Raw genomic sequence first — 112861 nt, 5'->3', positions numbered from 1 at the left:
GAGCTCCTCCACGACAACGGCTACCCGACCAACGCGCGAGCCGTCCGCGGCATCATGAACACCTCCGACAAGGCCCGCGACGGGATCTACTCGACCGCGCAGGGCATGGCCGTGTGCTTGAAGAGCGCCGCAACCGCCGACTGGGTGAACGCCCGCCCAAACGACACCCGCCCGCAGTTCGTCCCGGAGACGTTCGTGACATCGACCCAGACGCTGTACTCGCTGTCCAAGGAAGGCGCCGGCACCGCCGGCCCCCTCGTTACCGCCCTGACCGCCGCGACAATCGAGGCCGCGGAGGAGCACGCCGCGCGCTCCCGCGGAGGGCGCCTCGCGACGCCCCTCGTCGCCGTTCTCGATGAGGCCGCGAACGTATGCCGGTGGAAGGACCTCCCCGACCTGTACTCGCACTACGGCTCGCGCGGAATCCCGATCATGGCCGTGTTCCAGTCCTGGTCCCAGGGCGTCGGCGTGTTCGGCAAGGAAGGCATGCTCAAACTGTGGTCCGCCGCGAACGTGAAGCTCTACGCCGGCGGAGTCGCAGAAGACGAGTTCCTGCGCACCCTCTCCGAACTGATCGGCACCTACGACAAAGAGACCACCTCCGCCAGCTACAACAAGGGCGTCCGGTCGACCACCTCGGCGCTGCGCCGAGAGAAGATCCTCGAAGTCGCCGACCTCACCAGCATGGGCCGCGGACGCGCGATCATGCTCTCCTCCGGCGCCCGCGCCGCCCTCGTCGACACCGTGCCCTGGTACAGCGGCCCCAAGGAGCAGGTCGCCGCGATCAACGCCTCCATCGCCGCCCACGACGCCAGCAGCGGACCCGCGAACTCCGCGCCGGTATCGCCCGTCGTGACGGTGATGCCGCCGCGAGAGGCGCAGCGGTCGACGGATGTCGATGCGGCGCTCCGGGGCGAGTGATGAGCGACGAGGACGTGTTCGACGTCGACGTCGACGCAGATCCTTTCTCGCCGGCCGCCCCACCCGTCAGACTGCGCACCGCAGAAGCAGAGGAACCAGACGAGGAGGAGGTGCCGCAGACGTACTTCGGTTCAGCCGACGAGTGGGTCCGGAAGTTCCTCCTGCCCTCCTACCGGCGCCGCGTCACGGCCAAGGGCCAGAGTGTCGGCGACCGGTGGGCGGCCGAGTGGTGGAGCAGCGTCGAGGCGCTGACCCGCATCGAAGCCCTCTGGCGGATGTGGGAAGAGATCCGGACCAGTGCCGGGTCTCTGAGCGCGTACTGGATCAACCACCTCGACCCCCACATGCGAGTCCTACTCTCGCCTAGCGGCCCGTTCGCGACGTCGACAGACGAGAACCGGGCTGGCGAAATACTTCCCTACACCGCACCGCCAGCAGGAATGTTCCCGTCAGATTTGCAAGCCTGAGCCCTCGGCGACCGAGATCGCCTTGATGCTGTCCGTGTCAGGAATCTGCTCGGCGCCCACCTCTCCGATCTCGACGGTCTGCGCGGGCCATCGGTCCGTCCTGGCGTGCGGACACCTGCTGGATGACCTTCAGAGCCAGCCGCATGAACTCGCGGGTGGCCGGGGAGATGGAGGCGTTCCGGCGGGTGACGAAGGCGTAGTGCTCGACGATCGGCGGCTCCAGCAGGGCCCAGTGCAGTCCGCGCGACTGGATGAGCGACCGGCCGACGAAATAGGAGACGAGCGAGTCCCCGACTCCCTGGGCAGCGAGCTCGAGCGCGTGCGTCTGGAACTCGACCTCGATCATCGGATCGAGGGTCACTCCGGCCTGCTGCGCGTGCGCGAGAAGGGAGACGCGCAGGGGGTCGTCCTTCGACCAGCGCGCCTCCGAGAGGATCAGCGGCCGGTCGGCGAGCTCGTGGATGCCGACCGGTCTGCTGGTGCGTCCGGGATCGACGGAGACGTAGACGACGGAGTCGGTGAAGACCGGCGGCGTGAGGTCGAGTTCACGGTCGTCGACCGGCAGCTGCACGATCCCGGCCTCGAGCTCGCCCGAGCGGACGGCGTCGGCGACCTCGGCCGAGTTCAGGCCGACGACGCGGATGCGCACGGACGGGTGCAGCTCGTGGAACTCGCGGATCAGATCCGTCAGCAGGTAGAGGTGAGCGCTGTTGAAGGTGCCGAAGGAGACCGTGCCCTCCTCCAGGGCCTGGACGCCGCGGCCGGACTCCACGAAACGCTCGGCCTCGGCCAGCACGCGCTCGGCGAGAGGCAGCAGCTGCTTCCCCGAGTCGGTCAGGAGCAGCTTCCGCGAGGTGCGGGTGAAAAGGACGACGTCGAGCGTGCGCTCGAGGGTGGCGATCTGCTCGGAGAGACTCGGCTGGGCGATGTGACGAGCGTTCGCTGCGGCGGCGAAGGTGCCCAGGCGCGCGGCGCAGACGAAGTAGTCGAGCTGTCGCAGCGTCGGCATGGAGGGCATCGCGGGACGGCCTTTCTCTAGTTTTCTCCTTGAGTGGACCCATCGTATTCAGCATTGCCCTAGGTCGGTGCCGCTGGTCTGCTGGTCCTGCACCGCGACGGGTCGTCCAGACCGGCCGCACGAGGACGAGGAGCCCGCCGAGAATGAGCACCAGCAGAGATCGCGTCGCCGTCGTCACAGGCGCGGGGAGCGGTATGGGCCGCAGCACCGCCGACGTCTTCCTCCGCGAGGGCTGGACGGTCGTCGCCCTCGACGTCGCGCCGATCGACGAGGACGTCGACGGCCCGGGCCGGCTGATCTCCGCCGTCGCCGACGTCCGCTCGCGCGACGCCGTCCGAGCGGCCCTGCAGGAGGCGCTCCCGGGCGGTGAGCGGATCGACGCCGTCGCGAACATCGCCGGGATCTACCCGCCGTCCACGCTCGCCGACTTCTCGGAGGAGACCTACCGGCGCATCTTCGACATCAACGTCCTCGGCGTCCTCAACATGATCGCCGAGTCGGTCCCCCGGATGGCCGCGAACGCGTCGGTCGTCAACTTCGCCTCCGTCGACGCGTTCACCGTGTCACCGGGGCAGCTGCTCTACGGGGCGTCGAAGGCGGCCGTGGTCATGCTGACCAAGGAGCTCGCCCTCGAACTCGCTCCCTCCGGCATCCGCGTCAACGGGATCGCCCCGGGCTGGGTCGCCACCCCGGGCAACGCGGCCACCGGTCGGATGGAGGCGGCCGCCTCCTCGATCCCGCTCGGTCGTGTCGCCCAGCCGGAGGAGATCGCGGAGTGGGTGTGGCTGCTCTCGCAGGGCGATCACGCGGCGTTCCTGACGGGGGAGACGCTCGTGCTCTCCGGCGGAGACGTGATGCGCTGATGACGATCGTGATCACCGGCGCCGCCCGCGGGCAGGGCGCGGCGCATGCCCGCCACCTCGCCGGGCTCGGCCGCCGCGTCGTCCTGACGGACGTCCTCGACGAGGCGGGTGACGCCACCGCCGGCTCGATCCGGGACCAGGGCGGTGACGCGATCTACCGCCACCTCGATGTGTCGGAAGAGAGCGCCTGGGCAGCCCTGGCGGCTGAGCTGGGCCCGGTCGCCGGACTGGTGAACAACGCGGGGGTCCTCCGCCACTCCGCTCTCGGCGCGACCACCCTCGCGAGCTGGGAGCTCCACCACCGGATCAACACGACCGGCCCGTTCCTCGGCATCAAGCACCTCGCGCCGCTGATGGGCGCTGGCGGATCGATCGTCAGCGTCTCGTCCACCGCCGCTCTCGCGGGCTCGGCCGGCTACGGCGCGTACAGCTCCTCGAAGGCCGCCCTCCTCGGGCTCACTCGCGTCGCGGCGGCCGAGTACGCGCCGCTCGTCCGGGTCAACGCGATCTGCCCGGGCGGGGTCTCCACACCGATGAACGACGACGAGCCGGCCGGCGGCAGCAGCAGCTCCGCCCCTCTCGGCCGTCGCGCGCACGCCGACGAGATCTCACCGCTCATCGCCTTCCTCCTCTCCGACGCGGCGTCCTTCGTCACGGGCGCCGTCTGGCCCATCGACGGCGGACTCACCGCGGTCTGACCGCACTGCCCTTCCCGCGACCTCCGCCTGCACGTCCCGCCTGCACGTCCCGCCTGCACGTCCACCCCACCGCACCCGACAGCACCAAGAAACGGACCCGACCATGCTCCGCTCGAATCTGACCCGCCGCCTCGCCGCCACCACCGCGCTCGCCGGTGCGGCCGCTCTCGCCCTGGTGGGCTGCTCCGCGTCCACCGCCGCCACCACTGTCGCCGACGACTGCGCTCCCGCCGACTCCGGACTCACCACCTACACGCCCGGCACCCTCACCGTCGGCGTCCCGGAGAACCCGCCGTACACCCAGACCTCCGGCAGCAGCGCCTCCGGCCTCGAGATCGAGATCGTCGAAAAGCTCGCCGCCGCCGAGTGCCTCGACCTCGCCTATGTCCCGATCACCTACGCCAACGGCATCCCGATGATCAGCGAGCAGAAGAAGACCGACATGATCACCGGCGGCTGGTACGTCACCGAGGCCCGCGCCGAGCAGGTCGGCTTCACCAGCCCGACCTACTACGACTCCATGGCGATCATCTCGAAGGACGGCATCGACACCGTCGAGGGCCTGGAGGGGATCGGTGCTGTCGGCAGCGGCGCCGGGTTCTCCTGGGAGGCGGACATGAGCGCGATCCTCGGCAGCAGCTTCTCCAACTACCCCGGGACCGTCGAGATGAAGCAGGACCTGCAGAGCGGACGGATCCAGGCCGCCCTCGACGGCTACGGCGTCGCGAAGTACGCCTACAAGGACACCGACTTCCAGGTCGAGGTGGCCCAGCCCGACGACCGGGTCGCGATCACCACCAGCGCGCCCGTCGCGGCGTTCCCGATCGCCAAGGAGAACACCGCGCTCTCCGACGCGTTCAGCGCGCTGATCGACCAGTACCGCGAGGACGGCACGCTCGCCGGCTTCCTGGCGGACTACGACCTCGACGAGTCCCTCCTCATCCCGGCGGACGTCGCCGCGACCTCCCTCCGCTAGACCCCTTGGGGCGCTGGATCGTCCCGGCGCCCCCACCCACTCCCACCCGACCCGAGGAGTCCCCATGGACGTCCCCCTGCTCACCAGGCCGAACGACCTGCCGCTCGCCGGTGTCCGGCTCACCGGCATCTCGAAGAGCTTCGGCCAGCACCTCGTGCTCGACGACATCTCGATGACCGTCGCGCCCGGCAGCGTGACCGCGCTGATCGGGCCCTCGGGCTCGGGCAAGAGCACACTGCTGCGCTGCGTCAACCTGCTCGAGATCCCCGACGCCGGCACGATCGCGGTCGGCTCCAAGTCGGTCGAGGCGGGCGGCAAGGTCTCCGAGCGCGACCTGCTCGCGTTACGCCGCCAGGTCGGCATGGTGTTCCAGTCGTTCAACCTCTTCCCGCACTTCACCGTGCTGCGCAATATCGCCTTCCCGCAGGAGAAGATCCTCGGCCGCAGCCGCGAGGAGGCGGAGGCGCGCGCGCTGACCCTCCTCGAGCGTGTGGGGCTGAAGGACAAGGCGCACCAGCACCCCGGCAAGTGCTCCGGAGGGCAGCAGCAGCGGATCGCGATCGTGCGCGCGCTCGCGCTCGATCCGAAGGCGATGCTCTTCGACGAGCCGACCAGCGCACTCGACCCGGAGGTCGGCGTCGAGGTGCTGGCGGTGATGCGCGAGCTCGCCGACACCGGCATGACGATGATCGTCGTCACCCACGAGATGCAGTTCGCGCGCGACGTGGGCGACCACCTCGTCGTGATGGCCGAGGGCCGCATCATCGAGGAGGGCGCTCCCGAGGCCGTGATGGCTGACCCGCGGGAGGAGCGCACTCGCCGCTTCCTCAGCGCCGTGCTGGACCGCTGATGGAGTTGCTCCTCGCCGTGCTGGCCGGGCTGCCGCTGACGCTCCTGGTCACCGCCGCGGCGTTCGCGATCGGCCTCCTCCTGGGCGTGCCGATCATGCTCGGCCTGCGGTCGCGGATCGCGCCCCTGCGGCTCGCCACTCGGCTGCTGGTCGACCTGATCCGGGGCGTGCCGACCATCGTCTGGCTCTTCCTGCTCTACTTCGGCGTCTCGCTCGGCACGCTGCGCTTCGACTCGCTCAGCGCCGCGATCGTCGGACTCGGGATCATCTCGGCCGCCTACCTGGCCGAGATCTACCGCGGCGCGTTCCAGACCCTGCCCAGAGGTCAGGGGGAGGCCGCGCAAGCGCTCGGCCTCGGACGCGGCACGACCTTCGTGCGCGTGCTCGCTCCGCAGGCGATCCGCACGGCCCTCCCGTCCCTCACCTCCTATCTGCTCGCGCTGGTGAAGGACTCCTCGGTCGCCTCCACGATCGGGGTCGCCGAGGTCGTCTTCGCCGCGACGACCGTCGCCCGCCAGAACCCCGACACCGCGGGACTCACCCCGTTCTTCCTCGCTGCCGCCGTCTACCTCGCCGTCAGCATCCCGCTCGCGATCCTCGCCCGCCGACTCGACACGCGCCTCAGGAGGTCGTACTGATGGATCTCGCCGTCCACCTCCCGAGGCTGCTCGACGGCCTCGTCGTCAGCCTGCAGCTGACCGCGCTCTCCGTCGTCGGCGGGTACCTCGTCGGACTCCTCTTCGCCCTCGGCGCGGCCTCGCTGCGGCCGTGGCTGCGCTGGCCCACGATCGTCCTGATCGAGATCGGCAGGGGCATCCCCGCCCTGGTCGTCCTCTACATCGCCTACTACGGGCTGCCCTCGATCGGCGTCCTGCTCGAGAGCTTCACCGCGGCCGCCTGCGCACTCACCTTCACCGTCGCCGCGTACTCGTCCGAGACCATCCGGGCGGGCCTGCAGTCCGTCCCCCTCTCGCAGCGGGAGGCGTCCGCCGCGCTCGGGCTGAGCGCGATGACCACCTTCACCCGCGTGGTGCTGCCGCAGGGCATGCGCTCCGCCGTGCCGGCGCTGATGGGGCTGGCGATCCAGTCCTTCCAGGGCACGTCCCTCGCGTACTCGATCTCGGTGAACGAGCTGATGAGCCAGTCCTACCAGGTGTCGAACACCACCTTCGAGTACCTCGGCACCTACGCCCTCACCGGCCTGATCTACGTGGCGATCGCCGTTCCGGCGACCTGGCTGTCGATGCTCGTCGAGCGCCGGCTCGCTCGCGGCCACGCCTGATCCGCTCCTCCGACCCTCCTTCGAAAGGAACTCCTCCATGTCCCGCTACTGCGTGATCGGCGCCGGCGCCGCCGGCCTCTCGGCCCTCCAGAAGCTCCGCGCCGCCGGCTACGACGTCGACTGCTACGAGAAGACCGACCGCGTCGGCGGTCACTGGAACACCGACTACGACGCCCTGCATCTGATCACCTCCCGCGACATGACGCACTTCGAGAACTTCCCGATGCCGGCCGACTACCCGCACTTCCCCCGCCGTGACCAGGTCCGCGCCTACCTCGAGTCGTACGCCGAGGCCCACGGCCTCGGCGACGTCATCCGCTTCGAGACCCCGGTCGCGTCCGTCCGGCCGATCGAGACGGAGGGGCCGCTCGGTTCCGCGGGCTGGACCGTGACCCTCGAGAACGGCGAGGTGCACTCGTACGACGGGGTCCTGGTCGCGAACGGCCACCTGTGGGATCAGAAGATCCCGGCCGTGCCCGGCGTCTTCACCGGCACCCAGATCCACTCCGGGTCGTACCGCAACACGGGCGACCTCTCCGGCGACCGCGTGCTCGTGGTCGGCGCCGGCAACTCCGGCTGCGACCTCGCCGTCGACGCGGCCCAGCACCGCTACGACGTCGACATCGTCATCCGCCAGGGCACCTACTTCCAGCCCAAGAGCTACTTCGGCGTCCCCCGCCAGGAGGTCGCCTGGATGGCGGGCTTCGCGCCCGAGGAGCAGGACCTGATCTCGAGACTGCTCGCCCGCGTCAGCCTGGGGGAGTGGGACGCCTACCCCGGCCTGCCCCAGCCGAAGGCCAAGACCCTCGCCGAGGGCCGGACCGTGGTGAACAGCCTGCTCCTCTACTGGCTCCAGCACGGCCGGGTCCGGGTCGTCCCGGGCATCACCCGCTTCGACGGCAGCACCGTGCACTTCAGCGACGGCACCTCCCGCGAGTACGACACGATCCTCTGGGCGACCGGGTTCCACGCGAGCCTGCCGTTCCTCGACGAGAGCCTCATCGCTCGCCGTGGAGGAACACCGCTGCGCTACGGCGGCGGCATCGTCCCCGTCGGACTCGAAAAGCTCTACTACATCGGCCTCGCCGCTCCGCGCGGCCCGCAGATCCCGGTGTACGGCGAGCAGACGAAGCTCGCGCTGCGCATGATCGAGCTGCACGAGCAGGCCGGCCCCCGGGGTGCCGGGCTCGAGGAGTACCTGGCGGAGCTCCAGGAGGCGGACGACCGCATCGACATCGTCCGAGCGGTCTGGAACGAGCAGATGGCCGACACCGCCCGGCTGCTCGGAGCGTTCGGCCTGGCGCGGGCCGCGCAGCCCGAAGCCGAGGTGCTGGAGAGCTCGGTCACCTGAGCGGGTAGGACACGGCGGAGCGGCCGCGCGGTGGGGGGGGCGGCGGGCGGTACCGGCCCCCGCCGTGCCGGGTCTATGACGTGTAATCTTCTTACACGACACTCATACTCGGAGCGGCCACGAGCCGCCCCGACGACCCAGGAGACGAACCCGTGCAGAACCCCCCGACCTTCCCGAGCACGACGGCCGTCGTCGTCGTCGACATGCAGAACGACACCGTCCACGCGGAGGGAGCGTTCGCCTCGACGGGCGCCGCCGCGCACGCCGCCTCTCAGGACGTCGTCGCCCACGTCGCCGAGATCCTCGCCGCCGCCCGCACTGCGGGGACCGTCGTGCTCCACAACCGGATCGTGGTGTACCCTGCTGCGGTCGGCGGCGAGAACGCACCGATCTTCCGCATGCTCGGTCCCGAGTCCTTCGCGGTCGGCTCCTGGGGAGCGGCGATCGTGGACGAGCTCGCACCGGTCGGGCAGGAGATCGTCCTCGACCGCATCCGCATGAGCGCGTTCCACGGCACCCCGCTGGACGTGATGCTGCGCAACCTCGGCATCACCCACCTGATCGTCGTGGGGGCGTGGACGAACATGGCTGTCGAGCACACGGTGCGGGACGCCGCGGACCACGGCTACGACGTGACGATCGTCTCGGACGCGACGTCCAGCCTCAGCCCGGAGTGGCAGGACGCGGCCCTGAACTTCGCTCTCACCAACATCGCCACCGTCACCGACACGGCGAGCGTCGTGGCGGCACTGCGCTCCTGACCAGCGCACAAGAGGGGCCGCTCCGGTGGAGGGCCCCTCTTGTACCGGCTCGACTCAGAAGACGACGACCGGCTTGATCACTGCTCCCGTGCGCGAGTCCTCGAACCCGGCGTTGATGTCGTCGAGGGCGTAGTTGCGCATCAGACGGTCGATCGGGAAGCGGCCCTCACGCCACAGCTCGATCAGCTTCGGGATGAAGACCTGCGGGACCGAACTGCCCTGGACGACCGTCTTGAAGGTCCAGCCCTTCACCAGCGACAGGCCGACCTCGAAGCTGACCTCGGTGCCCGGCTTCGCTGCCCCGACGAGCACGAGCGTGCCGCGGTTGCCCAGGGCGTCGGCCGACTTGCGCAGCACCTCGGGACGCGCCGTCGTGTCGACGACGTAGTCCGCCCCCTTGCCGTCGGTCAGGCGGAGGATCTCCTCCGTCAAGTCGTTGTCCTTCGTGTTGATGACATGCGTGGCACCGATCTCCAGCGCGAGATCGAGGCGGGAGGGGACGATGTCGACCGCGATCACCTTCGAGCAGCCGGCGACCCGGCCGGCCATGATGGCGCCGAAGCCGACGGCGCCGGTCCCGGTGACGACCAGCGTGGAGTTCAGCCCGGGCTTCAGCTCGTTGAGGACGGTGCCGGCGCCGGTCTGGATGCCGCAGCCCAGGGGCGCGACGATCTCGAGGGGAATGTCGTCGTCGATGCGGACGACGCTCTCCTCGACGACGTTGGCGTAGGTGGCGAACGAGGACTGGCCGAAGAAGTGTGACGAGATCGTCTCGCCGTCCTTGCTGAGCGACGTGCTGCCGTCGGTCCGGCGACCGCCGAAGTCCGCGGCGAAAAGGTTGTCGCAGTAGGCCATCTGCCCGGCCCGGCATCGGTCGCAGTGCCCGCAGTAGGCCGCGGCGAGCAGGACGTGATCGCCGGCCTTCACTGTGGTGACGTCGGCGCCGACCCGTTCCACGACGCCCGCACCCTCGTGACCGAGCACGGCGGGAAGCGGAGTCGGGTAGACCTGGTCGCGGACGATCGCGTCGGTGTGGCAGACGCCGGTGGCGACCATCCGCACCAGCACCTCGCCGGCGTGGAGCTCGTCGAGCTCGAGGGTCTCGATGGTGAGTGGCGCCTGCGGTTCGCGGGCGACGGCTGCTGTGATCTGCATGATGTGCGAGTGCTCCTGATTCCTGCTCAGAACGGGTACTGCTGATTGGAGGGCTCGATGGTGATCCACTTCAGATCGGTGAACTCGTTGACGACCGCTCGTCCGTCGAATCGGCCGTAGCCGCTCGCCTTGACCCCGCCGTAGGGGGCCTGTGCCTCGTTCTGCACGGTGGCGCCGTTGACATGGACGTGGCCGGCCTGAATGCGCATCGCCACCTGGAGCGCGCGACTGCTGTCGGCGCCGAACACAGCCGCCGCGAGTCCGTACTCGGTGTCGTTGGCGACCTGCACGGCCTCCTCCAGGCCGGAGACCCGGACGACGGTCGTGATCGGCCCGAAGGTCTCCTGGTCGTAGATCGCCATGTGCGGGCGCACGCGGTCGAGGATCGTCGCCGGCATGCTGGCGCCGTCGGCCTGGCCGCCGACGACGAGCTCTGCGCCCTTCTCGACGGCGTCGTCGATCAGGCCGTTGATGCGCGTGCCGGACTCGGCGCGCACCATCGGGCCGACGACGCAGGCGGGGTCCGTCGCGGGATCTCCGGCGGTGAGGGTCGCGGCGCGTGCGGCGAACTTCTTCACGAACTCGTCGGCGACGGACTCGTCGACCACGAAGCGCTCGGTGGACATGCAGATCTGCCCTTGGAAGAGGAAGGATCCGAAGACGGCGGCGTTGACGGCGCCGTCGATGTCGGCGTCGTCGAGGACGACGAAGGGCGCCTTGCCGCCGAGCTCCAGCAGCGCGGGCTTGAGGTGCTTCGCGGACTTCTCGGCGATGATGCGGCCGACGACGGTCGAGCCGGTGAAGTTGACTCGGCGGACGGCCGGGTGGGCGATGATCGCCTCGACGACGCGGTCGGAGTCCTCGGGGGTGCTGGTGAGGAAGTTGAGGACGCCGGCGGGGAGGCCCGCCTCGTGCATGACCTCGGCGATGATCTGGTGCGTCCGCGGGCTGGTCTCGGAGGCGCGGAAGACGACGGTGTTGCCGCAGACGATGGGGTAGGCGATGGCCCGGGCGGCGAGGACGCCTGCTCCGTTCCACGGCGCCATGCTGAGTACCACGCCGGCGGCCTGACGGACGGTCATGGAGAGGGTTCCGGGCTTGTCCGTGGGCAGCGTCTCGCCCTGGATCTGAGTGGCGAGAGCCGCGGCCTCGCGGAAGAGCTGCGCGGTGAGGAACGCATTGAAGCCCGCCCAGAGCTGGGCGGCGCCGACCTCGGAGGTCATGGTCTCGATGAACTCGGGCGTGCGGCGCTCGATGATCTCCGCGGCCTTCAGCATGACGGCCCTGCGCTCGCTCGGGCCTGTGGTGGACCAGGAGTCGAAGGCCTTCGCGGCGGATTCGACGGCGTCGATCGCGTCGTCGACGCTCGCTGCTGCACCCTCGGTGACCAGGTCTCCCGAGATCGGGTTGCGACGCTCGAAGGTGCGTCCCTCTCGTGCGTCGCGGCCCTCGTTGTCGATGATCAATTGGCTGTGCATCGGATCTCCCGTCGTCATTGACTCAGAAACCTGTCGCTGCAGTGCGACTCGGCGGTGTAACGCTAACACGCAGTCTTGCGTTTGTCTGTTACACGTTTCGTGCGAGAGCGGGTGCGTCCTGGAAGGCGGTGGTGTCGATGTCGATCACGGCTGCCACGTACTCCATCGCCGCGGGGGCGAGCGCGTCGTGCAGTTCGAGGAACAGCTCGTGCGCCTCTGCGCCGAACCATCCGGCGGGGCGGAGAGCCGTGGGAAGCGACGGGTCGCGGAAGGGGAAGTGGCGGTAGGTGGACACCAGTTCCGTGCGAACCACGAGGGCTTCGGCGCCTTCCAGGGTCGCGGTCTCGCTCCGGAGGGCGGAGTGCTCGGCGACGAAGACCGAGTAGTCGGCGTTGAGCGTCTCCAGGTCCCAGCATCGGTGCGCCAGGCGCCCGTCCTCGACCGGATCGTCGGTGCGCGCGACCATGAGGTCGATGCTCGCGGCGGGGAACTCGGCTCGGAGCGCCGGCACGGCCCGGCGGAGATCGCGCGGCGACAGCCAGGTGGAGGGGGAGAGGGCGCCGAAGCCCATCCAGCTCAGTCGTTTGCGCAGTTGATCGCGGGTCGAGCGGTCCGACTCCGGGGACTGCACGATCACCTGCGTCCACCACCCGTCCCAGGTCGACTCGTAGGGGGCGAAGATCCTCTCGCGGCCCTGGTCGAGGACGTCGAGCATCTCGTCGCTGAGCCGGTAGATGGTCTCCCGTCCCGTCCTCCGGGTCGTGAACCACCCCTCCTGCCGCAGTCTCGAGAGAGTGACGCGGGCGGTGGCCGGCTCCACTCCGAGGACTCCGAGAAGAGCGACGAGGTCTCCTGCGCGGACCTCGCAGCCGACGTAGCGCAGGTAGTCGCCGAACAGGTCGAGGATGAGGGACCGGGGCTTCCTCGGCTGCATCATGCTGATCCGCGCCTCCTGTCGAGTTGTCATGGTAGACGACTCATCGCACCGCCTCGGAACGGGCTGCGATGTCCTCGCGGAGCGCCTTCTTGTCGATCTTCCCCACCTTGGTCAGCGGGAGGGAGTCGCGGATCTCGAGCCGTTCCGGCAGCTTGTAAGCGGCCATCCCCTGCTCGGTCATGAACTCGCGCACTCGTTCGAGAGTCAGGTCCGCCCCGTCGTGCAGCGTGGCGTAGAGGCAGAGCCGTTCGCCGAGGATCGGGTCGGGCATGCTGACCGCCGCGACCAGTTCGACGACGAGCATGCGGTAGACGACGTTCTCGACGTCCTCGGCTGAGATCTTCTCGCCACCGCGGTTGATGAGGTCCTTGTCGCGGCCGTGCACGACGAGGTTGCCGTCCGCGCGTCGGGAGACGATGTCCCCGGAGCCGTACCAGCCGTCGACGAAAGCGGTCGCGTTATGCGCCGGGGCACGGAAGTAGCCGCGGGGCGTGTAGGGGCCGCGGGTCAGGATGAGCCCGGGGATCCCGTCGGGGAGGTCGCGGCCGTCGGGGTCGACGATGCGGATCTCGTCGAACTCGGACACGGGTCGTCCCTGGGTGGAGACGATCACGTCGAGCGGATCGTTGAGCCGAGTCATGTTGATGAGCCCCTCGGCCATGCCGAAGACCTGCTGGAGAGTGGCTCCGAGCTCGGGAGCGACGCGTGCTGCGAACTCGTCGGGCATTCTCGAGCCGCCGACCTGCAGCACGCGGAGCGTCGCCAGGTCGTCGCCGCCGACCTCGTTGCGGTGGTCGATCCAGCGCTGAGCGACGGCGGGGACGGCCGAGGCGATGGTGACGCCCTCCTCACGGATGGTCGCGAACCCCCGGACCGGCTCCGGGCTCGGCAGCATGACCGCTCTGCCGCCGACGAACAGCGTTCCGAGCACTCCGGGGCAGGCCAGCGGGAAGTTGTGGCTGGCGGGAAGGGTGCCCAGGTAGACGGAGTCCTCCTCGAGCTCGGAGACGCTGATGCAGGAGCGGATGTTGCAGGCGTAGTCGTTGTGCGTCCTCGTGATCAGCTTCGGCAGGCCGGTCGTGCCGCCGGAGAGGAGGAAGCAGGCCGGAGCATCCGGGTGGGGTGCTCGATCGTTCGGGCGGGCTCGTGCTCCGGGCGCCGCACCAGGAGCGAGGAGAGCGAGCAGGTCGATCGAGGATCCTCCTGCTTCGCCCGCGACGAGGACGTGCCGGACCGCGGGTGCGCTGCCGGCGATCTCGTGCGCCAGAGCCTCGTGGTCGAAGCCCTTGATCTCGTCGGCGACGACGATCGCCGCGGAGTCCGAGTGGGAGGCGAGGTAGGAGAGCTCGTGCCGGCGGTGCGCCGGCAGCGCCATGACGGGTGCGATCCCCGCGCGGAAGCAGGCGAGGGTCAGCACGACGAAGGGCCAGTCGTTGGGCAGCTGCACGAGGATCCGCTCTCCGGGCATCAGCCCGAGATCGAGCAGCCGCTCCGCGGCGGCGTCCATCCGATCGACCAGCTCTGCGTAGGTCATCCGGAGTCCGCCGCTGACGAGAGCGACCTTGTCCGGTCGCAGGTCGGCGGAGGCGAGGACGTACTCGCCGAGCGGTCGGTCCTCCCAGCATCCTGTTGCGCGGTACCGGACCGCGACGTCGTCGGGCCAGGGCACCGTGCCGTCCGGGGTCTCGTGGTCGGTGGTCATCGTGTGGACCTCACTTCGTCGTGAGCGGCAGGGGAGAGGGGGCGGACCACCGCGTCGAGCGCGACGAGTCCAGCAGAGGTGAGGCGGAGCGGGTTGATCTCGATCTCGTCCACGTGTCCCGCGGCGATGATGCCGCCGAGGGCGACGAGGAGGCGTCCGAGTCCGGCGGAGTCGATGCTCGGGCCGCCGCGATGCCCGCGGAGCAGGGCGGCTCCGGCCAGGTCGTCGAGCATCGCCTCGGCGGTGCTCGCGCTGAGTGGAGCCGAGCGGATCGTCACATCGGCCAGCACCTCCGCGGTGGTGCCGCCGAGGCCGAGGACGACGGTGGGGCCGAAGGCCGGGTCGTTGCGCGCGCCGACGATGAGTTCGACGCCCGGCCCCGCCATCTCTTCCACGAGGTACGAGCGGGCGCCGGCCTTCTCGACCTGATCGAGAGCCGCGTCGAGCTGCTCCTGTGTGCGGATGCCGAGGACGACACCACCGATCTCGGTCTTGTGGAGCACTTCGGCGTCGACGAGCTTGACCGCGAGCGGTCCGCTCAGGGTGTCCAGGGCGGAGCGCGCCTCCTGGCGCGTCGCGAAGTGGCGACGCGGCGGGGTGTGGACACCGAGATCGTCGAGGAGCTGCTTGCCGCGGACCTCGTCCCACGGGCCTCTCCAGGAGATCGGTGGCACCGCGGGGGCGGGTTCGACGTCGTCGTCCGAGACGGCGCGGAGTCGAGCGTCCTCGGTCAGGGCCGCCAGCCCTTCCGCGAGGCGGGTCGGACCGCGGAGCACGGTCACCCCGAGAGCTCGGGCGGCTCGCCGAGCCTCGCGGACGGAGGCGCCCGGGCCGTCGATCCCGACGACGACGGGGACGTCCGACGGCAGTCCCGCCTCCGAGACGCTCGTGGCGAGATCGACGACGGGCTCGGTGATCGCGTAGACGCCGAGGACGTCGATGGCCGGATCGGACGCCGTCGCCTCGAGGATCGCGCCGAATCCCGGGCCGGGTCGACCGGTGTCGACGGGATTCGCCTGGAACGTCAGCGGCGGGAGGAGTCCGGCGATCACGGAGCGGGTGGCGTGGTTCAGCGGGGGGAGGAGGTCGTCCGTCCGCCCGAGGGCGTCGGCGATCAGCAGACCCGGACCCGCCTGGGCGGTGACCAGACCGATTCCCGGTCGTCGCGAGGGAGCGGCGCGGCCTGCAGCGAGGGCGGACGCCGCTGCCACTGCCTGTTCCTCGCTGTCGACGAGGACTGCACCGGCCTGCCGCAGCAGCGCTCGCGTCGTCCGCCACGACGTCGCCAGTGCGCCCGTGTGCGACTGCGCGAACTCCGAGACGTCGGACTGTCCGATGACGAGCGCGACGACCGGTTTCTCTCGGGCCAGGGCGGCGACCGCGTCGAGAAGCGCTCGCCCGTCGGGGACGGTCTCGAGGTGCAGGACGACCGCCGTGGTCGGCTCATGGGTGCGCAGGTAGCGGAGCACGTCCACGGCGGTGATGTCCTGTCCTGCGCCGAGGCCGACGCCGAGGCTCACCCCGGCGCCGTCGTCCTCGAGCTGGAAGGACAGGACGTGGTTGATCCCGCCGCTGGCGGCGACGACGGCGACCCGGCCCGTGCCCAGCTCGCGCGCGCCGGGGACGAAGCTGGCCACGAGCCGATCGGCGGGAACGAAGAAGCCGGAGGTGTTGGGGCCGAGCACGCGGATACCGGTGTCGCGGATCGCCGCGTCGACGGCAGCGGCGGCGGCGAGTCCGGCGTCGCCGATCTCGGCGAAGCCGCCGGCGCAGACGAGTGCGGCGCCGACGCCGGCCGCAGCGCTGTCGAGGAGAGCCTGGGCGGTGTGCTGCGCGGGGATGCACAGGACGGCGAGGTCGATCGGCGCGTGCTCCGCCGCCGCCGCGATGGTCGGGTCCATGCCGGGTCCGGGTCGCGGGTTCACGAGGCGGACCGGGCCGGCGAACGAGTCGAGCGACGCGGCCATCGCGTGCCCGAGCTTCTCCGGGCTCGAGGAGGCCCCGATGATCGCGACGCCGCGCGGCTCGAACAGAGCGGTGAGATCACGCATCGACGCGGGTCCGCTCCCGGGTGGCCACGGCATCCGCGCGACCGGCTAGCAGGAGCGTCGCGGCCGCGGCGTCGTCGATCGTCTCGTCGACGACGACGGCGATCCTCCTCCGGAGCATCCGCACCCGTTCAGCGAGCAGCGTGCGGGTCAGCGCGGTACCGCCCGTGACGACGACGACGGGCGCTTCGCCGAGCAGTCCCTCGGCGGTGTCGAGGCCGAGCTCGTCCTCGGGGGCCTCGACGACGACGACCGATTCCGAGGGGACGGTCGTGGTCCCGTCGGTCAGCGTCACGCCACTCGCGTCTTCTGACAGGTGCAGGCGACGTCCCGACAGCGACCAGCCGTCGCCGGTCAGGGCGCTGAAGAAGGGAGCGCTGCCGTGCCGCTCCAGCCAGGCCCGGTCCACAGCCGCGGCGAGGCCGGGGTCGCGTCGTCGAACTCGCTCGATGTCGATGCTGCGCGAGAAGAAGTGGAAGGCGAAGTCGAGCGGCTCGAGCGCGTCGTAGTACTGGGCGAAGCGCTCCCACCAGCTCAGGCTCGGGCCTGCGGCGTTCTGGATCTTCGCGACCTCGGGCTGGCGTTCCTGCTCGTACCGGGTGAAGGCGCCCTCGAGATCGTCGAAGGAGTGGGCCAGCTGCTCGGCGAGGACGATCGCGTCCTCCATCGCCATCTTCGTGCCCGAGCCGACCGAGAAGTGGGCTGTGTGCACGGCGTCGCCCAGGAGCACCACGTTGCCGGAGTGCCAGACGGGGGTCCGCCGCGTGCGGAAGTTCGCCCATCTGGAGTTGTTGGCGACGAGCTCCCCTCCACCGAGGTCCTCGGCGAAGAGCTTCGTGAGGTACGCCTTCGCGACCTCGTCCGACTCGCCGGGCGGAGTGCGCGGGTCGAAGCGGTCCAAGCCCGCGCGGCGCCAAGTCTCCTCGCTCGTCTCGACGATGAACGTGCTCAGCTCTCCGGAGATGGGGTAGGCGTGCGCGGCGAAGTTGCCGTTCTCGTCCTGTCGGTGCAGGAAGGTGAGCCCGTCGAAGAGGTGCGTCGTGCCGAACCAGATGAACTTGGCCGAGGCGGTCTCGACCGTGGATCCGAGGCGGGGCTCGAGCGCGTCGCGCACCCGGGAGTTGGTGCCGTCGGCGCCGACGACGACCGTGTACTCGTCGAGGTCCGAGAGGGAGACGTCCGTCCCGAAGCGCAGGTCGACGCCGGCCTCGGACGCCGACTGCTGCAGCAGGCGCAGGAGGATCCGCCGGTGGACCGCCGCCATGCCGTTCCCGGCGAAGGTGTGGGTCTCGCCCTTCGCCGTCACGCCGAGGGAGTCCCAGTGCACGCCGTCGCGCTCCAGTGCCTCGTGGAGAACGGGGTCGGCCGCATCGATGCGGGCGAGCGTCCGGTCGGAGAAGACGACCCCGAAGCCGAAGGCGTCAGTGGCCCGGTTGCGCTCGAACAGGACGACCTCGATGTCCGGCCTCGCGCGCTTGAGGAGCGTGCTCAGGAAGAGCCCTCCCGGCCCTCCACCGACGATCGCGACTCGAATCGACATTGATCCCTCGTTCCGTTCCCGCCGCACGACTCTGCGCGGCGTCCTGTGCTGCCGATTATGCAACAACTATTTGCATCCCGCCACAAAACTGTTACATATAGAACGTCGTCGCGCGCGAGCGCCGATGGATCCGAGGAGGACTGCGATGGAGCAGATGGACGGTACCGCCGACACCCTGGAGCTGCAGCAGCTCTACCGGGACTTCGAGGCGAACAACATGGCGCCGCTGTGGACGCAGCGCGACGATCTCATGCCGATGACTCCGGCGCCGGCGGCGATCCCCTTCGTCTGGCGGTGGGATGCGCTGTACGACATCGCCAAGCGCTCGGGAGATCTCGTTCCTGTCGGGCGAGGTGGGGAACGGCGGGCGATCGGCCTCGCGAATCCCGGTCTTCCGGGGACGGCCTACGCCACGCCGACCCTCTGGTGCGCGATCCAGTGGCTCGGCGGGCACGAGACCGCTCCTGAGCACCGCCATGCGCAGAACGCGTTCCGCTTCGTCGTCGAGGGCGAGGGCGTGTGGACCGTCGTCAACGGGGATCCGGTCCGGATGAGCCGAGGCGATCTCCTGCTCACGCCCGGCTGGAACTTCCACGGTCACCACAACGACACCGCGGAACCGATGGCCTGGATCGACGGCCTCGACATCCCGTTCTCCAGCTACACCGACGTCGGCTTCTTCGAGTTCGGTGCGGAGCGGGTCACCGACGAGGCGTCACCGCAGTTCTCCCGGTCCGAGCGCCTCTGGGCCTATCCCGGGCTGAGACCCCTCTCGGTGCTCGAGGAAAAGGTCAGCTCCCCCCTCTCGGCCTATCGATGGGAGTACACCGACCGCGCGCTCACCGAGCAGCTGCTCCTCGAGGACGAGGGGTACCCGGCGACGGTCGAGCAGGGCCACGCCGCGATCCGCTTCATGAACCCGACCACGGGGGGCGACGTGATGTCGACCATCCGCTGCGAGTTCCACCGACTCCGAGCCGGAGCATCGACCGCCATCCGACACGAGGTCGGCTCCGCGGTCTGGCAGGTCTTCGAAGGGACCGGCACCGTCGTGCTCGGCGACCAGGAGCACCGCCTCACGACAGGGGACCTCTTCACGGTGCCGAGCTGGGTCCCGTGGTCGCTCCACGCCGACAGCCAGTTCGACCTCTTCCGCTTCACCGACGGACCACTGATCGAACGACTGGGCTTCGGACGCACGTTCATCCCGGGGAAGGACCGAGCATGAGACTCGCCACACTGAGGACCAGTGAGGGGACGAGCGCCGCGCTCGTCGACGCCGGATCGGCCACCCTGATCGAGGGTTTCGCGGACGTCGGCCGGCTGCTGCAGGATCCGGACTGGCGTGCGCTCGCGCAGGCCGCGTCCGGCGACCGGCTCGATCTCCTCGAGCTCGCGCCCGAGCAGTGGGCCGCGGTCGTGCCCGCACCGTCGAAGATCGTCTGCGTCGGTCTCAACTACCGCAACCACATCCTCGAGATGGGCCGCGAGCTCCCCGAGCACCCGACGCTCTTCGCCAAATACCCCGAGGCCCTGGTCGGACCCTACGATCCGATCGTGGTCCCCGGGTACGCAGCCGGAGCGCTGGACTGGGAGGGCGAACTCGCCGTCGTGATCGGCGCGCCGGCCCGACGGCTGGAACCCGAGCAGGCCGAGTCCGTCATCGCCGGCTACTCGGTGATCAACGACGTGACGATGCGCGACTTCCAGTACCGCACGCCCGAGTGGTTCCAGGGGAAGACGTTCGAGAAGTCCAGCCCGTTCGGACCGGTGCTCGTCACCAGTGACGAGTACGAGCTGGGGACGACTCTGGTCACCACGGTGGACGGCGAAGTGGTCCAGAAGACCTCGACCGACGACCTCGTATTCGGGCCGGCACAGCTCGTGTCGTACATCTCCAAGATCGTCACCCTCAACCCGGGCGACGTGATCGCCAGCGGCACTCCTGGCGGTGTGGGCCACGCACGGAAGCCTCCGCGCTACCTCACGGCAGGATCGGAGCTCGGGACGTCGATCGGCGGTATCGGCGAGCTCCGCAACACGGTGGTGGTGGAGTAGTCGTGCCCGCCCGACACGACAAGGTCACCGACAGCCGCATTGCGGCCGGCCTGCTTCTCGCGCGCCGCGGGCAGGCCTTCTTCTCGCGCGCACTGAACGAGCTCGACGACGACGCGCTCGAGGCTCCGAGCCTGCTCCCGGGGTGGTCGCGTCGGCACGTCGTCGCGCACGTCGGCCTCAACGCCCGCGCGCTGACCCGTCTGACGGAGTGGGCGGCGACAGGGATCGAGACCCCCATGTACGCCTCGCCGGATCAGCGGGTGCTCGAGATCGAGTTCGCCGCCACCCTCCCCGCCCAAGCCCTGCGCAACCTTTCCGACCACGCGGCGGTCCATCTCACCGTCGAGTGGCGAGATCTCGAGCACCCCGCCTGGGCCTCGATCGTCCGCACCGGGCAGGGGCGCAGTGTCCCCGCATCCGAGACGGTGTGGCTGCGCACCCGGGAGGTGTGGATCCATGCGGTCGATCTCGCATCGGGGTACTCCTTCCTCGACTTCCCCGCTGACCTCGTCGACCGGCTTCTCGAGGACATCACCGCATCATGGGACCGTCGCCGAGCATCCGAAGGTCTCCCGTCGATCCGCTTGGAGGCCACCGATCGCGACAGCACCATCGGGGGAGACGCCGATGTCGTGCTGCGCGGTCCAGCCGCCCGGCTCGCGCAATGGGCGTCCGGCCGAGGGGCGCAGGACCTCGTCGACGTCACCGGAGCGGCCGTGCCGGCGCCGCCGAGGTGGCTCTGAGCCCGCCGCTGCTGAGGGCCCCGCGGAGCAGTCCGTGGAGCCGTCGTCCCGTACTCGGAGAGGAAGTGGTGACGTCGTGCACGTTCTGATGATGGGTCCGCCCGGCGTGGGGAAGGGTACTCAGGCCTCCAGGCTCTCCGCGGTGCTGGGCGTCCCGGCGATCTCGACCGGCGAGCTCTTCCGCGAGCACGTCGCTGTCGGATCGGAGATCGGTCGGCGGATGAGCGCGACGATCGCTGCCGGCGCCTTGGTACCGGACGAGGTCACGAACGAGATGGTCGCCGAGCGACTGGCACGTGCTGACGCCGCCGACGGCTTCGTGCTCGACGGGTTCCCGAGGACGCTCGCCCAGGCGCACGAGCTCGATCGCCTGCTTCGGGGAAGCGACGCCACCCTCAACCGAGTGGTGGTCATGTCCGCTGCGCCCACGGTCGTCGTCGAGCGGATGCTGCGTCGCGCGGAGATCGAGGACCGAGCGGACGACACCGAGCCGGTGATCCGGCGGCGTCTCGAGGAGTACGAGGCCCGGACCGCTCCCGTTCTGGAGGTCTACCGCCGGCGAGGATGCCTGGTCGAGATCGATGCCGTCGGTGCCCCGGAGAGTGTGGCCAGGAGGATCTTGCTGGCCCTTCCTCGCTGACCGTCAATCTCCGAAAACCTAGTGCTGATCGGTGATGTGTTACCGTCACGGCCCACGATCCGCTCGACCTTCGATGCGTGGAGCGGCAGCGCCGGGCGGATCGACTTCGAGCAGCACGAAGGAGTAGCTGTGAGCACACTGTCACCGTCCATCACCGGGATCAGAGGGCGTGTCCTGCGCCGAGGCCAGGAGGGGTACGAGCATCTCCGCCGAGGCGCGGTCTGGCACTCCGGCGTCCCGGAGCGGTACCCCGCGATCATCGTCTTCGCGAGCAGCGCCGACGACGTGGCCGCCGCCGTCGAACTGGCCCGCAAGGAGGGCCTGAGCGTTGCGATCCGCTCGGGAGGGCACAGCTGGTCCGGCTCGCATCTGCGCGATGACTCGCTCCTCATCGACCTGTCGAACCTGCGCGACGTGCGCATCAACGCCGAGGAGAGGACGGCCGTCGTGCAGCCGGGACTGCGAGGCTCGGAGCTGCTCGGCATGCTGCGGGAGCAGAGCCTGTTCTTCCCCGTCGGGCACAACTACGGCGTCGGCATCGGCGGCTACCTCCTGCAGGGCGGCTTCGGCTGGGCGGGGCGCGAGTACGGGCCCGCCTGCGGCTCGGTGATCGGGATCGATGTCGTCACCGCCGACGGTCGGCTCGTGCACGCGAGCGAGACCGAGAACGCCGAGCTGCTCTGGGCGGCGCGCGGATCGGGGCCGGGCTTCTTCGCGGCCGTCACGGCGTTCCACCTCCGGCTGCACCCGCACCGTCCGGTGACGATGCAGAGCAGCTACATCCTCCCGGGTGCCCTCGCCGAGGACGCCTGCCGATTCCTGCACGAGGTGGGCGCCGGCACCCGGACAGAGATGGGCCTTCTGATCCAGAGGCACGAGATCGCCGGCTTCGAGCCAGTGGTCGTACTGGGGGCGATCGCCTACGCGGAGACGGAAAAGGAGGCGCGCGAGCAGCTCGCCTTCATGGAGTCCTGCCCGCTCCGCGATCAGGCGCTCGTCGCCGAGCTGTGCGCCCCGACGGTCCACGGGGAGCAGGAGCTCGACGAGAGCACGTCCGTGCTCAACGAGGACCGTCGATGGATCGCCGACAACATCGCCACCAGCGCGGACTTCGAGCTGCTGCGACCCGGTCTGTCGGAGGTGGTGGCGACGCTGCCCGCGGCGCCGTCGTACCTGCTCGTCTTCAACTGGGACGGGCACCCTGCCGCGGCAGCGCGGCCGCCTATGGCGTTCTCACTCGAGGGCGAGTTCTGCTACGCGCTCTACACCGCCTGGGACTCGCCCGCGGGGGACGACGAGCACCGCGAGTGGACGACGGAGCGGATGCGCGCCTGGGCGCCGCACGCCTGGGGAACGATGCTCGCGGACGAGAATCTCGTGAACCGGCCCAGCCGCTTCGTCTCGGACGATGCCCTGGACCGCCTCGACGAACTCCGGCGGCTCTGGGATCCGGAAGGCGCGTTCGTGTCCTGGCTGGGGCGGCCGGAGCCCCGCTCGAGGTGACCGACCCCGAGGAGGGTGCAGGGCCAGACGGCCGGCCGTGCACCCTCCTCCCTCAGAAGACGATGACGGGCTTGACCGTCGCCCCGCTCTTCGAGTCGGCGAAGCCCTGGTTGATCTCGGCGAGGGAGTACTCCTCGACCATCTTCTCGAAGGGGAATCGGCCCTCCTGCCACAGCTGGATCATGCGCGGGATGAAGTCCTGCGGCACGGAGCTGCCCTGGACGACGGTCTTGAAGGTCCACCCACGAACGAGGGAGGCGCCGATCTCGAAGGTGACCTCCGTCCCCGGACGGGCGGCTCCGACGAGGGCGATCGTTCCCCGCACCGCGATCGCGTCGGCCGCCTGCCGGAGCAGCTCGGGACGCCCGGTGGTGTCGACGACGTAGTCGATCCCGACTCCACCGGTGATCTCCGCCAAGCGCTCGGCGACGTTCTCCGAGGCGCTGTTGATGATGTGCGTCGCACCGAGCTCCCGTGCGAGCTCGAGTCGGCTGTCGTGGACGTCGATCGCGACGACGACGGCGCAGTCGGCCACTCGCGCGGCCATGATCGCGGCGTTCCCGACGGCGCCGACGCCGAAGACCGCGAGAGAGGAGCCGATCTCGGGCTGGAGTTCGTTCAGCACGGTGCCGGCTCCGGTGTTGAACCCGCAGCCGAGGGGTCCGAGGTGCTCGAGCGGCACGTTCTCATCGACCTTGACGACCGACTCCTCGACGACGTTCGCGTAGGTCGCGAACGACGACTGGCCGAAGAAGTGGGACGAGACCGCTTCGCCGTTCTCGCCGGTCAGCGAGGTGGAGCCGTCCAGGCGGCGGCCGCCGAAGTCGGCGGCGAACAGATTCTCGCAGTACGCCATCTCGCCGCGTCGGCATCGGCGGCAGTGCCCGCAGTAGGCGGCCGCGAGGACGACGTGGTCGCCGGGGACGACGGAGGTCACCGAGTCACCGATCGCCTCCACGACGCCGGATCCTTCGTGGCCGAGAACAGCGGGCAGCGGTGTCGGGTAGATCCCGTCCCGCACGAGCGAGTCGGTGTGGCAGATCCCTGTCGCGACGAGGCGCACGCGGACCTCGTTGTGACGGAGGTCGTCGAGCTCAAGGATCTCGACGGACAGAGGCTCTCCTGTCGCTCGTGCGACGGCAGCGGTGATCTTCATGATCGTCCTTCAGTCAGTGGGCTGGCCCGCGACATACCGTCGCGAGCGGAGGAACCGCCCGTCGCGGAACGCGACGGCGCGGGCATGGAGGAGGAGCAGTCGGGGCACGATCTGGTAGACGGTGAGCGGCACCACGACCGCGGTGAGGACGAGGGCCCGCAGCACCGGCGGCCAGTCGTCGGCGACGAAGCTCAGGAGCGTCATCCCGATGGCGACGAGGGGGAAGATCGCCAGCCAGGTCACCAGCGCCCGGACGTGCACACTCGAGACTCCCGCGCGCCGGTGGTGTGAATCGATCTCATCGGCCGCCAGTGCTTTGCCGTCATGCTCCACAGGTGATCTCCAAACGTTCTGTTGGAAATAACCTAGTGGCGATCGGTTCATTCCCGAAACAGCCCCACTTACAGTGGGGCCATGGCCTGGGACACGCGACGCACGCGGTCCGTGCTCCTCGAGGCGGCCGTCGAGGAGTTCAGCCGTCACGGATTCGCGGGGGCCAGAGTCGCGCGGATCTCCGAGCGAGCGGGCATCAACCGCGAGCGGCTCTACTCGTACTTCGGCAACAAGGAGCAGCTGTTCGAGGCCGTCCTGGAGAGCAAGCTCGCCGCCGTTCTCGACAGCATCCCGGTCCGCGGAGAGGGGCCGGCCGCGGTCGGCGAGTTCGCCGGACGGTACTTCGACGCCTGCTCCGGGGATCCGGCTCTCGCGCGCCTCGTGATGTGGGAGGGGCTCGAGTTCGGCGGTCCCGTCGCGCGGACGGAGCGGTCCGTCCGCGCTGCGCTTAAGGCCGCCGAGCTGAACCGAGCGGTCCCGGGACTTCCGGAGCGGGAGGGACGGGAGTTGCTGCTCATGATCGTGACGCTCTGCCACGGATGGCAGGCGGCACCGAACGTCGCCTCGATCATCGTGAGCGGCGACGCGGCGGATCGACGCGCCTGGATCGTCCGCGCGGTGTCGGCTCTCGCCTCCTCCTCATTGTGAGGGTGACGATCTTCATTACATGACACATGATTTGGTGCTACCTTCATGCCATGGCATCGATCTCTGACGACTTCAAGGCGCTCGTGCGCTTCGAGACCAAGGTGTGGAACGAGGTCGAGCGGCGTCTCCGACTCGTCGAGGGCGCGGTCTCGCTCGGTCGCCACCGCATCCTCGAGCTGGCCGCCTCCGAGGGATCGACGCGCGTCCAGGACATCTCCGACGAGCTGCTCATCACGGTCGGAGCCGCCAGTCGGCTGACCGACCGGCTCGAGTCCGACGGACTCGTCGCACGGGCGCCGCATCCGACCGATCGCCGCGGGTCACTGGTCGTGATCACGGAGAGCGGCCGCGCCGCGCTGCAGGTGACGGCACCGGCGATCGACTCCGCGCTCGAGAGCGTCCTCGGGGTGGGCGGGGTCGCCGCCCTCGCCGCCGTCGCCGGACTCCTGGCGACCACCGCTGCAACCGCGGAGGCGACGCGATGAGCGCCACGATGCGCGCTGTCGTGCTCGAGCGGTTCGGCGGGCCCGAGGTACTTCAGGTGCGAGAGGTGCCGATCCCCGTCGCTGTCGCGGGTCAGGTGCTGATCCGCGTCGAGGCGTTCGGCCTGAACCGCTCCGAGCTGCACTTCCGCCGCGGCATGGGCTCGTTCGGCTCGCTCCCGCGCATCCCGGGGATCGAGGCGGCCGGCACCGTGGTCGACGCTCCCGGAGGCGAGTTCGCACTGGGGCAGCAGGTCGCCGCACTCATGGGCGGGATGGGGCGCACCGTCGACGGCGGCTACGCCGAGTACACCCTCGCCCCCGCGAGCAGCGTCATCCCCTTCACCAGCACTCTCGACTGGGCGACGCTCGGCGCGATCCCGGAGATGCTGCAGACCGCCCACGGCTCCCTCACCACCGGCATCGATGCACGGCCCGGCGACACGATCCTGATCCGTGGTGGAACCTCCTCGATTGGACTCGCCCTCGCGGTCCTGGCCAAGCAACGCGGCATGACCGTCTACTCGACCACCCGCTCCGCCGCGAAGACCGCCGTGCTCGAGAGCGTCGGGGTGGACCGCGTCTTCCTCGACACCGGTGAGATCGCCGACGCCGTGCGGGCCGCGTCCCCCGGCGGCGTCGACGGCGCCGTGGAGCTCGTCGGCACGAACACCCTCCGCGACACCCTGCGGGCGACCCGCGTGCACGGAACCGTCTCCTTCACCGGGATGCTCTCGGACGTCTGGACCGTGCCGGACTGGTACCCGATGGACTTCATCCCCAACGGCGTCCGGCTCACCGCCTACTCCGGCGAGGCGAGCGATCTGCCGGCGTCGGCACTGCAGGAGTTCGTCGACGCGCTGCAGGCGGGCTCGGCATCCGTGCCGATCGGCCGGACCTACTCCCTCGAGGACATCGCGGACGCCCACCGCGACATGGAGTCGGGCGCCGTCACCGGGAAGCTCGTCGTCACCACCCGCTGACTCGCACCCTCGACCCACACTGCAGACGCCGACAACAGAGGACCCATCATGCTCAAACCTGCCCGTCTCATCACCCTCGCCGCCGCAATAGCCTCACTGCTCGCTCTGAGCGGCTGCACCTCCAGCGCCGACCCCCTCGCCGATCCCGACGCGGACACCTCGGCGGGCGACACGATCGTCATCGGATCGCAGGACTACTACTCGAACGAGATCATCGCCGAGATCTACGCCCAGGCCCTCGAAGCCGCCGACTACACCGTCGACCGCCAGTTCCGCATCGGGCAGCGCGAGGTCTACGTCGCCGAGATCGAGGACGGCACGATCGACCTCTTCCCCGAGTACACCGGCCCCCTCCTCACCTACTGGGACCCCGAGACCACGGCCCGTCTCGAGGACGAGGTGTACCCGGCCCTCGAAGCCGCGACCCCCGAAGGACTGCGCGTGCTCGACGCCTCCGCCGCGACCGACCAGGACACCTACGTCGTCACGAAAGCCTTTTCGGACGAGTACGGCATCACCTCCGTCGCCGACCTCGGCTCGGCCCCCGCACCGATCACCCTCGGCGGACCCGCCGAAGGCCAGATCCGGCCCATCGGCCCCACCGGGCTCCGCGACACCTACGGCGTCGAGGTCGAGTACACCGTCATCGAAGACGGAGGCGGACCCGTCACCGTCCAAGCGCTCCAAGACGGGGTGATCGACCTCGCCGTCCTCTACACCGCGTCGCCGATCGTCGCCGACGACTCGCTCGTGCAGCTGGAGGACCCCGCCGGTCTTCTGCTCTCCTCCCACGTCGTCCCCGTCGCGAGCGACGCGGTCGATGAGGACGCCGCGGCGGTCATCGACGCCATCAGCGCCGCGCTCACCCCCGAGGGGCTCCTCGCCCTGAACTCCCGCAGCGTCGACGAGCAGGCGTCGGCCGCGACCATCGCCGGCGACTGGCTCGCCGAGAACCCCGTCGGCTGATCCGATCGGGCAAGACACGGTCCTGGCAGGCTCCCCCCTCCTCACGCGTTCCAGGTGATGCCCGTCATCGCTCAGACGCGGCGGGCGCAAAGACGTTCGCCCGAGACGACACCCATGCCTGAGGAGTGCCGGTGATCGGAGAATCGCGGGAGCGCACCCCCGCAGTGACGGCCTCTGTCGGCGTCGCCGCTCGTGATGCGATCCCCCTCGTCGGAGCAGGTCTGCTTCCGAGTGGGACGCGCATCAGCATCGGTCATCTCGGCGATGAGACCACGGCTGAACGGCTGGCGGCTGTCCGTGCAGTCCTCGGTGCCGGCCTCATCCCGGTCCCTCACTTCGCCGCACGGCGCTTCCCTTCCCGTGCAGCCCTGGACCTGTTCCTGCGGGACCTCGAGCGGGCAGGTGCCGGCGAAGACGTCTTCGTCGTCGGCGGGGATCCGATGCGTCCCGCCGGCCCGTACACCGATGCGATGTCCCTGCTCACGTCGCCGGAGTTCCGGAGTCACGGGGTCCGGTCCGTCGGCATCGCAGGTCATCCTGAAGGGCATCCTCGTATCGGGGACACCGTCCTCTGGAGAGCGCTCGAGGAGAAGACCGAGTGGCTCGGCTCGATCGGGTTGCGGTGCACCGTCATCACGCAGCTCAGCACCGACCCGGCCGCGGTGCTCGCCTGGATCGCCGATGCTCGGAGGCGGGGCATCCGTCTCCCCTTCAGCGTCGGCCTGCCCGGCCCCCTGCCCGATGATGCGCTGGTGGACTACCCCAAGCGCGACCACGACCCCGAGCGGTCGAGCGCGCCTCTCGCGGCCCCCTCCCTCGAGAGGGTCGCTCCGCCGGCCGACTTCGTCGAGCGGCTCCTTGCGCGTCTCGATCCGATCCAGCACGGCGTCGTCGAGCTGCACGTCTTCGGTCTGGGAGACCCTGTCGACACGGCTCGAGCGCTCCTGCAAAGAAGGCACATTCGGCGGAGCGAACCGAGTGCAGCATCCGAAGCGGCGCCGTCGACAGGAAGTCGTGATGTGCGCGGACCATTGCGATGAAGGGCACAACGCCGGATCCGCCGGCGATGAGGTGGACAGGGCGGTCCTGTCGGGTGTCCAGACGACGTAGACGCCGAGTGGGCCCTCGAGTTCCGCGGTGTCGCCGGGTGCGATGTTTCGGACGAGGAAGGGCGAGACTTCCCTGTCGGGGACCTCGTCGACCGAGAGTTCGATGTCGTGTCCCGAGCCGGAGGAGGCAATGCGCGGGTGGGGCCGGCGGAAAGGACCGGGAAGTTTGCTGTCGATTCACGAGGTTACGCGCCGGAACCTCGAGAGAAGACAGACATGACGGTTCCCTTCGTGATGCATGTCCGACGCCGGGCGCGACCTTCCACCGCAATGCTCGTGACTCAGGTTGAGGACACCGCCCGCACGAGCGGCGGGCACATCACCGCGCTTCTGGCTGCCGGATACTGGAAAGGTTTCCGAACGGGTCGAGGAGATGGCAGAGGCGTTCGCCCGTAAGGACGGTCTTCGGCCCACGGTGAGAGGTCGCGCCGTGAGCGGTCCATTCGGCGAAGATCTCGTCGACGTCGGACACGGTCCAGTAAGCGGAAACGCCTAAGGGTCCGGGCGAGTTGTCGGTGATCACGACTGAAGGGCGGGGAGCCGGCACGAGTCGCGCTCGAACAGGTCGAAGCCGGGTCCGTCGAGTGTGGGTTGGCGATCGCCAGAGGCCGTCGCCGTGATCGCTGCAACCGCCCGGGCGGCGATGGCCTCGAGCGGCGAGTCGACGGAGCTCAGGCGTGGCACCGTGAAGTCCGCGAACCGGCCGTATTCGCAGGTGATGACGGCCACCTCGCCGGGCACATCGATGCCCAAATCCGCCGCGGCGCGAAGAAACCCGGTGGCGTGGGCCGGAGTATCGATCACCACACCGTCGACGCGTTCCGAGGCCTGCAGCAGCGCCGACGCTGCTTCGAAGCCGGCCCTTTCGCCGGCTGCTGCCCGAACGACGGGAGCATGGGAGATTCCGTGAGCCGCCATCGTCCTCGACCAACCCTCGTCGCGCCGCCGCGTCAACAGGACGGTCTCGGGCTCGCTCACGCGCGCGACGCTCCGGCAGCCGTGGGCGAGCAGGTGTTCCACGGCGAGGGCCGTGCTGTCGGCAGCGACCCGCGGCCGGTCGACGACGACAACCGGTACGTTCAAAGACGTGGCCCAGTCGGTGTCTCGTTCCGGATCGACGCTCATCAAGATGATGCCGTCGACTTGGCGGGCGGCGAGTTCCATCAGGTGCTCCCGCTCGATGTCCAGATCGCCGCTGGATGTGGCGACCATCACGCTCAGTCCGTGCTCCCTGGCTCGCTCGGTGATGTATTGGGTCATGGCGGAGAAGTACGCCATCGAGATGTCCGGGAGCACGAACCCGATCGAGTTCGTGCGCCGCGTGCGCATCGACCGCGCCACGGTGTTGGGTCGATAGCCGAGTTCGTCGATTGCGGCCAGGACGCGCGAACGCATCTTCGGCGAGACCGCCCGAGGGCCGTCGTTGATCACATACGACACGACAGCGGTGGAAACGCCCGCCGCGCGGGCGACGTCGTTGCGGGTCACCATCGAGCAACCCTACCGTCGCGCGCGTTGAGGCCCGATCCGACAAATACTTGCGCTCGTTCACAAAGGTGTGCATACTTTTTCTACTCGTGTAGATCCATCCTGCGAGCGGAGGTGCGAAGGAGCATGATGAATGTGAGCGCTCGGAACCGAGTTGTCGTTTTCGGCTCGGCGAACCAGGATCAGATACTCGCCGTCGACGACTTCCCGGCGCCAGGGGAGACCATCATCGCGGCCTCTTCCCTCCGTGGCCTCGGCGGAAAGGGCGCCAATCAGGCCGTGGCCGCCGCGCGCGGCGGTGCGCACACACTCTTCGTGGGCGAGGTGGGTGATGACGAAGCCGGCGACGAGCTCGTAGCCAACCTCCGCGAGAACGGCATCGACACCGTTTGGCTGCAGCGCAGCGCAACGGAGCCGACCGGTTCGGCCGTGATTCTCGTAAACGCTGCCGGCGAGAATAAAATCGTCGTCTCGCCGGGAGCCAACTCGACACTGTCGTCGACGACTCTCGACTCCGCGCTGAGCACCGTGACTCGCGACGACGTGGTCGTCGTCCAATGCGAGATCCCCGCCGCGCAGGTCGAGCACGTGGTCCGCGACGCAGCTCGTACCGGCGCGCGGGCAATCCTCAACCTTGCGCCCTACACCCGCATCGACCCCGCGGTCTTCGCCTCGGTCGACCTCCTCGTGGTCAACGAGTCGGAGGCGCGGTCGCTGGTCGGATCACCCCCGGATCTCGCCGCCGCAGTAGTAGCGGTGGCCTCTTGCGCCTGTGTGCTGACCCTGGGTGAACGCGGCTCGATCTTCGCGACGCCCGATGCAGCGATGACCTTCGTTGACGCAGTCCTCGTCGAGGATGTCGTCGACACCACGGGTGCCGGCGACACGTACGTCGGCGCGCTCGCGGCCGCGGTAGCGCGCGGCGAACGCATACCTACGGCGATGGCGGCCGCTTCGCGCGCCGCGGCTCTGTCGGTCGCGACACTCGGCGCGCAACCGTCGTCCGCGGCCGCTCCGCTCCACCTCACCGCATCGAAAGGTTGACCATGCGTATCGCGCTCTCCAACGACCACGCAGGCTTCCTTCTGAAGCCAATCGTCGCGACCTACCTGCGATCGGCCGGCCACGAGGTGATCGACGTCGGTACCGAGGACGACACCCCCGTCGATTTTCCAGTGATGACGAAGCGGGTCACCGCGCTCGTCGTCTCCGGCGATGCCGAACGGGGGATCCTCGTCTGCGGAACCGGCGTCGGTGCGGCGATCGCCGCGAACAAGGTGCCCGGTATTCGAGCGGCCGTCATCCACGACACGTACGTCGCCCGGCAGGGCGTCGAGCACGACGACGTGAACGTCGCCTGTCTCGGAGCGTGGATTGTCGGACGCAAGATCGCCGAGGAGGTGGTCGGTGCGTTCCTCGACGCCCGATTCAGTGATGACCCGGACTTCCGCCGACGCGTCGCGCAGCTGGCCGACATGGAGTCCGGCACCGGTCGGTAGGTTCCGACACCGATCGTCAATACACGCTCGTACGGAAGTGGTCTACTCGTGTAGAACGTCTCCGGTTTTTTATTCCTCATCCACTCCGATGACATCCTGATCCGACTCAATGAAGAGGTAACCCACTGTGACCGAACGAGCCAGCACTGCAGCTTTAGCGGCGATCAAGCCGCTGCGATTCCGATTTGTCGCCGCCTACGGTGCGGGGACGGCCGGAGTGTCGTTCTTCATCATCCCGACGACGGCGATCCTGCTGTTCTACTTCACTGACGTCGCCGGGATCTCGCTGGCCGCGGCCGGAGTGATCCTGCTCCTGATGCGGGCTCTCGACGCCCTCGTCGACATCCCCCTCGGACTCATTATCGACCGGTGGAAGCCCGGTCGGCTCGGCAAGTTCCGACGCTGGCTGCTCATCGTCCCCGTGCCACTCCTCATCGTCTGCGTCGCGCTGTTCTCCATCCCGCAGGTGGGTGAGGCCGGAGCGATCGCATGGGCCGTCGCGGCTTACGCCCTGTTTGGTATCCTCTACAGCGCCCTCGATATCCCACTCGGTTCGATCGGTGCGTCGATGGCCGTGCTGCCGACCGACCGCACGAAGCTCGCCAGCGCGCGTTCCGTGACCATCCTCGGTGTGCAGACACTCATCACCGCGATCGTGTTGCCGATGCTGATCCCCGATCGTGATCTCCGGTCGGTCTTCACCGTGACGATCCTCATCCTGGGTACCATCGGCGTCGTACTCCTGGCTGTCGCTGCCTTCGGCACTCGCGAGAACGTGGTGCGCTCGGAGGAATCGGTCCGGATGAGGGACGGCCTTCGAATGCTCGTCAGCAATCGCCCGTTGCTGATCATCTCCCTCACCGCCTTTCTCTGCTTCACCGCAATGTCGCTGTTCAACGGCACGATGGTCTACTACCTGCGAGACGTGGCCGGCATGCTTCAGTTCGCTCCCGTCGTCTCGGTGATCTCGTTCTCGCTCACCATCGTGATGGCGTTCCTCGCACCGATCCTCGTGCGGCGGCTGGGCAAGCGGCGCACACTGCTCATCGCGACCACCACCACGCTGACCGGCACGATCGTGCTCTTCCTCGGCTCCGGTCTGCCTGTCGCATTCACCGGGATCGGTCTCTTCAACGGCGGCCTGGCCCTGATCATCGTGATGTGCTTCTCGATCCAAACCGACACCGTTGAATACGGCGAGTGGAAGACCGGCGTCCGAGCGGAGGGTGTCGCGTTCTCGATGTTCGCCTTCGTCACGAAATGGGCAGCGTCCATCGGAGGTGCACTCGGCGCCTTCGTCCTCGCCACCGGCGGCTACGTCGCCGGCGACGCGGGCCAGTCCGATTCCGCGCAGTGGGGCATCCGCGCGGCCTTCGCGGGAGTGCCGGCGCTTCTAATCCTGCTCGCCATCCTGCTGTTCACCCGGTACCCGCTGACCGACGCGCGATTCGCCGAGATGGCCCTCGAACTCGAAGGCCGCAAGTCCATGGGTCTGCCGCCTACCACCGTCGAGGCGACCAAGCTCGACGGCCGCCGGGTGGATGACCCATTTACCCGCTGAGCTGCCGCCCGCTCGACGCTGACGGCTTCTCCATTCCACACGACCGACCAGAAAGGCATCACCACGATGACACTCAGCATCGACCGCAAGAGGGAGATCCTCGACACCGTCTCCAAGCTCCGGGTCACGGATATCCGCGACGGACTGGATTGGGTAGGGCTGCACCACGTCGGAACTGTCGAGCCCGATATCCGGCCGCTCTGGCGCACCAAGGCCGCCGGCTTCGCGCACACCATGCGCCACCTGCCGACCCAGCAGAAGGTCCCGACGATGACTCCGCAGGAGTACACCGTGTGGGCCTACGAGTACTGGTACGGACAGGTATGGGACAACGACATGGCGCAGCTGATCGACGACACCACCTTCCTCGTCACCGACACCTGCAACACCCCCACGCCCGCCGTCGGCTCGATGGACTCCATGATCTGGGCAGCGATGGGCGCCAAGGGGCTCCTGACCAATGGCGGCGCCCGTGACACGGACGAGACCCTCGAAAGCAAGCACCTGCCGATCTGGTCGCGGTGGTGCGTGCAGCCGATGTACCAGGGGCGCGTCGAATGGGGCGGCCACAGCGTCCCTGTCGAGATCGGCGGGCAGATCGTGCGCCCGGGGGACCTAGTGGTCGCCGACGGCGACGGCGCGATCGTGGTGCCCATCGAAGTCGTCGACGACGTTTTGCAGTACGCGATCCAGGAGTCCGAGAACGACAAAACCGCGCGCGCCCTACTCTTCGACCGGCTGAACATCCCGCGAGGGCCGAGCACGGAGTCGGCATTCAATGTGGCGCCGCACCCGTATCCGCTCACGGCAGCGAAGCTCGAGGCGACCCTGGCCGGACGAGCACTCGCCCAGATCATCGCGGAGCGCTGAACCCGCGCTCGTCCACACGCGATGGCCGCTCTGCCGACGTAGGGCGGCCATCGCGTGTGGAGGATCGAAGAAGAAGTCGTCCCCGTCGACCTCGAAGTGCACGTGCCGGCCGACGAATGCGAACCCTGGTCCGAGCTCGCCATTGTCTACCGAGCCGCGGCTGTCCTCCACGCCGTCACCCTCTGGACCCGCACAGTGTCGGACACGCCCTAGCTGTGCTGGCGCGTCACCGCCTCGTCGACAGAGATGCGACCTGCTCCGGCGATGGTCAGCGCCAGCGCGCCGCCGATCAGTGCGAGAGGCAGCTCGTACCCGCCGTCGGCCGCGAAGATCCCGAACGGGAGGTGCACGAGGAAGGTGGCGACGAGCATGTCGAGGGCGAGCGCCAGTGCGGCGAAGCGGGTCGCGACTCCGACGAGGAGTGCGAGCCCGCCGAGGAGTTCGAGGAGTCCGACCAGCGGACCTGCGATGTCCGCGAGCGGAACGCCCATCTGAGCGAAGGAGCCGCTCGTGCCGACGAAGCCGTAGACGAAGACCTTCTGCGCTCCGTGCGCGAGGAAGACCGCGCCGACGGCGAGGCGGAGGACGAGCAGTGCGACCGACGGCGAGGACGGCAGGGGTCGCAGCCCTCTCCGGTTCGACGAGTGGTCGTCGGCGATGGTCCGGGGGGAGGTGTGAGCAGTCATGGGAGTGTCCTTGAGGGTCGACGGAGTAGTCGCCGCGCCGGGTGCGCGTGCGACGAGCGGAGCGCCCGGGCGCCTCCGCACCATCTCTGCGGTGCGTGACGAGCCCGGGCGGCCCTGAGAAGAGGGTCTGCTCAGTCCTGGGTCGCGTCTCGCGCGGTGAAGGTCGCGCTGACCGCGGCGGTGTCGCTGATGGTCGCGATGTTGGTCAGGGCGAAGTTCAGTGCAGCGTGCTGCCACTCGGCGCTGAGGCTCGAGGTCGCGTCGGCGGCGAGGGTGACGGTGTAGCCATGGTCGGCGGCGTCGCGGACGGTGTGCTCGACGGCCATGTTGGTCCAGGCGCCGGCGACGACGAGGTGCCGGACTCCGAGGTTGCGGAGCATGATGTCGAGCTCGGTGCCGTTGAAGACGCTCATCCGCGTGCGGTCGAGGACGATCTCGTCGGCCGCGGGCGCGAGCTCGTCGACGATCGCCGCGCCCCAGCTGCCGACCTTGAAGGTGTCGGGGGCGAGCATCTGGAAGATCGGGGCGTTGGCTCCGCCGAGGCCGGAGACCGGGTAAACGACGATGCGGCTCTGGAAGACGGGGACGCCGCCCGTGCGCGCGGCGTCGAGCAGGGTGCGCGAGTTGTCGATGACGTTCTGGCTCGCCGCGTGGGCGGCGGCGCCGAAGGAGGCGTAGGCGCCGTCGGCGTGGACGGTGTCGTTCTGCAGATCGATGAGGAGGAGGGCGGTGTCGGTCATGGAGAGTCTCTCGTTCTGCGGGTATGGGCAATAGATGGTTGCAGGTACAAGTAAAGCACGATCATCGTTCCTGTCGATCCGAGGCGAGCATCTTTCCGGCCGGATCCAGGCGGGTGAGCAGGGCGGCCGAGATCGTCGAAAGCTGTCTCATCTGCTCGGGTGTCAGTGCATCGACGACCATCGCGCGGACGTTCCCCAGGTGTCCGGGAGCCGTCTCGACGACTTTCCGCCAGCCCGACTCGGTCAGGGCGATGTTCGTCGCCCGCCGATCCTCCGGGCACGGGTACCGGCGCGCGAGCCCTCGCTCCTCCAGTCTGTTGATGACCTTGGAGAGCCGGGGCAGCGTGGAGTTCGTCCTCGCCGCCAGCGCGGACGCGCGGAGGACGCGGTCGGGGGCCTCGGACAGCATCGCGAGGGCGAAGTAGTCGAAGTGCGTCAGTCCGGCGTCCTGCGTCAGCTGCGAGTCGAGGGCGGCCGGGAGCAGCTCCAGGACCGCGGAGAACCGCACCCACGTCTCTCGTTCTTCAGTCGACAGCCAGTTCGGAGATCCCATGCGCCGATCCTAGCAAATGGTTGTACCTGCAACTTCTTTGAGCTAAGTTGGTTGTATCAGCAACCAATGACCTTCGAGGTCGAGAAGGAGCAGCACATGAGCACCGTCACCATCTTCGGAACCGGGAACATGGGAACCGCCATCGCCGGTGTCGTCACCGCCGCCGGCGCGTCCGTCCAGCACGTCGGCTCCGCCGACGACGCCACGATCACCGGCGACATCGTCGTGCTCGCCGTGCCGTACCCGGCCCTCGCCTCGATCGCCGAGAAGTACGCCGACCAGCTCGAAGGCCGGACCGTCGTCGACATCACCAACCCGCTCGACTTCGAGACCTTCGACTCCCTCGTCGTTCCCGCCGGGAGCTCCGCCGCGGCCGAGCTCGCGCAGGCCCTGCCCGCCTCGAAGGTGCTCAAGGCGTTCAACACCACCTTCGCCGGAACTCTGGCCGCCACGAAGGTCGGTCCCGTGGACACCACGGTGCTCGTCGCCGGTGACGACGTCGACGCCAAGGCCGCCCTGATCGACCTGGTCACCGCGGGTGGCGTGCGGGCGATCGACGCCGGCGCGCTCTCGCGCGCGCACGAGCTCGAGGCGCTCGGCTTCCTCCAGCTCACCCTCGCCGCCGGCGAGAAGATCAGCTGGACCGGCGGCTTCGGCGTCGTCTCCTGACCCGTCGTCCCGCAGTCGGACACCCCCGCTGACCGCCGACCGGTGGCGACAGCATCCCGTTCCCCTCAGAAAGCGCAGGACCATGACCACCGCGAGTGACGACCTCCTCTCCGCCGACACGTCGATGGGCGCGGTGACCCTCCGGGTCGGCGATCTCGAGACGATGTCCTCCTACTACTCGCAGGCCTTCGCCATGGAGGCGCTGGAGGAGGCCGGGCGCGGCCGGGAGGTCCACCGGGTCCTCGGCCGCGCCGGCACTCCGCTGGTGAAGCTCGTCCACACCCCGGATCTCCCCGGTGTCGACGCGCGGCAGGCCGGCCTGTTCCACACGGCCTTCCTCTTCGAGGACGCTCCGAGCCTCGCGGCGACCGTCTACCGCTCCGCGCAGCTGCCGAACAACCGCTTCATCGGGTCCAGCGACCATCACGTCAGCGAGGCGTTCTACTTCACCGACCCGGAGGGGAACGGCGTCGAGCTGTACACGGACCGCGACCGGTCGCTGTGGGCCCGTGACGCGGGAGAGATCCGTATCACGACCAGCTTCCTCGACCCGAACGAGTACCTCCGGAAGCACCTGACCCAGGCGGCGGTCGACGCAGGCCCCTCCCTGCCGGGACGGGTCGGTCACGTCCACCTGCAGGTCGGCGATCTCGCGACGGCGAAGGCGTTCTACGTCGATGCCCTCGGCTTCGAGACGACGCAGAGCGGGTACACCGGAGCGCTCTTCGCGTCGGCCGGCGGCTACCACCACCACGTCGCGATGAACGTGTGGAACAGCGGGGGAGCGGGGCCGCGCGCGGCGAGTCTCGGGCTCGGAGACGTCGCCGTGACCGCCGTCGGCTCCGAAGAGCTGGAGGCGCTGCAGAGCAGGCTGCGGGGTCACTCGATCCCCTTCGACTCCGACGGACGCTCCGTCGTCGTCCACGACCCCTGGGGCACGCGGATCACCGTCGCCCTCTCCGACATCAGCACCGAGGAGCTGCTCGCCCGATGACTCTCTCCATCCTGCAGGCCGAGCGCAGGCCCGGCACTGCGAACCAGACCCTCTCAGGACCGGCGGCAGTCGTGCTCCTGCACGGCTACGGCTCGAACGAGCGCGACCTTCCCGGTCTCGTCTCCGCCCTCGGCACGACCCTGCCCTGGGTCTCGCTCCGGGCGCCGATCGAGCTCGGCAACGGCGGAGCCGCGTGGTTCGCCATCACCACCCCCGGTGACCCGGCCGAGGCGCCCGTCGTCGACGCGACCGATGCGATCTGGTCCTGGATCGACGCGAACGTCGATCCGGACACGATGATCGTGCCGATCGGGTTCTCCCAGGGCGGGCTGATGGCCAGCCAGCTGCTGCGCACGCGCCCCGCGCGAGTGCTCGCTCCGGTGATCCTCGGCGGCTTCGTCCTGGGTGCGAAGCAGCCGGGCGACGACGTGCTGACCGATGTCCAGCCGGCCGTCTTCTGGGGGAGAGGATCCGACGATCGCGTGATCACGGGACCCGCTGTCGACCGCACCGCCGCGTTCCTCCCGAGGCACAGCACCCTCGTCGAGCGGATCTACCCGGGCCTCGCCCACAGCATCGATGCTCGCGAGATCGCCGATGTGCGCACCTTCCTCACCGCTGAGCTCGGCTCCGCGGCAGTCCCCGCCAGATGAGCGCCGCGAGCACGTTCGAGATCGGGGTCTTCACCTTCGGGGAGTTGACGAAGGACCGGGCGGGGAAGCCGATCGACCCCTCCCGGCGGATGCAGGACATCCTCGAATGGGCTCGCGTCGCTGACGAAGCAAGACTCGACCTCTTCGGCGTCGGCGAGCACCATCGCGAGGACTTCGCCGTCGCCTCGCCGCAGCTGATGCTGGCCGCGGTGGCCGCGCAGACCAGTCGGATCCGGCTGACGAGCATGGTCACCGTCCTCTCCAGCTCGGATCCCGTCCGGGTCTTCGAGGACTTCGCACAGCTCGACCAGCTCAGCGGCGGCCGCGCGGAGATCACCGCCGGCCGCGGAGCCTACGTCGAGTCGTTCCCCCTCTTCGGCCAGTCGCTCGATCGGTACGACGAGTACTTCGAGGACCGGCTCGATCTCCTCCTGCAGCTCCGCGCACAGAATCCCCTCACGTGGGCGGGGACGACCAGGCCGACCCTGCGTGATGCCGGGATCTGGCCGCGCCCCCTGCAGGACGAGCTTCCCGTGTGGATCGCCGTCGGCGGCACGCCGGAGTCGGTCGTCCGCGCTGCGACCAGGGGCCTTCCGCTGTACTTCGCGATCCTCGGCGACCCGGAGCGGTTCTCCGCGCTGGCCCGACTGCACGAGCGCGCCGCGGAGGAAGCGGGGCTGCCGCCCGGCCGCATCGGAGTGACCTCGCACTTCTACGCCGAGGCGACCTCGCAGGGCGCGCGGAACAGGTTCTTCCCGCACTACTCGTCCTACATCGGCCAGAACATGCCGCGCATCGGACACCTCGACCGCGCGGCTCTCGACGTCTGGGCGGGCCCGCGCGGTGCTCTCTTCGCCGGCAGCCCTGCGGAGATCATCGACAAGATCCTCTGGGAGCACGAGATCCTCGGACACACCCGTTTCCTCGCCCAGGTCGGCCTCGGCGGCCTCTCCCAGCGCGACACGCTGGCGTCGATCGAGCTGCTCGCCACCGAGGTGCTGCCCGCTGTCCGCGCTGCCCTGATCTCTCGTGCCTGAGCGGCTCTCGCGGTCGATCAGTTCGCGTCCTCCGGCACAGCGAGGTGCTCGGCCTCAGGAGAGTGCGGCGGAAGAGCAGCTCGCGCCCGGAGCGCCAGACTGGTCCGTCTTCGTCTGGACGCTCTTCCTCGCAGGCTTCGCCACCTTCGCCCTCCTCTTCGCACCCCAGGCCTTCCTGCCGGCGCTCTCCCAGCAGCTCGCCGTCGACGCGGATGCCGCCTCGATGACGGTCTCCGCGACCGCGCTCGGGGTCGCCGCCGGTGTCCTCGGCTGGGCCGGCCTCTCCAACCGCCTCGGCAGGCTGCGCACGATCCGCATCTCCCTCCTCCTCGCTCTGCTGCTCGCCGTCACCGTCCCCTTGCTCCCGAATCTGCCGAGCGTGGTCGCGGTCAGATTCGTCGAGGGCCTCGCACTCGGCGCAGCACCCGCAGTGGGCATGGCCCTGATCGCTGAACGGATCGACAGCCGATGGTCGGCGCACGTCGCAGGCACGTTCGTCGCTGGGAACACTCTCGGAGGCATCGTCGGCCGGCTCGCATCAGGGGCGGTCGCCGACGTCGGAGGCTGGCGCGCCGCCTTCTGGACGAGCGCGGGAACGGCCGCGGTGGCGATCGTGGCGCTCCTCGTCCTCTCCCGCCGCCTCGCCGATCATCGCCCCGCTGAGACGCCGCACGGAACGGGTCGGGCGCTCCTCGCGAATCTTCGTGATCCGCACATGCTGGCGCTGTATCTGCAGGGATTCCTGCTCATGGGCGCCTTCGGCGCCGTCTACAACGTCTTCGGCTACCGGGTCCAGGAACCGGACATCGGAGTACCGGCCTGGGCCGCCAGCGCCTTGTTCATCGTCTATCTCACAGGGTCCCTCGCCGCGCAGCGCTCGGGCGCTCTCGCCCGGAGGGCGGGCACCGTGCCGACGATGGTCGCGGGGAGCGTCGGCATGCTGCTCTCGCTGCCCATGATGGCGTCGGACATCCTGGCGTTGATGGTCGCGGGGCTCGTCCTCTTCACCGTCGGCTGCTTCACGACGCATCCTCTCGCGAGCGGCCTCAGCGGTCGCTCTGCCCGGATCGGCCGGCCGCAGAGCACCGCGCTCTACCAGATCGCCTGGCTCGGAGGCACGAGCCTCTTCGGTTGGCTCGGAGGTCTCGCATACGCGACGGCTGATTGGACGACGACCCTCGCCCTCGTCGCGGTCCTCTGCGCTGTCGCCGCACTTGCGGCCGTCCTCGGAGGGACAGTGTTCCGGCACCGCTCCCCACCGGTACTGACCGAGCGCTGAGGGGCAACCGCGCGATCCTCACCCTCGGTGGCCGGACCTATTCGTTCTCCCTCTCGGACCGGCCCGCAGCGTGACCGATCGCTGTCATCACCAGCGTGGCGTGCTGTTGGTCGAGCTCGGGGAGCACCTCGCGCAGATGCACCGAGAGGCCATCTGCGATCGATGCAGCGATCTCGAGGACACTGAGCAGGGAGGGTGTGAGACCCCACTGGTGATGCTCGATAGTCAACGCATCGACCGCCTCCGTGGCGCGATTGAAGTCAATGGTCCAGCCGCCGGATACCGAGTCCTGCAGAACCCACGGGTGGTCGTCTCTGACGAGATCGGCGTTGATGAGAAGTTCGACCGCTGCAGCGCGAGCGTCGTTGCCGACTGTCCCTGCTCTGAGCTGTCGGGTCTTGTCATCATCGAACATCAATGGCCGGTCCCAATCGTGTGCGGGCAGGAAGGCCCAGGTGGGTGCAGAAGAGCGCGTCTGAAGTGCTCGATAGTACGCCGACGGTCAGTGCACAGCCGGTCCTACGACTCCTCCGTCACCGAGGTGAGGAGGAAGACGCAGGACCGGCGTTCGCAGGGGGAGTGACTACATGCCGTCACTGAGCATGGCCTGCACCAGCTTCGTGTGGCGCTCGAAGTTCTGCTCGTTGTACTCGTTGTTGTAGTTCAACCCGTAGGGCCACATGTGGCCTCCGCCGCAGTTCAGCGTGGCGTTCGGGCCGTCCCAGGTCCGCAGCAGCGGCACGGCCGAGGCCCATCCGTTGTACTGGCAGTTCTGGTCGAACATGTACGCGGTGCCGACGCCGACGGTGTGCGACATCTCGTGCAGCGCCGTGCCCTCCTGCATGTAAGCCCTGTTCGAGCCGAAGCGGATGTCTCCGTTGATCGTCGCGTCGGCGGTCGTGACACCGGGGACGTAGGTGACGCGGAGCTGGCGGTCGATGTTGTTCAGACGGTTGTAACGGGCGACAGCGCGGTCCATCGCATCGGTGATCCGGGCGTAGGCGTCGAGCTCATCGGCGCTGGGGTTCGCGGAGCGAGCCAGCGTGTAGGTGATCTTCTGCACCGAGGGGTCGGTGATGCGCCAGCGCTGCGCAGTGTTGCCGTTGCAGGACCACTGCTGGATGAGGGCTCCGTCGACCTGGCCGAAGCCCGAGTTGTCGAGGCAGAGGGTGCTGTGGCGGTTGGCAATCTCTGCGTAGCCGTTGCCGACGTCCGAGATCCGCCACTGCTGGGCGGTGTTGGCATTGCAGGTCCACTGGCGGACCTCGGAGCCCGGGGTGGTGCCGAAGTTGAAGTTGTCGAGGCAGAGGTTGCTGTACTTGTTCTTGATCTCGGCCCAGCCGGTGCCCAGGTCGCGGATCTGCCACAGCTGGTTGGCCGACTCCCCGCAGCTCCACTGACGTACTTCGGCGCCGGGTTGCGTGTCGAAACCGTAGTCGTCTAGGCACATGCTGCTGAACTGGTTGCGGATCTCCTGGTTGGAGCCGGTGCCTATCGGAGTGACCGCGGCCGAGGCCGGCGTGGCGAGGCCAAGGGTGGTGAGGCCCACGATCACCGCCGCGGTCAGAGCGCCGAGCATTCGGCGCTTCGTGCTGGACATCGTTGTCCGGGACATGGGTGCCTTTCGTCTTTTCCGGGCCGTCCTGGAGATTCCGGGACGGCGAAGGTGATCTCGAGCCGCGCCTCGGACACCGGATTCGGTAACCGCGAGGGCGCAAGTTCTAGCCGTGTCGGGCGAGTGATCCCGCCTGGCAAGACCGGAGGTGTCGCTCTGTTCATCGTGTCCGACAATGAATGTTCACGTTAACATCTTCGTTCCTGTGATCATTCCGAGGACAGGGAGGGCTGTCAAGGACCGATCTTGGCGGAGGCCCTGATCCTAGATCGAGGGCGTTCTCGTGAACCTTCCCCGCCTCGCCGCGAGGCCGTCCAGTCGGGCCAGCGCGCCCTGCAGCACGTCAGCCGACTTCAGCAGCGCGCTCGCGGAGGCGGAGGCGCCCGACGGCACTCCGCCCCTGGCCCCCAGCGTGCGTCGCCGAACTGCTCATCGTTGCCGTGGACCTCGAGGGCGGTCCAAGCGCGGATGACGAGATGAGCGGTGGCGGGGGCTGAGCGGTACCGCCACGGCCGAGCAGCCGCCCTCAGCAGGTCCGGGCGGTGTACGCGACTGTCGCGGTCCGACTCGGCGCGGAGCCGACCGGTCCGACGGACGCGGTCGCCTCTCCGGCGGGCATGGACGCGAGGCGGGTGGAGAACGCCGAGGACGCACTGGCACCCGGAGCGACCTGAGCGAAGCTCTTGGACCCGTACGCCGAGGCGAGAGTGACCGCCATGGGAGCGCTGCCGGTGTTGGTGGTCGTGACGGTCAGGACGGCCTTTCCGGCCACGCACCGAGAAGACGCGATGGTCGTGCTCGGGAAGGCCGCGGTGGCCGCCGAGATCCGGACGGTGTCCCATATCAGGGCGGAGGTGTCGAAGGCGACCGCGATCCTGACGTCGGAGGACGCGGCGAAGGTCGACGGGACAGCCACCGAGCCCCTCTCGTTCGCGTCGAAGGCGACCGTGCCCAGGTCGACCGCCGAGCCGGTGCCGGTGAGCGCCCAGACGCGGCCGGTGGCTCCGGCATTCGTCTTCGCTCCGGCCGGATCGGCGGTAGCGGCGTTCAATGCCAGCGTGCTGCCGGCGGCGATGTCGTCGACGCCGATGAGCGTCGTCGACGCTCGCGCGGCCGACAACCCGGAGGCGGTCGGCGCCTCCTGGACGAGCTGCCACTCCTGAGCGTCGTCAGCCGCGGCGTCGGTCGACGCGTCGATGGAGGACGCCAGACGCACCTGGCCCCCCGCAGCGGTGCCGCTGAGGACGAGGCCGGTGTTCTTCGTGGACTGGATCTTCGTGTACCCCTCGGCCGACGGGACGAGGGTCCACAGTTTGTCCGGGCCGTTGTCGTCGACCCACTGGGCGAGGGGCTGCCCGGCGGCGGCAGTGCCGAACCAAATGCCGAGAGCCCGTCCACCCGCCTTGTTGAGGAAGGTGACATTCGAGCCCTTGCGCTGCACGTGCCAGCGCTGAGTGTCGTTGCCCGGGTTGTCCGTCCAGGTGATGATGTCCGGCTGGTCACCGGTGTAGATCGGGTCCTGCGTCTTGTCCTGCGCGGTACTGAGGACCTGGCCGGTCGCTCTGTTCACGAGCGAGTAGTAGGCGCCTTCCGAGTGGCCGAGATCGAGCGACGCGGTGCTGACCGGTCCCGTGCCCCAGGGAGCCTGCAGGATCTGGATGCGGCCGGTGCCCTCGACGTACTGAAGGTTGCGGCTGTATCCGCCGGGGACTGTGGTCTGGTACTGCTTCCAGGCCCCGTCGCTGCGCCCGGATTCGTTCACCCAGACGGCTCCGCTGCCGGCGGCGTTGTAGACGAGTGCACCGTCGGGGCGTCGGACCAGGACCGGGCTGCCGCCCTGGGCGAGTCGCTGTGAACCCGCTGCCACGGGAAGCTGCGAGATCGGCAGACCCTCCGCCCCGCCGACCGACCGGAAGTTCTGGGGGTCGTCCGCGACTTTGTAGCGGACGTTGTCGCCCCCGGCCCAGTACTCGTAGGTGAGGAGCCACTTACCGTCGGTGGTGGGGACGATGTTGGTCATGCCCGGGCGGCCGCCGCCGATCTTCGTCTTGCCGTCGTGGGTCTCCGTGAGCCCGGCGACGTCGACCACCGGTGCGGTCCAGGCGCCGACGCCGTCCCAGGTCGTGTGGGCCAGGATCTGCCCGCCCGAGTCCGCGGAGCCGGCGTCGGCAGTGTCGAATCGGGCGACGCCGGTCGTCGCGTCGTAGCCGAGGGCGTCCCTCTCGTCGGAGTAGAAGACGATCAGCTTCCCGTTCCGCATCATGAGGTAGGGCTCCCAGACCGGGTCCTGCCACACGGTGTCGCCGCTGACACCGGTGTAGGCGGTGGGGCTCGCCGCGACCTTGGTGATGAGGTCCCAGGATGCGCCGCTGTCCGTGCTGGCCCAGAGGACGATGGCGGACGCCAGGCGGTCGTTGTTCGTCGAGGTGCCCGGGGAGACGACCGTGGCGAGGACGACGGTGCCCTTCTTGTACGCGCCGAGGTCCTCGGGGAGCACGTAGAAGTACGGATTCGTCCAGTTGCTCGTGTAGGCCGAGTAGGCGGGGTCACTCGTGACGGCCGCCGGCGCTTGGAGGTCGGTCAGCTTCTGCCAGGTGTCGCCGTAGTCGTCGCTCTTGAAGATCGGCATGTCCTGCCCGATGACGGCGCCCTGACTGTCCTCGAAGGCGGCGAGGAGCCGCCCGCTGGGAAGCTGGGTCGACTTCGGGTAGAGGATGCACGGGCTCTTGTTGCACGAACCCGGATCAGTGGCCGTGTACAGCGGCGCCGACGACGGCTGGTAGGCCGAGGCGCTGACACCTCCTGTCAGCGCCATGCCCGCTACGAGAGCACCGGCCGCGATCGTCGAGATGCTCCACCTGACTGAGTTCTTCACGTTGCTCCTCCTTGAGCTCGGACCTCTATTCCATCGATGAGAGAGTCCACAGGACGACGGCGAGAAGGGAAAGAGTTTCCAACCGTCCTAGGCGCCGGCCTGGTGAGCCTTGCCTTCACTACCCGGTGAAGCCGGCCCGCAGCCTCGCGTGACGGACTCCCTGCTCGATGACGAACGAGCGCGGATCGATCTGCGTGACGCCGACGGCCTCGCGCAGGACGCAGTCTCGAGGCAGGACGAGGGTGACGCCGTCCGGCCGCAACCAGTCACCGCGGGTCGACAGCTCAAGGGTGAGATCGACATCGTCCGGCGTCCACGCCAAGCGGGTGACGGTCGCCGCTCCTCGCGCGGTCAGGCCGGTGATCGTGCCTGCCGGCCATTGAGAAGGGAGCGCGGGCAGCACACGCAGGGTGTCGCACGTGGACTGCAGCAGCATCGCGGCGACGACGGCGGGCAGAGCGCCGGAGGCGTCGAGGTTGAAGATCGCGCCGGCGTCGTGCGTCGTGCTGAGCGCAGGAGTAAAGTGGTCCCGGGCGAGCCACACCGCGCACTGGTGCGCTGATGGCGCGTCACCGAGAGTCGCTGCGGCCAGTCCGATCGAGGAGAGGCCGAATGCCATCTCCATGCGGCCAGGAGGTCCCGTTGGACTCTCGGCCCGCCACGCGATCTTCGCTCGGACCGTCTCGAGAGCCGCGGCGCGCAGGCCCTCGGCGTCGAACGCCTCGTCGGGGTCGTACCAGAGCCCGTAGAGCTGTGACACGTGCCGGTGAGCGATGTTCTCGGGCCACCGAGTCGACCATTCGGCGAGAGATCCGCCAGCGGCGACAGCGAACGGCGGCAGTCGGTCTCGCGCCGCGGACCACGTCGCAGCGCGATCCGGCTCGCCCCGGAGAGCGGCGAACCAAGCGCCCACCCGGTAGCCGTCGCGCACCGCGGCGATGTCCGCGGTGGCGTCGGTGACCAGGGGATTGTCGCTGCCGGCCGGGGTGTTCTCGGGCGAGTAGGAGGGCGAGAGGATCCCCTCCCCGTCATCGAGCACGCCGGTGGAGAAGTCGAGGATCTCGGTCGTGAGGTCCCAGGGCCAGTCGTCGAGGATCGTCCGGTCACCGGTGACCTGGATGTAGTCGGCTGCGAGCCGGAGGAACCAGGGCCCGTTCCCGAGCCAGAACTGGTGGGGGTAGTCGCGGAGGAAGTGGTTGGCGTGGCCGTGGGTGGTCATCCGGGCGGGTAGCAGCATCCCGTCCTGGCCGAAGACGCGTCGGGCATTGGATCGGTAGTGGTCCGGGTAGCGGCGGACGAGCCGGAAGAGCGAGGTCATCAGCTCCGGCGTGCCCGTCCAGAGGACGGCCGCGAGGGTTCCGAGCTGGACGTTGCCGTTCATCGTGTAGTCGGCCGACCACGCGGGCGCCCAAGTACCTTGCCAGACCCCCTGCAACGTCGGCGGCGAGGACGCCGTGGAGACCGCGATGTTGCGCCGTCCCGCCGAGTAGGCCAGCTCGAGTACTCGCAGCTCGGCCGATACCGCGCCCGCGACGGCCTCCGCCCAGATGCGCTCGATGGGTTCGTCAGCGCTCGTCGACCCGACGAGCATCAGCTGGGACGCGGTCAGGAGCGACGCGACGTCGAGCGCAGCGTGGTCTGACCCGGAACGGTGGCTGGTGGCGACGTCGATGCGGAGGCGACAGCCCGAGGCGGGCACGTCGACGCGCCAAGCGTTCTCACCGTCCGCCTCGCGGGGTGTCTCCGAGACGACGCGAGCGGAGGCACTCGCGCTGGTACCCGGTTCGAGTCCGAGCGCGTCGACGACGACTGTCAGCGCAGTCGCCGTCGCCTCGGTCCGAGTGCGGATCGTGTCGCTGTAGTTGACGGGCAGGACAGTCGTCGCGGTCGATCCCGCCTCCCGCACCGGCACGAGGCTCAGGCGGCCGGAGAGCGGCTCGTCCGACCAGAGCTCGACCTCGAGACCGGCGGTGCCGTGGCTCGTCGAGACGCGCAGGCCCGTCCGCGCACCGGAGGGGAGCCCCCAGGAGATCGCCGCGTCCCCGTCTGTCAGCGAGACGTCGCGGCGGTAGGAGCTCCAGCCGGCCTCGTCCGGCTCCCACTCGAGTTGAGCGATCGCTCCGAGCGGATCGGTCCAGATCAGCGTGTCGGGGTCCCAGCCCTGCTCGCGCAGGGCCTTCTCGACGAGGTCGGCGGCCGCCCCAGATTCCCCGTCGGCGAGGGCCCGGCGGATACCGAGGAGGACGGGCGCGAGGAGGGGAGCGGGGACACGGCTGTTGGCCGGCACGAAGAAGTCCTCGTGCGCGAGCGCGATCACGTGCCGCCGCGGGTCGCCGTAGAGGATCCCGCCGACGACTCCCGTTCCCGCGAGGAGGCCCTCCTCCCAGGACTCCGCGATCAGCGCGCTCCACACGCCCTTGCTCATCCGTTCGCGCTTCGGATGGACGAGCGAACTGCCGCGTAGGTCGTCATCTCGCGCCGGTGGTCCACGTAGCGCACCGGCCCGGTCAGCTCGACGGCGACGACGGGAGCAGCACCGGCCGCGTTCTCGGCGATGCTCAGCTCGATGAGGCCGGCATCGACGCGCCGACGTAACGCGCGGTCGGTGTAGGCGGTGAGATCGGCGTGCATCGTGAAGCTCACCTCGGCGCTCTCGCCTGCCTGCAGCAGGAGCCTGGTGAAGCCGATCAGCTGGCGCACGGGCCGGGTGACGTCGGCCTCGACATCGTGCAGGTACAGCTGCGGGACCGCGGTGCCCGCTCGCGTGCCGCGGTTCTCCACCGTCGTGGAGACGGTCACCGTTCCGTCGGTGGTGATCCTCTCGGCGTCCACCTGGAGCGGCCCGAAGACGAGGTCGGTGTAGGAGAGCCCGAATCCGAAGGGGAAGGCGGGGGTGGGGTCGATGTTGCTGATGCCTTCGCTGCGCAGGGCGAGCGGCGGCGCGAGGTAGGTGCCGGGCTGGGCGGAGGAGGCTCCGGGGATCTGCACCGGCAGCCGGCCACTCGGGTCGACTCGTCCTGTCAGGACGCCGGCGATGGCGGCCGCGCCTTCCTGGCCCGGGAAGAAGACCTGGAGCGCGGAGGTGGCCCGCTCGACGAGCGACCCGATCGCGTACGGGCGTCCCGAGAGCACGATGAGGATGCTCGTGCTGGCTGCCTCGAGAACCCGTTCCGTCAGCTCGTGCTGTGAGCCGGGGAGCTCGAGACCCAGCACGTCGCAGCCCTCGCCGGAGGTGCCGTGCCCGAACATGCCGGAGCGGTCCCCGACGACGACCATGGTGAGGTCTGCTTCGGCAGCGGCAGCCACGGCCGCTGGGATGTTCGCGGTGTCCTCGCCGATCACCGTTCCACCGGCGATGAAGGTCACTTCCGCGTTCGGGAAGGCCTCCCGGATGCCCTGCAGGACACTCGGTGCGCTGATGCCGAGGCCCGCCTCGGGGAAGTTGGGGAGCACGTGATTCGGGAAGGAGTAGCAGCCGAAGAGCCCGTGCGGGTCATCCGCCAGAGGGCCGATGACGGCGATGCTTCGCGGCTCGTCGCTCAGCGGAAGCAGCGCGTCGGTGTTGCGCAGGAGGACGACGGACTCCTCGGCCAGCCGTGCGGCGATGTCGCGGTTGCGGGTCGAGTCCAGATCGACGGAGTGGTCGCGCTCCGGCGTCCAGTCCTCGTCGAGGAGGCCGAGCTCGGCCTTCTGGGTGAGGATGCGGGTGGCGGCGGTGTCGATGAAGTCGACCCCGACTCTCTCCGCGAGCTCCTCAGTGTAGGACGCGGTGTGGGGAAGCTCGACGTCGATCCCGGCCGTCAACGACAGCGCACCCGCCGAGACCAGGCCGTCCGCGACGCGGTGCATGGTCTGGAGGAAGGGGGTCGCCCAGTAGTCCGAGACGACCGTGCCGGTGAACCCCCACTGATCCCGGAGCAGCCCGGTCAGCAGTTCCCGGTCGCTCGCCGTCGGGACGCCGTCGAGCTCGGTGTAGGAGTTCATGACCGAGCGCACGCCGGCGGCGACGACCGCCTTCTCGAACGGAGGGAGCATCACGTCCCGGAGCTCGCGCTGGCCGATCGAGACCGGAGCGTGGTTCCGGGCACCACGGGAGGCGGAGTATCCGACGAAGTGCTTCAGGGTGGCGATGATGCCCGCGGACTGGATGCCCCTGACATAGGCGGAGGCGAGTTCGGAGACGAGGTAGGGGTCCTCGCCGAGCGTCTCCTCCACTCGGCCCCAGCGGTAGTCGCGGACGACGTCGAGGACCGGAGCGAGACCCTGGTGCACACCCAGCGACGCCATGTCGGTGCCGATCGCCTCGCCCATCTCCTTCACGAGATCGGGATGGAACGTGGCCGCCCAGGCGAGCGGGGTGGGGTAGACGGTGGCCTTCCAGGCGGTCAGACCGGTGAGGCACTCCTCGTGCGCGATGGCGGGGATCCCGAAGCGGTTCGCGTCGACCACGCGGCGCTGCAGGCCGACGAGTCGCGCGATGCCCTCCGCGGGCTCGACGGGCGCGGTCCCGAACGGTCTGGTGATGTGACCGATGCCGTCGATGATCGCCTCCTCGAACGGAAGAGCCATCTCGTGGGTCTCCTGGAGCGGGGCGACGGCCTCCTCCAGGTCCTCGGAGCCGGGCCAGGTGCTGCCGATCTGCTGCAGCTTCTCGCGGAGGGTCATCTGCTGAACCAGTGACGCAGCGCGCTCCGCCGGGGTCGACGACGTGTCTTTCCAGAGCGGGAGTGCGTCGGTGGCGGGAGTGGTCATGACGGCCTTTCGGGGGAGTGCTCGGCGCGGTGCGCTGTGGAGGATCGGACCTCGAGATGCGTCGACAGCTCGACGCGCTTCGTGGTGATGTTCTCGCCTCGGGAGAGGCGCAGGAGAGTCGTGACGGCCGTTCGACCGATATCGGCGATGGGCTGGTGCACGGTGGTCAACGGCGGTGCGGAGATGCGCGCGATGAGGGTGTCGTCGAAGCCGACGACGCTGAGATCGTCGGGGACGGTGATGCAGAGCTGCCGTGCCGCCTCGAGCACCCCCATCGCTGATGCGTCGCTGCCCGCGAAGATCGCTGTCGGCGGGTTGTCGGACGATAGGAGGGTCCTCGCGGCGGCCAGTCCGTGCTCGTAGCTGTACGCCTCTCGGGGCACGCTGGTGAGGTCGACGTGGATGCCGGCCTCGGCCATGGCGGCGGCCCAGCCGTGTGCTCGGACGATGTCGCAGCTGGCCCGCGGTGGTCCGCCGATGTAGTCGATTCGACGGTGGCCGAGGTCGAGGAGGTGCTTCGTCGCCTCGTAGGCGCCGGCCCAGTTGGTGGCGCCGATGCTGTGGGTCGTCGTGCGGGGACTGTCGATCGGGTCGACGAGGACCATCGACAGTCCCGCGGCCCGGAGCGCGCGCTCGCGGGACGGCGAGTACGTGCTGGTCACCTCGATCACGCCCAGGCGCCCCGCTCGTGCCAGCGTGCTCGCCCATGCCGTAGGCGTGTCGGTGATCGCAGACTCGATGGAGCGGGTGAGGAGTCCGATCCCTAAGCTGCTGGCGACTTCGATCGCCCCGCCCAGGAAGGCGGCGAGGTAGGGATTGCTGACGTCCCGAGGCTCCACGAGCATCTCGATCGTCGACTCCCCGGCCAAGCTCGCCGCCCTCTGACGGTCTGCGAGAGCGACGAAGCCGAGCTGCTGAGCGGCGGCGTCGACACGATCCCGGGTCCCGTCACCGACTCCGGCGCGTCCGTTCATCACCTTCGACGCGGTCGACAGCGAGACGTTCGCGGCCTTCGCGACGTCCTGGAGAGTCACTTTGCGGGCGCTGCCGTCGAGCGACATCACTTGCCCCCGACGCCCATCAGCCCCCGGACGAGAGAGCGGCGGGCGAAGACGTACAGAAGCAGGATCGGGACGACGGTCAGCACGATCGCGGACATCAGCCCAGGGATGTTGAGGGAGAACTCCTGCCGGAAGATGCCCAGCGCGAGGGTCGCGACGCGGTTGTCGGCCGAGCGCGTGAGCACCAGCGGGAGCAGGTAGTTGTTCCAGGCGTTCAGCGCCGAGAAGATCACGATGGTCGAGACCCCGCCCTTCGAGAGCGGGAGCACGAGGGTGGTGAATGTCCTGAACGATCCGGCGCCGTCGAGCGCCATCGCCTCGTACTGCTCTGTTCCGATCTCGCGCATCGAGCCGGAGAGGATCAGCGTCGTCAGGGGGATCAAGAAGACAGCCGTGGGGATGATGACACCGAGCAGCGTGTCGTAGAGCGACAGACGGTCGATCAAGAAGAACACCGGGATGACCACGACTTGAGCGGGGATGGCGAGCCCGAAGAGCATCACGCGGAAGACCACGCGCACCCAGCGGCTCTCGCTGCGGACGATGGCGAAGGCGAGCGGTGGCACGACCAGCAGGATGATGAGGACGGTGCCGACAGTGATGAGACCGGAGTTCAGCAGGAAGCGTCCGAAGCCCTGCTGGAAGGCGTAGACGTAGTTGTCGAGGGTGAACTCGCGCGGAAGGCCGAGGGGTCCGTTCTCCGCGTAGGTCGCACGGCTCTCGAAGGAGGCGCGGACCATGACGTAGACCGGGATCATGATGATCAGCAGCCAGAGCCCGGCGAAGAAGCCGGCGATGTAGTTGGGTCGGGTGCGCATCAGAGGCCTTCCTGGGTGCCCTGCATCTGGTCGTACCCGGTCGCTCGCACCATGCCGATCGACACGATGGCGGCGACCGCGATGACGATGACTGCGACAACGCAGCCGTAGCCGAAGTCGAGAGCAGAGATCCCGCGGTCGTACATGAAGAACGGCAGGTTGGACGTCGCGCCGCTCGGGCCTCCGCGCGTGAGGATAAGGATGAGATCGAAAGTGGTGAAGGTGCCGACCACCATGAGGATGGTGGAGGTCACGATCGTGTTCTTCAGCTGCGGGACGGTGATGGAGAAGAACTGCCGCACGGTGCCGGCCCCGTCGATGGCGGCGGCCTGGTAGAGCGTCTCGGGGATCGACCGCGCTCCGCCCTGATAGATCAGGGTGTGCAGGGGAGTGGCGCCCCACAGGTAGATGAACGCGATCAGCCCGATGGCGCTGGCGGGCTGTCCGAGGATGTTGCTGAAGAGGTTGTCGGGGCCGAGCAGCGGCGTCAGGAGGGCCGGGATGCCGAAGTTCGGGTCCGCGAGCGAGGCCCAGAGGACGGCCACGGCGGCGGTGCTCATCAGCAGAGGGATGAAGTACAGCGCGGCGACGACGGCGCGGGCCCGCTGCGGGCCGGCAGCCCAGACGCCGATCAGGAGACTGACGGGGAGCTGCGTGACGACGGCCAGGATGACGAGGACGACCGTGACGACGAGGCTCCGGTGCAGTGCAGTGTCAGTGAGGACGCGCGCCCAGTTGTCGAGGCCGACCCACTGGGGCGCGATGAGGCGGATGCCGTTGTACTCGGTGAACGAGAGGTAGACGGCGAAGACGAGGGGGAGCAGAGCGAAGACGGCGAACATGAGGATCGCGGGGAGGGACCAGACGAAGCCGGGGCGGCCTGCTTTGCGCGGGCCGGGGCGGCCTGCTGCGGGCAGGCCGCCCCTCTTCGCCTGAGCCTTCTCTTCATCGAGGAGGAGGGTCATGGCTTGGTGCCTTTCATCGTGACGGACGCTCTGCGACCGTCGGGGTTCTTCTACTCCTGGGCGGTCGCGGCCTGTACCGCGGAGACCCACTCATCGGCGTCGATCGTGCCGTTGAAGTAGTCGGCCATCGCGTTCTGCAGCGGCGTCTGGCTGGAGGCGGGCACCACCTGGTCCCAGGACAGCTGGAACGTGGGGGCGTTCGCGACCAGGCCGGCGACGAAGGTGAGGAACTCCTTGTTGGTCTCGTCGAGGCTCGAGTCGGCCGCCACGAGATCGCCGGCATTCGTCGTCGGGGGCAGGTTGCCCAGAGCGAGCTGGTCGTTCAGGAACTCGTCGCTGTAGAGCTCGGCCAGGAAGCCGCGGACGGTGTCCGGGTACCGGGTGTCAGCGGCCACGTTGTAGAAGTTGCTGAGGTTGCCGGCGATGTCGCCCGCTCCGTCCGACCCGAAGGACGGGAAGGCCGTCCAGCCGAGGTCGTTCTGGACGAACTCCTCGTCGCCGCCCTCGATCGTGGCGTAGTGCCACGTCCCCATCAGCTCGTAGGCGGACTTGCCGGTGCGCAGGAGGGCCGCCGATCCGTCGGTTCCGTACGAGACGGAGTCGAAGTTGTTCCCGAAGGCCCCCGAGTCCACGAGCTCGCGGAGGTCGTCGAGGGCGTCGAGGCTGTCGTCGCTGGCCCAGACGTCGGCGTCGCCCGCCAGGCCGTCCTTCACCGCATCGGCTCCATCGACCCGGTCGAACAGGTACTGGTACCACATCTGGGTGGGCCACTTGTCGGCTCCCGCGAGGCCGATCGGCGTGACGCCGGCGTCGCTCAGCGGGCCGACCTGTGCGAGGAGGTCGTCCCACGTCGCCGCCGGCTCGAGACCGGCATCCGCGAGGACCTTCTTGTTGTAGTAGAGGAAGGTCGGAGCAACGCCTCGCATCGGGATGCCGTAGGCGTCCTCGTCGATGACCTCCTCGTCGAAGACCGACGGCAGGAAGGCGTCGCGCAGCTGAGGGTCCTCCTCGATGAAGTCGTTCAGGGACAGCAGGGCGCCGGCGTCGACCAGGGGCTGGATGCCCGCGGCGCCCCAGCTCATGAAGACGTCCGGGGCGGAGGCGGTGCCGATCGAGTTGCGCACCGCCGTTGTGTACTCGGCTCCGGAGGTGGATCCGGTGTCGATGACGACCTTCACCTCGGAGTTCTCGTTGAACCGGTCGGCCGCGGCCTGCTCCGCCGACGCGGCGGCGTCGCCCAGGACCAGGACGTGGATCTCGTCGTCGGGTCGTGCGGAGTTCCCGGGGCCGTCCGAGCTGTTCCCGCCCGAGCAGCCCGCGAGGACGACGCCTGCGACCAGAACCAGGGCAGTCGCCGCAGCACCCCTGAAAGGTCCACGGGATCGCGAGTTCATCATTGAATGCCTCTCTGCATCATGATTGCGGCCGCCCTCGAGGGCCGGCGCAAGCCCGCTTCGTTGCCGGGCGTCTGAAAACTAACAACTCCAGAGCGACACATGATCGCAGGATCCAGCGAAAGTTTTTCGTATCGACGGTGTCGAGCATTGAGTCGAGGGTGCGACGTTCCCGGGGCCAGCTCGACCGGCGGAAGCACGCGCGCCACTCGCCCTTCGGGCGATCACCGGGTCGCTCCGGCGCCGAGCGAAACTCTTTCCGAACCGAGGACGGAGGCGTGATGCTGAGCTCTAATGAAGGTCGACCCCAGCACTCGAGAGGACTGCAACGATGCAGAAGCACCTTCGCAAAGCGACCTTGATCGCGAGCGCACTCACCGTGACGATCGGCCTCACCATCCCGGGGGCGGTCAGTGCGTCCGCTTACTCGCCCAGCGTGCAGAGCGTCTACACGGCGCAGAACCCGGCGAGCTGCAACAAGAACCCGTGCGTGCTCTACCCGAAGTCGGCGCAGCTGCCCAGCGGCCGGATCCTCGCGACCTTCGAGGACAGCGAGAGTGTAGTTGTCGGCCAGACCCTGCCGGTTCACAAGACGGACGACGACGGTCGCACCTGGCAGAAGCTCGCCGACGTCAAGGCGCCCGCCTTCGCGTCGACCGATCCGAAGTACGCGAAGTACACCAGCAACTGGACCAACGCCTACCTCTACACGCTGCCGCAGGAGGTCGGTGCACTCAAGGCCGGCACCGTCCTGCTGGCCAGCATCGTCTCAGGAGATGACGCCTGGTACCGCGAGCACAAGGCAGCCGACCCCGGCTGGATGCCCTCTGGCGACGGCGATCGCGAGAACCTCGCGCTCGCGCTGTACTCAAGCGTCGACGAGGGTGCGACCTGGAAAGTCGAGAACATCATCACCGAGGGCGGGTGGCAGGGAGGTAGCGCAGGAGCGATCGGCCGCACCTCGAACGTCAACAGCGCGGCGCAAGTCGACCCCGTCTGGGAGCCGTACCTGATGGCGTACAACGGTCAGCTGCTCGCCTACTACTCCGATGAGAACGACTACCTCGGATACGACAGCGCGACCGGCACTCCGATTCTCGATCCAGCGAACGCAAGCGCACCCGACTCGCACGGCCAGATCCTCGCCCACCGCAGTTGGGACGGAACAACCGCCGGCTGGAGCGCGCCCGTCGTCGACGTGGCCGGCGATGTGGTCGATCGAGGCGACGGCAAGACCCAGATCGGAGGCGGCCGGCCCGGCATGACCACCGTCGCCCCGACCGCCGATGGCAGATGGCTGCTGACGTTCGAGTACTTCGGCGGTGGCGACAACGTGCACTACAAGATCGCTGACGACCCGACGAAGTTCTTCGCAGTCGGCGGCGCATCCGGCGCGAACATCACCTCACTGCCGAGCATCGGTCCGCGTCTCTCCACCGGAGGCAGCCCGGTGATCGCGAGATTCCCCGATGGACGCATCATCTACAACGCCGCAGGAAGCGGGAACGTCTGGGTCAACGAATCCGGCCGCAGCGACGGCGCGTGGAAGGCATATCAGACGCCGATCGCCGGCGGCTACAGCCGCAACCTGCAGTACGTCGCGGGATCGGGGCAACTGATGATCCTCCAGGCCCAGTGGGCCGGCGGCAGCGTGGGGCCGATCAATCATGTCGATGTCGATCTCGGTCGCAGTCTCGGGACTGCCTACACGATCGTCAACCGGGCGACCGGCCAGGTGCTGAGCACCGACAACGACAAGACCCAGGATCCGCCGTACACCGGGGACCGCGCGGATCTCGTCACTTGGGACCGAGCCGCAGTCAACGACACACAGCGCTGGCGCATCGAGAAGAAGGGCACCTCCGTCTCGTTCCTGAACAAGGCCGGCGGCCGTTCGGTCGCGATCTGGCAGGGCAACGCCTCGGCCGGTCAGCAGCTCACTCAGTGGGTCGACGACAACGGCTCAGACAAGCTGTGGAATCTCATACCCACGAGCGACGGCTACTACCGCGTCCAGTCGACCAAGAACACCGCGATGGTCTGGACCGGCGCCGCATACGGTGCGGCCCGCCTCGGCACGGTGATCGCGGCATCCACCGACCCGAAGTCCGACGACTCGCAAGAGTGGGCACTCGTTCCCGAGGCGCTTGCGCTGGCCGAGCTGACCGGAACCACCCAGTCGACCCGGCTCGTCGCCTCCGATTCGTTCATCGGCGGCTCGACGGTGACCCTCGACGCGAGCACCAATGCGCACTTCGCCTCCCACGCAGGCGTCGACGGACGAGTCTCCGCCTTTGCGGTCGACGGTACGCGCACCGAACTCGGCACGGTTGGGTTCGACGACCAGCAGAAGGGAAGCGTTACTCTGCCTGCCGCACTCGCCGTCGGTCACGACTATCGCCTAGCGGTGAGCTTCGACACCTCTGCACCGTTGTGGGACACCGTGCGGATCGGATCACCGGCGCCGATCTTCCCAACTACCGCTACCGCCTCGACGAGATGCGTCGCGTCCAAAGTCACCCTCACCGTGACGACGACGAACACGGGCACGGCGCCGATCGCCGTGCGAATCGACTCGGCCTACGGTTCGAAGAGCTTCGCCCAGGTAGCGCCGGGCGCCAGCGCCTCAGCCGCTTTCTCGACCCGCTTAGTGTCGATCACCGCAGGTCAGGCCACTTCGGCGGTCGGACCGGTCGGTTCCACGCCGACCGTGATCACTACAGCCCCTTACACCGCCCGAAGCTGCTGAACCTCAGGAAGACAACCGTCTGGGCGGATCGACCGGAGCGATTCGCCCAGCACCCTCCCGAGCTGGATGGCGGGCACCCAACACTGCCCGGAACCACGACGGCAGAAGGCAGCCGAAGAACGGAGAACTCCCGCAATGAACACTCGCTCCCTCCAGCACCGACCTCTTCTGGTCCGCGGAGTCGCCGGACTCGCCGGAGGACTCCTCCTGCTCGGCGTCGCCGGGACCGCCATCGCCGATGAGCAGAGGGGCAGCGACGACGTCGACGTGAACGTCGACATCGCGCCCCTCACCACCCCCGGCTCGCTCTCGATGTCGGTCGCCGGCACCTCGACCTCGCTGACCGAGAACGGATCGACCAGCGTCATCCGCCAGTTCACCGGCACCCTGCCGACGGTCACCGTCACCGACACCCGCGACCCCGAGGACATCCCCGAGGGCGCCGGCTGGTACGTGCTCGGCACCGCCAGCGACTTCACCAGCACCACCGGTGACGTCATCGGCGCCGAGAACTTCGGCTGGGCCCCGAACCTGATCGACGGCGGCGACTCCGGCCTCGTCGCCGAGGGCGACGTCGTCGACACCGCCATCGACGGCGGACCCGACGGAGTCGGCCTCGTCGACCAGGAGCTGCTCGCCATCACCAACGACTCGGCCGCCATCGCCGAGGAGGGCTCCTGGACCGCGAACGCCGCCCTGTTCCTGCGCACCGGAACGGACGTCGACGCCGGACAGTACAGCTCGACCCTCACCCTGTCGCTCTTCGAGTGACCCCCGGGGGGGCGGGACTGCGCTTGCGGGCCGCTCCGGCGGGTACGGTGTTGCGTTCGTCGGCGTTGCGGCATCCGCGGTCTCCTAGCTAGCGAGCGCGCTGTGACGACGTCATATGACGCCGTCAACGTGCTCGCGGATGCGGACGTGTCGCCAGCGGCACTCCGCCCCCGGTCCCCAGCGCGCATCGCCGAACTGCTCGTCGTTGTCGTGCACTTCGAGGGCGATCCGCCCGCGGACGCCGAGATGAGCGGCGACCGCGGCCGGGTCATACTCCGGCGCGTCGAGCGCGGCCGTGTCGAGTCGGGCGATCCGGACTCCGTTGATCCAGGTCGTGAGCACCGGCAGGGCGCCCCCCTCGCAACGGATGCGGAGCTCGTTCCAGTCGTCCCAGCGCCACACCCGGAGGAGGTCGTCGACCCGGGCGGCGTAGTCGAGCCGGGCGATCTTCTCAGGGGTGACCGGCTCCACGCTCGTCGCGGGGTCGTCGGCGCGCAGCCCGACCGGGCGGAAGCTCCCGTCGAGCAGGGCGTCGACCGCGAACGGCACCGCTGAGAACGATGCGAGGCCGTTGCCGAAGAAGCCCCCGAGGCCGCCGGAAGGCCGGTGGTCGACGAGCACCTGGAAGCCCGCCCAGTCGTCGGCCCTCCGGCGGAGCATGACGCCGGTGTCGGCGGGCCAGTCCGGGCGCATCTCGAGGGCGAGGTCGAAGGAGCCGAAGTCGTCGTCGCTGAGCAGGTAGCCGCCGTAGCCGGGCGTCGATTGCGCGCCGATCAGCACTCCGTCCTCCACCCGCCAGACGGCCGGATGCTTCTCGGGCTCGGCCTGCGGCGTGACACCGTGCTCGGCGAAGTACTCCGCAAGAAGCGGGCCCCCCGGGCGCGTGGCGCCGTACACGCGGGGGATCGCTGTCCAGCCGTCGAGGCTCCGGCCGTCCAGAAGCGGTCGGTAGCCCTCTTCGTCGAAGACGTCGGCGAGAGCCGCGCTCACCTCGGTCACAGAGCGACCCCGAGGGTGCGGAGGCCGGCGAGGTCCTCCTCGAGGGCTGTGGCGACGGTGGAGCGCCGGGGGGTGGGGGGCGGTGCGGTCATCTCGTTCTGCCTTTCGATCGGAGCGGAGGGTCAGCGACCGGCGAGCGAGCCGCCGATCCCTCCGACGGAGAAGTACTTGTTGAGGAACGCGAAGACGAGCACCGGCGGGAGCATCATGATCACGGCGACGGCCATCACGGAGCCCCAGTCGGTCGCGTTCTGCTGGAAGAACGACTGCAGCCCCATCGGGAGCGTGAAGGCGTCCGTCGAGCGCAGGAACACGATCGCGACGAGGTAGTCGTTCCAGGCGAGGAGGAACGTGAAGATCGCCGTCGAGAGCACCCCGGGGAGCGAGTTGCGAAGAACCACCCGCACGAATCCACCGAAGACCGAGGCGCCGTCGATCCAGGCCGCCTCCTCCAGCGAGATCGGGATCGAGTCGAAGTAGGCCGCCATCATCCAGGTGGCGACCGACATCGAGGAGCCGACGTAGATGATCCCGATGCCGACCAGATTGTCCACGAGGCCGAAGTTCGCGAACAGGATGAACAGCGGGATCACCGAGGTGATGATCGGCAGGGACTGCACGACGAACAGCAGCAGCGAATATCCCGAGACGAGCTTCGAGCGCCCTCGCGAGAGCACGTAGCCGGCGGGCGCCGCCACCGCGACCGACACGAGCACCGTGGCGATCGAGACGCCGAGGGAGTTCGCGAGCCAGGTCGTCGTCGCCGTGGAGGAGAGGACGTAGCCGAAGTTGTCGAGGGTGAAACCGGAGGCGGTCGACCCCAGCCCGGGGGTGACCGAGAGGACGAAGGTGACGGAGACGGGCACCAGGATCACCGCGGTGACGACCAGGATCAGCAGGAAGCGCCACCACTGGCCCCTGACTCCCTTGTCGGACTTCACGTTCTTGGCGCGACGCGGCTTTGCCTGGACGTTCGCGTGGAGGATCGAGGTGCTCATTCGACGGCCGACTTCCTGATCTGGCGGTAGAGGACGACTGAGACGACGACGAGGGTCGCCGTCATCAGGAACGCGATCGCGATGCCGGGACCGGTCTGGAAGTTCTGGAACACGGTGCGGTAGGCGAGGACGACGAGCGAGGTCGTCGCGTCGACGGGGCCGCCTCCGGTGAGCAGATAGATCGTGGGGAAGTCGTTGACGCAGAAGATCGTCATGAGGATCCACGAGATATAGGTCGAGCGGGCGATCAGCGGCAGGGTGATGCCGGTGAACTGCTGCCACTTGTTCGCGCCGTCCATGTTCGACGCCTCGTAGACGTTCTCGTCGACGGAGGCGAGCGCGGACGCGGTCATCATCATCATGAAGGGGAACGACACCCACACCTTGAACACGCAGACCGTGATCGCGGCGAGTGTCGGATCGGCGAGGAACAGCGGAGTGCCCCAGCCCAGCGTCTGCCAGATCGTCGGCAGCGGGGAGTCGGGGGTGGCGACGAGCCAGTTCCAGGCGGTCGAGGAGACGACGACCGGCACGATCCACGGCAGCAGGAGCAGGACTTTGAAGACCCCGCCGGCCGGGATCCGGGTGCGCAGCAGCAGCGCGAGTCCGAGTCCGAGCAGCCAGGAGCCGAAGACGCCCACGAGGGTGAAGACGAGCGTGAACCCGGTCGCCTTCCAGAACGGCTCGGAGGTGAGCACTTGGACGAAGTTGTCCAGGCCCACGAACTCGCCCGTGGCGATCAGCGAACCGTCGTGGACCGACTGGATCGCCGCGTAGACCACGGGGTAGGCGTTGATCAGGACGAGGAGGAAGACCGAGGGGGCGATGAGCAGAAGCAGGGTCAGCGAGCCGCGGGACGCGATGGTCCGGCGGCGGGGCGGGCGCGAGGCCCCGGAGCCCGAGGCTCCGACGCCCTTGGCCGCTCGTGAGAGCGACCGGGTGGGCGCGGCGGTGGAGGTGGTCATGGGATCCGTTCCAATCACGGAAGGTCTGCGGGACGCCCTGATCCGGGCGTCCCGCAGAGCGCCTACAGGGCTTCGATGTCCTTCTGGAGCTTCTCGAGCGCGGACTTGGAGTCGGCCTGACCGCCGAGGACGGTCTGCGTGAACGCGTTCAGGGCCTGGCCGCCGTCGATGGCGGCGATCTTCGCGTCGACGACGTCGCCCGTGGCGGCGTAGGTCTTCGCGATGGGCTGCCATTCGTCGAGGATCTTGACCTTCTGCGCGTTCTCCTGGAACTCGGGCAGGGCGATGACGGACTTGAGCACCGGGAGCGCGGGGATGAGCCGCTGCTTCCAGAGGTCGCCGTAGTTCTGGAACCAGTAGGACATGAACGCCTCGCTCGACTCCTGGGAGGGCGTGTTCGTGTACATCATCATGTTGTTGAGGAACTGCAGGGTCCCCACGTCGCCGTGCAGACCCGCCATCGGGGTCGCGACGAGCACATCGTCGTCGGTGTCCCCGATGTCGTCGTTGAGTCCGGGGGTGCTGATGCCCATCGCGACCTTGCCGGATTTCCACTGCTCGCGTCCGTTGTCGATCGTGTACGACACCGAGGCGGGGTCGATGATCTTCTCGCGGGCGAGCTCAGTGAGGAAGTCGACGGTCTCGATGTTGCGCTCGCTCACGCAGTCGAGCTCGTTGTCGGCGTTAAAGAGTCCGCCTCCGTTGTTGATCATCATCACGACCATCGAGTGGGCGCCGATGTTGTTCCCGGCGCCGGCACCGATCCCGTAGGCGAAGTAGCCCTTCGCGGCGAGGGCTTTTCCCGTCGTGAGGTACTCCTCCCACGTGGTCGGGGGAGTCAGACCCAGCTCGTCGAAGATCGACTTGCGGTACCACCAGATGCGCATGTCGATCATGTTGGGCACCGCGGCGTAGCCGTTCGCCGTCTTGAAGGGCTCCACGATCCCGGGCAGGAAGTCGTCGTAGACACCGTTCCCCTTGAAGGTCTCGAGCAGATCGTCGGCGTAGGCGATCGCTCCCTGCTCGGCGTACTGGAAGGCCTGGAAGCCACCGCCGGTCGAGACGGCGGGTCCGGTCTTGGAGGCGATGGCCGAGGAGAAGGTCTGGGTGAAGTTGTTCCACTGGATCACCTGGTACTCCGCGGGAAGCTCCGAACCGGTCGGCGCGTACGCCTCCGCGATCTTCTGGGCGGCGGGGTTGTAGTCGGCGTTGCCCCAAGGCATGTCCCAGAAGGTGATGGCGTCGCCGCCTGAGCTCGCGCCACCGCCACCGGAGCAGGCGGTGAGTGTCGCGAGTGCGGCGGCTCCACCGGCGGCTCCGAGGAAGCCGCGGCGGGAGAAGGCCGAAGAGGGGAAGAGAGAGGGCGTCATTGCGGGGTCTCCTTGGTGGGGCGGGCATCGGTGCCCGGGGTGGTGGGTAGGGAGGATGAGGACGGGTCGAGGAGCAGTCGGAGGGCGCGGGTGTCGGCGTCGGCGTCGGCGAGATCTCCGCCGGGGGGCGGCTGCTCGAGCAGGCGGCGCCAGGAGTGGCGGTGCGCGCTCTCGAAGCGCAGGGGCGCGCGGGTCTCCCCGGTGCCGGTGCTCAGCAGCACCGAGGCGGGCCGCGCCGTACCGGGTGGAGGCACTTCGGCGACGAGCGAGGCGGAGGAGGAGAGGAGGCGCACGAGCGCCGTGGGCTCGCGAGCGCCGGTGCGCACGAGGGTGAGCAGTCCGGTGCGGCGGTCCGAGAAGCGGACGCGGGCCGACAGCGCGCGACTCGTTCGCACGAGGACGTGCCCGGCCTCGATCTTCGCTCCGGTGATCGAGCGGGCGAGGGCGAGGCCGTCGAGCAGCGCACGCTCGAGAGCGCGCTCGGCGGGCACTTCGATCCGCACTTCGACGAGGGCCTCGACGCCGATCGCCTCGGCGAGTCGGGCGGCGTCGGCGATCGCGGGATGCGACGCGTAGACGCGGTCGACCACGACGGGCACGCCGAGCTCCGGGGCGTCCTCGGCCACAGGATCGATCACGACAGCTCCGCGTGCACCGGCGACGACGTGATCGTGGAGGCGTGCCGGCCATCCGGGACATCCGTCGACGGCGACCAGGTCGGCGTCCGCTAGCTCCGCCGAGGCGTGGAGCGAGAGCGGCAGGGAGGCGATCACGGCGTCGATCGCTCCGGTCGCGCGCGCGGCCGGCTCGGTGTGCACGCTCGCGCTCATCGAGCCGCCTCCGCGAAGGTGCCGCTCCGAGCGGCGTCCGCGGCAGCCTCGGCGATCGACAGCGCGAAGACGAGGTCGTCGACGAGGGAGGAGGTCGAGCGGAGCGGGGTGGCACCGCGGGCCAGCTCGGCGACGTGGCGCCATTCGTCCTGGTAGCCGTTCCGGTCGGTCGGGGGAACCAGGAGCGAGCCGGACGCCCGGATGATCTCGGCGGTCGCCGAGCCCGCCTGCACGTACGAGGGCGTGAACCGCACCTCGGCGATCAGATCGTCCCCGGCATCGTCCGTCCCGATCGCGGTGAGCCTCCAGTCGGGCTCGGATGCGCTGCCCATCACCGCGTGCAGCTCGACGAGCACATCGCCCGCGGTGAGCACGACCAGGTAGCCGAAGGGGGCGAGGAACTCCGCGGACACCACCTGCGCGGTCGACCAGGCAGAGGGAGAGACCCGACCGAGCAGCTCGCGGACGAGCGGCAGATCGTGGACGGCGAGACCCATGACTCCGCCCGCCACCGCGGCGGCGGTCTGCTCCGAGTCGCCGGCGTCGAACGGCGCGGGATCGGGGCGCGAGAGGATCTCGGTGGCCGCGTCCTCGAACCTCGCGTTGAGGGGGAGGACGATGGAGGAGCGGATGGTGTGTGGCACGACGCCCGCTGCCGCGGCGGCGAGCCATCCGGCGTCGTAGGCGTGCATCGCGCCGACGAGGATCGGCACGCCCGTCTCGGCCGAGACCGCGGCGATGGCCGTCGCCTCCTCGCCGGTCATCGCGAACGGCTTCTCGCAGAGGACCGCGGCGACCCCCGCGCGGCAGGCGGCGATCACGTGCTCGGCGTGGAAGACGTGCGGGGAGCAGATCGCCACCACGTCGACGCGGGGATCCGCGAGCAGTGCAGTCATGTCGGTGGTCGAGTCGGCCCCGACCCGCGCGGCGACCGATGCGGCGACGTCGGCGTCGACGTCCATGACCCGGACGACACGGAACAGCTCCGGCATCTGGGCCAGGGTCGGCAGATGGATCGCCTGCGTGACCGGCCCGGCTCCGAGGAAGCCCACTCCGAGCGGGGAGCCGGGAGCTCGGAGAGGGCGTGTGGTGGTCGTCATCGACCGTCCTTCCGCGTCAGTGGGGAGAGAGTGCAGGGCTGGGGTGGAACATCTGCGGCCATGAAATGTTTGCAGGTGCTTACAGTTGGCTAAAGGTAAATGTCTCGACGCTTTTGCGCAACAGGCGAGTCGAAGTCGTTATCGGACGCCGCTGATCCGTCTCGTCGAGCCTCGACGCGCCCTTCTCGGCCGTCCGCCGAGGGGGATGATGGACGCACCTCGTCGCACGGCGGGGCGGGGCGGAGCGGGGGAGAAGCGCATGGCCGGTACCTCTCAGGAGCCGGGCGCGCTCGAGGAGCGCACACCCTCCCCCCGCGGCCCGTACCGCACGGGCATCGAGCGACGGCGCCAGATCCTGGACGCCGCGTTCCGGGTCTTCGGCCGCCGCGGGTACGGCACGGCGTCGCTGCGCGAGATCGCCGAAGAGGTGGGAGTGACCTCCGCCGGGATCCTCCGCCATTTCGGGTCGAAGGAAGAGCTGCTGCTCGCAGTCCTCGACCGGTTCGACGACGAGAGCGAACTCAATCGCGCCCGGCGCTCCTCGGTCAGGGGGCTGGCGTACTTCGCCCTGCTGCCGGGGTTAATGGAGCGCCACCGCGAGCACCCGGGGCTCATCGAGCTGCTGCTCACCATCTGCACGGAGGCGTCCGACCCGGCGCATCCGGCCCGCGACTGGGTCGTGCGCCGCTACAACCGCATCGTGCAGGAGGCCGTCAGCGCCCTTCACGAGGCGCTCGAGGACAGCGAGATCGCGCCTCTGACGCAGGCGCAGTGCGAGGGCGAGGCCCGGCTCCTCTTCGCGGTGATGGACGGGCTCGAGCTGCAGTGGCTCGCCGATCCGACTCTCGACCTCGGCGAGCTGTTCCGACCCGTCTACGAGAGCACTCTCGCTCGATGGAGGGCGCTCCGACCGGAACGCGTGTGAGCGGGGGGGACTCGTTGCGCTGGTCGTCCTGATCGGCCGGGAGGATCTCGCTCGTGCCAAACTCGGACCATGCGGGAGCCGGGAAGCGAAGAGCACAGGAACGTGCCGTTCCGGGCGGCCCCGCCGACCATGCGCGATATCGCGGAGTCGCTCGGTGTCTCACGTCAGCTCGTCTCCCTGGTCCTGCGCGGAGCCGCCGGCCCAAGTGCGGAGTCCCGCGATCGCGTGCTCGCGGCGGCGGCCGAGCTCGGCTATCGGCCGAACGCGTCGGCTCGCCAGCTCCGGCAGCAGCGGACCGGGCTCTTGGGTGTCGCGTTCTCGATGAGCAATCCGTTCCAGTCGCGCGTCGTCGAGCGCATGATCGTGCGCGCCGCCGAGAAGGGTTTCCACGTGGTACCGCGCCCGATGGCGGGGGAGCACCCGAGTGAGGACGCGATCGCCGCGCTGCTGGAGGAGCGGGTCGAGGGAATCGCGGTCTTCAATGCCGATCCTGCCGCTCCTGCGTTGGCGGACGCTCGTCGGAGGGTGCCGATCGTATGGCTCGGCGAATGGGTACGGGACGAGGATGTGGACAACGTGCACGTCGACGAAGCGGCCGGCCTGCGCGCTGCGATCGATCACCTCGTCTCGCTGGGCCACGAGAGGATCGGCTATGTGGGTGGTCTCGGCGGCTTCCTCGGAGAGGATCGCGCCGCGGCCTACCGGGCAGCCATGGAGGCGGTGGGGCTTGGTGACCGGGTCGACGTGATCGAGAGCGGGTTCGATGAGGAGTCCGGCGCCGACGCGGCTCGAGCGGTGCTGGCTCGGTCCGACCCGCCGACGGCGCTGGTGTGCTGCGGAGACCAGGTGGCCACCGCGGTGCTGGCCGTGCTCGCCTTGGCCGGTGTCCCCGTTCCGGGTCGGATCTCGGTGGTCGGCTTCGACGACAGCCGGTTGGCAGGTCTGAGCTACCACCGGCTCACCTCCGTCCGGCAGGACGTGGAGCGCACGGTCGAGGCGGCCCTCGAGACCCTGGTGGAGCGGATCGACGGCTCGGAGACCCCTCGCCGGCGCATCGCCACGCCCGCCGAGTTGATCGTCCGCAGCTCGACCGGCCCCGCGCCGGAGGGAGCGGTCACCGCACCTGCTTGATCGGGATGACGACCAGGGTGCCGACCAGGGAGATCACCCCGGCGCCGATGAGCATGGCGACGTAGTTGTCGGTGCCGCCTCCGAGGCCGAGCAGCGCGAGTCCCGCTGCAGGGGCGAGCGACTGCGGCAGGGAGTTCGCGATGTTGATGACTCCGAGGTCCTTGCCCGGCTTGGCCGGGTCGGGCAGGACGTCGACGACGAGGGCCGTGTCGACCGCGGCGTAGACGCCGTAGGCGAGACCGAGGACGATCTCGGCGACGTAGAAGACCGCGACCGTGTCGCTCACTGCGAGGATCACGAAGCCGACGCCGGTGAGGGCGGTCGATCCCGCAACGAAGATCTTCCGTCGGCCGAGCTTGTCGCTCAGCCAGCCCGAGACAAAGGCGGCGGCCATCAGCGCGATTGTGTAGAGCAGCACGCCGAGGGCGATCGCGCCGACCGCGGCCTCGGCGTCGAGACCGAGGTGGTCCTGCATGTACAGGAGCCGGTACGTCGTGAAAATGAACATCGCGAACGTGATGAGGAATCGCGACCACCAGGCGAGACCGAAGTCGGGGAACTTCAGCGGGTTCGTCCAGAAGGTGCCGAGGACCTGACGCAGCGAGAAGGGGCGGGGCTCGGCGGCGGGAAGGCGGTCGGGAGTGACGAAAACGTACACCGCGACGAGGACCACGCCCAGGACGCCGGGGAGGACGAAGAGCACGGGCAGGTCGTCGACCAGCAGCACGGCTCCGTAGACGCCCGCGAGGATCGACACGTTCTGTGCCAGGGCGAGAGTGCTGGAGGCCCGGCCGCGCTGCTCGGTCGGAACGTTGTCGGCGAAGCTCGCGATCAGCGCTGCCGAGGCGGCGTTGGACGCGAGCTGGCAGAGCAGCCACGAGAGCGTGAGCGTCAGGACGTCGTACGAGCCGGCCACCAGGACCAGCCCGAGTGCGAGCGCGAGGATCCCGCCCAGCAGCCACGGCTTGCGGCGACCCCAGCGGGTGCGGGTGCGGTCGCTCAGTGCGCCGAAGACCGGGTTGCCGATGAGGGCGCCGAGTGCGCCGATGGGGAGCACGGTCCCGATGATCGCCGCCGGGTTCCCCGGGTCCAGCTCCTGCGCCTTGAGCTGCATGCTGACGATGACCGGCGACAGGATGGCGATGAAGATGCCGAACTGCGCGAGGCCGAGGGCGGGGATGTACCACTTGCTCAGCGGTCTCGTCGAGATCGGGGTGGTGTAGGGGTGTGCGGGGACATTCGTCGTCATCGACGCCTCCTTGTGTCGGGCGGAAGCCCGCGCTGGATCTCCATAATTAGCTCGTGCTAACATCGGGTTGAGTCACCATAGCTCGTGCCAAACGGAATGAGCAACGAATTCTCTGCGGAAGATTCGAGGGGCTGTTCACCGCCGACGATGCCGAGGAGACGCCATGCTGCCGACCCACCTGCCCACCCCCGAGATGGTCCTGCCTGGTTCCGGCGAGCCCGCCCTGCGCTGGGGGATCATCGGTCCCGGCTGGATCGCGGGGATGTTCGCCGACGCCGTGCACGCCCATTCCGCCCAGCGTGTCGTCGCCGTCGGCTCGCGCTCGCAGGACCGGGCGGACGTCTTCGCGGCGGAGCACGGCATCGAGCACGCCCTCGGCTCGGTCGAGGCTCTCGTGTCGCATCCGCAGGTCGACGTCGTCTACATCGCGGCACCGCAGAGCGAGCACGAGGCGCTCGGTCTGCAGGCCGTCGCTGCGGGCAAGCACGTGCTCATCGAGAAGCCGTTCACCGTCACGGCGGCCGAGGCCCGCACCCTCACCGAGGCGGGTCGGGCCGCAGGCGTACTGGTGATGGAGGCGATGTGGAGCCGCTACCTCCCGCAGGCCTCCGTTCTGCGCCGGCTCCTCGCCGACGGCGTCCTCGGCGAAGTGCGCTCCGTCATGGCCGACCACGGCCAGCTCATCCCCACCGATCCCGCCCACAGGCTCAACCGACCCGACATGGCCGGAGGCGCCCTGCTCGACCTCGGGGTCTATCCCATGCAGTTCGCGTTCCAGGCGCTCGGCGCACCCGAGAGCATCCACACCCTCGGCGCACTCACCACGAGTGGTGTCGACGCCTATGCGACCGTCGTCATGCAGCACGGAGGACTCGGTCAGTCCGTCGTCACCACCTCCATGGTCGCCCGGAGCCACACCAGCGCATCGATCGCCGGCACAGACGCCGCGATCACCTTCGCAGGCCCCTTCTACAACCCGACCTCGTTCCGACTCGCCGCCGCCGAGCACGGCGGCCCCGTCATCGACTGGAGCGACCCCACTCCGCTGCGAGGCTTCGACGCCCTGTCGTGGGAGGCCACCGCTCTCGCCCGCTTCGTCGGCGAGGGACGGCTGGAATCGCCGGTCCACGACCACGACGAGACCATCGGGATCATCGGCGCCCTGCAGGAAGCCCGAGTCCAGCTGGGCGCCGTCGGCGCCGTCCGCGATGAGGTCAACGCATGAACGCATCACCCGACGCGGCACGCATCGCGGAACTCGAGCAGCAGGAGCGCGACCTGGTCTTCGATCGCTTCGACAACGCGACCGCGTACCTGCTGGGTTCGCGTCTGGCGCGCCTCGCGTTTGAGCGCGGACTGAAGGTCGGAATCGACATCCAGCGACCCGGGTTGACGCTCTTCCGAACGATGCTGCCCGGTGTCACCGCTGACCAGGAGGTCTGGATCCAGCGCAAGGCCGCTCTCGTCCTGCGGATGGAGGCCTCAGGAGCACTCGTCGAGGCGCGCTTCGGAGGCTTCGATCCGTCGAGCATCGGATGGCTCGACCACCGATACGCCATCACGTCGGGCGCGTTCCCCATCAGGGTGACAGGCGTCGGCGTCGTGGCTGTCGCCACCGCCTCCGGGCTGTCGTCCGAGGAGGACCACGACTTGATCGTCGAGGGCCTCCGCGCGCAGATCGCGGAGGAACGGTCGTGATCGAGAGCCCGCCGCTGCCGCAGCTGCTCCCCGGACAGCGGGCTCGGATCCGGATCTGGGACCGCGCCACAGGGGCCACCCGCACCGTCGCCGAATCGGCGGAGCTGCTCTTCGAGGCACCGAACTGGACCGGCGACGGACGCCTCCTCGTCAACGCGCAGGGCCGGCTCTGGCTCCTCCCCGCCGACGGCTCGGCGGCACCGGCCGCCATCGACGCTCCAGGACTGCCGCCCGTCAACAACGACCACGTCCTCGACCCGGCCGGAGACGTCGTCTTCGCGTCGGCGAACGACTGGCACATCTGGGCCGTGCCGCTCGGCGGCGGCGAGCCCACCCGGCTCACCGAGGAGGACGGCGCCCTCCACTTCCTCCACGGAGTCCGCCCCGACGGCAGACGGCTCGCCTACGTGCGACTGGAACCTGACGGCGACGACTGGTGGGCGTCGGCCACGATCCACACGATGTCGAGCGCGGGCGGCGACGACCGAGCCGTGACGCGCCACCCCGGACCCGCCGACGGCAGCGAGTGGACGCCGGACGGCGAGTGGATCCTGTTCAACACCGAGCAGTTCAGCGACGCGCCCGGCCATGCGCAGCTGGCGCGGATCCGCGAGGACGGCACCGGTCTCGAGCAGCTCACCTTCGACGAGCGGGTCAACTGGTTCCCGCACGTCGACCCGACCGGCGAGGTGGTCGTCTACCTCAGCTTCCCTCCCGGCACGACCGGCCACCCCGGCGATCTCCCCGTAGAGCTGCGTCTCGTCACGGTCGGTGCGTGGACCGAGCCGACAACCGTCGTCGGGCTCTTCGGCGGACAGGGCACCATCAACGTGCCCAGCTGGGCCCCCGACGGCTCGGCGTTCGCATTCGTGGACTACCCCCTCACCCCATGACCAGATCGGGAACGGAACAACTCATGCCTCAGCGACTGCGAGTCGTCATCGTCGGCACCGGCATGATCGGTGCCGCGCACCTGCGCGCCGCCCGTATCGCCGGGGCCGACGTGATCGGCGTCCTCGGCTCCACCGCCTCTCGCTCAGCCGCCGTCGCTGCCGAGTGGGGTGTTAAGCGCGCCTACTCCGACCTCGATGAGGTCGTCGCCGACCGACCCGACGTCGTGCACATCTGCACCCCGAACGACACTCACGTGCCGTACGGAGTGCGCGTTGCACGAGCGGGAATCCACCTGATCGTCGAGAAGCCGATCGCGACCTCGGTCCAGGACGCCGAGCAGCTGGTCGCCGCCATCGATGATGCGGGCGTCATCGGAGCCGTCCCGTTCGTGTACCGGTACCACCCGATGGTCCGAGAGATCCGAGCACGCCGACTCGCGGGTGACCTCGGTGAGGTGCTGCTCGTGCACGGCAGCTACCAGCAGGATTGGCTGGCGTCTTCGAACGCCTCCTCGTGGCGCGTCGATCCGGAGAAGGGCGGCCCGTCGCGGGCGTTCGCGGACATCGGCTCCCACTGGGCGGACCTCGCCGCTTTTCTCACGGGGGAGGAGCTCACCGCCACGACGGCATCGTTCTCGATCGCGTACCCGTCCCGTCCGATCGGAGCAGGAGCATCGTTCGGGGGCGAAGTGACGGGGACACCTCGCGTCGATGTCGTGACCGAGGACATCGCCACTGCGACCTTCCGCACAGCGCGGGGGATCCTGGCCAACACGGTCATCTCGCAGGTGTCAGCCGGCCGCAAGAACCGGCTCTGGCTCGAGATCGACGGATCCGCCGGATCCGCGGTCTTCGATCAGGAGCACCCGGAATCCGCGTGGTTCGGCGGCACCGACGGCTCGACTATCGTGCACCGGGGCGAGGGTGCCGTCTCGGCGGATCAGGCCAGGATGAATCTGATCGCCGCCGGGCACTCGCAGGGTTGGACGGACGCGTTCGCGCAGTTCGTCGCCGACGCGTATGCCGCGACCCGAGGCGAGCACCCGGAAGGCCTGCCGACGGTCCACGACGGCTTGCGCTCCGTTCGCACCGTGGACGCGGTGCTCCGCTCCTCCCGGAGCAACGTCTGGACCGACATCGCCACCGGTGTTCAGCCGGTCCCAGTACTGGAGGCTGGTCAGTAGTAATCGGCAAGCGGCTCACGGGTCAGCTCGCAGATCTCATCGTCCGGAGAGCGGACTAGCTCCTCGGGCCCCTCACACCACGCAACTGCATTCGACAGACCGCAATCGACCGAGAAGGCGACCCATGACCGTGACACTCCCCGCCCCGCGACCGATCGACCCCGGCTCCGTACCGGAACTGCGCTGGGGAGTGATCGGCACGGGCATCGCCGCCAAATTCGTGCGCGCGATCCACGCGCACACCTCTCAGCGCGCCGTCGCCGTTACCGCGCGCGACGCCGAGAAAACCCGTGCGTTCGCCCAGGAGTACGGGATCCCGACCGTGCACGACTCGGTCGAGGCGCTCCTGGCGGACCCGCAGGTCGATGTCGTCTACGTCGCGACTCCGCATCCGCTGCACCGCGCCCAGGCGCTGGCCGCGATCGCGGCGGGCAAGCACGTGCTTGTAGAGAAGCCGATCGCGATGTCTGCGCGCGAGGCGCGCGAGATCACCGACGCCGGACGGGCGGCCGGCGTGCTCGTGATGGAGGCGATGTGGACGCGCTACCTGCCGCAGGCCGACGTGATCCGTCAGGTGCTCGCGAGCAGAGTGCTGGGCGAGGTGCGCCTCGTGCGCGCCGACTTCGGGTTCCTGATGCCGTTCCTCCCGGAGCACCGGCTCTGGAACCGCGAGCTCGGCGGCGGCGCGCTGCTGGACGCCGGCGTCTACCCGATCTCGTTCGCCTCGTCGGTTCTCGGCGCCCCCACCTCGGTGACCGCGTCCGGCTCGATCAACCAGGCGACCGGAGTCGATGCGAGCGTCGACCTGCTGCTCGAGACGGAATCGGGCGCGCGGGCGTTGCTGTCGACCTCGCTCGAGGCATCGCTGCCGGTCGAGGCCCTCGTCGTCGGATCCGCAGGCCGGCTCCTTGTGCACAGCCCGTTCTTCGGTCCCAGCGGGCTCACCCTGACGCTCGGGGGGCTGGGGACAGAGGAGTCCGCGACCTGGACCGACGACTCGCATCCCGAGCTGCACGACGGACTCGCGCACCAGGCCACGGTCTTCGCGTTATACGTCGCGCAGGGGCTCGTGGAGTCGCCCGTCCACCCGCACCACGAAGTCATCTCGGTGATGGCGACGATCGACGAGGCCCGCCGCCAGGTGTCGGAGGAGACCGCCCCGGGATCCTCGATCCAGCACACCGTCGCGTTCTCGCTGGTGCACGAGGCGGGCTCATCCCAGGAGGAGGAGTTCCTCGCGAGCGCTCGCCGGATCCTGACGGGGGTCCCGGGCGTTCAGGACTTCACTGTGAAGAGGCAGGTCAGCCCCAAGAACTTCCTCTCCTGGCAGTTCTCGATGGTGTTCGCCGACCGGGCGGCCTTCGCGGCGTACGACGCGCATCCTGCGCACGTGGCCTTCGTGCAGGAGCGCTGGCTGACCGAGGTCGCCGAGTTCCAGGAGGCCGACTTCGAGGACGACGTCCGCTAGAGCTCCTCGCGCGTTCTGCCATGCAGTGATTGCACGCGTCAGGCGATCAGGCCTTCGACTTGCGCGCGGGCCGATCTCAGCGCTGCCACAGCGAGATCGTGGTCCTCGCGAACGGATCCGACCAGTCCCGAAACGGCAATCGCACCGACAACGCTCCCGTCCACCACCACGGGCACCGCCCCGCCGGCTACCGCGTACTCGAGCGGGTCGAGCCAGCTCGGCGGCTGTCCGGACAGCTCCTGACGCAGCACGAACTCCAGACTCGGCACCTCGTGCAGGAGAGCGGTGTTGATCTTGCGGCGGACCCAGTCGTCGTGCTCGGCCGTCGTCCCGGCAAAGGCGAGGTGGTAGACGCACTGCAGCCCGCGGGTCACCCGGACGGCGACCGCGAGACCGTCTCGCTCGGCGATCGCGGCCGCTGCTTCTCCGAGGCGCCGCGCGTCGGCGTGATTGAAGCGCGACAGGGTCCTGAGAGGCAGCTCCGATCGGATCTCGTCCAGCAGGTCAGCGGTGCTCATGATCGTCCCCATCCGTCAGCTCGCGGAGGCGGATCTCCCGCCATCGGCACGCCGCACCGGGCCCCCACCGGTCATCGCCCAGTCCTGGATCGTTGTCGTGAACCTCGAAGGCGATGTGCCCGGAGGGGCCGAGCAGACCCCAGACGGCGTCCGGGTCGTAGCCGGGGTACTGCATCGTCGCGGTGTCGAGAGAGGCGATCAGTCGCCCGTTGATCCAGCTCGTGACGACGGGGCGCTCGCCGACACAGCGGATGCGCAGAGTGTTCCAGTCACCGAAGCGCCAGGAGCGGAGGAAGGGCTCGATCGACGATGAGCGGGAGAGCAGGGCGCGCTTCTCCGGGGTGACCGGCTCGTACGACTGCGCCGGATCGTCCTCCCTGAGCCCGATCGGAGTCCCGGCGGTGTCGCGCTCGACGTCGACCGCGAAGGGGACCCCATGGAAGCCGCCGATCCCATTGCCGTAGAAGCCGCCGATCGAGCCGGACTGACGGTGGTCTACGAGGACCTGGAGTCCCTCCCACGAGTCCCGTCGCCGCCGGATCATCACGCCCGTGTCCGCTGGCCAGTCAGGTCTCAGCTCGAGCTCGAGCTCGAAATTCCCGAACGAGCGCTCGCTGACGAGGTACCCTCCCCATCCCGGCGCGGCCGGGTCCTGGCGTCCGACAATGGCGCCGTCCTCGACGCTCCAGACAGCGGGATGCTCGGCCGCGCGCTCGTTGTAGTTGGGAGGGAACCCCGGGAGCGCCTCGAGCACCGACGGTCCGCCCGGGGCGATGGTACCGTAGCTGCGCGGCGCGGCGAACCAGCCGGCGAGGCTGCTCCCGTCGAAGAGCGATGTCCACCCGGTCACGATGCGGCCGCCTTCGCGCGGGGGCGCGCCACTCCCGCGGCGAGGCGGATCTGGTCGATCACCCGCATGGTCGCGACGAAGTCGGCAGGGCCGGTCGCCGGCTCCTCGCGGGACTCGAGCGCCTGCACGACGGCGTCCAGTTCGTGATCGTATGTCTCGCGCCCACCCACGGTGAGGCGATCGGACCGGCCGTCGCGCTCGAGGCTCACGCTGTGACCGAGATGCGGGAGCACGAGGTTGTCGACGTGCAGACGTCCTCGGGTCCCCACGACCGTGAGGGGAGCGGCGAACGCGCTCCTTGCCGCCATGCTCGCGTGAAGTCGCACGTCCACGCCGCCGGGCAGCTCCAGATCGGCATCGATGGTCTCGTCGGCCCCGAGAGGTCCCGCGATGTGCGAGGCCGAGACGACAATCGGCTCGGCGCCGCCGATCGTGCGGATCCAATGCACGGGATAGCAGCCGAGGTCCATCAACGCCCCGCCGCCCAGTTCCGGAACATGCCGGAGAGAGGAGGGTGAGAACGGGTTATCGGCGGTGAAGGCGGCGCTGATCGAGACCGTGTCGCCGATCGCACCCGACTGCACCAGGTCGAGGATCCGCCCGGTCAGCGGGTGGTAGTGGTCGTGGAACGCCTCCATGACGAGGCGGCCGGTGCGTGCGGCCACCGCCGCGACCTCGACGGCTTCCTCCGCGTCCATGGTGATGGGCTTCTCGCAGAGCACATCCTTGCCCGCCTCCATCGCCGCGATCGACCAGCGCGCGTGCTCGGATGGCGGGAGCGCGACGTAGACAAGGTCGACCTCGTCGAGTCCGAGCAGTGCCTGATAGCCCTGCAGCGCGGTCGGGACTCCGTTCTCGGCGGCGAAGCGCTCTGCTGCCGCGCCGTCACGAGCCGCGATCGCAACGACCGAGACGTCACCGCGCCGCCGTGCCGGGTTAACGAGGGCCTGCGGGGCGATGCCGGCCGCGCCGAGCAGTCCGATGCGAATCACGCGTCGTCCAGCGGGTAGTCGACGTAGGCGAATGCGCGGCTGTCCGGCGACCAGCTGTTGACATTCATGGTGCCCTGCCCGCCGAACACCTGTACGAGATCGACGACGTCTTCGCCGGCCGGACCGCAGACCCGGATGATGCAGTCGAGGTCGGCAGGGTGCCCGAGCGTTCCGGATGGGAAGCTGATGAACGCGATTCTGCTTCCGTCAGGGGCGATGTGCGGGAACCAGTTCACGCGCTCGTCGAAGGTCAGCTGCTCGGTGCCGGATCCGTTCGGTTTCATGCGGTACAGCTGAGCGTGACCGGGTCCGGTATCGGCGCGCTCAGAGTTGAAGTAGAGCCACTGGCCGTCCGAGGAGTACTCGGAGCCGTCGTCGGGGAAGCCGTCCCTCGTGATCGCCACGTCCTCGCCGCCTGTCGCAGGGATGGCCCAGATGTCTCCGGCGCCCCACTCCCCATCGACCCCCTGCTCGATGCCGATGTAGGCGAGGGTCGCACCGTCGGGGCTCACGCCGTGGAGGAAGTGGAGTCGTCCGTCGTCGTTGGTAATGCGCACCGGTGCACCGCCGAGAAGGGGAGCCCGGTAGATGTGCCAGTCGTTCGCCGAGATGAACACGTGCTCCCCGTCGGGGTCGAGCACGTGATCATTGTTCAGCTCGGGCAGCGAGCCGAAGTCGATCCGCTCCGGTGTCGATTCCGCGGTCAGCGCCAGACGGAACAGGTGTCCATTCCCGTTGACGATCAGCGCGGAGCCGTCGAGGGTCCAGTTCGGAGCCTCGTACAGCACCGACTCCGATTCGTGGGCGATGCGGTCCTCGCCGGTGGTGACGTCGATGATGTGGATGCGGGAGCGCTGCCCGGCAGCGAGTTCGCGGGCCATGGAGTTCCTTCTCGAGGTTCGTCGTTCACTTGAGGGCGCCGGCCGAGAGGCCGCGCTCGAAGAGCTTCTGGAGGCAGAGGTAGGCGACGACCTCCGGTAGTGCCGTGATGACAGCCGAGGCGAGCACCTTCGTCTGGTCGTCGGTGAACTGGCCCTGGAAGAAGCTGGGCACCTGGGTCACCACCTGGAAGTCGGCGTCCTGCAGGAAGATCAGCGGCAGGAGATAGGAGTTCCACGTGCTGATCAGGGTGAGGACGACTACGGCGGCGGCGATCGGCCTGGTCAGCGGCAGGATCACGTGCCAGAAAGCCTGCAGCGTCGTCGAGCCGTCGATGCGCGCGGCTTCGACGAGAGCGTCGGGAATGCCGTTGACGAATGTGCGCGTGATCAGCACGGTGAACGGGATCTGGAGCGCAGCCAGGGGCAGGACGACCGCCCAGTAGGTGTTGTAGAGGTTGGTCGAGGTCGCGGTCACGAAGAGCGGAGTGATCAGTACGACTTCGGGCAGGGTGAGGGCGGCGAGGAGCATCCAGAAGAAGAACTCCTTGCCGCGGATACGCAGCTTCGAGAATCCGAATGCGGCGAGCATCGTCACGGCCCACACGATCGCGATGGTGAGGACGCTGATGATGACGCTGTTGCGGAAGAAGAGCGGCAGCTCGGGCAGTGCGAGCACGGCCAGGTAGTTGCCCCAGCCCTGCCCGGCGAGGGAGCCCTGCACCATCGCGACGAGGGGGAGGAGGAACGGCAGAGCGAGGACGGTGATCAGCACTTGCAGGAGCAGTTTCCCGGGGAGGGTGCGTGCTTCGAGCATCAGGAGTTCCTCTCCTTCTTGTCACCGTTGCGGGCGCTGAGGATGATCGCCATCGCGAGGGCGAGTATCAGCAGCAAGACCGAGAGGGCGGCCGCGTAGCCGACATCGCCCAACGGCACCGCCTGGCGGTAGATGTAGGTCCCGAGGAACTCGGTCGCGTAGTTCGGCCCGCCCAGGGTGACCAGGTAGGGGATGTCGAACAGCTTGAGGGAGGCGATGGCGGTCAGCATCGCGAGGGCGACGACAGTGCCCTTGATGCCGGGGACGATGATGCTCCAGATCACGCGGATGTTGCCGGCGCCGTCGATCCGGGCGGCCTCGATGATCTCGGTGTCGATCTGGCTCATGGCGGAGTAGTAGAGGATGAACGAGATGCCGGTCGACTGCCAGACCTGCATGATCATCAGCACCCCCAGGGCGGTGCTCGACTGAGCGAGCCACGGCTGAGCAAGGAATCCCAGGCCGATGGCCTGCAGCAGCTCGTTGACTGGACCCTCGCCGGCGAACATGATCCGGAAGACCGGAGCCATGATCGCGGGGGCGAGCACGACCGGGATGAAGATGACGACCTTGTAGAGCACGGCGAACCGGATCTTCGAGTGCAGAAGCACTGCGAAGAGGATTCCCAGGACCGTCTGCACGACGAAGGTCACGACGAAGTAGAGAGCGGTGTGCTGGATCGTCCCCCAGAAGATCGGGTCGGCGAGAGCACGGGCGAAGTTGTCCAGGCCGACGCTCTGCGGGTTCGGGCTTACCCCGTTCCAGTCGAGCGTCGCGACATAGCCGTTGTAGCCGATGCAGAAGTAGATGATGCCGCCGGAGATCACCAGTGCGGGGAGGATCCACGGAAGTCCCGAGGCCCGCATCGCGGGACGACGTGAGCCGCGCCGCGCCATGCGCGCGGACGGAGGGGGCGGGGTGGCGCCGACGAGGTCGTCGGAGACGCCGAGGTCTTGCACGGACGCGTTCGTCACGGGGTCGCCCTACTGGCCGATCTTCGCGACGAGAGTGTCGATCGCGTCGTCCGGCGAGACGCCGCCCTCGAGGACGGACACGGCGGCCGAGTTCAGGGCCTCGAGCTGCTCCGGAGTCGATTCCGCGTTGCGCGGCTCGGTGATCGCTGCGACCTGGGAGTAGAGATCCTTGATCGCAGGGATCTGCACGTCCGGGTCCACCAGGCCGAGGTCGTCCCACTGCGGTTCCACCCCGACGAGACCGGGGATGAGGTCGACGGCGTTCGCGATGGACTGAGCGCCCTCCTTCGTCGAGGTCAGCCATAGCGCGAAAGTGGTGGCCGCGGCGGTGTTCTTCGAACGAGCGTTCACGGCGAGTCCGTAGTCGACTTCGCCGAAGATGCCGGGAACGTTGCCATTGCCGGCCACGTCCGGGAACGGGACGGGCAGCTGCGTGAACGGCTCGGGGTCGGTCACGCCCGCGGCCGACATCGAGGCGGAGGCGCTCTCGGCGCGGCTGTACTGCGCGTACCAGGTGCCCATCTGCACCATCGCGGCCTTCTGTGAGAGGAAGGCGTTGTTGGCGTCCGGGTACTGGGTGAGACCCACGACGTCCGCGGGGATTATGCCGTCGGTCTGCATCTTCTTGAGGATGGTGAGGCCTTCCGCGAACGCGGGATCGTCCCAGCCGACCTCGCCGCGGATGGCCTTCATCCAGATCCCCGGTTCGACACTGGCGACGATGGTGCGCCAAGTCTCGACCGTGAAACCGTTCACGCCGACCGCTCCCATCGCCATGCAGTCCTTCCCGATCGACTTCAGAGCTGCGCAGACGCTGACCCACTCGTCGTAGGTCGTCGGTGCAGCCACTCCAGCCTCATCGAGCAGGTCCTGGTCGATCCACAGCATCCCCGCTGCCACGCCGCCCATCGGCACCGCGGCGATCGAGTCGTCCTCCCGAGTGAACGAGTCCGGGGAGAAGGTGTACTGGTCCGCCCAGTCGGCGCCGAACTCCTCCTCGAGTGCGGGCCGGAGATCGAAGGCGAAGTCGCCGTAGGTCGGGAACGAGCCCGTGTCGCCGCCGGGTGCCATGTCGAAGACGTCCGGGCCGGAGTTCGACGTGAGGCCGGGCCGGAGGGCGGAGTTGTAGTCGCCGTTCTCGAAGTTCTTGTAGGTCACTTCGATGTCCGGGTAGACCTTGTTGAATTCGGCGATGTAGGCGTCGCCGACCCCGGCGTCGGGTGTCCAGCCCCACCAGGTGATTGAGCCGGAGGTGGCGTCACCGGAGGGCTCCGACGACGATCCGCCGGCGCAGCCGACGAGGCCGAGGGCCAGGCCGACCACGGCGGTGGCGGCCGCGGTACGGGTGATAGTGCGAGCCAGAGTGCTGTGGAACCGCATTGTTCGATGTCTCCTCGTCATTGAGTCGCAGGACCGCGGGAGCGGCTGGTTCGGAAAGCTAGCACGATTCGGTCAACTTGGGTACGGTACGTAAGAAAGAAGAACCCACCACACGAAGAGGTGATCCCATGGGGGACAACTACGGAGCCCTGCTCGACCTGATCCGTTCGGGAGGCTCTATCAGCCGGGTCGAACTCGCGGTGCGCTCCGGCTTGACCGAGGCATCGGTATCGCGGATCGTCAAGCAGCTCCTGTCGGACGGGGTGATCGCCGAGACCGGCCGCGGAGTCTCCACGGGGGGTAAGCGGCCGACTCTCCTGCAGCTCGACAACGCCTCCCGCCATGCGATCGGCCTGTTCATCGCGGAGACCCGTGTCGAGTGCGTGCTCACGGACCTGGCGGGGCGGGTGATCGCCTCCGCGACGTCGCCAGGCATGGCTCATCAGAACCGTGCTGCCCTCGTGACGCGGGCCGCCGAGTCCGTCGATCAGCTGCTGATCGACGCGCGAGTGGATTCCGAGACGCTTCTGGGGATCGGTGTCGCCGTCTCCGGTCGGCAGGCGTTCAGCGGCTATGCGACCCGGGTGCATCCGTTCGATCTCGCCGAATGGCAGTGGTCGTTGATCGAGCGCGATCTCCGCGAGGCGACCGGCCGCTCCATCTCGGTCGAGAACGACTCCACCTGCGCGGCGATCGGCGAGTTCTGGAGCAGTCGGGCGCCGGCGGCGAAAGACTTCGGTGTCGTCAACATCTCGAACGGGATTGGCTTCGGGCTGGTCACGGGAGGCGATGTCTACCGCGGCGCAACGTCGAACGTGGGCGAGATCGGCCACATGGTCCTCGACGTCGACGGCCCTGAGTGCCCGTGCGGGAACCACGGCTGTCTGGAACGGCTGGCCGCACCTCCGCAGATCGTCGACAACGCGCTTCGGAATCCCGGCCTCGTCGCCCGCCTGGGGCTGTCGGGTGACGGAGAGGACACGCTCGAGGACTACGACAGGATCGCGACGGCCGCAGTCGACGGCGACGACGAGGCTCGGGACCTGCTCACCGCTGCGGCCCGGTACATAGGGATCGCGCTCGTCTCCCTCACGAACGTCCTCGACCTCGAGCGGATCGTCCTCACCGGTCCGGCACTGGACATCGCGGGTCAGCTCGTGGTCGATGTCGTGGCCGCAGAGCTCCAGAAGCGCGCCTACGTGCGCGACATCCACCCGACCGAGGTGCGATTGGCCGACTCCGGACGGCACGCCTCGGCGATCGGCGCCGCAGCCCTCGTCATCCATGAGCGGCTCGGTGCAGTCCGACGGCCGAGAGAGCTCGCGATCGTCGGCTGAGAGCCGACCGCAACGCTTTCACCGAAGAAGCACCTGACAAAGGAGTCACGATGAACGACGCAGCAACAGAAATGCAGCCTGGCCCGACTCCGGGCGCCCAGGCGTGGCTCCGGCCGGCCGGTCGCACGGGGCTGACGGTCTCGGCGATCGGTCTCGGAGGAGCGCCGCTCGCCAGCATGCCGGAGGTGCTCGGCTACTCGGTGCCGGCGGACAGAGCGGTTGATCTCGTCGAGGCCGTGCTTCGGAGCCCCGTCGACGTGATCGACACCTCCAACGGCTACAACGACGGCGAGAGCGAGCGCCGCATCGGCACCGCTCTCGATCGCGTCGGCCGCGATCGGGGCACCGTGATCGTGACCAAGGTCGACGCCTCTGGTCGCGATTACTCGGGCGATCGGGTCCGCCGATCGGTGGAGGAGAGCATGCAGCGCCTGGGCATGGACCGTCTTCCGCTTGTGCACCTCCACGATCCGGAGTTCTTCGAGTTCGATGAACTGGCGGCCCCCGCGGGCGCGGTCGACGCGCTCGTCGCGCTTCGGGAGGAGGGCGTCATCGGCGCTATCGGCGTCGCCGGCGGACACGCGCCCACCATGCAGCGCTACATCGACCTGGGCGTCTTCGATGCGCTGCTCGTGCACAACCGACTCACCCTGGTCGACCGCAGCGCGGAGTCGGTGATGCAGGACGCGTCGTCGCGAGGCATGGCGGTCTTCAACGCCGCGGTCCTCGGCGGCGGACTGCTCGCGGCCCCCCGCTCGGGCATCGTCAGCTACGCCTACCGTCCCGCCTCTCCCGCCGTGCTCGCCGCCGTCGCCGCGATGGCGGACGTCTGCGACGGGTACGACGTCGCGTTGGGCGTCGTCGCCCTCCAATACGCGCTCCGCGAGTCGCTCGTCGACTGCACGCTGGTCGGCATGAGTCGGCCCGAGCGCGTCGAGTGGACGCTCGACGCTCTTGCCCGCCCCGTGCCCGATGAACTCTGGGCGCGCATCGAGGCGCTGCGCCCGTCGCCGGAGCACTGGCTCGACGCCCGCGGCTGATACCGGCACTCGTCCGACAACCACTCGCCGCGAGCCCGCGGCCGAGATCCACCCGTCTCCGAAGGAGAACAGACATGCCCCACGCCCGTATCGACCTGCACAGCGGCTACCGCGATCGACTCCCCGAACTGAGTGCGGCGATCCTCGCCGGAATGGTGCGGGGCTTCGACATGCCCGCCACCGACCTCTTCCAGACCTTCCGCCTCCACGACCCCGGAGAGCTCGTCTTCGGACGCTCCCATCCCGAGCCTCCCCGAGACGACATCGTCTTCATCGAGATCCTCGCCGGTGTCGGCTACGCCTCCTCGGCGGGCAAGCACGACGGCCTGGTCGCGATCGCCGACGAACTGGAAGCGATCGGGATTCCCCGGCACGATCTGCTCCTGCACGTCATCGAGGTGCCCGCGGGAGACTGGTACTCCCCGGGATTCGCCGGTATCGCATGATGACCGCGCCCGTCGCATGACGACGAGCGGACCACTGCGGCAGAGCGCCGCGAGTCGTACGAACGGCGTCGCTGCCCCGCGCAGGAGCCGCTTCGCGGTCATCGGAGCGGGCTGGCGCTCGACCGTGTACCTGGATCTCGCCCGGGCGCGACCTGATCTGTTCGAGGTGACGGGGGTGCTCGCCCGGCGCCCCGAGGAAGCCGCCCGCTCCATCGGTCGCGACGTCGCCCTCGTCTCCGATGTCGACGGTCTACTCGCCACTCGGCCGGAATTCGTCGTCGTTTCGGTGCCGTGGGCGGTCACGCCGACCTTCCTCCGCGAGCTTGTCGGGCGCGGTGTGCCGGTCCTGGCGGAGACGCCGCCCGCTCCTGATCTCGAGGGGCTGCGCGCCCTTTGGCGCGACGTCGGCACGAGCGGCCTGGTCGCAGTGGCGGAGCAGTATCCGCGTTACCCGCTCACCGCGGCGATCGGAGCGCTGGTGGCCGAGGGCGCGATCGGCGAGCCGAGCTTCGTCCACGTCAGTTCGACGCATGAGTATCACGCCGTCGCGATGATCAGGGGGCTGCTCGGCGCCGGCCGAGGACGCGTGCAGGTGACGGCCCAGAGCGTCGTCGCTCCACTGCTCGACCCTCTCGATCCGGGCGGCTGGACGGACGCCGTCGAGCCGGGTCGCGCGGTGCACACTCTGGCGAGCCTCGTGTTCGAGAACGGCACGCGCGGACTGTACGACTTCACCGACAACCAGTGGTGGAACCCGCTCCGTCCCGACCGGCTGACCGTCCGCGGGTCACTCGGCGAGGTTCACGACGACGTCGTGGTCAGGATGATCGGGCCGACCGCCTCCGGGTCGTCCCGACTCGAGAGAGGCGCGTCTGGGCGCGGTCTCAACCTCGAGGGCGCGGACACCACGACCGTCTCGTTCGACGGACGGATCCTCTACCGAAACCGCTTCGAGGGCGGCCGGTTCTCGGATGACGAGCTGGCCGTGGCCGGCCTCGTCGCTGAGGCGGGGGAGTGGGCGCGTGGAGCGGGGCCCTCGCCCTACTCGCTCGCCGAAGCCTGCCAAGACCACGCGGTCGCGCTCGCGATCCGCCGCGCCGCCGTTGAGGGCCCCCTCCTCTCGGACCGGGAGGACTGGGCGTGAACCACGACATTAGGAAGAAAGGTGTCACAGTGACCTTCTCCACCGCCTACACGGGGCTCGCGACCGGCCGGTACGCCGGACGCACCGACCTGCAGACCGGTCAGGTCTCGCAGCTGATCATCGCTGATCTCGAGAACGGTGCCGAGGAGGTAGTGCTCGAAATCGACCGGATGATCGAGTCGCCGAATTGGACGCCCGACGGCCGGTGGCTGGTGGTGAACGGGCAGGGCAGGCTTTACCGCCTGCTGGCGGACGGGTCGGGTCAGCTGCAGGAGATCGCCATAGGCGCGGTCAGCGGGGTCAACAACGACCATGTCCTCTCGCCAGACGGCGAACGCGTCTACTTCAGTGCAGAGGGGCACCTCTACTGCGTCGGTATCGGCGGAGGGAACGCCCGCCGCGTCTCCAACGAACATCCAGCCGAGCAGCAGTACAGCTACTGGCTCCACGGCGTATCGCCGGACGAGAGCACGCTCGCTTACGTCTCGGTCGAGCCGGAGGGCGACGAACCGCGTGCGCGCCGCAATCTCGCACTGATCCCCGCGGCCGGTGGGCCGGAAGTGCAGCTCACCGAGGGCGTGAACGACTTCGACGGGCCCGAGTTCTCCCCGGACGGCGACTGGATCTACTACAACTCCGAAGAGGCAGCCACGGTGAGAGGTCACTCCCAGATCTTCCGGATGCGAACGGACGGGAGCGAGCGCGAGCAGCTCACCTCCGATGATCGCGTGAACTGGTTCCCTCACCTGTCGCCCGACGGAAGCCGGTTCGTCTACATCAGCTACGAACCGGGCACCATCAGTCATCCCGCTGATGTGACCGTCGAGCTGCGGATGATGTCCGCAGCGGGCGGAGACCCGGTCACGGTGGCCACTCTCTTCGGTGGCCAAGGATCGCTGAACACGAACAGTTGGGCGCCGGACGGCCGACGGTTCGCCTTCGTCGCCTATCCGTCGACGTCGCCGTTCGGACGCTGAATCACCGGTCCCGAGAACCGCGGCATCCAGCGAGCAGCGGACTGGTCTGCGCGTCGAGGTCGATTGCGGCGCTCCGACTTCAACGGGTTGAACTCCGCCGGTCTCCGCTACCGGGTCCGCCACGGCTCGCCGATCCGGCACCACCGCGAGCGGACTGCAGTTCCCGCCCGATCGCCGTGGAATCGTCAGAAGGGCACACCTTCGGTACAGGGACGCTCATCGATCCGTCGAGGAATGTCGAGATCAGCTGATTGAACGCATCCGGGTTCTCCAGGAAAGGGAAGTGAGAGGAGGCCACCGGCGGTGCGAGAACGACCGTGTGCGCATCCGGCATGAGGGCGGTCATCGCCCTGAGTCCTTCAGGGTCGATGTGGCTTCCTTCGCAGCCGACAACGAGGGTCGGCGACGTGATCCTCTGCACGACATCGGTCCAGTCCTGATTCGCATGATCGAAGAGGAGTCGACCCGCTTCGGTCGCTGAGGTCGACTGCATGGCGGAGAGCACCTCACTCCGCACGTCCGCGTCGACGTCGCCCGCGAACGACCCCGTGAACATCTGAGAGACGACCGCCGCCGCATTCTCGGAATCCATGGCCTGGACGATTCCTCGCACGGTCGCTGAGTCGAACAGGACGCCGGCCGAGACATCGCCTCTCGCACTCATCCACGGGACGTCGAGTAGCAAGGACGGCTCGTCGACGACGATGAGCCTTCTGATTGCCGATTGACCGAAGAGGTCGATGAAGGAGAACCAGACGGACGCCCCCATGGACCATCCGAGTGCGTCGACGTAATCGATGTCCAGGACCGACAGCAGCTCTCGTACATCCGCGGCCAGCCGACTGATGCGATGCCCGAAAGCCGGCACCTCTGAGCGACCGTGACCGCGCAGATCCATCGTGATGACCCGCCGGCTCTCTCGCAGTCCGTCGACCTGTGCCCGGAATAGATCCTGATTGCACAGCCATCCGTGGAGGAGGACGAGCGGTACTCCCTCACCGCCTGTGTCGCGGTAGGCGATCTCGACCCCGTCGGACGTGTGGAACGTGCTGACCTGACTCATCATCGTGGCGCTCCTTTGCGCTTGCAGTGTTCGGACTCTCATTCACGTCATTGGATCGGCGACGAACAGAGGATCACGCGTGATCGATACGACTGCCGGATCGATCTCCGGCCGTCGGCTCCTAGCGTTCCAGCACAACCGCGAGTCCCTGGCCGACTCCGATGCAGATCGCCGCGACCGCGACTCCGCGCCCTCGCCGTTTGAGCTCGTGCGCAGCGCGACCGATGATCCGGCCTCCCGAGGCACCGAGCGGGTGCCCGATCGCGATGGCGCCGCCGTGGATGTTCACCCGCTCGGGATCGAGCTCGGGCCAGGAGGCGAGGCATGCCAGGCTCTGGGCCGCGAAGGCCTCGTTGAGCTCGACGAAGTCCACGTCCGCCCAGGTCTTCCCGGCGTTGCGCAGAGCACGATTCACCGCTTCAACAGGTCCGATCCCGAACACGTCGGGATCGACGGCCGCGACGCCGCGGCCGATGATGCGGGCGAGCGGTTCCGTTCCGGTACCGGCGTCCTCGGAGCCGACGAGCGTCATCGAGGCGCCGTCGTTCAGTGGCGAGGCGTTCCCGGCGGTGATCGTGCCGTCGGGTCGGAAGGCCGGTTTCAGCCCGGCGAGCGTCTCGATGCTCGAGTCCGCTCTGACGGCCTCGTCGCGGGTGAGCGCGACTCCCGGTACCGCGATGACCTCGCCCGCGAACACCCCCGCGTCCCAGGCTGCAGCCGCTCTGCGGTGGCTGGCGACGGCGAACTCGTCCTGGTGCTCCCGGGTGATGCCGAACCGCTCGGCGAGGATCTCATTCGACTCCCCGAGGGAGATCGTCCACTCCTTCGGCATCCGCGGATTCACCAGGCGCCAGCCGAGGGTGGTGGAGTGCAGGGTCTCGTTGCCGACCGGGTAGGGCCGCGACGGCTTGGCGAGGACCCAGGGGGCACGGCTCATCGACTCCACGCCACCGGCGAGGACGAGGCTCGCGTCACCCGACTCGATGGCCCGGCTCGCGTCCATCACCGCCTGCAGGCTCGAGCCGCAGAGCCGGTTGACGGTCACACCTGGCACCGACGTGGGGAGTCCCGCTAGCAGGACGGCCATCCGGGCCACGTCGCGGTTGTCCTCGCCCGCCTGGTTGGCGGCGCCCGCGACGACGTCGTCGACGCGAGTGGGATCCACCCCCGGATTGCGTTCCAGGATGCTGCGGATCGTCACCGCGAGCAGGTCGTCGGGTCGTTCACCGGCGAGAGCCTTGCCGAAGCGTCCGAACGGGGTTCGGACGGCGTCGTAGACGAAACTGGCCCGGGTCATGATGAGGCTCCTCGGTGGGGGACGGCGTCGATGAGAGCGAGTCCAGTGAGAGCGCGCAGCTGCTCGACCGTCTCCTCGCCGAACAGCTCGACGACCGCGAAGCCGTCGGGGGTGACGTCGAGAATCGCTCGGTCGGTGTAGACCCGGCTGACGCAGCGCACTCCGGTGACCGGGTAGGAGCACGCTGGGACGAGCTTCGACGCGCCGTCGCGGGTGAGCAGGTCCGTCATCACGAACACCTGCTTCGCGCCGATGGCCAGGTCCATCGCTCCGCCGACCGCTGGGATCGCGTGGGGTGCGCCCGTGTGCCAGTTCGCGAGATCGCCGCGCTCCGACACCTGGAACGCTCCGAGGACGCAGATGTCCAGGTGTCCGCCCCGCATCATGCCGAACGAATCGGCGTGGTGGAAGTAGGCGGCTCCTTGGAGCTCGGTCACGGGGATCTTGCCAGCGTTGATGAGATCGGGGTCGATGTCGCCGGCGTGTGCTTCCGGACCCATTCCCAGCATGCCGTTCTCGGTGTGCAGGATGATCTCGAGGTCGGACGGAAGGTAGTTGGAGATCAGCGTCGGGGCGCCGATGCCGAGGTTGACGTACGCGCCCTCGGGAATGTCCTGGGCGATGCGGGCCGCAAGAGCGTTGCGGTCGATGCCCTGTCGCGCGGTAGTCGTATCGATGGTCATACGGAGGTCTCCTGGAGGCTGGGGGTGAAGACCCCATCACGGAGCCACGCCCGCTCGCCGACCGCGACGACGCGGTCGACGAAGATGCCCGGGGTGACGACGTTCTCGGGGTCGAGGGAGCCGAGCTCGACGATATCGTCCACCTGGACGACGGTGACGGTCGCGGCCGCCGCCATGACCGGCCCGAAGTTCCGGGCGGTCTTGCGGTACACGAGATTCCCCCATCTATCGCCCGCGAGCGCGCTGATCAGCGCGACGTCGGCGCGCAGCGGGTACTCGAGCACGAAGTCGCGGCCGTCGATGCTCCGGGTCTCCTTGCCCTCGGCGACGAGGGTCCCGAAGCCGGTCGGAGTGTAGAACGCCCCGATCCCGGCGCCGGCCGCGCGGATACGCTCGGCGAGGTTGCCCTGCGGCACCAGCTCGAGCTCGACCTTGCCCGCTCGGTAGAGGCCGTCGAAGACCCAGGAGTCGCTCTGCCGGGGGAAGGAGCAGACCATCTTCCGCACGCGGCCCGCGGCGAGCAGCGCGGCGAGCCCCAGGTCACCGTTCCCGGCGTTGTTGCTGATCACCGTCAGGTCGGTGGCGCCCTGTTCGAGCAGGGCGTCGATGAGCTCGACGGGCTGCCCCGCTCGGCCGAAGCCGCCAATCATCACGGTCGAGCCGTCGGCGATGCCGTCGACGGCGTCGGCCGGCGTCTGCCGTAGTTTCGAGATCATTGCATGCTCCTCTGGGTGCGGTGATGGGTGCGGTTGGCGCTCAGCCGAAGACGACGCCGCCGTTGACGTGCACAACTTGGCCCGTGATCGTGCCAACGTCGGAGGCCAGTAGGAAGCCGACCATGGAGGCGATCTCCTCCGGCTCCGAGAGCCGGCCGAGCAGGGAGAGCTTCCGGATCCGATCGCGGTCGGCCTCCTCCAGCACCTGCGTCATGGGCGTCTCCGTCGCACCGGGCGCGACGAGGTTGACTCGCACCGGGTGGGGGGCGAGTTCTCGGGCGTAGCCGCGCATCAGGCCAATGACGGCTGCCTTGGACGTCGCGTACGCTCCGTTCCCCATCAGCCCGCCTCCGGTGAAGGCGGCGACGCTGCCGAGCACGACGACCGAGCCGTGCGGGGCGCGGCGGATCAGGTGCGGTCCGGCGGCCTGGATGGTGTTCTGCACACCGATGACGTTGATGTCGAGGACGCGCCGGAACTCGGTGACATCGATCTCGAGCAGTGCCGAACGGCTGACGATCCCGGCGGCGGCGACGACTCCGGTGATCCCATGTCCAGCAGCGGCGAACGCGTCGGCGCCGGCCCGTAGTGCCGCCGGATCCGTCACATCCGCGCCGATGGCGACGTGCCCGTCTCCGGGCAGGGAGGTAATGGCGCGCTCTGCCGCAGCCGGATCGATGTCCACGATCGCCACGCGGGCGCCGCGGGCGGCGGCCTGGCGGGCGCAGCTGAGTCCGATGCCGGAGGCACCGCCGGTGATCAGGACGGCTTCGTCGGTGATCGGTGTTCGAACCATGTCAGTGCTCCTTCGAGAGGGTCAGAGGATCGCCATCGCGTTGGCCGGGCTGCCGACTCCGCCGAGCAGGTTGAGCGGCTGTGCGGTGACGAAGACGTCGTAGTGTCCGCGCTGGGCACAGGCTGCAGCGAGGACGTCGAGGTCCCACAGCTCGCCGATCGTCAGGCCGAGGAGGGGGATGAGGATGCGGTGCAGCATGCCGCTGTGGCTCGAGGGTGGCATGGTCCCGGTGGTGTCGGCCGCGACGGTCAGCGTCGATCCGGTGGCCGGCCACGCCTCCAGCGCGACGTTGTCGGCGGCGGCAACGGCGACCCGGCGGTCCCAGAGCCACGCTGCAGTGCGTTCCGACTGCTCCAGACCGGGCGAGCGCAGCACGCCGTCGGAGTGGGGGGCGTCCCGGAACGCGCCGAGCCAGCCGGTACGGATCATTACGATGTCGCCGGGGAGGACGTCGCTGCCCTGCCACCGGAGTGCCGCGTCCAGATCGTCGGTGGGGATCTGCTCGCTCGTCATGTGGTCGATCGGCCGGCCGATCGAGTCCCGATAGGCGCCCACGTCAATCACCAGACCCCGACCCGCGACGCCGCGCTCCGCAACGGCCTGGATGCCCAGCTCCGGCCGGCCCGCGACCAGCGCCGCGGGGTCGGCCCCGTTGTAGAAGCCCTTGTCCGGATGGCCGAAGTGGCGCAGCCCGTCGAGCTGGGTCGATGCTTGCAGAAACAGGCTGTCGACGCGGTCGTCCCGGTGGAAGCCGTTGAGACCGAAGACGGTGTGCTCGATCGAGCCGCGGTGAGCGATGATCGGCGGGTCGAAGGCGGTCAACGGCAGATTAAGGGGCACGACCTCTCCGCTGCGGATGCTGCTGCGCGCGTCGAGAACGCGTACGGGGGTGAGGTGGTTCAGCGTGCCGAGCTGGTCGGCGTCGCCCCACAGCCCCCAAGCGGTTCCGCTCCCGCGGCCTCTGCGGCTGCCCAGCTCGGCATAGCTGGGCAGCGCATCCGCTCCGGTCGGGTTCATCAGATCGTGTCGCCGGTCTCCGGCGCCGCGACGACCTGGTGGATCTCGATCATGTTCCCGGCCGGGTCGGTGAGGAAGATCTGGTGCCATCCCTCGACCGACCAGATGCCCCAGTCGTCGAACGGGATGCCGTGCTCTGTGAGCCGAGCCTTGATGGTCTCGATGTCGTCGGTGCGGAAGGCGAAGTGGCCGCCGATCAGCGGATTGACGGAGTGCCCCTCCTGCGCCGCAAGGTAGGGCTGACGCTGGGTCGCGTGGATCTGGAGCTCGTTCGGGTCGCCGGCCTCGAAGAACTTCGCGGCGTCCTCCCACGCGGCGTCGCCGTCGGTCGTGCCGCTCGCCGAGGTGGCGATCATGGCGGGGGAGGGGAGCAGCGGCAGCCCGAGCGCGTTTCCGTAGAAGTCGGTCAGGACCGACATCTTGTCGGCGGTGACATTGACGTGGTGCAGGCGGAGGTAGGCCATGGTGTTCCTTCTCATGAGTGTTCGGTGGTGGTGGTCATTAGGCTGAGCGCTGGTGCTCAGCGATCAGTGCGGTAGCGCTCGAGCTTCGCGGGGTCGACCCGAACTCCCAGACCGGGCCCGTCGGGGACTCGCATCGTCCCGTCCGTGATCGTCAGCGGCTCATCGAGCAGGCTGTCGGCGAGGTCCAGGTAGTTCGACAGCTCCGCCGCGCTGCGGGAGGTCAGCTCCTGCGACGCGCCGAAGACGAGGGAGCAGACGGTGCCGAGGTGGGCATCGATCTGATTGCCGATCACGGCGTCGATCCCGAGTCCTTCGGCGAGGTGGGACACCCTGAGCGAGTCGGAGAAGCCCGTGCGGGCGGTCTTGATGCTCACGGCAGTCGCGGAACCGGCGAGGATCTCACGAGTCACGTCGGCCGGAGTCGGGACGCTCTCGTCGGCGACGAAGGGGATGGGGCACTGCGCGACCAGCCAGCGCCTTCCGATCACGTCGTCCGCGGGGCAGAGCTCCTCGACGCGGCTGAGCCCTACACCTTCGAGGCGGCGCACCGCGTCCGCCGACTCCGCCGCTGTCCAGCCGCGGTTGCCGTCGATGTACAGTTCGGCGTCGGGACCGAGCGCGATCCGCACGGCTTCGCACACCGCGACGTCGAGCGGGACAGGGCGGCGGCCGACCTTGATCTTGAAGCTTGAGATGCCGAGCGTCTCACGCAGCTCCAGCGCCTCGCTCGCGACGATCTCGGGGGCGTCGAATCCGAGCATGTGGCTGACGCGGAGGCGGTCGGCATAGCCGCCGAGCAGCTGGTGCACCGGGGTGTCGACCGCCTTCCCCCACGCGTCCCAGAGGGCCATGTCGATCGCGGACTTCGCGGTCGGGTTTCCGACTGTACGGCCGAGCCGTCGCCGAATCTCCTCGCGGTCGAGGACGGAGAGACCGATCAGTGCCGGAGCGAACAGCTGCTCGATCACGGCGACGATCGAGGTCTGGGTCTCGCCGTAGGTGTACGGACGGGGAGGAGCCTCGGCGACTCCGGTCACCCCTGCGTCCGTGATGATCTCAACGAGCACGTTGTCGGCGACGGCGATCGAACCGCTCGCGAAGTGCAGCGGCTTGCCGTAGGGGATCGCGTAGGGGATCGCTCGCACCGCGACGATTTTCGGTGCGGCAGCCGTGAGGGCTGCAGTTCTCGTGGGTTCGAGCAGCACGGTGTCGTTCCTCCCTGTCTGACGGATGCGGATGCGGATCAGTGCCGGGCAGCGGCGGTGTCGGTAAGGGTTGTGCCGTTCAGGCCGCCGGTGTGGCGATCCGCCCAGCCGATCAGCGTGTAGGTGAGCACGGCGGCGATTCCGAAGAATCCGGACATGACGAGCAGACCCGCTGAAGTGGAGCCGGTGAGGTCGGTGAGGTAGCCGAGCACGTACGGCCCGACGAGGCCGCTCGTGTTGCCGACCGAGTTCACCAGGGCGATCGAGACTGCGGCGAGTGCGCCGGCGTACACCTGGGCGACCGTCGCCTGGAAGGTGGAGAGCACGGCGAAGAAGCCGGCGGCCGCGAGGCTGATCCCGAGCAGAGACAGGTACGGGTTCCCGGAGAGCACTCCGACGAGCAGGCCGATCGCCGCGGCGACGAGGGGGAGAGTCAGGTGCAGTCGGCGTTCGCCGGTGCGGGAGACGCTGCGCACGATGAGGAACATCACGACCGCCGAGATCAGCCAGGGGATGGCCGAGACGAAGCCTGCTCCGACGACGTCCAGCTGGAACTGCTCCTTCACGATGGTCGGCAGGAAGTAGGTGATCGACCAGAATCCGATCAGGATGCAGAAGTAGGTCAGCGCGAACGCCCAGAGCGATCCGCGGCGCAGCGCATTCGGGATCTGCTTGAGGTGATGGGCGTCGGCGTTCGCCGACTGCGTGACGTGCTCGACGATGTAGGCCTTCTCGTCGGCATCCAGCCAGGTCGCCTTGGCGGGGCTGGAGGGCAGGACGAAGAAGATGACGACGGCGAGGATGACGGCAGGGATGCCCTCGATCACGAAGACCCAGCGCCATCCGGCAATGCCGGCGATTCCGTCCATGAGGAGGATCGAGGACGTCACGACCGAGCCGATCGCCAGCGCCACGGGAACGGCGAGATTCAGAAGAGACAGCGCCTTGGGCAGCAGCCGCGTCGGGCACCAGAGAGCGAGGAACAGCACCGTCCCGGGGGAGTAGCCGGCTTCAGCGAGTCCGAGGAGGAATCGCATGATGAACAGCGTCGCCTCGTTCTGCATGAAGGCCATCGCGATCGTGACGACGCCCCACGAGATCATGATGCGTGCCAGCCAGACCCGGGCGCCGACCTTCGACATCAGCATGTTCGAGGGGATCTCGAACAGCAGGTAGCCGATGTAGAAGAAGCCGGCGGCGAGACCGAACGACGCTGCGGTCAGTCCCAGATCCATCGAGAGCGGGCCTGCGATCACGCCGAGGTTCGCTCGGTCGATGTAGGAGACGAACATGCCGATCATCAGGATCGGCAGCACCTTCAAGCTGACCTTGCGGTAGACGCGTGCTTCGATGTCGGGGCGTTGCGGGGCGGCGATGGCGGTCATTCGCGACTGGCCTCTCTTCGTTGAGGGGACACCGATTCGGTGATGTCTATCAAGGACGCTAGATCGACACTGTTCCGCTGTGAATGTGCAATCGGCTATCGACCAAGACGCTCCGCGTATGAATCGGGTGTGGGCAGCACCTCCTCGGAGACGTCGAGCACCGCGGCCAGAGCTGCCGACGGGTCGTCCTTGCGCCAGGTCAACGTCGCGAACATCCGGTCCGGATGCACATCATCGAGGGGGCGGTAGGCGATCCCCACGGTCTGCGACGGACTCACGGAGCTGAGCGTGATCGTCATTCCTGCGCCCGCTGCGACGAGCGCGAGAACGGTCGCCGAGTCGGGGGCGACCTGGACTACGCGCGGGCGGAAGCCCGCGGTGATGCAGAGCGCATACATCGTGGACTGCAGGATCGAACCGGTGTCGGCCGGCAGGCTGACGAAGTCCTCGTCGTGCAGCTCGGCCAGGCTGAGGCTCGTCCGCGCTGCAAGAGGGTGCCCCTCGGGGAGCGCGCACAAGATCTGCTCCACCTCGATGACTCGGGACTCGAGCTCGGGGTGCGGCGTGGGAAGCCGAGCGAAGGCGAGATCGAGCGAGCCCTCGAGCAGCATGTCGAGGGCGGTGTAGACGTAGGTCTGCGACCGGAGCTGCAGCTCGACACCCGGGTGCGCCTCGCGCACCGCCCGCGTGAGGATCGGCAGCACCCGCTGCGTAGAAGCGCCGGCGAAGCCGATCCGCACCCTGCCCTGATCACCGGCCGCGATGGACTCGGCCAAGCGTCTGGTCATCGCGACCTGGCTGAGCACCTTGCGGGCAGGGACGAGCAGGCGAGCCCCCGCATCAGTCAACGAGACCGTGCGGGTGCTGCGCTCGAACAGCTGGATCCCCAGGTCGAGTTCGAGCTGACGGATACGAGCGCTCAGCGGCGGCTGCGAGATGTGCAGTCGAGCCGCCGCTCGGCCGAAGTGCAGCTCCTCCGCCACGGCGACGAACGCCTGGAAGTCACGTAGTTCCATCGCGCCCACTCCTTCTCGATCGGCGATGACCGATTCGCACTATTCTGCGCAGCGAATGAATGGCCTGTCCATTCGTATTGGACGGGCCTGCCTGTGTCTGATGATCTGAGAGCAGCGGCGCCCGACGTGGCGCGCCGTTGAAGGGAGACACCCCATGTCCGAACGACTTCTCATCACGGGCGGCGCCTCCGGTATCGGACGGGCCATCGCGACGCTCGGCATCGAGCGGGGCTGGGACGTCGTCGTCCTCGACCGCCAGGAGTCCCCGGTCGGACGATCAGTGATCGCAGACCTGTCAGACGAGGAGAGCACCGCCTCCGCATTGCGAGAGGCACTCGAGGGCGGTCCGATCACCAGACTCGTGAACAACGTCGGCGCCGTGTTCCCCTCGTCCCTCCGCGAGCAGACGCTGATGTCGATGGACTTCTCGCACGCGCTGAACCTGCGCTGCGCCGTCCAGTGCACCCAGGCGGTGCTCGACGGCATGACCGAGGCAGGGTTCGGCCGAATCGTCAACATGTCCTCCCGCGCCGCCCTCGGCAAGGAGCTCCGCACGGCGTACGCCGCAGCGAAGGCGGGGCTGATCGGCCTCACCCGCGTCTGGGCGCTCGAGCTCGGCTCGTCCGGCATCACCGTGAATGCGATCGGCCCGGGCCCGATCGCCACCGACCTCTTCCTGAAGGCGAATCCCGCTGAGTCGCCGCAGACGAAGGCGATCATCGCCGGCGTCCCGGTCGGGCGACTCGGGCAGCCGGAGGACATCGCGCATGCGGCCGGGTTCTTCCTCGACGACGCGGCCGGCTTCGTGACGGGCCAAACACTTTACGTCTGCGGAGGACTGACGGTCGGGATCAACCCGGTGTGATTCGCGAAGCCCTACCCAGCGAGGAAGGGCAGGTCGCCCGAGGCCCAGATCGCTCAGTTCTCGCCCAGATACGCCGCTTCGACTGCTCGGAAGTCGCCGAGGAGCTCGTCGGCACGGCCGGAGAGTGCGACCCGGCCCTCCGCCAGCACGTAGGCGCGGTCGGCGACCCGAAGCGCAGTCTGCGCGTGCTGCTCGACGAGCAGGATGCCGACGCCCTCGTCGCGGGCGGCACGGAGCGCGTCCATCAGCCGCTCGACGAACTTCGGAGCAAGGCCGAGCGAGAGTTCGTCGATCATCAGAGCTCTCGGCCGGCCGGCCAACGCTCGCGCAACGGCGAGCATCTGCTGCTGCCCGCCCGAGAGCAGTCCGGCGGTGCGGCGCAGGTGCGGTTCGATCTCGGGGAAGTACGCGAGTGCATCAGCGATGCTGCCGCGGCCGAGTCTGAGGTTCTGGGCGGCCGTGAGCCCGAGTAGCACGCCGCGTTCCTCGATCACGTACGCGAGGCCGCCGCGGACCCGGTGCGAAGGCGGATCCGTGCGCGCGACGCCGTCGAGCAGAACTCGGCCGCTCGTCGGCGTCACGAGACCGGCGAGGGTCGACAAGGTGGTGCTCTTTCCCGCACCGTTGCGGCCCAGAAGAGCCACGATCTCGCCTGGCTGCACGTGCAGAGAAACGTCTCGGAGCACCCGGACAGGGCCGTAACCGGAAACGAGGTTCTCAGCCCGCAGCGCTGCGGTCCCAGTGATGATCGCAGTGGTGCTCATGCGGGAATCTCCTGTCCGAGGAACGCTCGCTTGACGTCGTCGTGCGATCGCACCACGTCGGGTGCTCCGTGCGCGATGACCGCGCCGAACTCCAGCACGGTGATGTGGTCGCAGACCCGCATCACCAGGTCCACGTCGTGCTCGACCAACAGCACGGCGATGCCCCAGCTGTCGGCCATCTCCCGAATGAGAGCGCCGAGTTCCTCCCTCTCGAGACTCGAGAGCCCGGCTGCCGGTTCGTCGAGGAGGAGCACCTGCGGAAGTGCGGCTACCGATCGGGCGATGGCGACGAGTCGCCGCCGCCCGTAGGGGAGTGCTCCGGGGAGAAGGTCGAGTGTGTCCTCGAGGCCGAAGCGATGGACGGCGTCCCAGGCGGCCGGGCTCATCCGGCCGCGGCCAGGCCGGACCAGGTCGGTGAGGTAGGACAGCGACGAGCGCGAATCCGACCCGATCACCAGGTTCTCCCGCACCGTCAGCTCTTCGAACAGCTCGAGCCCCTGCAGGGTTCGTCCGAGCCCGCGCCGCGCGCGGGCTGCCGCCGACAAACGGTCGATTGGCCGGTCATCCAGCGTCACGGTTCCGGTGTATCGGTGGGTGATGCCGGTGATCGAGTCGATCAGCGTCGTCTTGCCGGCACCGTTCGGGCCTATTACTCCCTCGACGAGGCCGGGTTCTAGACGAAGCGTGACGTCGCTCAGGGCCTGGATACCGCCGAACGAGACGGTGAGACCCGTCACGCTCAGACTCGAGCCCCCTGTCCGCTGCGGCAGACGGAGGTCCGACTCCGGCGCCGATGCGGGCACGGGCCGCGGCGACGAGCGACGCAGACGTCGGCTGAGTGCGCTGAGCATTCTCCCGTTCGCCGGAATCGCGCCGTCTGGAGCCAGGATCAGGTTCAGCAGCAGTGCGATTCCGAGAAGTAGTGGGAGCAGCTGCTGTCCCCCCGTCAGGGAGAGCAGGTAGTAGACGAGCCCGCCGGTCACAGCGAAGCCGCCCATGATGCCGCCGGCGATGAAACCGACTCCGCCGAGCACGACGGCGCCGAGCAGCGTCATCGACGCGTCGACGGTGAAGCCGTTGAACACGAGCAGCGGCTGGCGGAAGGCGAGGAGGGAACCGGCCAATCCGGCGAGACCGCCGGCGACAGCAAGCGCGTAGAGCCTGGCGCCCTTGACGGAGACGCCGAGGCTGGCCGCCGCGCGTTCGCTGGAGCGGGTCGCGAGCAGCCGCCGTCCGGCGGAGCCGCGGCGGAGGTTGGCGACGAGGAGCGCGCCGATGACGAGCACGGCGGCGCACACCAGCGCGAAGCGCTCCGGGTGCTGCACGGGATCGAGGTCGAGCCCGAAGACGGTCGCGGCGGGCACTTCGAGGCCGCTGATGCCGCCGGTGATTCCGGGGTTCTCCAGTACCAGCGCCTGCACGGCGAGTGCCATACCGACGGTGATGATGGCGACGACGTCACCGCGGACGCGAAGCGAGAGCAGCCCCACGATCACCCCCGCGAGGATGCCGGCGAGAGCACCGACCAGCAGGCAGACCAGGAATGGCGCGTGCAGGACATCCGCTGCCTTCGCTGCAGCGAGAGCGCCGAGGCCGGCGATCGCGTACTGCGCCAACGACAGTTCTCCTGCGAACCCAGTGGCCACGACGACCGAGAGCGCGAGGACGGCGACGATCAGCGAGGTGCTGAAGGCGTCCAAGGCCCCTCGGCCGAGGAGAAGGGAGAGGGAGCCGGCGACGACGACGGACACGATCACCGGAACCGGTCGGACGATCCCCGTTCCGACGGCCGGGAGCCGCTGCCGGGAACCACCGCGACCACGAACGACATCGCCACGGATCAGGATCGCGACGACGATCACGATGAAGGGAATGGCGGTGGACCAGCCGACTTCGCCGTGGATTCGGACCGCTTGAGACTGCGCGATTCCCAGAACGAGGCCGCCCAGCATCGCCAGGCCGAAGGAACGGAAGCCGCCGATGAGGGCAGCGGCGAGAGCGCAGTAGACGATCTGGCCCATCCCCGAGACGCTGATGCCGTTCATCGGCGCGATCAGAATGCCGGCGACGCCCGCCAGCGCCGCGCCGACGGTCCAGTTGACCAACGACACGGTGCGCGAGGACCAACCGAGCACCTCGACGGCGGTCGCGTTCTCCGCGGTGCCGAGAGTCGCGAGGCCGACGCGGGTGCGCCGCAGCACGACAGTGAGGGCGATTGTGACAGCGATGCCGACGCCGAGCACGATCGCCCGGTCGGCACCGATCACCAGAGTGTCGGTGATCCGGATCGCGTTCGTGGGCAGCAGACCGGGCACGAACTTGGTCGCATCGCCGTAATAGAGGGCGGCCGCCGACTGAATGACAGTGAAAATCGCGATCGTCGCGACCAGACGCGTGATGGTCGACGATCCTCGGAGCGGACGCATGACGATCAGTTCGATGGCGGCACCGGCAGCGCCCGCCGCGATAAGCGCGACGAGGGCACTGACCCAGAGCGGCAGCCCCCTGCTGGAGCCCTCGTAGTAGACGTACGCGGCGAGCAGCGCGATGGCGCCCTGTGCGAAGTTCAGCACCCGACTCGAGAGGAAGATCAGCACCAGACCCTGCGCGCTCAGGCCGTAGACCGCGCCAATTCCGATTCCCAGGAGGGCGAAGCGGAGGAAGTCGTCCATCTCACGCCCCCATCGTGTTCGAGCAGCCGCTGGTGTTCGACGCCATGCCTCAGCCGGCCGAATCCACGATGAGGTCCGAGATCGAGACGAAGGGCTCGTCCGCATCCTGGAGGGTGAGCGCGCCGTCTTCGACGACCTGGAACACGACGGTCGTATTGAACATCCGCGGATAACGGGTGCTGATCGAGGTGGTGGTGTAGGGCGGGGTGATGCCGCCCATGTCGAGGTCCGTCACCGCGCTCATCGCCTCGAGGGTGCTGGCTGCATCGATCGTGTCGAGGTCGGCGACGACCCGCGAGAACGTCCACATCGCCAGCCATTCGTGCAGACCGGTGGTCGAGGTCGGCATCGCGGAGTCGAATGCCGCGAGATCCTGCGCGTACTGCACGGTTCCCTCGGTGTCGGCGGACGGCGGCACGATTCCGTCGACGCCCATGACACCCTCGGCCGCCGCTCCGGCGCTCTCGATGACACTGTCGGTGAGGTTGAACGGGAACGTCGAGATCATCGAGTCCGGCGCCAAGCTCCGCATCGACGTGATGAAGGCGGCCTCGTCGGCGGCGAAGCCTGCGACGCTCGCGCCGTTCTCGGTCGCGGAGGCGACGGCCGGGCTCAGGTCGGCCGACTTGGCCGGGATCTGAACCAGACCCGAGTAGTCGGCTCCATCCGAGACGGCACCCTTGCCGACGGCGTCACCGACCTCCGTCGCGATGCCGCCGAGCCCGCCGGGAACGATCGCGCTGACATCCTTCGCGCCGGCGCGGGCGAGCTGCAGGCCCATGCCGAGCGTCTGGCCGACGAAGCCGGAGGTGTCGGGGAAGGATACCGGGCTGGTCAGGCCGATGTCCGTGAACGGCGAGACGCCGATCGCGGGGATACCGGCAGCCTCGAGGATCGGCAGGACAGTGGTCTCATTGGTCGTCTGCAGGCCGACGACTGCCACGACGCCCGTCTCCACCGCCTCGCGGGCGCACTGTCGGGCAGTGTCGGCGCTGAGCTCGTCGCTGCAGACGATCACCTCGATCGGGCGCCCGTCGATACCACCGGTAGCGTTCACCGCGGCGGCGGCGGCTTGCGCGCCGGCCGGGAACTCCGGATTCGCGGTGCCGATCGCTGGTTGGGTCCAGTTGCCGATCGTCATGACGCGGATGGGGTCGCCGGTGAGGCCGGCGAGCGGGGTCGCGGCGCGGCCGGGGGTGGCCTCATCGGCGGCCTGGGCGCTGCAGCCCGTCAGGGCGATGCCGGCGATGGCGGCGATGGCGAGTACGCGCGCGGCGCGCGGGGTCCTGGTGTGCATGGGTGGCCTTTCGGGGGAGTCAGGAGTGCGTGGGTGTCGGCGAGGGGAGGGTGCCGTCGTCGACCAAGACGACGATCTTGCCGAAGGCTGCGGGGTCGGCGCGGCGCTCCTGCGCGGCCGCGATATCGTCGAGTGAGAAGACGGAGTCGATCGGCATCCGGTACCGGCCGGATTCGAGTCCCGCCACCCACTCCCGCATGAGCTCGGGGGTGCGCGCCGTGCCGTGGACACCGCCGGCGGTGAGACGCACGGTCGGGGGAATGAGTTCGAGCGGATGCGGGAACGACGGCACGGAACGGTCCTCCTTCACGCCGGAGCGGATGGAGTTCGCCTGATCCTGCAACAACCCAGTGAGGCAGACGATGCCGTACTGGTGCACGCAGCGCAGGGTCGCCGAAAGGGTCGCAACACCGATCAACTCGATCGCGAGGTCGGCACCGCCGGGGACTGCTGCGTGGACGTTCGCAACGAGGTCGTCGTCGTCGAGAACGACGTCGTGGACGCCGTGCTCACGCAACCGGTCGGCCTTCGCCGGATCGCGGGTGCTCGCGATGACCCGGGCACCGGCGTCGATCGCTAGCGTCGCGGCCGCGAGGCCGACACCCGAGGTGCCACCGTGGATGAACAGCGTTCTACCGTCGAGCTCGCCGAGGCTGCGCAGCGACCCGGAGGCGGCGGTGAAGGATCCCGGCATGGCGGCCAGCGCGATCGGATCCAGGGACGTCTCGACGGGGAAGACGTCAGCCTCGTCCGCGACGATGTAGTCGGCCCACGCGCCGTCGCGGGTGTAGCCGTAGCCGCCGTATGCGCCGACGACCCGCCGACCGATGAGCTCGGCGGACGTGGGCGCCTCCTCAACGACACCCACGAAGTCGTTGCCGAGCACCAGAGGCAGCTTCGCGGTGGAGACTCCTGCGCGGCTGGCGATCTCCGAGCTGATGACGGTGGTGGCGAGCACGCGCACCAGCACCGTACCGATGCCTGCGACAGGACGGGGGACGCGCTCCCAGACGGGCGAGCCCACTGTGGGCTTCTCACGGACGACGACGGCTCGCATTCGAGGCGGTCGTGGCTCGGCGGCTGGAGTGGTCAGGGGTGATGCGAAAGACATCGTGGTGTTCTCCCGTTCGGGGCAGCGATCGGACCTCGCAGGCACGCGGCAGCGCGCCACGAGCGGCACGGACCGCGGTGGAAGGAGGACGAGCAGAAGAGCGGTCTCAGCTCGGGGTATCGAAGGGGTGGGTCTTCTGTCTCGACATCCGCTGGTGCAGGGTGAGCCGATCGCCTCGGATCCTGGTGAAGGCGTACTCGACGGGATCTCCGTCGGCATCGAAGACGAGTCGCTCGAGAACGAGCAGCGGGTGGCCGGGCTCGACGCCGAGGAGGGAGGCGTTGTACTCGTCCGCCACCGACGCTTCTATGGCGTGATCGGTGACGCCGAGCGCGATGCCGGCCCGGGCGTACAGGGAGAACCACTCGTCATGCGCGCCGAAGCCCTCGACGATGGAGAGGAACGACGCGTGCACGTAGGTGGTCGCGGTGTCGAGCGGAACCCCGTCCATGAACGTCGTGATCTCGACCACGCCGCAGTTCGCACCGACGGGGAGCCCGAGTTTGCGGGCGACGCTCGGCGGCGCGACCTCCTCGGCCGACAGGATGATCCGGTGCTCGATGTCCTGCACCGGCCCCTGCAGCACGTCGAAGTCGTGCGAGACCCGCGTCGGCGTGACCAGGGTGCCCGCGCCCTGCAGCCGCTGCACGAGGCCCTCCTTGCGCAGCTGCTCCAGGGCGTCACGGATCACTTGACGGCTGACGGAGAAGGCCACCATCAACTCGGTCTCACCCGGCAGGACTCCGGAGGGGATCTCGCCGTGCATGATCGCCGAGCGCAGCAAATCGTAGATCCGCATCGCCGCCGCCAAGCGTCGCTCGGTGCGGGGATGGAAGTTCGCCATGGTCAGAAGCACCCCTTCATTAGAGGTGGCTGGAGTTACAACAGAATATCCGCCGCGTATCGCCGGAGTTACGCTGGATGAGACGGAGCGCGACCGCGGCAACTCGCGGATTTCCAGGCTCGACTCCGGCGTAACGCCGGAAGATCGTTGCTCCCAACCCTGCTCGACCGGATGATCCTCCCGCGCAGCTCGTCGCGCACGGTGCTGTCCCCGGCGATCCTGCGAGGACGGCGGCCGGACGGACGTATCCGATCGGACGACCCTCGTCAGGCGGTGCCTGACGCTATCCGCAGGTCGGCGAAGACCGCACGGGTCCCGATGTCGACCCACAGCCCGATTCGGCCGTCGCGCGGAGCGATGAGGGTCTCGGGGAGGTCGAGGACCACTGTTCCGTCGATCGAGGCTCTGAGCGTCGTTCTTCCGATCTCCAGCCGCAGATGGAGCCACTCCTCCGGGCGGATGTCGGCTCGGCCCTCGAAGCCGCCATCGGGGCGCTCCTCGCGAAGACGGTCGAAGGGCCATTCCGGGTAGGCGAAGTACTGGACGGCCCGCATCGCACGGGGTCCGGCGGGATTCAAGGAAGCACCGTTCAGTGGTCGGACGTAGACCGCCTCGAAGCTCTCGTCGGTGACGCGATAGGCGATACCCGCGAATGCCCGAGCGTACTCGGGCGCGTCTTCGCGCAGGCCGGAGCGGATGTCGACGTCGATGACACCAGTCAGCAGCTCCTCCGTGAGCAGGACGAACGTGGGCTGGTCGATGTAGTCGGCTCCGGGGACTCCCTCAGTCGCTTCCTCCGTTAGCTCGACCGACAATGCTTCCCGCCCGCCGACCGAGGTAGGAGTCGCTATGACAGACCTGAGCTCCGCACCGAGAGGACGTGCGGCCAGCGGGTCGGTGAACAACAGTCAGCACTCCTTCGCTCCGGCCGATCCGACACGCCACTACTCAGCGGTTCACGACCAGGCAAGCAGATCGGTGATCCCACGGTAGTCGGCGACGGCCCGAACCTTCCGTCCCGGCCGCCACCGACACGGCCCTGCACCGACGATCTCCGCTGTGCACGACGTGACCTCTTCTCCGTCCTCCGCGTCACAGTCGCTCGCGGCGGTCTCCGTCGACGCGCGCACATCCGAGGGCCTCCTTCCACGTCGTCCCCGCAGCGGCGCCGTGGAGCGACTCCCCGGCACAGCACCCCTCTCAACCGCGGAGTATTCTCGTGCCGTGAGTGATCCCGAAGACGACTCCCCAGTCATGCCTTATCTGAGTATGTGGACCACACCTGAAGGCCTCAGCAGCATCAGCTTGACCGAACTGCGCGGCTTCGTGCAGGGAAGCGTAGGGGGTAAGGCTTCCCCGCTGTGGATGCGTGAGATGCCCGGGACTGTTGAGAAGGTCCTCTTCAACTTCATGGAAGTCGGCTGGCAAGGAGAATGGCACGAGAGTCCGAAGCCTCAGTGGATCATTCCGCTCTCGGGCCGATGGTTCATCGAGACCCAGGACGGCAACCGTGTCGAGATGGGACCGGGGGACCTCCACTGGGGCCAGGATCTGAACACGGCCACAGTCGACGGGAACGTCGGTCACCGGTCCGGGCAGGTAGGTGACGTGCCGTGTGTGCAGATGATGATCCAGTTCACGGAGCCCCATAACCCAGGGACGTTCGAACCCTTCGACTGAGACCGCCCGGTCGGCCACCCCCGGAATTCCGTGTTCGTATCGTCGCTTCCACTCAGCGGGCGAGGGCGGCGAGCTCGGCACGGTTGCTGGCGCCGGCCTTGCGCAGCAGGTTCGAGACGTGGAACTTCGCGGTGTTGGCGCTGATGCCGAGATCGTCCGCCATCTGTTGGTCGGAGGCGCCGAGCGTGATCAGGTGCAGCACCTCGCGCTCACGGGCGCTGAGCTCGGCGACGTCCAGCCCGTCGGGCTGCGCCGGGGGATCCAGGGCAGCCGGATCGACAGGGTCGAGCCCCAGTCGCAGTGGAGGCGATCGCGAGGTCGCCGTCGAGCCCCACCTCGGCGGCCGTTCGCTCAGCAACCGGAGAACCTGTTCGTCAAGAATCTGATGGACGCGCTGGACTCGAGATCACGCTCGACATCGGTGGCCTAAGCTCTCTCGCGGGACAAGTGCGGGACGGGAATGCAGGACGACATCGACGGCGCCATCATCGCGATGCTGATCGAGGACACTCGAGCCACGCATCGCCGGATCGCGGAATCTACGGGGATGTCGGAATCAGCCGTGCGCACTCGACTGCAGCGCATCCTCGCAGAGGGCCGGGTGACGCCGAGCGTGCTGATCCATCCCGACGTCGAAGGCCAGCGTTTCGTGTACATGACGCGGCTGACGATCGATACGGTCGCCGACGCGCCAGGCATGCTCGACGGCGGCGTGATGGCCGACTCACCGTGGGTCGCGCGCGTGTCGACGAGCGGTGAACTCCTCGCTCAATTCTCGGCACAGTCGGCCGAGGAGATGATCGCGGGCGTCGATCGAGCCCGGCACGCTCCGGGGGTCGTCCGGGCGTCGAGCTCTTTCATCTCACGGATCTACGTCGGAGCTGACTTCGACTCGTCCGGCGAGGAGCATGCCGATTGGTCGTCCCTTCCGACCCGTCCGATGGACGCGGTCGATCGGTCGATCGTCTCTGAGCTGCGCCGCGATGGCCGGACCAGCTACACGGATCTCTCCAGCGCCGTCGGACTGACCGTCGCCGCGACGAGACGTCGGGTGATCAAACTGGTCGAAGACGGACTGATCCGGTTCGCAACCCGACTCAACGACGAATCGCTCGCCTCCGCCGAGGCTGCCATCGACCTCGCCGTCAATTCCGTTGATTTCGACGCCGTCGTCGGCGCGCTGCTCGAGCGTCGCTCGGTGCGATACGTCATCGAACAGACGGGGCGCTTCGCACTCGCGGCCTACGTCGTCGGCGCGGACACGCGGGCTCTCGCCGCCGCGGTCGACGACATCGTCCGCGACGAGAGGATCCGCGAGCACCGGATCGACCCGCTCGTCGTGCTGCGCGATCGGCTGAGCTGGTTCGGCGGAGTGTCCTAGCCGCACCCTGGCCTCGTGCGGCTGATCGGGCACCTTCGGCGTGCCGTTCCGAGCCGCGATCGGCAAGGAAGCATTTACATGATCGAAACACATCCGGCTCATCTTCGATACATCTCCAGCGTTTTATATACGCATGCCTCGAATGAAGACAAAAATCGTATCCGCCGTGGGCGTCGCGCTCGCTGCCGCTGTGGCGCTGTCCGGTTGCTCCGGCACCGCGGGTGCGGAAGCCTCGCCGGACGGTCTCATCCCCGTGACCTTCGCGCTCAGCTACCTCCCCGACACCTCCCTCAACGGGCTCACCTACGCGCAGGAACACGGCCTCTTCGCCGATCAGGGCTTGGACGTCGAGATCCTGCCGTGGGGCAGCTCGACCCCGGAGTCGCTGGTGGCCGCCGGACAGGCTGACTTCGGATTCGCTACCGACATCCGGACCGCGTTGCTCGCGATGGCCTCCGGTGCGGACGTGACCTCGCTGATGGCCGTGTACCAGCACGTACCCTACGAGCTCACCGTCCTCGCCGATGCCGGCTACACCAGCCCGGCGGATCTCGCGGGGAAGACCTACGGCGGGTTCGGCTCTCCGATGGAGATCGCCGTCGTCGACGACATGATCGCAGCCGCGGGCGGCACCGCCCCGGCGGAGAACGTGGTCCTGAGCGTCGCAGCGTTCGACGCGCTGTCCTCTGAGCGGGTGGACACGGTGCTCTCCTTCCCCGGCGACATCTACGCGATGGAGCAGAGCGGCTCGCCGATCACGACCTGGAAATCGACCGACTTCGGCCTGCCGGACGGCTACGCGAGCCTGGTACTGACCAACAACACGTTCGAGGCGGAGAATCCTGAGGTCGTGAGCGGGTTCATGTCGGCGTTCCAGGCCGGCTATCAAGCAGCGCTCGCCGATCCGGCAGCAGCCGACACCACGGTCATGAAGACATACCCGGATGATCTGTCGGCCGATGTCGTGCAGTTCGTCAGCGACATCCAGACGAAGAGCCTCTACGTGAGCGCCGACGGCATCGTGGGCTCACAGAGCGCCGAGATCTGGCAGCAGAACGCGGACTGGCTAGCGAGCAAGGGCCTGCTGGTGGATGAATCCGGGACAACGTTGGACGCGTTCGACACCGCCGACCTCTTCACCAACAACTACCTGGCGCAGTGATGACCGCACCCCTCTCCACAACCCGGCGGAAGCAGCGATGAAGACCATCACCCTCGGCGCCAGCGAACTCATGTCGATGAACTTCTACAGCAGCGCCTGGACCGACCCCCGCAACCGCACGGCCGGCTTCCCCACACTCGCCCACTGGCAGGAGATCGCGCGCGTCCTCGACGAGGGCGGCTTCGACTTCCTCTTCTTCGCCGACGTCATCGGCTACCCGATGTCGGAGGCCGGGATGCCGGACGCCGTCATCCGCGGCGCCGTGCAGACGCCCTCGCACGACCCCCTCACCGTGGTCAGCGGTCTCGCGGCGACCGTCGAGCGGTTGAACTTCGTGGTCACCGCCTCGACGACAGCGGAACGACCCTTCATGCACGCTCGCCGATTCGCCACCCTCGACCACCTCACCCAGGGGCGGATCGGCTGGAACATCGTGAACAGCGACAACCAGATCGCTCTCGTACGCCTGCTCGGGCTCGGAGCCATCACCGAACACGACACCCGCTACGACCGTGCCGACGAATTCGTCGACCTCTGCAGCGCACTGTGGGAGGGTTCATGGCAGGACGACGCGGTCGTGATCGATCGGGAGAACGGAGTGTTCGCGGACCCGGACAAGGTGCACCCGATCGCCCACCACGGCCGTCACTTCGACCTGGAGGGCATCTTCACCGTCATCCCCTCGCCGCAGCGAACCCCCACCCTGTTCCAGGCCGGGGCGTCACCGCGCGGCCGCTCGTTCGCCGCGCGGACCGCCGAGTGCGTGTACGTGCAGGAGAACTCGCTCGAAGCCGCCCGCTCGACCGTCGCGGACATCCGAGCAAGGGCGGTGGAAGCGGGACGCCTTCCCTCCGACATCAAGATCCTCAACGGCGTCTCGGTCGTGGTCGCGTCGACCCTGGAAGAGGCGGAGGCCAAACGCGAAGCGCTGCGCTCGGCGCCGACGACCGAGATGCTCGCGATGCACTTCCTCGGCTGGACCGGGATCGACCTGCTCCGCCTCGATCCGGAACTGCCGCTGACGCAGGCGGCATCGGAGTACGGGCACAGCACGATCGCGCGATACGACGACGGCCGGACCGTCGGCCGGATCATCGAGGATCTGCGCTCGAGCCTGGGGGGCCTGTCGATCACCGGCACGCCCGAGATGGTCGCCGATGCGATGGAGCGCTACCTCGACGAGGCCGACCTCGATGGCTTCCTGGTCGAGCCGACCTTCGGCGGCCTGCCGGGGTACTGCGAGTTCATCGACCTGGTGGTTCCCGAGCTGCGCCGCCGCGGCCGGATGCAGAGCGCGGACGAGCCGACGACGCTGCGTCAGCGTCTATTCGGCGGCGAGGACGGTCGGGTCAACGACCGCCATCGTTCCGCGCCCTTCCGCGTGACGGTGGGTGCGTGATGAGCGCGGAGCCGACCACCGGCACTTCGCCCGCGGCGGCACTGCTCGCGCGCGTCCCGCTCGGCGATCCCGTCCTGCACGGCCGGATGCACTGCCTGCAGAACGCGGGGCGGCTCGCGGCGGACGCGTACCTCGGCGCCACTCCGGCGACCACGCTGTCGCCGTGCGACATGTGCACCGTGCTCGATGCCGCCGAATGCGAAACCCTGACGGCGGCGTTCATCGCCCGCGAACCGCGGGTCCGGCACGAGGACATCGCCGTATGACGCCCACGGATCCGCGCCGCGACCTCGCGCTCCTGCCGAAGGCTCACCTGCACGTCCACTTGGAGGCGGCAGTCCGCCACACGACGGTCGCTGAACTCGCGACCGCAACAGGCCAGCGAGCACCGCAGCTGCCGTATCGCGGTGATTTCGCGGGTTTCGCCGAGCTCTTCCTCGGCATGATCCGGCTGCTCTCGCTCCCAGACGCACTCGACCGGGTCATCCGCGAGGCTGCGGAGGACGCGCGCGATGACGGTGCCGTGGTGCTGGAGCTCGGCGTCAGCCCGCAGTTCTACGCCACGGCGTACGGCAGCGACGGGGTCGCACTCGCCACGATGGCGGCCGCGGCCGTCGCCGCCACCGCCGCCACCGACGTGGAAGTCGGCCTGATGGTCACCCTCGACCGCACCCTCGAACCCGCCGTCGCCGAGCGCAGCGCTCGTCTGGCCGCCTTGTTCGTCGGCCGCGGGGTCGTGTCGCTGGGCTTAGCGAACGACGAGGTCGGCCATCCCGCCGCCGCGTTCGCCACCGCGTTCGCGATCGGACGGGAGGCCGGGCTGTTGCTCGCGCCGCACGCCGGTGAACTGGTCGGGCCCTCCGCCGTCGTCGAGGCGCTCGACGTCGTCGGCGCCGACCGGATCCAGCACGGCATTCGCGCTGCAGCAGATCCGGCCGTGCTGGAACGACTCGCCGACGAGCGAGTCTGCCTCGACGTCTGCCCGACCTCGAACGCGCTGCTCGGTGTCGTGAGCAGCCTCGCGGAGCACCCCCTGCCGCTCCTGCTCGACGCGGGGGTGGCCTGCTCCATCAACGCCGACGACCCCACACTCTTCGGCTCGGGACTCCTCGACGAGTACGTCGTCTGCCGCGAGGTTCTCGGGCTGACCGACGAGCAGCTCGCCGCCTGCGCCCGCACTTCGATCGAGTTCTCCGCCGCGACCGACCGGACCCGTGCCGCCGCGATCGATGGCATCGCCCGTTGGCTCACCCCGATCTCTCGTTCCTCGGTCGAGACGCCCTTCGAAAGGATCCCCTCATGACGACCGTCTCCGCGGTCCGCACCCGCACACCTCGCGCGCGCCCGTACCGCCGTCGCGGCAACATCGCAGCGGTGCGCATCCTGGCCCCGGCCATCGCCCTCGCCGCTCTCCTGGGCATCTGGCAACTCGCCGCCGAATGGGGCGGCATGTCCGCCTCCGTGCTGCCCTCGCCAGTCCGGGTGCTCACCGCCGGCTGGGCCGACCGGGACACCATCGCGGAGGCGGCCGGAGCCACCCTGCAGATCACCCTGCTCGGCCTCGTCGTCGCTGTACTCGCGGCCGTGGTGATGGCCTCGCTGCTGAGCTTCGCCGCCCCGTTGCGGATGACCTTCCTGCCGATCCTGATCGGCGCACAGTCCGTGCCGATCATCGTGCTCGCGCCCCTCTTCGTGATCTGGTTCGGCTTCGACGCAGGCCCGAAGATCGCCTTGGTCGCCATCGTCAGCCTGCTGCCGCTCACCATCTCGACGCTGCAGGGGCTGCAGTCGGCCGATCCGGATGCAGCCCTCCTGTTGCGCTCCATGGGCGCGTCACGATGGCAGGTGTTCCTGCGGCTGCGCGTCTTCACCGCGCTACCGCACTTCATCACGGGCCTGCGCATCATGACCAGCTTCATCGTCGTCTCCGCGATCTTCAGCGAGTACGTCGGAGCGAAGGTCGGGCTCGGCATCTACATGCAGGCGCAGAAGAACCTGTTCCGCACCGATCTCGTCTTCGCTGCAGTCTTCGTCAGCATCGCGATCGGGCTGGCCCTCTTCGCGCTCACCTACTTTCTCGAGACCCTCGTCATGCCGTGGGAACGGCGCAGAAAGGCCGCTCAGCGATGACCACTCCACTTCTCACGGTCGACTCGATCGCGAAGTCCTTCCCCTCTTCCCAGGGCGGCACGGTCCCGGTGATCGAAGACATCAGCCTGCACCTGAACGCCGGCGAGTTCGTCTCGGTGATCGGCCCGAGCGGATCCGGCAAGTCCACACTATTCACCTTGCTCGCCGAGCAGTCGAAGCCGAGCAGTGGCACCGTCACCTTCCACGGCGAACGCCGACCGGGTCAACCTTTCTCTGCATACATGCCGCAGAAGGATCTGCTGTTCCCCTGGCTCACTGTCGAGGACAACGCCGCACTGGGCCTGGTGCTGCAGAAGGTCCCCAAGAAGGTCGCGCGTCGCCGCATCGCGGATCTGCTGCCGACGTTCCGACTCGATGGGCAGGGCCGCTCGTATCCGTTCGCCCTGTCGGGCGGAATGCGCCAGCGCGTCGCACTGCTACGCACGGTCGTTCAGGATCGACCGGTCCTGCTGCTGGATGAGCCGTTCGGCGCCCTTGACTATTTGACCCGCACCGAGCTGCAGTTGTGGCTCGCGGACCTCTGCGCCCAGAACGGACTCTCGGTCGTCCTGATCACGCACGACGTCCCCGAGGCACTGTTCCTCTCAGATCGCGTCTACGTGCTCTCGAACCGGCCCGCATCGATCCGGATGGTGCTCCAGCAGGACGCCCCGCGACCGCGCAACCTCTCCTACATCGAGACCGACGAGTTCACGCGCAACGAGCGACTCCTCCTCGACGAGCTCACCGCCAGCACCCGACAGGCCGGGCGATGAGCGTCGCCGAGACCGTCGTCGACAACGACTGGACCGGCGAGGAGCGCGGTCCCATCGACGCCGCCCTGCACCGTGCGATGCTCGCGCGCCGGCTCCCGCGCGCAGAACTGCACCTGCACCTCGTCGGGGCGCTACGACCGTCTCAGCTCGCCACGCCACAGTCCGGATCGCGGCCGGACGCGCGACTCGACTACGTCGACGTGCCCGATTTCTTCGCACGGCATAAGGCCACTGCGGGCGCCATCCCTACGGCGGAGTCGCTCGCCGGCGTGACCCAATGCGTGATCGAGGACGCCGTCGACCACGGCTGCCAGCACGTGGAACTCTCCGTCAACGGCAGCGAGTTCGACGACGGGCCGCTGGATCTCGATCGCGTTCTCGACGCGATGGGAGTCGCCTTCGCCCGAGTCCGCGCCCGGCTGGGTGTCACGGGCGGCGTGATCGTCGCGATGGACCGTGATCGGGGTCCGGCGGCGGCGAGTCGGACGATCGACCACGCCGTCGCGGCGCGCGACCGTGGCGTCCCGGTGCTCGGTATCGGCAATGACGGCTCGCCCTCGCATCCGCTCCTCGCGTTCGCCGACGCGTTCAGCGAGGCGAAGGAGCGCGGACTGCGCACCACAGCGCACGCGAACAAGCCCGCCGACATCGAGGATGCGCTCGCGTTGCGCCTCGACCGCATCGACCACGCCTGGGAGCTACAGGGACAGACGATGCTGCAAGAGCGACTCGCGCGAGCCGGGACCCCGGTCACGATGGCGATGACCAGCTGCCTGCTGATGCTGCCCGGCCGATTCCCGACCGCCGCGAGCTTCCCCTTCGACGAGCTGCGCTCCGCCGGAGTCGCCGTCACCCTCAACTGCGACGACGCCGGCATGTTCTTCACCGACTCGGCAAGCGAGTACCGACTCGCGGCCGAGACCTACGACTACGACGGCGTGACCTTGGCCGCTATCGCCATCGCCTCCCTCGAAGCCGCCTGGATCGACCATGACCGCGACGCGCGGCTCGCCGTGTGGCGCGCGGAAGCGGCAGCCCTCGTCCTCGACCCCAGAAACCCCCAGATCGGACCCACCCTGCCATGACCATCATCCTCGGCGCTTTCCAGACCATGAACCCCAACGGCACCGTCGGCGCGAGCTGGCGCCACCCCGAAAACACCTCATCCGGCTACCTGAGCATCGCGTACTGGACCGATCTCGCCCGGACACTCGAGGACGGCGGCTTCGACTTCCTGTTCTTCGCCGACTCCTACGGCTACCCGACCGTCGACGGTGAGCTGCTGCCGGGTGCGGTCGCCAACGGCATGTACGTGCCCATGGCAGATCCGATCACGATCGTCTCCGCTGCGGCGGCGGTCACCTCCCGCCTCGGCTTCGTCGTCACCTCCTCGACCACCGTCGAGCGCCCGGCAGCGATCGCCCGGCGATACGGCACCCTCGACCATCTGACTGAGGGCCGGATCGGCTGGAACGTCGTCACCGGAGCGGCCCAGGGCTCCTCCGCTGCGCTCTTCGGCGAGGAGATGATGAAGCACGACGACCGCTATGCGCAGGCCGCCGATCACCTCACGATCTGCCTCAAGCTCTGGGAAGGGTCATGGGAAGACGACGCGCTCGAGCTCGATACGGCGTCCGGCATCTTCGCGGAACCCGGCAAGGTTCACCAGATCGAACACGATGGGGCCTTCTTGAGGGCGCGAGGGATGTTCGCGGTGCCCCCGTCGCCCCAGCGCAGCCCGCTGATCTTGCAGGCCGGGACGTCGAAAGCCGGACGCGACTTCGCCGCCCGCTACGCGGAGATCGTTTTCATTGGCGGCGGTGATACGGAACAGATCCGAGAGCAGATCGCCGACATCCGCGATCGTGTGGCGCGCGCCGGTCGAGAACCGAGCAACGTCAAATTCCTCGTCGGCGCCCATTTCGTGGTCGGTACAGACGGTGATCAGGCCTCCCGCAAGCGCGCGGACATGCTCTCCTACGCCACGCTCGAGCAGGCCGCGATCACCTACGCCTGGATCACCGGAATCGACCTGAGCCGGCTTCCGCTCGACGAGCCGATGCCGACGCTGACCTCTGAGATGGGCCAGACCAGCATCGACCGATTCATGGATCCGGTCGAGGGTCGCCGGAAGACGGTACGAGAGGTCCTGACAGAGTTCCGCGACAACGGCATCAACGGCACCGTCTTCGTCGGCGCCGCGGAGGCCGTCGCCGATCAAGTCGAAGCCTTCCTCGCCCGAACCGACGCCGACGGTTTCCTGGTACAACCGCACCTCACACCCGGGACGTACACCGATTTCATCGAGCTGCTAATGCCCGAACTGCGCGCACGCGGTCTGCTCGACGCGCACGAGGGGTCCACCCTCCGCGCGCGGCTAGTGCCGGAAGGCGGCGACCGCTTGCCCGACAAGCACACCGGAGCGTCGTTCCGGCGCAGCGCCGTCGCGGTGGGCAAATGAACCAGACGATGCTCGAATACTCCGGCGACGTCCTCGCACTGCGCGCCGCCTTCGCCGCTTACCCCTCCGGACTCGCCGCCATCGGCGCTCGGATCGACGACGAGGACGTGCTGATGATCGCGTCATCATTCACCGTCGGAGTAAGCTACGACCCGCCGCTGTGTTCAGTCGCGATCCAGAACACCTCGACAACGTGGCCCCGACTGCGCGGCGCCAGTCGCCTCGGTGTCTCCGCACTGGCCGCAGATCACGCCGACCACGTCGCCCGACTCGGTTCCCGCAACAGCGCCGGGCGACTCGACAGCGTGGGCTCGAATGTCATCGAGTCCGGCTCGCTCCTCCTCGACGGAGCCGTCGCTTGGTTCGAGTGCTCGATCGATCAGGAGGTCGCCGCAGGCGACCACGCCATCGTCCTACTCCGGGTCGAGGCGACAGCAACTACGGCCACGGCGGATGCCCCCCTCGTTCTGCACCGCGGCGGCCTGCACGGGACACGACTGCTCACCGCGACGGTGTGAGAGTCGATGACGCTCGTCATTGCGCGTCGGCAGTCTTCATCGGCACTCTACGTCTGCGGAGGACTGACGGTCGGGACCACCCGGTGTCATTCGCGAAGCCCTACCCAAGCGAGGAAGGGCAGGTCGGCCGAGGCCCAGATCGCTCAGTTCTCGCCCAGATATGCCGCTTCCACCGCTCCGAGGTCGCCGAGGAGACCATGGACGCCGGCGAGCTCGAGGCCAACATGGCCTTCAAGGCCGGCGCCGACCTGGTGACCGTCCTCGGCGTCGCCGGCGACAGCACCATCGCCGGCGCGATC

General features: G+C 68.6%; 109 protein-coding genes and 1 pseudogene (1 of these 110 cut by a window edge). 56 read left to right on the top strand and 54 right to left on the bottom strand.

What is annotated here, in order from left to right:
• Positions 1-921, top strand: partial view of a type IV secretory system conjugative DNA transfer family protein gene (locus MT353_RS15355; RefSeq protein WP_243625124.1) — the 3' portion only. Its footprint begins 906 nt before the window's first position; 921 of the gene's 1827 nt are visible here — the last part of the coding sequence; its start codon lies beyond the left edge, outside the window; its stop codon occupies positions 919-921.
• On the top strand, positions 921-1388 hold the full coding sequence (locus MT353_RS15350) for a DUF4913 domain-containing protein (RefSeq protein ID WP_243625123.1): 468 nt from the start codon (positions 921-923) through the stop codon (positions 1386-1388). The genes MT353_RS15355 and MT353_RS15350 overlap by 1 nt, the downstream gene beginning before the upstream one ends.
• Positions 1389-1425: 37 nt before the next feature.
• On the opposite strand, the gene MT353_RS15345 is transcribed toward MT353_RS15350, so the two are convergent.
• Entirely contained in the window at positions 1426-2397 is a 972-nt protein-coding gene (locus MT353_RS15345; RefSeq protein WP_207901867.1) for a LysR family transcriptional regulator, read from the bottom strand.
• Between the two features lie 152 nt (positions 2398-2549).
• On the opposite strand from MT353_RS15345, the gene MT353_RS15340 reads away from it, so the two are divergent.
• The 8 genes from MT353_RS15340 to MT353_RS15305 all read left to right on the top strand — a co-directional run bounded on the left by MT353_RS15340 (position 2550) and on the right by MT353_RS15305 (position 9187).
• Positions 2550-3269: an SDR family NAD(P)-dependent oxidoreductase gene (locus MT353_RS15340; RefSeq protein ID WP_243625122.1), complete on the top strand. Its 720-nt coding sequence runs from the start codon at positions 2550-2552 to the stop codon at positions 3267-3269.
• Positions 3269-3967, top strand: a complete 699-nt coding sequence (locus tag MT353_RS15335) for an SDR family NAD(P)-dependent oxidoreductase (RefSeq protein WP_243625121.1) — start codon at positions 3269-3271, stop codon at positions 3965-3967. The genes MT353_RS15340 and MT353_RS15335 overlap by 1 nt, the downstream gene beginning before the upstream one ends.
• 103 nt (positions 3968-4070) lie before the next feature.
• A complete protein-coding gene (locus MT353_RS15330) occupies positions 4071-4943 on the top strand; it encodes an ABC transporter substrate-binding protein (RefSeq protein ID WP_243625120.1) in 873 nt (290 codons plus the stop codon).
• Positions 4944-5007: 64 nt separating this feature from the next.
• Positions 5008-5793, top strand: coding sequence for an amino acid ABC transporter ATP-binding protein (locus tag MT353_RS15325; RefSeq protein WP_132438104.1), 786 nt, complete (start codon positions 5008-5010; stop codon positions 5791-5793).
• Positions 5793-6431, top strand: coding sequence for an amino acid ABC transporter permease (locus MT353_RS15320; RefSeq protein ID WP_243625119.1), 639 nt, complete (start codon positions 5793-5795; stop codon positions 6429-6431). Before MT353_RS15325 ends, MT353_RS15320 begins: the two co-directional genes overlap by 1 nt.
• A complete protein-coding gene (locus tag MT353_RS15315; RefSeq protein ID WP_132438106.1) occupies positions 6431-7075 on the top strand; it encodes an amino acid ABC transporter permease in 645 nt (214 codons plus the stop codon). Before MT353_RS15320 ends, MT353_RS15315 begins: the two co-directional genes overlap by 1 nt.
• Positions 7076-7112: 37 nt before the next feature.
• Positions 7113-8426 carry an NAD(P)/FAD-dependent oxidoreductase gene (locus tag MT353_RS15310; RefSeq protein WP_243625118.1) on the top strand — a complete coding sequence of 438 codons (1314 nt, stop codon included), beginning with the start codon at positions 7113-7115 and terminating at the stop codon, positions 8424-8426.
• A gap of 152 nt (positions 8427-8578) precedes the next feature.
• Entirely contained in the window at positions 8579-9187 is a 609-nt protein-coding gene (locus tag MT353_RS15305) for a cysteine hydrolase family protein (protein WP_243625117.1), read from the top strand.
• Between the two features lie 54 nt (positions 9188-9241).
• Here the strand turns inward: MT353_RS15305 and MT353_RS15300 are convergent, their stop codons facing one another.
• From MT353_RS15300 to MT353_RS15275, 6 genes are all read right to left on the bottom strand, one after another.
• Complete coding sequence (locus tag MT353_RS15300; RefSeq protein WP_243592709.1) at positions 9242-10342, bottom strand: NAD(P)-dependent alcohol dehydrogenase; 1101 nt, start codon at positions 10340-10342, stop codon at positions 9242-9244.
• Between the two features lie 26 nt (positions 10343-10368).
• A complete protein-coding gene (locus tag MT353_RS15295; protein ID WP_243625116.1) occupies positions 10369-11820 on the bottom strand; it encodes an aldehyde dehydrogenase in 1452 nt (483 codons plus the stop codon).
• An 88-nt stretch (positions 11821-11908) separates the two neighbouring features.
• Positions 11909-12787 carry a PaaX family transcriptional regulator C-terminal domain-containing protein gene (locus MT353_RS15290; RefSeq protein ID WP_243625115.1) on the bottom strand — a complete coding sequence of 293 codons (879 nt, stop codon included), beginning with the start codon at positions 12785-12787 and terminating at the stop codon, positions 11909-11911.
• A gap of 10 nt (positions 12788-12797) precedes the next feature.
• The gene (locus tag MT353_RS15285) at positions 12798-14459 is read right to left on the bottom strand and encodes a (2,3-dihydroxybenzoyl)adenylate synthase (protein ID WP_243625114.1); all 1662 of its coding nucleotides are present in this window, start codon (positions 14457-14459) and stop codon (positions 12798-12800) included.
• Positions 14456-16510 (bottom strand): acetate--CoA ligase family protein, encoded by a 2055-nt coding sequence (locus MT353_RS15280; protein ID WP_243625113.1) that lies wholly within the window; start codon positions 16508-16510, stop codon positions 14456-14458. The genes MT353_RS15285 and MT353_RS15280 overlap by 4 nt, the downstream gene beginning before the upstream one ends.
• Positions 16503-18047 (bottom strand): FAD-dependent monooxygenase, encoded by a 1545-nt coding sequence (locus MT353_RS15275; RefSeq protein WP_243625112.1) that lies wholly within the window; start codon positions 18045-18047, stop codon positions 16503-16505. The genes MT353_RS15280 and MT353_RS15275 overlap by 8 nt, the downstream gene beginning before the upstream one ends.
• A gap of 145 nt (positions 18048-18192) precedes the next feature.
• Between MT353_RS15275 and MT353_RS15270 the strand changes: the two genes are divergently transcribed.
• The 5 genes from MT353_RS15270 (at position 18193) to MT353_RS15250 (ending at position 22991) form a co-directional block, all read left to right on the top strand.
• Complete coding sequence (locus MT353_RS15270; RefSeq protein WP_243625111.1) at positions 18193-19275, top strand: cupin domain-containing protein; 1083 nt, start codon at positions 18193-18195, stop codon at positions 19273-19275.
• Complete coding sequence (locus MT353_RS15265) at positions 19272-20105, top strand: fumarylacetoacetate hydrolase family protein (protein ID WP_243600813.1); 834 nt, start codon at positions 19272-19274, stop codon at positions 20103-20105. The genes MT353_RS15270 and MT353_RS15265 overlap by 4 nt, the downstream gene beginning before the upstream one ends.
• 2 nt (positions 20106-20107) lie before the next feature.
• Positions 20108-20848 (top strand): maleylpyruvate isomerase family mycothiol-dependent enzyme, encoded by a 741-nt coding sequence (locus MT353_RS15260; protein WP_243625110.1) that lies wholly within the window; start codon positions 20108-20110, stop codon positions 20846-20848.
• Between the two features lie 34 nt (positions 20849-20882).
• Positions 20883-21488: an adenylate kinase gene (locus tag MT353_RS15255; protein ID WP_243625109.1), complete on the top strand. Its 606-nt coding sequence runs from the start codon at positions 20883-20885 to the stop codon at positions 21486-21488.
• 129 nt (positions 21489-21617) lie between these two features.
• A complete protein-coding gene (locus tag MT353_RS15250; protein ID WP_243625108.1) occupies positions 21618-22991 on the top strand; it encodes an FAD-binding oxidoreductase in 1374 nt (457 codons plus the stop codon).
• A 52-nt stretch (positions 22992-23043) separates the two neighbouring features.
• On the opposite strand, the gene MT353_RS15245 is transcribed toward MT353_RS15250, so the two are convergent.
• Both MT353_RS15245 and MT353_RS15240 read right to left on the bottom strand, forming a co-directional pair.
• Positions 23044-24147 carry an NAD(P)-dependent alcohol dehydrogenase gene (locus MT353_RS15245; RefSeq protein WP_243592719.1) on the bottom strand — a complete coding sequence of 368 codons (1104 nt, stop codon included), beginning with the start codon at positions 24145-24147 and terminating at the stop codon, positions 23044-23046.
• Positions 24148-24156: 9 nt separating this feature from the next.
• Positions 24157-24408 (bottom strand): hypothetical protein, encoded by a 252-nt coding sequence (locus MT353_RS15240; protein ID WP_243625107.1) that lies wholly within the window; start codon positions 24406-24408, stop codon positions 24157-24159.
• Positions 24409-24561: 153 nt separating this feature from the next.
• Between MT353_RS15240 and MT353_RS15235 the strand changes: the two genes are divergently transcribed.
• The 5 genes from MT353_RS15235 to MT353_RS15215 all read left to right on the top strand — a co-directional run bounded on the left by MT353_RS15235 (position 24562) and on the right by MT353_RS15215 (position 28599).
• The gene (locus MT353_RS15235) at positions 24562-25128 is read left to right on the top strand and encodes a TetR/AcrR family transcriptional regulator (RefSeq protein WP_243625106.1); all 567 of its coding nucleotides are present in this window, start codon (positions 24562-24564) and stop codon (positions 25126-25128) included.
• A gap of 50 nt (positions 25129-25178) precedes the next feature.
• Positions 25179-25613, top strand: coding sequence for a MarR family winged helix-turn-helix transcriptional regulator (locus MT353_RS15230; protein ID WP_243625105.1), 435 nt, complete (start codon positions 25179-25181; stop codon positions 25611-25613).
• Positions 25610-26593, top strand: coding sequence for a zinc-binding dehydrogenase (locus tag MT353_RS15225; protein WP_243625104.1), 984 nt, complete (start codon positions 25610-25612; stop codon positions 26591-26593). Before MT353_RS15230 ends, MT353_RS15225 begins: the two co-directional genes overlap by 4 nt.
• Positions 26594-26641: 48 nt before the next feature.
• A complete protein-coding gene (locus MT353_RS15220; RefSeq protein WP_243625103.1) occupies positions 26642-27559 on the top strand; it encodes an ABC transporter substrate-binding protein in 918 nt (305 codons plus the stop codon).
• A gap of 131 nt (positions 27560-27690) precedes the next feature.
• Positions 27691-28599 carry a methylenetetrahydrofolate reductase gene (locus MT353_RS15215; RefSeq protein ID WP_243625102.1) on the top strand — a complete coding sequence of 303 codons (909 nt, stop codon included), beginning with the start codon at positions 27691-27693 and terminating at the stop codon, positions 28597-28599.
• Positions 28600-28987: 388 nt separating this feature from the next.
• Here MT353_RS15215 and MT353_RS15210 read toward each other — a convergent pair whose 3' ends face one another.
• Both MT353_RS15210 and MT353_RS15205 read right to left on the bottom strand, forming a co-directional pair.
• On the bottom strand, positions 28988-29191 hold the full coding sequence (locus tag MT353_RS15210) for a VOC family protein (RefSeq protein WP_243625101.1): 204 nt from the start codon (positions 29189-29191) through the stop codon (positions 28988-28990).
• Complete coding sequence (locus MT353_RS15205; RefSeq protein ID WP_243625100.1) at positions 29188-30159, bottom strand: LacI family DNA-binding transcriptional regulator; 972 nt, start codon at positions 30157-30159, stop codon at positions 29188-29190. Before MT353_RS15205 ends, MT353_RS15210 begins: the two co-directional genes overlap by 4 nt.
• Positions 30160-30282: 123 nt before the next feature.
• Here MT353_RS15205 and MT353_RS15200 point away from each other — a divergent pair, with 123 nt between their 5' ends.
• The 4 genes from MT353_RS15200 (at position 30283) to MT353_RS15185 (ending at position 34086) form a co-directional block, all read left to right on the top strand.
• On the top strand, positions 30283-31200 hold the full coding sequence (locus tag MT353_RS15200) for a ribokinase (protein ID WP_243625099.1): 918 nt from the start codon (positions 30283-30285) through the stop codon (positions 31198-31200).
• Positions 31201-31202: 2 nt separating this feature from the next.
• Positions 31203-31655 (top strand): RpiB/LacA/LacB family sugar-phosphate isomerase, encoded by a 453-nt coding sequence (locus MT353_RS15195; RefSeq protein ID WP_243625098.1) that lies wholly within the window; start codon positions 31203-31205, stop codon positions 31653-31655.
• Between the two features lie 127 nt (positions 31656-31782).
• Positions 31783-33216 carry a glycoside-pentoside-hexuronide (GPH):cation symporter gene (locus MT353_RS15190; RefSeq protein WP_243625097.1) on the top strand — a complete coding sequence of 478 codons (1434 nt, stop codon included), beginning with the start codon at positions 31783-31785 and terminating at the stop codon, positions 33214-33216.
• A gap of 66 nt (positions 33217-33282) precedes the next feature.
• Positions 33283-34086: an RraA family protein gene (locus MT353_RS15185; protein WP_243625096.1), complete on the top strand. Its 804-nt coding sequence runs from the start codon at positions 33283-33285 to the stop codon at positions 34084-34086.
• Positions 34087-34295: 209 nt separating this feature from the next.
• Here the strand turns inward: MT353_RS15185 and MT353_RS15180 are convergent, their stop codons facing one another.
• The 3 genes from MT353_RS15180 to MT353_RS15170 all read right to left on the bottom strand — a co-directional run bounded on the left by MT353_RS15180 (position 34296) and on the right by MT353_RS15170 (position 36065).
• Positions 34296-34772: a DoxX family protein gene (locus MT353_RS15180; RefSeq protein WP_243625095.1), complete on the bottom strand. Its 477-nt coding sequence runs from the start codon at positions 34770-34772 to the stop codon at positions 34296-34298.
• A 131-nt stretch (positions 34773-34903) separates the two neighbouring features.
• The gene (locus MT353_RS15175; RefSeq protein WP_243625094.1) at positions 34904-35512 is read right to left on the bottom strand and encodes an isochorismatase family cysteine hydrolase; all 609 of its coding nucleotides are present in this window, start codon (positions 35510-35512) and stop codon (positions 34904-34906) included.
• 61 nt (positions 35513-35573) lie between these two features.
• On the bottom strand, positions 35574-36065 hold the full coding sequence (locus tag MT353_RS15170) for a MarR family winged helix-turn-helix transcriptional regulator (RefSeq protein ID WP_243625093.1): 492 nt from the start codon (positions 36063-36065) through the stop codon (positions 35574-35576).
• A gap of 96 nt (positions 36066-36161) precedes the next feature.
• Between MT353_RS15170 and MT353_RS15165 the strand changes: the two genes are divergently transcribed.
• The 5 genes from MT353_RS15165 (at position 36162) to MT353_RS15145 (ending at position 40697) form a co-directional block, all read left to right on the top strand.
• Positions 36162-36734, top strand: a complete 573-nt coding sequence (locus MT353_RS15165) for an NADPH-dependent F420 reductase (RefSeq protein ID WP_243625092.1) — start codon at positions 36162-36164, stop codon at positions 36732-36734.
• Positions 36735-36816: 82 nt separating this feature from the next.
• Positions 36817-37728, top strand: a complete 912-nt coding sequence (locus MT353_RS15160; protein ID WP_243625091.1) for a VOC family protein — start codon at positions 36817-36819, stop codon at positions 37726-37728.
• On the top strand, positions 37725-38381 hold the full coding sequence (locus MT353_RS15155; RefSeq protein WP_243625090.1) for an alpha/beta hydrolase: 657 nt from the start codon (positions 37725-37727) through the stop codon (positions 38379-38381). Before MT353_RS15160 ends, MT353_RS15155 begins: the two co-directional genes overlap by 4 nt.
• Positions 38378-39418 (top strand): LLM class flavin-dependent oxidoreductase, encoded by a 1041-nt coding sequence (locus MT353_RS15150; protein ID WP_243625089.1) that lies wholly within the window; start codon positions 38378-38380, stop codon positions 39416-39418. Before MT353_RS15155 ends, MT353_RS15150 begins: the two co-directional genes overlap by 4 nt.
• On the top strand, positions 39411-40697 hold the full coding sequence (locus tag MT353_RS15145) for an MFS transporter (protein WP_243625088.1): 1287 nt from the start codon (positions 39411-39413) through the stop codon (positions 40695-40697). The genes MT353_RS15150 and MT353_RS15145 overlap by 8 nt, the downstream gene beginning before the upstream one ends.
• Positions 40698-40734: 37 nt before the next feature.
• On the opposite strand, the gene MT353_RS15140 is transcribed toward MT353_RS15145, so the two are convergent.
• The 9 genes from MT353_RS15140 to MT353_RS15100 all read right to left on the bottom strand — a co-directional run bounded on the left by MT353_RS15140 (position 40735) and on the right by MT353_RS15100 (position 54180).
• Positions 40735-41112 carry a hypothetical protein gene (locus MT353_RS15140; protein ID WP_243625087.1) on the bottom strand — a complete coding sequence of 126 codons (378 nt, stop codon included), beginning with the start codon at positions 41110-41112 and terminating at the stop codon, positions 40735-40737.
• 168 nt (positions 41113-41280) lie between these two features.
• Positions 41281-42297 carry an RICIN domain-containing protein gene (locus MT353_RS15135; protein ID WP_243625086.1) on the bottom strand — a complete coding sequence of 339 codons (1017 nt, stop codon included), beginning with the start codon at positions 42295-42297 and terminating at the stop codon, positions 41281-41283.
• Between the two features lie 541 nt (positions 42298-42838).
• Complete coding sequence (locus MT353_RS22015; RefSeq protein ID WP_243625085.1) at positions 42839-45187, bottom strand: RICIN domain-containing protein; 2349 nt, start codon at positions 45185-45187, stop codon at positions 42839-42841.
• 118 nt (positions 45188-45305) lie between these two features.
• Complete coding sequence (locus MT353_RS15125; RefSeq protein WP_243625084.1) at positions 45306-47612, bottom strand: glycoside hydrolase N-terminal domain-containing protein; 2307 nt, start codon at positions 47610-47612, stop codon at positions 45306-45308.
• Entirely contained in the window at positions 47609-49939 is a 2331-nt protein-coding gene (locus MT353_RS15120) for a beta-glucosidase (RefSeq protein WP_243625083.1), read from the bottom strand. The genes MT353_RS15125 and MT353_RS15120 overlap by 4 nt, the downstream gene beginning before the upstream one ends.
• Positions 49936-50973, bottom strand: a complete 1038-nt coding sequence (locus MT353_RS15115) for a LacI family DNA-binding transcriptional regulator (protein WP_243625082.1) — start codon at positions 50971-50973, stop codon at positions 49936-49938. Before MT353_RS15115 ends, MT353_RS15120 begins: the two co-directional genes overlap by 4 nt.
• A gap of 26 nt (positions 50974-50999) precedes the next feature.
• A complete protein-coding gene (locus MT353_RS15110; protein ID WP_243625081.1) occupies positions 51000-51818 on the bottom strand; it encodes a carbohydrate ABC transporter permease in 819 nt (272 codons plus the stop codon).
• Positions 51818-52783, bottom strand: a complete 966-nt coding sequence (locus tag MT353_RS15105) for a carbohydrate ABC transporter permease (RefSeq protein WP_243625080.1) — start codon at positions 52781-52783, stop codon at positions 51818-51820. The genes MT353_RS15110 and MT353_RS15105 overlap by 1 nt, the downstream gene beginning before the upstream one ends.
• 50 nt (positions 52784-52833) lie before the next feature.
• A complete protein-coding gene (locus MT353_RS15100; RefSeq protein ID WP_243625079.1) occupies positions 52834-54180 on the bottom strand; it encodes an extracellular solute-binding protein in 1347 nt (448 codons plus the stop codon).
• 328 nt (positions 54181-54508) lie between these two features.
• On the opposite strand from MT353_RS15100, the gene MT353_RS15095 reads away from it, so the two are divergent.
• Together MT353_RS15095 and MT353_RS15090 are read left to right on the top strand one after the other, a co-directional pair.
• Complete coding sequence (locus tag MT353_RS15095; RefSeq protein WP_243625078.1) at positions 54509-56926, top strand: RICIN domain-containing protein; 2418 nt, start codon at positions 54509-54511, stop codon at positions 56924-56926.
• Positions 56927-57061: 135 nt separating this feature from the next.
• Positions 57062-57697 carry a hypothetical protein gene (locus MT353_RS15090; RefSeq protein WP_243625077.1) on the top strand — a complete coding sequence of 212 codons (636 nt, stop codon included), beginning with the start codon at positions 57062-57064 and terminating at the stop codon, positions 57695-57697.
• Positions 57698-57808: 111 nt separating this feature from the next.
• On the opposite strand, the gene MT353_RS15085 is transcribed toward MT353_RS15090, so the two are convergent.
• From MT353_RS15085 to MT353_RS15060, 6 genes are all read right to left on the bottom strand, one after another.
• Positions 57809-58696, bottom strand: a complete 888-nt coding sequence (locus MT353_RS15085) for a DUF1080 domain-containing protein (RefSeq protein WP_243625076.1) — start codon at positions 58694-58696, stop codon at positions 57809-57811.
• 122 nt (positions 58697-58818) lie between these two features.
• Entirely contained in the window at positions 58819-59694 is an 876-nt protein-coding gene (locus MT353_RS15080) for a carbohydrate ABC transporter permease (RefSeq protein WP_243625075.1), read from the bottom strand.
• Entirely contained in the window at positions 59691-60659 is a 969-nt protein-coding gene (locus MT353_RS15075; RefSeq protein WP_243625074.1) for a carbohydrate ABC transporter permease, read from the bottom strand. Before MT353_RS15075 ends, MT353_RS15080 begins: the two co-directional genes overlap by 4 nt.
• Positions 60660-60721: 62 nt before the next feature.
• Positions 60722-62029, bottom strand: a complete 1308-nt coding sequence (locus MT353_RS15070; protein ID WP_243625073.1) for an ABC transporter substrate-binding protein — start codon at positions 62027-62029, stop codon at positions 60722-60724.
• On the bottom strand, positions 62026-62859 hold the full coding sequence (locus MT353_RS15065; protein ID WP_243625072.1) for a hypothetical protein: 834 nt from the start codon (positions 62857-62859) through the stop codon (positions 62026-62028). The genes MT353_RS15070 and MT353_RS15065 overlap by 4 nt, the downstream gene beginning before the upstream one ends.
• Positions 62856-63959 (bottom strand): Gfo/Idh/MocA family protein, encoded by a 1104-nt coding sequence (locus tag MT353_RS15060; protein ID WP_243625071.1) that lies wholly within the window; start codon positions 63957-63959, stop codon positions 62856-62858. Before MT353_RS15060 ends, MT353_RS15065 begins: the two co-directional genes overlap by 4 nt.
• Before the next feature lie 259 nt (positions 63960-64218).
• On the opposite strand from MT353_RS15060, the gene MT353_RS15055 reads away from it, so the two are divergent.
• Together MT353_RS15055 and MT353_RS15050 are read left to right on the top strand one after the other, a co-directional pair.
• Positions 64219-64884 (top strand): TetR/AcrR family transcriptional regulator, encoded by a 666-nt coding sequence (locus MT353_RS15055; RefSeq protein ID WP_243625070.1) that lies wholly within the window; start codon positions 64219-64221, stop codon positions 64882-64884.
• Positions 64885-64953: 69 nt separating this feature from the next.
• Complete coding sequence (locus MT353_RS15050; protein WP_243625069.1) at positions 64954-66015, top strand: LacI family DNA-binding transcriptional regulator; 1062 nt, start codon at positions 64954-64956, stop codon at positions 66013-66015.
• Here MT353_RS15050 and MT353_RS15045 read toward each other — a convergent pair.
• Positions 65999-67264: an MFS transporter gene (locus MT353_RS15045; RefSeq protein WP_243625068.1), complete on the bottom strand. Its 1266-nt coding sequence runs from the start codon at positions 67262-67264 to the stop codon at positions 65999-66001. The two genes, MT353_RS15050 and MT353_RS15045, sit on opposite strands and share 17 nt — an antisense overlap.
• Positions 67265-67427: 163 nt before the next feature.
• Here MT353_RS15045 and MT353_RS15040 point away from each other — a divergent pair, with 163 nt between their 5' ends.
• The 5 genes from MT353_RS15040 to MT353_RS15020 all read left to right on the top strand — a co-directional run bounded on the left by MT353_RS15040 (position 67428) and on the right by MT353_RS15020 (position 72507).
• Positions 67428-68489: a Gfo/Idh/MocA family protein gene (locus tag MT353_RS15040; RefSeq protein ID WP_243625067.1), complete on the top strand. Its 1062-nt coding sequence runs from the start codon at positions 67428-67430 to the stop codon at positions 68487-68489.
• Positions 68486-68962, top strand: coding sequence for a heme-binding protein (locus tag MT353_RS15035; protein ID WP_243625066.1), 477 nt, complete (start codon positions 68486-68488; stop codon positions 68960-68962). The genes MT353_RS15040 and MT353_RS15035 overlap by 4 nt, the downstream gene beginning before the upstream one ends.
• Positions 68959-69855: a hypothetical protein gene (locus tag MT353_RS15030; protein WP_243625065.1), complete on the top strand. Its 897-nt coding sequence runs from the start codon at positions 68959-68961 to the stop codon at positions 69853-69855. The genes MT353_RS15035 and MT353_RS15030 overlap by 4 nt, the downstream gene beginning before the upstream one ends.
• Positions 69738-71039, top strand: a complete 1302-nt coding sequence (locus tag MT353_RS15025; protein ID WP_243625064.1) for a Gfo/Idh/MocA family protein — start codon at positions 69738-69740, stop codon at positions 71037-71039. The genes MT353_RS15030 and MT353_RS15025 overlap by 118 nt, the downstream gene beginning before the upstream one ends.
• A gap of 124 nt (positions 71040-71163) precedes the next feature.
• A complete protein-coding gene (locus MT353_RS15020) occupies positions 71164-72507 on the top strand; it encodes a Gfo/Idh/MocA family oxidoreductase (RefSeq protein ID WP_243625063.1) in 1344 nt (447 codons plus the stop codon).
• Between the two features lie 38 nt (positions 72508-72545).
• Here the strand turns inward: MT353_RS15020 and MT353_RS15015 are convergent, their stop codons facing one another.
• From MT353_RS15015 to MT353_RS14985, 7 genes are read right to left on the bottom strand one after another with little or no spacing between them, the layout of a single operon-like run.
• A complete protein-coding gene (locus MT353_RS15015) occupies positions 72546-73025 on the bottom strand; it encodes a heme-binding protein (protein ID WP_243625062.1) in 480 nt (159 codons plus the stop codon).
• The gene (locus MT353_RS15010) at positions 73012-73875 is read right to left on the bottom strand and encodes a DUF1080 domain-containing protein (RefSeq protein WP_243625061.1); all 864 of its coding nucleotides are present in this window, start codon (positions 73873-73875) and stop codon (positions 73012-73014) included. The genes MT353_RS15015 and MT353_RS15010 overlap by 14 nt, the downstream gene beginning before the upstream one ends.
• On the bottom strand, positions 73872-74867 hold the full coding sequence (locus MT353_RS15005; RefSeq protein ID WP_243625060.1) for a Gfo/Idh/MocA family protein: 996 nt from the start codon (positions 74865-74867) through the stop codon (positions 73872-73874). Before MT353_RS15005 ends, MT353_RS15010 begins: the two co-directional genes overlap by 4 nt.
• Entirely contained in the window at positions 74864-75748 is an 885-nt protein-coding gene (locus MT353_RS15000; RefSeq protein WP_243625059.1) for a biopolymer transporter Tol, read from the bottom strand. The genes MT353_RS15005 and MT353_RS15000 overlap by 4 nt, the downstream gene beginning before the upstream one ends.
• A 25-nt stretch (positions 75749-75773) precedes the next feature.
• Positions 75774-76562, bottom strand: coding sequence for a carbohydrate ABC transporter permease (locus MT353_RS14995; RefSeq protein WP_243625058.1), 789 nt, complete (start codon positions 76560-76562; stop codon positions 75774-75776).
• Positions 76562-77536 carry a carbohydrate ABC transporter permease gene (locus MT353_RS14990; RefSeq protein WP_243625057.1) on the bottom strand — a complete coding sequence of 325 codons (975 nt, stop codon included), beginning with the start codon at positions 77534-77536 and terminating at the stop codon, positions 76562-76564. The genes MT353_RS14995 and MT353_RS14990 overlap by 1 nt, the downstream gene beginning before the upstream one ends.
• Positions 77537-77545: 9 nt before the next feature.
• Positions 77546-78916 (bottom strand): ABC transporter substrate-binding protein, encoded by a 1371-nt coding sequence (locus MT353_RS14985; protein WP_243625056.1) that lies wholly within the window; start codon positions 78914-78916, stop codon positions 77546-77548.
• A gap of 128 nt (positions 78917-79044) precedes the next feature.
• On the opposite strand from MT353_RS14985, the gene MT353_RS14980 reads away from it, so the two are divergent.
• The 5 genes from MT353_RS14980 (at position 79045) to MT353_RS14960 (ending at position 83860) form a co-directional block, all read left to right on the top strand.
• Positions 79045-80253, top strand: a complete 1209-nt coding sequence (locus MT353_RS14980; RefSeq protein ID WP_243625055.1) for an ROK family transcriptional regulator — start codon at positions 79045-79047, stop codon at positions 80251-80253.
• Between the two features lie 50 nt (positions 80254-80303).
• Positions 80304-81293, top strand: coding sequence for an aldo/keto reductase (locus MT353_RS14975; protein WP_243625054.1), 990 nt, complete (start codon positions 80304-80306; stop codon positions 81291-81293).
• Positions 81294-81367: 74 nt separating this feature from the next.
• A complete protein-coding gene (locus MT353_RS14970) occupies positions 81368-81739 on the top strand; it encodes a tautomerase family protein (RefSeq protein WP_243625053.1) in 372 nt (123 codons plus the stop codon).
• Positions 81740-81755: 16 nt separating this feature from the next.
• Positions 81756-82883, top strand: a complete 1128-nt coding sequence (locus tag MT353_RS14965) for a Gfo/Idh/MocA family protein (protein ID WP_243625052.1) — start codon at positions 81756-81758, stop codon at positions 82881-82883.
• 29 nt (positions 82884-82912) lie between these two features.
• Positions 82913-83860, top strand: coding sequence for a biopolymer transporter Tol (locus tag MT353_RS14960; RefSeq protein ID WP_243625051.1), 948 nt, complete (start codon positions 82913-82915; stop codon positions 83858-83860).
• A gap of 79 nt (positions 83861-83939) precedes the next feature.
• Here the strand turns inward: MT353_RS14960 and MT353_RS14955 are convergent, their stop codons facing one another.
• From MT353_RS14955 to MT353_RS14910, 10 genes are all read right to left on the bottom strand, one after another.
• Positions 83940-84926 (bottom strand): alpha/beta fold hydrolase, encoded by a 987-nt coding sequence (locus MT353_RS14955; protein WP_243625050.1) that lies wholly within the window; start codon positions 84924-84926, stop codon positions 83940-83942.
• A gap of 118 nt (positions 84927-85044) precedes the next feature.
• Complete coding sequence (locus MT353_RS14950; RefSeq protein ID WP_243625049.1) at positions 85045-86220, bottom strand: thiolase family protein; 1176 nt, start codon at positions 86218-86220, stop codon at positions 85045-85047.
• Entirely contained in the window at positions 86217-86903 is a 687-nt protein-coding gene (locus MT353_RS14945; protein WP_243625048.1) for a 3-oxoacid CoA-transferase subunit B, read from the bottom strand. Before MT353_RS14945 ends, MT353_RS14950 begins: the two co-directional genes overlap by 4 nt.
• Positions 86900-87619 (bottom strand): 3-oxoacid CoA-transferase subunit A, encoded by a 720-nt coding sequence (locus tag MT353_RS14940; RefSeq protein WP_243625047.1) that lies wholly within the window; start codon positions 87617-87619, stop codon positions 86900-86902. The genes MT353_RS14945 and MT353_RS14940 overlap by 4 nt, the downstream gene beginning before the upstream one ends.
• 40 nt (positions 87620-87659) lie before the next feature.
• The gene (locus MT353_RS14935) at positions 87660-88415 is read right to left on the bottom strand and encodes an SDR family NAD(P)-dependent oxidoreductase (protein WP_243625046.1); all 756 of its coding nucleotides are present in this window, start codon (positions 88413-88415) and stop codon (positions 87660-87662) included.
• A gap of 21 nt (positions 88416-88436) precedes the next feature.
• Positions 88437-89432, bottom strand: coding sequence for a cyclase family protein (locus MT353_RS14930; protein WP_243625045.1), 996 nt, complete (start codon positions 89430-89432; stop codon positions 88437-88439).
• Entirely contained in the window at positions 89432-89911 is a 480-nt protein-coding gene (locus tag MT353_RS14925; RefSeq protein WP_243625044.1) for a VOC family protein, read from the bottom strand. Before MT353_RS14925 ends, MT353_RS14930 begins: the two co-directional genes overlap by 1 nt.
• Positions 89912-89952: 41 nt before the next feature.
• Positions 89953-91041 (bottom strand): mandelate racemase/muconate lactonizing enzyme family protein, encoded by a 1089-nt coding sequence (locus MT353_RS14920; protein WP_243625043.1) that lies wholly within the window; start codon positions 91039-91041, stop codon positions 89953-89955.
• A gap of 98 nt (positions 91042-91139) precedes the next feature.
• A complete protein-coding gene (locus tag MT353_RS14915) occupies positions 91140-92486 on the bottom strand; it encodes an MFS transporter (protein ID WP_243625042.1) in 1347 nt (448 codons plus the stop codon).
• A gap of 95 nt (positions 92487-92581) precedes the next feature.
• Positions 92582-93502 (bottom strand): LysR substrate-binding domain-containing protein, encoded by a 921-nt coding sequence (locus tag MT353_RS14910; protein ID WP_243625041.1) that lies wholly within the window; start codon positions 93500-93502, stop codon positions 92582-92584.
• Between the two features lie 154 nt (positions 93503-93656).
• Between MT353_RS14910 and MT353_RS14905 the strand changes: the two genes are divergently transcribed.
• Positions 93657-94367 carry an SDR family oxidoreductase gene (locus MT353_RS14905; RefSeq protein ID WP_243625039.1) on the top strand — a complete coding sequence of 237 codons (711 nt, stop codon included), beginning with the start codon at positions 93657-93659 and terminating at the stop codon, positions 94365-94367.
• Between the two features lie 53 nt (positions 94368-94420).
• On the opposite strand, the gene MT353_RS14900 is transcribed toward MT353_RS14905, so the two are convergent.
• The 6 genes from MT353_RS14900 to MT353_RS14875 all read right to left on the bottom strand — a co-directional run bounded on the left by MT353_RS14900 (position 94421) and on the right by MT353_RS14875 (position 101960).
• Complete coding sequence (locus tag MT353_RS14900) at positions 94421-95131, bottom strand: ABC transporter ATP-binding protein (protein WP_243625037.1); 711 nt, start codon at positions 95129-95131, stop codon at positions 94421-94423.
• Positions 95128-97803 (bottom strand): ATP-binding cassette domain-containing protein, encoded by a 2676-nt coding sequence (locus MT353_RS14895; protein ID WP_243625035.1) that lies wholly within the window; start codon positions 97801-97803, stop codon positions 95128-95130. The genes MT353_RS14900 and MT353_RS14895 overlap by 4 nt, the downstream gene beginning before the upstream one ends.
• A gap of 49 nt (positions 97804-97852) precedes the next feature.
• Complete coding sequence (locus MT353_RS14890) at positions 97853-99100, bottom strand: ABC transporter substrate-binding protein (protein WP_243592761.1); 1248 nt, start codon at positions 99098-99100, stop codon at positions 97853-97855.
• 19 nt (positions 99101-99119) lie between these two features.
• A complete protein-coding gene (locus tag MT353_RS22010) occupies positions 99120-100280 on the bottom strand; it encodes a zinc-binding dehydrogenase (protein WP_243625034.1) in 1161 nt (386 codons plus the stop codon).
• A 37-nt stretch (positions 100281-100317) separates the two neighbouring features.
• Positions 100318-101067 (bottom strand): GntR family transcriptional regulator, encoded by a 750-nt coding sequence (locus tag MT353_RS14880; RefSeq protein WP_243625033.1) that lies wholly within the window; start codon positions 101065-101067, stop codon positions 100318-100320.
• Between the two features lie 254 nt (positions 101068-101321).
• The gene (locus tag MT353_RS14875; protein WP_243625031.1) at positions 101322-101960 is read right to left on the bottom strand and encodes a hypothetical protein; all 639 of its coding nucleotides are present in this window, start codon (positions 101958-101960) and stop codon (positions 101322-101324) included.
• A gap of 319 nt (positions 101961-102279) precedes the next feature.
• Here MT353_RS14875 and MT353_RS14870 point away from each other — a divergent pair, with 319 nt between their 5' ends.
• A complete protein-coding gene (locus tag MT353_RS14870) occupies positions 102280-102735 on the top strand; it encodes a hypothetical protein (RefSeq protein WP_243592765.1) in 456 nt (151 codons plus the stop codon).
• 52 nt (positions 102736-102787) lie between these two features.
• On the opposite strand, the gene MT353_RS14865 is transcribed toward MT353_RS14870, so the two are convergent.
• Complete coding sequence (locus tag MT353_RS14865) at positions 102788-103093, bottom strand: response regulator transcription factor (RefSeq protein WP_243625029.1); 306 nt, start codon at positions 103091-103093, stop codon at positions 102788-102790.
• A 102-nt stretch (positions 103094-103195) separates the two neighbouring features.
• On the opposite strand from MT353_RS14865, the gene MT353_RS14860 reads away from it, so the two are divergent.
• The 11 genes and pseudogenes from MT353_RS14860 to MT353_RS14810 all read left to right on the top strand — a co-directional run.
• Positions 103196-104116: an Lrp/AsnC family transcriptional regulator gene (locus MT353_RS14860; RefSeq protein ID WP_243625028.1), complete on the top strand. Its 921-nt coding sequence runs from the start codon at positions 103196-103198 to the stop codon at positions 104114-104116.
• Between the two features lie 166 nt (positions 104117-104282).
• Positions 104283-105278: an ABC transporter substrate-binding protein gene (locus tag MT353_RS14855; protein WP_243625026.1), complete on the top strand. Its 996-nt coding sequence runs from the start codon at positions 104283-104285 to the stop codon at positions 105276-105278.
• Positions 105279-105315: 37 nt separating this feature from the next.
• Positions 105316-106677 carry an NtaA/DmoA family FMN-dependent monooxygenase gene (locus MT353_RS14850; RefSeq protein ID WP_243625025.1) on the top strand — a complete coding sequence of 454 codons (1362 nt, stop codon included), beginning with the start codon at positions 105316-105318 and terminating at the stop codon, positions 106675-106677.
• Complete coding sequence (locus tag MT353_RS14845; protein WP_243625023.1) at positions 106674-106943, top strand: hypothetical protein; 270 nt, start codon at positions 106674-106676, stop codon at positions 106941-106943. The genes MT353_RS14850 and MT353_RS14845 overlap by 4 nt, the downstream gene beginning before the upstream one ends.
• Positions 106940-107980, top strand: coding sequence for an adenosine deaminase (gene add, locus MT353_RS14840; RefSeq protein ID WP_243625021.1), 1041 nt, complete (start codon positions 106940-106942; stop codon positions 107978-107980). The genes MT353_RS14845 and add overlap by 4 nt, the downstream gene beginning before the upstream one ends.
• Entirely contained in the window at positions 107977-108807 is an 831-nt protein-coding gene (locus tag MT353_RS14835; protein WP_243592772.1) for an ABC transporter permease, read from the top strand. Before add ends, MT353_RS14835 begins: the two co-directional genes overlap by 4 nt.
• Positions 108804-109583, top strand: coding sequence for an ABC transporter ATP-binding protein (locus MT353_RS14830; RefSeq protein WP_243625019.1), 780 nt, complete (start codon positions 108804-108806; stop codon positions 109581-109583). The genes MT353_RS14835 and MT353_RS14830 overlap by 4 nt, the downstream gene beginning before the upstream one ends.
• Positions 109580-110668: a hypothetical protein gene (locus MT353_RS14825; protein ID WP_243625017.1), complete on the top strand. Its 1089-nt coding sequence runs from the start codon at positions 109580-109582 to the stop codon at positions 110666-110668. Before MT353_RS14830 ends, MT353_RS14825 begins: the two co-directional genes overlap by 4 nt.
• Positions 110665-112044, top strand: coding sequence for an NtaA/DmoA family FMN-dependent monooxygenase (locus MT353_RS14820; protein WP_243625015.1), 1380 nt, complete (start codon positions 110665-110667; stop codon positions 112042-112044). Before MT353_RS14825 ends, MT353_RS14820 begins: the two co-directional genes overlap by 4 nt.
• An 8-nt stretch (positions 112045-112052) precedes the next feature.
• Positions 112053-112562 carry a flavin reductase family protein gene (locus MT353_RS14815; RefSeq protein WP_243625014.1) on the top strand — a complete coding sequence of 170 codons (510 nt, stop codon included), beginning with the start codon at positions 112053-112055 and terminating at the stop codon, positions 112560-112562.
• Positions 112563-112753: 191 nt separating this feature from the next.
• Positions 112754-112861 (top strand): annotated as a pseudogene (locus MT353_RS14810) (orotidine 5'-phosphate decarboxylase / HUMPS family protein); the annotation flags it as partial.

The organism is Rathayibacter sp. VKM Ac-2927 (assembly GCF_022815525.1).
Classification (GTDB): domain Bacteria; phylum Actinomycetota; class Actinomycetes; order Actinomycetales; family Microbacteriaceae; genus Rathayibacter; species Rathayibacter festucae.
The sequence above is the reverse complement of the archived record's forward strand: the minus strand, read 5'-3'. Positions and strand labels throughout refer to the sequence as shown.

Excerpts from the sequence above, each read along its gene's own strand:
- MT353_RS14830 (WP_243625019.1), top strand. The coding sequence starts at position 108,804 with ATGACCACTCCACTTCTCACGGTCGACTCGATCGCGAAGTCCTTCCCC.
- MT353_RS14835 (WP_243592772.1), top strand. The coding sequence starts at position 107,977 with ATGACGACCGTCTCCGCGGTCCGCACCCGCACACCTCGCGCGCGCCCG.
- MT353_RS15075 (WP_243625074.1), bottom strand. The coding sequence starts at position 60,659 with ATGACCACCTCCACCGCCGCGCCCACCCGGTCGCTCTCACGAGCGGCC.
- MT353_RS15015 (WP_243625062.1), bottom strand. The coding sequence starts at position 73,025 with ATGAGCACCGCTGACCTGCTGGACGAGATCCGATCGGAGCTGCCTCTC.
- MT353_RS15095 (WP_243625078.1), top strand. The coding sequence starts at position 54,509 with ATGCAGAAGCACCTTCGCAAAGCGACCTTGATCGCGAGCGCACTCACC.
- MT353_RS15165 (WP_243625092.1), top strand. The coding sequence starts at position 36,162 with ATGAGCACCGTCACCATCTTCGGAACCGGGAACATGGGAACCGCCATC.
- MT353_RS15185 (WP_243625096.1), top strand. The coding sequence starts at position 33,283 with ATGACACTCAGCATCGACCGCAAGAGGGAGATCCTCGACACCGTCTCC.
- MT353_RS15235 (WP_243625106.1), top strand. The coding sequence starts at position 24,562 with ATGGCCTGGGACACGCGACGCACGCGGTCCGTGCTCCTCGAGGCGGCC.
- MT353_RS14860 (WP_243625028.1), top strand. The coding sequence starts at position 103,196 with ATGCAGGACGACATCGACGGCGCCATCATCGCGATGCTGATCGAGGAC.
- MT353_RS15200 (WP_243625099.1), top strand. The coding sequence starts at position 30,283 with ATGATGAATGTGAGCGCTCGGAACCGAGTTGTCGTTTTCGGCTCGGCG.
- MT353_RS14995 (WP_243625058.1), bottom strand. The coding sequence starts at position 76,562 with ATGCTCGAAGCACGCACCCTCCCCGGGAAACTGCTCCTGCAAGTGCTG.
- MT353_RS15295 (WP_243625116.1), bottom strand. The coding sequence starts at position 11,820 with ATGCACAGCCAATTGATCATCGACAACGAGGGCCGCGACGCACGAGAG.
- MT353_RS15335 (WP_243625121.1), top strand. The coding sequence starts at position 3,269 with ATGACGATCGTGATCACCGGCGCCGCCCGCGGGCAGGGCGCGGCGCAT.
- MT353_RS14945 (WP_243625048.1), bottom strand. The coding sequence starts at position 86,903 with ATGACCATCGATACGACTACCGCGCGACAGGGCATCGACCGCAACGCT.
- MT353_RS15340 (WP_243625122.1), top strand. The coding sequence starts at position 2,550 with ATGAGCACCAGCAGAGATCGCGTCGCCGTCGTCACAGGCGCGGGGAGC.
- MT353_RS15140 (WP_243625087.1), bottom strand. The coding sequence starts at position 41,112 with ATGTTCGATGATGACAAGACCCGACAGCTCAGAGCAGGGACAGTCGGC.
- MT353_RS15180 (WP_243625095.1), bottom strand. The coding sequence starts at position 34,772 with ATGACTGCTCACACCTCCCCCCGGACCATCGCCGACGACCACTCGTCG.
- MT353_RS14825 (WP_243625017.1), top strand. The coding sequence starts at position 109,580 with ATGAGCGTCGCCGAGACCGTCGTCGACAACGACTGGACCGGCGAGGAG.
- MT353_RS15230 (WP_243625105.1), top strand. The coding sequence starts at position 25,179 with ATGGCATCGATCTCTGACGACTTCAAGGCGCTCGTGCGCTTCGAGACC.
- MT353_RS15120 (WP_243625083.1), bottom strand. The coding sequence starts at position 49,939 with ATGACCACTCCCGCCACCGACGCACTCCCGCTCTGGAAAGACACGTCG.
- MT353_RS15055 (WP_243625070.1), top strand. The coding sequence starts at position 64,219 with ATGGCCGGTACCTCTCAGGAGCCGGGCGCGCTCGAGGAGCGCACACCC.
- MT353_RS14910 (WP_243625041.1), bottom strand. The coding sequence starts at position 93,502 with ATGGAACTACGTGACTTCCAGGCGTTCGTCGCCGTGGCGGAGGAGCTG.
- MT353_RS15060 (WP_243625071.1), bottom strand. The coding sequence starts at position 63,959 with ATGACGACCACCACACGCCCTCTCCGAGCTCCCGGCTCCCCGCTCGGA.
- MT353_RS15070 (WP_243625073.1), bottom strand. The coding sequence starts at position 62,029 with ATGACGCCCTCTCTCTTCCCCTCTTCGGCCTTCTCCCGCCGCGGCTTC.
- MT353_RS14890 (WP_243592761.1), bottom strand. The coding sequence starts at position 99,100 with ATGCACACCAGGACCCCGCGCGCCGCGCGCGTACTCGCCATCGCCGCC.
- MT353_RS14965 (WP_243625052.1), top strand. The coding sequence starts at position 81,756 with ATGACGACGAGCGGACCACTGCGGCAGAGCGCCGCGAGTCGTACGAAC.
- MT353_RS15225 (WP_243625104.1), top strand. The coding sequence starts at position 25,610 with ATGAGCGCCACGATGCGCGCTGTCGTGCTCGAGCGGTTCGGCGGGCCC.
- MT353_RS14975 (WP_243625054.1), top strand. The coding sequence starts at position 80,304 with ATGAACGACGCAGCAACAGAAATGCAGCCTGGCCCGACTCCGGGCGCC.
- MT353_RS14895 (WP_243625035.1), bottom strand. The coding sequence starts at position 97,803 with ATGGACGACTTCCTCCGCTTCGCCCTCCTGGGAATCGGAATTGGCGCG.
- MT353_RS15350 (WP_243625123.1), top strand. The coding sequence starts at position 921 with ATGAGCGACGAGGACGTGTTCGACGTCGACGTCGACGCAGATCCTTTC.
- MT353_RS15285 (WP_243625114.1), bottom strand. The coding sequence starts at position 14,459 with ATGACCACCGACCACGAGACCCCGGACGGCACGGTGCCCTGGCCCGAC.
- MT353_RS15170 (WP_243625093.1), bottom strand. The coding sequence starts at position 36,065 with ATGGGATCTCCGAACTGGCTGTCGACTGAAGAACGAGAGACGTGGGTG.
- MT353_RS15280 (WP_243625113.1), bottom strand. The coding sequence starts at position 16,510 with ATGCGTGATCTCACCGCTCTGTTCGAGCCGCGCGGCGTCGCGATCATC.
- MT353_RS14930 (WP_243625045.1), bottom strand. The coding sequence starts at position 89,432 with ATGAACCCGACCGGAGCGGATGCGCTGCCCAGCTATGCCGAGCTGGGC.
- MT353_RS14980 (WP_243625055.1), top strand. The coding sequence starts at position 79,045 with ATGGGGGACAACTACGGAGCCCTGCTCGACCTGATCCGTTCGGGAGGC.
- MT353_RS14915 (WP_243625042.1), bottom strand. The coding sequence starts at position 92,486 with ATGACCGCCATCGCCGCCCCGCAACGCCCCGACATCGAAGCACGCGTC.
- MT353_RS15035 (WP_243625066.1), top strand. The coding sequence starts at position 68,486 with ATGAACGCATCACCCGACGCGGCACGCATCGCGGAACTCGAGCAGCAG.
- MT353_RS15275 (WP_243625112.1), bottom strand. The coding sequence starts at position 18,047 with ATGTCGATTCGAGTCGCGATCGTCGGTGGAGGGCCGGGAGGGCTCTTC.
- MT353_RS15090 (WP_243625077.1), top strand. The coding sequence starts at position 57,062 with ATGAACACTCGCTCCCTCCAGCACCGACCTCTTCTGGTCCGCGGAGTC.
- add (WP_243625021.1), top strand. The coding sequence starts at position 106,940 with ATGACGCCCACGGATCCGCGCCGCGACCTCGCGCTCCTGCCGAAGGCT.
- MT353_RS15040 (WP_243625067.1), top strand. The coding sequence starts at position 67,428 with ATGCTGCCGACCCACCTGCCCACCCCCGAGATGGTCCTGCCTGGTTCC.
- MT353_RS15220 (WP_243625103.1), top strand. The coding sequence starts at position 26,642 with ATGCTCAAACCTGCCCGTCTCATCACCCTCGCCGCCGCAATAGCCTCA.
- MT353_RS15065 (WP_243625072.1), bottom strand. The coding sequence starts at position 62,859 with ATGAGCGCGAGCGTGCACACCGAGCCGGCCGCGCGCGCGACCGGAGCG.
- MT353_RS15160 (WP_243625091.1), top strand. The coding sequence starts at position 36,817 with ATGACCACCGCGAGTGACGACCTCCTCTCCGCCGACACGTCGATGGGC.
- MT353_RS15050 (WP_243625069.1), top strand. The coding sequence starts at position 64,954 with ATGCGGGAGCCGGGAAGCGAAGAGCACAGGAACGTGCCGTTCCGGGCG.
- MT353_RS15290 (WP_243625115.1), bottom strand. The coding sequence starts at position 12,787 with ATGACAACTCGACAGGAGGCGCGGATCAGCATGATGCAGCCGAGGAAG.
- MT353_RS15175 (WP_243625094.1), bottom strand. The coding sequence starts at position 35,512 with ATGACCGACACCGCCCTCCTCCTCATCGATCTGCAGAACGACACCGTC.
- MT353_RS15110 (WP_243625081.1), bottom strand. The coding sequence starts at position 51,818 with ATGCGCACCCGACCCAACTACATCGCCGGCTTCTTCGCCGGGCTCTGG.
- MT353_RS15325 (WP_132438104.1), top strand. The coding sequence starts at position 5,008 with ATGGACGTCCCCCTGCTCACCAGGCCGAACGACCTGCCGCTCGCCGGT.
- MT353_RS15300 (WP_243592709.1), bottom strand. The coding sequence starts at position 10,342 with ATGCAGATCACAGCAGCCGTCGCCCGCGAACCGCAGGCGCCACTCACC.
- MT353_RS15205 (WP_243625100.1), bottom strand. The coding sequence starts at position 30,159 with ATGGTGACCCGCAACGACGTCGCCCGCGCGGCGGGCGTTTCCACCGCT.
- MT353_RS14925 (WP_243625044.1), bottom strand. The coding sequence starts at position 89,911 with ATGAGAAGGAACACCATGGCCTACCTCCGCCTGCACCACGTCAATGTC.
- MT353_RS14955 (WP_243625050.1), bottom strand. The coding sequence starts at position 84,926 with ATGATGAGTCAGGTCAGCACGTTCCACACGTCCGACGGGGTCGAGATC.
- MT353_RS15330 (WP_243625120.1), top strand. The coding sequence starts at position 4,071 with ATGCTCCGCTCGAATCTGACCCGCCGCCTCGCCGCCACCACCGCGCTC.
- MT353_RS15100 (WP_243625079.1), bottom strand. The coding sequence starts at position 54,180 with ATGATGAACTCGCGATCCCGTGGACCTTTCAGGGGTGCTGCGGCGACT.
- MT353_RS15135 (WP_243625086.1), bottom strand. The coding sequence starts at position 42,297 with ATGTCCAGCACGAAGCGCCGAATGCTCGGCGCTCTGACCGCGGCGGTG.
- MT353_RS14850 (WP_243625025.1), top strand. The coding sequence starts at position 105,316 with ATGAAGACCATCACCCTCGGCGCCAGCGAACTCATGTCGATGAACTTC.
- MT353_RS15020 (WP_243625063.1), top strand. The coding sequence starts at position 71,164 with ATGACCGTGACACTCCCCGCCCCGCGACCGATCGACCCCGGCTCCGTA.
- MT353_RS14950 (WP_243625049.1), bottom strand. The coding sequence starts at position 86,220 with ATGACCCGGGCCAGTTTCGTCTACGACGCCGTCCGAACCCCGTTCGGA.
- MT353_RS15345 (WP_207901867.1), bottom strand. The coding sequence starts at position 2,397 with ATGCCGACGCTGCGACAGCTCGACTACTTCGTCTGCGCCGCGCGCCTG.
- MT353_RS15125 (WP_243625084.1), bottom strand. The coding sequence starts at position 47,612 with ATGAGCAAGGGCGTGTGGAGCGCGCTGATCGCGGAGTCCTGGGAGGAG.
- MT353_RS15315 (WP_132438106.1), top strand. The coding sequence starts at position 6,431 with ATGGATCTCGCCGTCCACCTCCCGAGGCTGCTCGACGGCCTCGTCGTC.
- MT353_RS15155 (WP_243625090.1), top strand. The coding sequence starts at position 37,725 with ATGACTCTCTCCATCCTGCAGGCCGAGCGCAGGCCCGGCACTGCGAAC.
- MT353_RS15265 (WP_243600813.1), top strand. The coding sequence starts at position 19,272 with ATGAGACTCGCCACACTGAGGACCAGTGAGGGGACGAGCGCCGCGCTC.
- MT353_RS15320 (WP_243625119.1), top strand. The coding sequence starts at position 5,793 with ATGGAGTTGCTCCTCGCCGTGCTGGCCGGGCTGCCGCTGACGCTCCTG.
- MT353_RS14985 (WP_243625056.1), bottom strand. The coding sequence starts at position 78,916 with ATGCGGTTCCACAGCACTCTGGCTCGCACTATCACCCGTACCGCGGCC.
- MT353_RS15105 (WP_243625080.1), bottom strand. The coding sequence starts at position 52,783 with ATGACCCTCCTCCTCGATGAAGAGAAGGCTCAGGCGAAGAGGGGCGGC.
- MT353_RS15245 (WP_243592719.1), bottom strand. The coding sequence starts at position 24,147 with ATGAAGATCACCGCTGCCGTCGCACGAGCGACAGGAGAGCCTCTGTCC.
- MT353_RS15310 (WP_243625118.1), top strand. The coding sequence starts at position 7,113 with ATGTCCCGCTACTGCGTGATCGGCGCCGGCGCCGCCGGCCTCTCGGCC.
- MT353_RS15000 (WP_243625059.1), bottom strand. The coding sequence starts at position 75,748 with ATGGCCCGCGAACTCGCTGCCGGGCAGCGCTCCCGCATCCACATCATC.
- MT353_RS15270 (WP_243625111.1), top strand. The coding sequence starts at position 18,193 with ATGGAGCAGATGGACGGTACCGCCGACACCCTGGAGCTGCAGCAGCTC.
- MT353_RS15150 (WP_243625089.1), top strand. The coding sequence starts at position 38,378 with ATGAGCGCCGCGAGCACGTTCGAGATCGGGGTCTTCACCTTCGGGGAG.
- MT353_RS14970 (WP_243625053.1), top strand. The coding sequence starts at position 81,368 with ATGCCCCACGCCCGTATCGACCTGCACAGCGGCTACCGCGATCGACTC.
- MT353_RS15195 (WP_243625098.1), top strand. The coding sequence starts at position 31,203 with ATGCGTATCGCGCTCTCCAACGACCACGCAGGCTTCCTTCTGAAGCCA.
- MT353_RS14815 (WP_243625014.1), top strand. The coding sequence starts at position 112,053 with ATGCTCGAATACTCCGGCGACGTCCTCGCACTGCGCGCCGCCTTCGCC.
- MT353_RS14820 (WP_243625015.1), top strand. The coding sequence starts at position 110,665 with ATGACCATCATCCTCGGCGCTTTCCAGACCATGAACCCCAACGGCACC.
- MT353_RS14905 (WP_243625039.1), top strand. The coding sequence starts at position 93,657 with ATGTCCGAACGACTTCTCATCACGGGCGGCGCCTCCGGTATCGGACGG.
- MT353_RS15045 (WP_243625068.1), bottom strand. The coding sequence starts at position 67,264 with ATGACGACGAATGTCCCCGCACACCCCTACACCACCCCGATCTCGACG.
- MT353_RS15080 (WP_243625075.1), bottom strand. The coding sequence starts at position 59,694 with ATGAGCACCTCGATCCTCCACGCGAACGTCCAGGCAAAGCCGCGTCGC.
- MT353_RS14935 (WP_243625046.1), bottom strand. The coding sequence starts at position 88,415 with ATGGTTCGAACACCGATCACCGACGAAGCCGTCCTGATCACCGGCGGT.
- MT353_RS14900 (WP_243625037.1), bottom strand. The coding sequence starts at position 95,131 with ATGAGCACCACTGCGATCATCACTGGGACCGCAGCGCTGCGGGCTGAG.
- MT353_RS14940 (WP_243625047.1), bottom strand. The coding sequence starts at position 87,619 with ATGATCTCGAAACTACGGCAGACGCCGGCCGACGCCGTCGACGGCATC.